We start from the raw sequence: 112,031 nt of genomic DNA, 5'->3' as shown, positions 1-112,031 counted from the left end.
GCGTTAAAATCGTATCCACATCATCCTTGCTGATTGAAAAATATTCTTCCAGAACTTCTTTGGCGTATTCAGAAGCCTTATCGATATTGCTGTGCGTAATGACATACGGATCTAACACCAGATTGTAGATTTTCTCACTTGTTGCAAGAACGGTTTTGTTTCGGTCTGTAATATCCCCTCGTTTATAGGGAATTGTCTGTCCATCATAGTTGAGCAACGAGAGTACATTCTTCTCGTAATCTGTACCGTTTTTTACATTGATCTGCACAAGTCTGACCACCAGCAGCACAAAGCAGATCAGCACAAACAAGAATACAACGAGCAGTCTTCTTCTGTTCGTCTTTGAAAATTTCCGTATTTTTTTATCCGCCATCTATTAATCACCTAAATTTAATGTCTATTTTATTTTCCGCCAGGTATAGATTCATACTGTCGTATATAATCATTATTGCTGCTGTCATAATAAATTACCTGATCTTCACCGGCATAGACCATTCCCAGTCTTCCGGTTGCAATCTGGTAAATCTCATCCAGATCAATGGTCTTATTCAGGCTTTCCTTCAGTGAATTATTCTGTTCCTGGACGGTCTGCAGCTGACTCTGAAGGGCTGTCACAGCCTGTTCATTCTTCTTCAATACAGAACTGGAATGTAAATACATAAAACAGGCAGCTAGGGTAATGCCTACAGATGTCACAAGAAACAGTGTATACTTCAGATCAAAAACCGATACACGCTTCTTATGCTGTACAGTCCGTTGTTTCGGCCTGGACTGTACAGCTTTATTTCTTCTTTTAGGTGTTTCAGGCTGTTCATTCAGCCTTCTTGCTGTGTTTCCATCTATATAATAGCGTTCGGGCTCTCTTCGATAAGCCATCGATTGGTTTGCTCTCTTCTCTGCCATCCAACGCCACCCTTTCTTCATTAACAGGACCGTCTGCGCCTGCCGCATCCGATCGTTTTCTTATTCTCTGATTCTTTCAAAAACTCTGAGCTTCGCGCTCTTTGAACGACTGTTCACTTCCAGTTCTTCTTCACTTGGAAGTATCGGTTTCCTGGTAATCACTCTGCCCTTTGACTTCTTCCCGCAAACACATACAGGAAAAGACGGCGGGCATGTACACGGCCGTTCATTAGTATTGAAAATGTTCTTAACAATTCTATCTTCAAGTGAATGAAATGTGATCACACATATTCTTCCATGATCATTCAGCAGATCGATCATCTGATCCAGCGTATTCTTCAAAACATCCAGTTCATGATTCAATTCAATGCGGATTGCCTGATAAGTCTTCTTGGATGGATGACCACCCTTGGCTCTGACCTTCGCCGGAATAGCAGCCCGGATAATATCATTGAGTTCCCCGGTTGTCTCGATCGGTTTCTTCTCTCTGGCCATAACGATATGCTTGGCAATATTGCGTGCAAACTTATCTTCGCCATAATCTCTGATCATATGAAACAATTCTGTTTCTGTATAATCATTCACAATGTCTCTGGCTGTCTTCGTCTGACGCTGATCCATGCGCATATCAAGAACAGTATCTTCTCTGTAAGTAAATCCTCTCTCAACAGTGTCCAGCTGATAAGAGGATACGCCAAGATCGAGTACGATTCCATCCACACCATGAATGCCCAAATCTGCAAGAACCTGAGGCATTGCACTGTAATTGCTGCGGACAATGGTCACTTTGTCGCCAAATGGTGCCAGCCGTTCTCCGGCTGCTTCTATAGCTGCTGCATCCTGGTCGATACCGATCAGACGGCCTGTCTCACCCAGGCGCTGCAAAACAGCACTGGCATGACCGCCTCCGCCTAAAGTACCATCTACATAGATGCCATTCTCTTTTATATCTAATTGTTCAATCGTCTCATTCAGTAATACAGAATAATGCTGAAACGTCATAATGTCCTCCTATATATTCACACCGAGACTCGCCATATGGGCAGCGACTGCTTCCATATCCTCATCATCCATGTCATTCTCCACATCCCACTTCTCTGCACTCCAGAGTTCAATTCGGGTATCCATACCCGTCAGTACAACATCTTTCTGGAGGTCTGCATACTTGCGGAGTGAAGCCGGTACAAGAATACGTCCCTGCTTGTCAAATTCGCATTCTGTTGCTCCTGACATAAAAAAACGTTTGAACTGTCTGCTCTCTTTATCAATGGTAGATAATTCTCTTAACTTTGCAGTAAATTCCCGCCATTCATCCATCGGATGAATCCAAAGACAACCGTCAAGGCCTTTGGACAAAATAAATGTATCCCCCAGGTCTTCTCTGTACTTCTGGGGAATGATCACTCTGCCCTTTGTATCTATTGTATGATAATACTCGCCAATAAAGCCATCCATTCCATGTCCACCTTTGTCTTACGGAAATCTTCATGTCTGCCACAACATAAAGGTATTAAGTCCCACTTAAAACCACTATTTACCACAAATCACCACTTATGTTATTTATTTTAGACTATTCCACACAATATATCAATAGGTAAAATGCAAATTTACTTTTAAATTTTTGTAACTGTTCAGAGCTAACCTCCAAAATGCTACGCATTTCGTCGGTGTGGCGTATCCGCCAAATAAAATTTCAAAAACAGTCTTAAAAATGCAAGCATTTTATACCTGTTTTTTGAAATTTTGCTTGGCTCTGAACAGTTACAAATTTTTGTAAACAGAATGCAGTTTTATATACAACAAAAACACACTGTCTGATGGGATCATCCCCCACCTGACAGTGTGTTTCATAAGATTCAAAATATTCTGTTATGCAGCTGTCTTTGATGCCTTTTTCAGCCGGCTTCGCTTGTAAATCATAACGATCAATGCAAAAACAGACAGACAGGCTGACAGCACCTGTGACACAGGCAAACCTATATATGGAAGCAAAAGCTGATCTGTTCGGAATTGTTCAATAATAAATCGCCCGATACCATATCCAAACAAGTACATCATGAAAAGTTCCCCATTAAACTTCTTGTGCTTCCTGTAAAGCAGGATGATCACCAAAACCCCCAGATTCCAGAGAGACTCGTACAAAAATGTCGGCTGAACCTGAATGTACTGAACACCATCAACGGTAACTGCCTTGTCTAAAAGATCCTGGGTCGTATAAGCAGCCTCATCCATTCTGATCTGCATAGCCAGCAGACCGTCAGAATAACCGCCGAAAGCTTCTCTGTTAAAGAAATTGCCCCATCTGCCGATGATCTGCCCGATCAGTAGTCCCGGCACAACCGTATCTGCCATCAGAAGCAGACTGGCCTTCCTGATCTTCGAGAAAATAATCATGCAGACGAACCCGCCGATAATGCCGCCGTATATAGCCAAGCCGCCCTGCCGCAGATTAAAGATCTCCAAAGGATGCTGACTGTAATAGGGCCACTCAAAGGCCACATAATAAATTCTGCATCCGACAATCGCTGATATAATCGCACACAAAGCAAAATCATAATACATCTCCGGATTCTGCTCTGTCCGTTTGGCTTCATGCACAGCCATTGCAATACCGCACAGCATGCCGACGCCGATAATAATGCCATAATAGGCAATATCAAAACCAAATATAGAGATACTCTTTCCCAGATGTTCAATCACAATCCCCAAATGCGGGAACCGGATACTTGCTCCTGTCATCAATGCTCCTCCTTCTGTAATTATTCTGTTCCGATCCGGACACTTCCAAACAATTACATAAATTCTATTTTTCCATTGTAAACTGCTTTATTGCAAAAATCAAGTCATAAAATAGCTGTTCTTTTTACAGGAACTGTGCTAAAATAATACGGAAAACTGCATTGAAAGTGAGGAAATAGATATGAAATTAGGTATTGTTGGTCTGCCAAATGTCGGAAAGAGTACATTATTTAACTCTCTGACAAAAGCCGGCGCATTGTCTGCCAACTATCCGTTTGCAACTATCGACCCAAACGTAGGTATTGTTGCTGTTCCGGATGAAAGAATTGTGAAACTCGGTGAATTGTATCACACAAAGAAGGTAACACCTGCCACTATCGAATTTGTGGACATTGCAGGCCTTGTAAAAGGTGCCAGCAAAGGTGAAGGTCTGGGCAATCAGTTCCTTGCCAATATTCGTGAAGTAGATGCTATCGTCCATGTTGTCCGCTGTTTCGAAGATGACAACATTATTCATGTTGACGGTTCTGTTGATCCTGCCAGAGACATTGAGACGATTAACCTGGAATTGATTTTCTCTGATATCGAGATTCTTGAACGCAGAATTTCCAAGATTGCCAAACAGGCAAAGATGGATAAGGCTTATGCCAAAGAACTTGAACTGGCTCAGGCTGTCAAGGCGCATCTTGAAGACGGCAAGATGGCAAGAACATTTGAAGTATCTGACGATGAGGACGAACAGATCTGGTTTAAGAATTACAACCTGTTGACTGCAAAGCCAACTATCTATGCTGCCAACGTAGCTGAAGATGATCTGGCTGATGACGGCGCATCCAATCCACATGTTGCCAAGGTAAGAGAAATGGCTAAGGAAGAAGGCGCTGAAGTTTTTGTTATCTGTGCTCAGATCGAACAGGAATTAGCTGACCTTGATGACGATGAGAAGAAGGAATACCTGGAAGACCTGGGTGTTTCCTCCAGCGGTCTTGACAAACTGGTGGCAGCAAGCTACAGTCTGCTTGGTCTGATCAGTTTCCTTACTGCCGGCGAAGATGAGTGCCGTGCATGGACGATCAAGAAAGGTACAAAAGCCCCACAGGCTGCCGGCAAGATCCATACAGACTTTGAACGTGGTTTCATCAAAGCCGAAGTTGTCAACTATCAGGATCTTCTTGATAACGGAAGTCTCTCTGCTGCCAAGGAAAAAGGCATTGTTGGTATGGAAGGCAAGGAATATGTTGTCAAAGACGGCGACGTGATTCTGTTCCGCTTTAACGTTTAAATCATAAATAAGACTGCCGCATGACGGAATAATGCAGTGCGGCTTCTGAAACAATATATGGATTCAAAAAGAGTTATTCAACACAGGCACACTCTCGTTGCCAACGTCTGGCAGCGGTACATAAGGCAGTACAATACACTGCCTAAGTACCGGCCGGCGTTGAAGCACCTGTGTTCGAATAACTCTTTTTGAATCCATTCAGATATAGTTTTGCTTATTCCACGATATCAAGCAGTTCTTCAAAGGTGTGAATTTCTGCATCGAAGGCTTTGACCTGGCCAAAGCCATAAGCAGCATAAATGAACGGAATGCCGGCCTGTGCAGCTGCATCGGCGTCTCCCTGGGTATCACCGATGTAGACCGGAGATTTGAGTCCGTTTCTTTCCATGACCAGGCGGATGTTTGCTCCTTTGGATTTGCCGGTCACACCGATGCATTCACAGTCTTTAAAGTACTTCGCTGTGTGATTGCCGCTGTAAAAGCTCTGGATATAGCCGTCCTGACAATTGCTGACAATAAACAGCGGATATTTCTCTGAAAGCTTCTGCAAGGTCTCTTCCAGCTTCGGGTAGAGAATACCGCCATGTTCTGCCAAATAAATATTCTCCTGTTCACAGCATTCATCCATCAGACGCATTCTCAGTGCTTCTGTCTGTTCAGGAAACATATTGCGTGCTATCTGATCAAGGGGTAAGCCGAAATTGGAAGCTAATTCCTCCGCTGTCACTTTCTTGTGAATCTCCGGATAATGTTCCAAAACAAGCGCCCATGTAGCAACTATTCCCTCTGAAGAGTCCCAGAGTGTACCATCTAAATCAAAAATCAAACTATCTATCTTCATCTTCTTCTCCATTCTGTATTTTCCTGCGGCATTCACCGCAGCAGCCATAAAAAACAGTCTTACTCTCATCCACTGCGAAATCCTCTTTCGACATCATTTCATCTGCCAGTTGCCGCATGTGTTCACTTTCAAAATGAATCAGTCTGCCGCACTCACTGCACATCAGATGATAATGATGTCTGCATTCAGGATGCCCGCCGCTAAACTGATAGCAGGCCGGTGACTTTTCACTTAATGTATACTTACGAATCTTCCCCTCTGTCTCCAAAGACTTCAGAACTCTGTATACGGTTGTCTTGCCAACCCGTTCTTCACCTGCATTCAGATCATGAATAATGTCTTCTGCACGGACATGAGTGTCCTGTCTGTCTTTGAGATATTCAAGAATCATCGATTTCTGTCTTGTATTTCTATTCTGTTTATCATCAGACATTCTCTGCATCCTCCGAATATTTATTCTTATCTCATATAATTTTCTCTTCCTATTATAATAGCTTTTCTTTTATCTGTACAGTACAAAATCAGGCGTAAAAATACCTGAGAGATACTGTGTTCATTCATTTCCCTCAGGTATTTCCTATTCTGTATTGAATTTCTATCCGTTGATTCTCAATGCTGTATTACGCAAGTTCGACTTTTGGAGGCTTATCTCCTTCAGGATCTTCTTCCAAAATTGAAAATGCAATATTCGTTGCATGATCCGCAACTCGTTCAAGATTGGAAGCTAAATCCGAAAACATCATACCCACCTGAGCACTGCATTCGCCTTTTGTCAGACACTTGACATGTAAATCCTGAAGCTCACGCTCTTTCGCATCAATGGCATTCTCCAGATCCAGAATTTCCTGAAGATGGCTGTCATCTTCAAGATTGAATATATCCATCGAAAGATGAAGAATCTTCACCGTCATCTCCTGCATTCTGCGGATCTCATCTCCGGCCATGCCATTAATATCTTCTTTCATATCAATCAACTTCTCAACATCTTCTGCAATATTCTCTGCATGGTCACCGACACGTTCGATATCGCTGACAACATGGAACAGGGCCCCCAATTTCTTGCGGTCTCCTACCGGTAAGCTGATCTGGTTGGCTTTAACAAGATAATCTGTGATTTCCTTGTTCATATAGTCGATACGCTTCTCAACCTCAAACACTTCCTTCGCCGCCTTGTCATCCTTAGTCAGGAGTGCATCCAGCGCCTTTTCCAGATTGCCAATGGCAATTTCACCCATATGGCTGATCTCACTGCAGACCTGCGGAATAGCCGTCGCCGATGAAAGTCTGTCGCCATCACCAATATACTTCATTTCATATTCATCTTCTACATCATTATCCTCACCAGGTACAATGAGATAGGTCAGTTTGACAATCCAACTCATAAACGGCATCAGAATGATAACCTGGAAGACCTTGAAGATGGTATGCGTATTGGCAACACATCGGCCGAGATTGCCGCCGGAAATATGCATGATCAACGCTTCAATCCAATCGGAACCGATCAAAAGAATGACTGCCATAATGATGGAACCGATAATATTGAATAATAAATGAATCAAAGCTGCACGTTTGGCATTCTTCTTGCCGCTGAGACTGGCAAGCATCGCTGACATGCAGGCACCGATATTACATCCGAGAATAATAAAGAAACAAATCTTCAGCGGAAGTAATCCCTGCTGTGCCAAAAGGAGCACAATACTGACTGTCACAGAAGAACTCTGTACAATCGCCGTGATCATCAATCCAAGCAGCAAAGCAAAGAATCGGTTGTCCAGAGACATGAACAGATTCTGGATAGCCGGAAGTTCTTTCAAAGCACCCATAGAAGAAGACATGGTACTGATTCCCAGGAAAAGGATACCAAAACCGATGACAACCTCTCCGGCTTTTTTCACCGTTGGATTCTTGAAGATCATCAGCATCAGAACGCCTGCCATAATAAATACCGGCGCATACTGAGACAGATTAAATGAAACAAGCTGTGATGTAACGGTCGTACCAATGTTAGCACCATAGATAACGCCAATAGCCTGATAAAGCGTCATCAGACCGGCATTTACAAAGCTGACAACCATAACCGTTGCGGCACTGGAGGACTGTATAATCGCCGTAAACACAACGCCCACAATGATACCCACATATCTGTTCTTCGTGAACAATTCAAGAATACCACGGAGTTTGGCACCAGCTGCCTTCTCCAGACTGTCACTCATCAACGTCATACCATAGAGGAAAAGACCTAAGCCTCCTATAAGGCCTAAAACCATACCTGAAATATTCATCTTTTTTTCTCCTTGATTTTACTTATGTAAAACTAATGTAAAAACATACCAGTAACCACTTTAATATATATTGCGTCGCTTGACAAGTCTTTTTTTTAGAAATTTACTTTATGTTAGCTTTCAGAAACTTTATTATGTCAACCCAATTCAACAAAAAAGAATTGAAGCCCACACACTTTTCCCTGAAATTTCCTATTTTTCAGCTTCTAAATTATGTCAACTCCCCTTTTTTATTTTTTTGCCTGCCGTTTTCAGAAAAAAGTAGCAAAAAAAGAATCGGATCTCTTTTGGAATCCGATTCTTCTTGATCTGTATAGACACTCATACACTAAAAATTTCTTATATTAAATGCATCTGACAGTCTGTTTAGATTACTGGACTTCTGAAAGAATTTTGTCCAGTTTCTCATACATTTCATCCACATTTTCTTTTGTGATAACAAGCGGCGGTACAAAACGGATGATATTAGTACCTGCAGAGATGATCAGAAGACCGTTGGCAATAGATTTTGCAACAATATTCCCAACAGGGATTGTAAATTCAAGACCTCTCATCAATCCAAGACCTCTTGTTTCTTTGATGAAATCATAACGCTCAACTAACGATGCCAGTTTTTCTCCCAGATAAGCGCCTACTTCATTGACATTGTCAAGAATATGACGGCTTTCAAACATGTCAAATACAACATTCGCTGCTGCTGTAGCTAAAGGATTGCCGCCATATGTAGACCCATGATCACCGGCTACCAATGCCTTCTCAACCTTTTCTCCGGCAACAAAGGCGCCAATCGGCACACCGCATCCCAGTGCTTTGGCAACGGTCAGGATATCCGGTTTTACATCGTAGTAATCATAAGCAAACATCTTGCCTGTACGACCCATACCGCACTGAATCTCATCAAGAATCAACAGAATGTCCTTTTCATCACAGAGCTTGCGCACACCCTGGATAAACTCACGTGTCGCCGGATAGATACCGCCTTCCCCCTGTACAGTCTCCATAATAATAGCACATGTCTTATCCGTGATCTTAGAGGCAACATCCTCTAAATTGTTATACTCGGCAAACACTACCTTGTCAATCAGTGGTTTGAAGGCTTCCTGATAATGAGGATTGCCTGTGACAGAAAGAGCACCGATACTTCTGCCGTGGAATGAATGGTTCATGGCAATGATCTCATGATCTGTGGAACCATTATCTCTTGTCCATGCATACTTACGGGCAAGCTTGATGGCACCTTCAATGGCTTCTGTACCACTGTTGGTAAAGAATACCTTTTTAAGGCCGCAGGCATTCACCAGCTTGTGTGCCGCTTCTGCCATAGGCTGTGTATAGTACAAATTGGACACATGGATCATTTTGTCGATCTGAGCCTTCAGAGCATCATTGTATTCTTTGACATTGTAACCAAACGCACATACAGCAATCCCGGCTGCAAAGTCAAGATACTTCTTGCCTTCCACATCATAAAGATAAACGCCGTCACCGTGATCTAGCACAACAGGGAAACGATTATATGTATGAATGATCGCCTCTTCTGCATAATCCATAATTTCTTTATTGTTCATGATAATACCTGCTTTCTTCACTGCCCAAAATTGCAGTACCAATACCTTTGTTTGTAAAGATTTCCAGAAGGAGGCAATGCGGTATACGTCCATCCAGAATATGTACGCGTGAAACGCCGTTTTCAATTGCCTCAATACAGTTGTTGAGCTTCGGCAGCATACCGCCTCCGATAAACCCTTCTTCAATCAGTGCATGGGCTTCTTCACATGTCAGCTCTGAAATCAGTGTATCCGGATCCTCCGGATCCTTGTAAACACCTTCAATATCAGTGAGGAAAGCCAGTTTTTCTGCATTCACAGCCTTTGCAATCTCACATGCAGCATCATCCGCATTGATATTGTAAGTATTGTAATCTTCATCCATACCGATCGGGCATACGATTGGAAGGAAATCCTTCTCCAGTAAATCGTAGAGAATCTTCGGTGTAACTTCTGTAATCTCACCTACAAAACCGATATCCTCTCCATTGGAGTATTTCTTCTTTACCTTCAGAAGGCCGCCGTCCTTGCCGCTGATACCAACTGCTTTGACACCCAGCTCCTGAACCATCTGGACAAGGCTCTTATTCACCTTATTCAGAACCATTTCTGCAATTTCCATAGTTGGCGCATCTGTCACACGAAGGCCATTGACAAAACGTGCTTCCATGCCTACTTTATTCACCCAACGGCTGATTTCTTTGCCGCCACCGTGAACGATGATCGGCTTGAATCCGACAAGTTTTAATAAAACAGCATCGGCGATGACATTCTTCTTCAGTTCGTCATTCATCATCGCACTGCCGCCGTATTTGATCACGATAATCTTACGGTTGAATCGCTGAATATAAGGCAAAGCCTCAATCAGTACTTCAGCCTTTGAAAGATACTGATTCATATCCTTTTCCATTTTTCTATTTCTCCTTTTCCCCGTTAATTATGAACGGTAATCCGCATTAATCTTAATATAATCATACGTCAGATCGCAGCCCCAGGCTATAGCTTCCTGATTGCCCATCTTGATATCTGCAATCGCAGTTACCTCAGGCTCGGAAAGAATCTTTGTTGCTTCTTCTTCACTGTAATCCGCAGCCACGCCGTCTTTCATGATCTGAATCTTGCCGGCTGCACTTTCAAAGAACAGATCCACTTTTTCAGGATCAAACTGTGCGCCTGAATAACCCATTGCGCACAGAATACGGCCCCAATTGGCATCATGGCCGCAGATAGCTGTTTTAACAAGACTGGATGTCACAACAGACTTGCTCAAAATTACTGCCTGTTCCTTTGTTTCAGCACCGATGATCTTCACTTCAAAGAGTGCAGATGCACCCTCGCCGTCTCCTGCAATCTTTCTGCAGAGACATGCATTCACCGCATGAAGTGCTTCACAGAAAGCTTTGTAATCTTCATTCTTTGTATCGATCAAAGGATTGCCTGCCTGACCATTCGCCAAAAGCAGCACCGTATCATTAGTAGATGTATCGCCATCAACAGAAACCATATTGTAAGTATCCTTGATATCTTCGCTGAGTGCTTCCTGAAGCAGTGCTTTGGAAATGTTGGCATCTGTTGTAATAAAACCAAGCATGGTACACATATTCGGATGAATCATTCCAGAGCCTTTGCACATGCCGCCCATGGTCACTTTCTTACCGCCAATCTCAAACGTCACAGCGACTTCCTTCGGAACAGTATCTGTGGTCATAATGGCTTTTGCTGCCAGATGACCGGCGTCGATACTGCCGTCAAGAGCAGGTGCCAGCATATCAATCCCTGCTTCAATTCTGTCCATTTTCAGCTGCATACCGATAACACCTGTGGATGCCACCAATACAGCATCTTTCTGAATACCAAGGACTTCCGCAGCCTTCGCTGCTGTTGCTTCGCAGTAAGCTATTCCCTGCACACCTGTACAGGCATTGGCAATACCACTGTTGCAAATGACTGCCTGCGCATATTCGGATTCATATACAACCTGTCTGTCCCATTTCACCGGAGCAGCCTTTACAATGTTGGTTGTAAAAGTGCCTGCAGCCACACATGGTACATCACTGTAGATCATGGCCATATCTGTACGCCCCTGGTATTTGATGCCTGCAGCTGCACTGGAAGCCTTAAATCCTTTTGCTGCTGTCACGCCGCCTTCAATATATTCCATTTCCTGCCACCTCTTTTATTCATTAAACACAGTCATGTTGGCCTCGTTCAGGTTCAGATCATAATAATTCCGATCATCCTGACACTGCCAGCCGACCTTTTTCCAAAAGGCATTACCGCCCTCGTTTCTTGTAAATGCAATCAGATAGACTTTATTGATCTGCTCTGCCTTCAATGCTTCAATCGCTTTGGCTACAAGCTTACGCCCAATGCCATGCTGTCTGTATGAAGCATCCACACAAACATGATACAAACAGCCCTGACGGCCATCATGTCCGCAGAGAATGGAACCCACAAGCTTGCCATCCATCTCCGCCACCACACTGGTGTTGGGATTTCTGCGAAGAAATCGCTCAATGCCCTCTCTGGAATCGTCAATGCTTCGGATACCAAAGCCCTTGATACCGGCCCAGAGCGCCGCCACACGATCATAGTCATCAATCGTCATTGTTCTTATTATAATATCATTCATTCTAATATTCTACCTTCATTTTCTTATGGGAACATAGGCACAAGGTTCAGACCTGTACTCTCATCCAGGCCAAAGGCAAGGTTCATGTTCTGAACTGCCTGTCCGGCTGCGCCTTTGACAAGGTTGTCGATGGCACCCATCATAATGACACGGTGTGTTCTCAGGTCCACTTTGAAGTTGACATCCACATAATTGCTGCCTTCTACCCAGCGTGTCTCAGGACATACACCCGGTTTCAGTACACGGACAAACTTCTCATTGGCATAATATTTGTCATAAGCCGCTCTGATCTGCTCTTCTGTCACGCCCTCTTTCAAAGAAGCATACGCTGTAGCCAGAATACCTCTGTTCATCGGTACAAGATGCGGTGTAAAGTTGATGGTGATCGGATAACCGGCTGCATAACCGAGCTGTTCTTCAATCTCAGGTGTATGTCTGTGTGTTGCGACGCCATATGCCTTCATATTCTCATTCACTTCACAGAAAAGATTAGCCGTCTTGGCACCGCGGCCTGCACCGGATGTACCGGACTTGGCATCAACGATAATGGTATTCGGGTCAATGAGGCCTTCCTTTACTAGTGGATAGCATGTCAAAATAGAACATGTTGTATAACATCCCGGATTGGCGATCAGTCTTGCACCCTTGATGTCTTCACGATTGATCTCACAGAGTCCGTATACAGACTCTTTAATATAGGAAGGACTCTTGTGTTTAATGCCGTACCATTTCTCATAAACTTCTACATCTTTAATACGGAAATCTGCGCTGAGGTCAATAATCTTCACTTTATTTAAAACATCCTCATTCACAAGAGAGGCACATAAGCCCTGTGGTGTTGCTGTAAAGATAACATCTGCCGCATCTGCCAGTGCATCCATGTTGTCATCCATGCACTTGGCATCTACAATCTGAAACATATTCTGGAAAACATCTGCATACTGCTGATCAATATAACTTCTTGAGCCATACCAGACAATCTCAACATCCGGATGCTGCATCAGAAGACGAACCAGTTCCTGACCGGCATAACCGGTGGAACCGATAATTCCTGCTTTAATCATTTTTCATAACTCCTTTATTTTAAACCGCTAAAAGGCAGTTTTTTCATTTTTCGTTCAACACCTATCTATATTAATACATATCTTCAATTAAGTAAAGTACAAAAATCAAAAAAATATTCATAATTATGCATGCAAAATTAATAAAAATACACTTTTTGCTAAAAAACTATTGCATTATTCATACTTCTGGTGTATATTAATTGAGTGCTCGCAAGAAATATACACTTTAGCGAACACATCATCACAAATGAATGAACATGTTTTTTATATAGGAGGATTTTACAAATGAAAGAGAAAGTTGTTTTAGCATATTCAGGCGGTCTTGACACTACAGCCATTATCCCATGGTTAAAGGAAACATTTGATTATGAAGTTATCTGCTGCTGTATCAATGTTGGTCAGGGCGAAGAATTAAACGGTCTTGAAGAAAGAGCCAAGATGAGCGGCGCTTCCAAATTATACATCGAAGATATCGTTGATGAATTCTGTGAAGACTATATCGTTCCTTGTGTTCAGGCCAATGCAATTTATGAGAACAAATATTTACTTGGTACTTCCATGGCTCGTCCTGGCATCGCCAAGAAGCTTGTTGAAATTGCAAGAAAAGAAAATGCTGTTGCGATCTGTCATGGTGCAACAGGTAAAGGTAATGACCAGATTCGTTTCGAACTTGGTATCAAAGCACTGGCTCCTGACATCAAGATTATCGCTCCATGGCGTATGACAGATGTATGGAAAATGCAGTCCCGTCAGGATGAAATCGATTTCTGTAAAGCACACGGCATCGACCTTCCATTCTCTGCAGACAGCAGCTACAGCCGTGACCGTAACTTATGGCACATCAGCCATGAAGGCCTTGAACTGGAAGATCCATCTCTTGAGCCAAACTACAATCATGTACTTGTGCTCACAACTCCACCGGAAAAAGCACCTGACAAACCGGAATATGTCACAATGACATTTGAAAAGGGTGTTCCTACTTCTGTCAACGGCAAAGAAATGAAAGTGGCTGATATCATCCGTACACTGAATGAACTTGGCGGCAAGCATGGTATCGGTATCGTTGATATTGTTGAAAACCGTGTTGTAGGTATGAAATCCCGTGGTGTTTATGAAACACCGGGTGGTACAATTCTTATGGAAGCACATCAGCAGCTGGAAGAACTGGTTCTTGACCGTGCAACTGCAGAAGTTAAGAAAGAAATGGGCAACAAACTGGCTCAGGTATGCTACGAAGGCAAATGGTTCACACCATTACGTGAAGCAATTCAGGCATTTGTTGAATCCACTCAGGAATATGTGACAGGTGAAGTTAAATTCAAACTTTACAAAGGCAATATCATCAAAGCCGGTACTACTTCCCCATATTCACTGTACAGCGAATCTCTTGCATCTTTCACAACAGGTGACCTCTATGACCACCACGATGCAGATGGATTCATCACACTGTTCGGTCTGCCATTAAAAGTACGTGCAATGAAAATGGCTGAAGTAGCCAACAAAAACGCTGATAAATAAAAATGTCTCAGTAATATCTGATGGCAGAAGGAAATAAAACATCCCTGAAACAGGCGCATCGCCAAATGTTTCAGGGATGTTTTTATTCAAAATAATAGCACGCTATTATTAAATTATCAATAGCGTGCTATTAAAATAGATCCAGCATATTATCCAGATAAATGGCTTCTCTAACATTAATCTGATATTCCGGCTTTGTCATATAGTACAGAAGAAATTCCAGAACCAGCGCACTGCCCAAGCCCCGGCCTTCTATCTTAAAATTGGAAAAACCCATCGGCATATAGACATTTTGTATATCAAAAATATCGATAAATCCCGGATTTTTCATTGCCTTTGAAAAACGATAGCCTTGTCCGGACTCCGGTGCTATGCAATGATGTTCTAAACAATTTTCACCCAGATTCTTGCGGCTCACCGCTTCATAACATGCTTTTCTGTCCCTGCATCCAAACCAGCAGCATTCATTGCACAAAAACTCCACTTTATCTTTCTGTATCTGTGTCAATGTATCCAGCTGATCCATCTGTTTATTTAAACGAAAATCTGGCACAACATAGCGAAAATCATCGCGCTCCACCTCATGCCGGAATGCCTCAAAATCCGTCAGCACTTTTGTTGTAGAAGAAATGAAGTATAATTTCGGGTAATTCTCTTTCAGGTGATCCAGCAGCAGATCCGAATGAATGATCACGCCATTTTGTACACGGCTGCTCTCTGAAAACAATGCACATAAAGTATTACATCTTTTATCTGAAAGATGCTCTTTTCCCAGCAAGGAATTACTGAAAGTAAGCCTTGCCGAGATGCCATATTTCTGCATAAGGGCTAAAGCATCACTCGGATCACAGGTTTCATCTTCCACACGGCCGCCGCCCCAGATGCAATCCGATGGTGCTCCGTAGATAGAGCCAATCTCACACCAGTCATAAAAGTATTCTCTGTGCTCATGGAATAAGGACAGAAAAATACAATACAATTCATAAAATTCAAACAGCCCAGGGAGGTGAAAATAAGCTGTGTTTCTTTTTGTCTTATCTTTACTCATATTTTCTCAATACTGTTACGCTTTCGCAATAGACATAACAACCATAGCTTCATAGATATTTACTTTCTTTATGATAACATGAAATGAACCATCTGCCAAGTAACAAGCGTGTGTCCAAAACAGAACACACGCCACCAAATTTACTTGTTATTGACACTTACAATCCGATAATAAACTCCGGATGTCATTTTGTAAACGATAATATAGAACACTGCAAACATCAGATAGCATCCCAGTGCCACCATTGCCAGAAACTGTGTCCGATTCAGCCCAAATAACAACAGCAATTTAGAAATCATCGGAAAAGCAAATAGCAAATGCAAACCTGCCAGCAAAAGCGGTGCAAAGAAAACAATCAATATCTGTGAATTAATACTCTGCCGGATATCTTTCTTCGTCATGCCGACTTTCTGCATAACAACGAATCCTGACTGATCCTCATACCCCTCCGTCACCTGTTTGTAATACATAATCAGTATAGCCGCAAAGACAAAAACAATTCCGAGCAGAATGCCAAGTACCAGCAATCCGCCAAATGTACCGTAAAAGCTCTCTTTATTAAAGGCATAGCTTTCACAACGGACATAATTAATACCTTCCTGCTGTGATGCATCAAGGGCGGCAAATTTATTATTTAACACACCCTCTGCAGCCATCTGTGCATCATCACTGCCGTCTAAATTGCAGCCGTAATAGCATTTAAAGTAGACGTTTTCCATATTTTCTGTCATATACCGAGCCAGATTGTACTGAGCCAGTTTTTCTGCCACCTCATCAAAATCCGGCACAAAAATATAGTAAACCTTCGTTGATACTGAACCATCCATATGAATCGCCTTAAAATTTGAAATCACCTTTTTTACATTCAACTGAATGTCATTGTGAATGGATAATATGTCTGTATTATTTTCATAAGAGCCGCCATACACAGCAACAAGCGCTTCACCCGCATTAAGTGTCTCTTTTTCTCCGGTCACACGATTATATACGCTGAGCGGCGCCACATAAACTTCATCGACATCGAAAGCTGTTGATTCATTCGTTTCCATATCAATCAACTCATCTTTCATTCTGAAATTATGACCTTCAAGTTTCCCATAAAAAAAAGCGGATGTATATTCCAGAACATCGGAAGCTGTCAGATGGCTTTCATGAAGCGTCTCCTCCATCAGCTGACGCCAATTAGCCTCACTTTTTTCATTCAGATATTTTGGCGCACTGACATGAACCTCATAGGACAGGTCTCTCGGATAACGCTCACGCATAATGTTCTCTACTCCGGCATAAAGACAGATGGTTGATGAAAGCATCACCAGCACCATAGTGCTCAGTACACAGATGGAAGCCAGACCGGCACCATTTCGCTTCATGCGATAACTCATTGAGGCAATAGATATAAAGTGTTGTTTCCTATAATAAAAACCTTTATTCTTCTGCAAAATCCGGCAAAGGGTTACTGATCCGGCAATAAAAAGCAGATACGTTGCTACGATAACAAGAATAACCGCAGCAAAAAACCATGCCAAAGCCACAACCGGGTCTTCTATTGTTACCGCCAGACCATAAGCAATGGCAAGCACCACAACACCAACCAACGCCAGTAACCAATTGCCCTTCGGCGGTTTTTCACCGGTATGTTCGCTTCTCAGCAATTCCATTGGACTGGCCATGGTCATTTTTCTTAAAGCACTCAACAGAATCAGAATAAAAATAACAAGAAAAACCAGAATAGTTTCTCTGATGGCTGAACCTTCAATTCTCAGCTTGAAATCCGTCTGACCATTCAGAATATTCACCATCCACAATTCTGCAAGTTTTGAAAAAACAATCCCGAATATAAGCCCCGCTACAAGGGAAATACCTGCAATAATGGCCGTTTCCCAGAAATGAATATGTGCCAGATTGCGTTTATCCATACCAAGGACATTGTACAAACCATATTCTCTGCTTCGCCGTTTATTTAAAAACGAATTTGTATACAAAAGGAAAATCAATGTAAATAGACCGATGATCCATTTCCCAAAATTCAGCATGCTCTGCATTGTTTCTCCGCCCCGGATCCGGACCAGAACACTACTAACACTCAGTGCGTCAATAATATAAAACATCATGACCATGGCAATACATGTAAAAAAATAGGGAATATAAAGTTTTTTGTTATGGCTGATGCCTGACCAGGCCATTTTCGGATAAAAAGATTTTCTCATGCCCGATCACCGCCTGTCGTAAGAAGAGTCAGCGTATCGGAAATCTTTTGATACAATTCCTGACGTGTATGATGTCCCTTATAAATCTGATGAAAAACCTCACCGTCTTTGATAAATAAAACTCTGCCCGCATGACTGGCCGCTTTGACAGAATGTGTTACCATGACGATGGTCTGTTTATCCTGATTGATTGCTGAGAAAAGATCCAGCAACTCATCCGAGGACTTGGAATCCAATGCTCCTGTGGGCAGTGTTAAGTTAGTACAAATATAAAAAGGCTACACACTGACTGTGTACCCCTCTGCAACGAACCCCAGCAAGCCTGCTGCCTGCCGGGGTTTTGTTATTCTCCCATATTGTCTGGCACGTCTTCTTCCGTGACCGTTCTTTCTCTTGCAATCAGCTTCAACGGCAAAAACGGACATTTTCTGTATGTTTCGTACTTGTCACCCTCTCTGCACATGAAGCAATTTGACCGCACGCAGTTTTTATTTGCAAATTCTGCCGCCGCTTCTTTGTTTATCATTCAATGCCCCATTCCTCCCGGCAAGCCTACCACCTGCCGGGAATGTCTTTTTACATTCTGCCTACAAATTCCAGTGTCTTTGTCTGGCGGTCAGCATAGAACAGCTTTTCTGCTGTTACTGCTTCTGTGAAGCCGTCCTGCTGTAAAGTGTTCGTGTTAATCTGCGTGTCATACTGTGTAATCACAATCTTGCTTTTTGTTCCCTCTGTAATTCTCCACGCTGTCACTACGTTCTTGCCGCCTGCGAACAGGTTTCTAAATTCTTCCTCTGAAAAACCCTGCTTAAATTCTGTGAACGCTGCTGCCTTGATTTTGTTTAATGCTTTCTTTGTCATTTCTGCCATTTTGATTTCCTCCGTATTGAATTGTATTGACTTTTTGCGTTAAGCACTATTGCTTTAACTGCCTTTATTATATACTTACGGAAGTATATTGTCAATAGTTTTTAATTATTTTCCATTTATTGTCATTCTAACAGTTTTATTGCACTTCCTGCATTTCTGTATTGGTCTTGTTTTCACCTCTCCAAACGGTTTGCAGTACCCCGTTTTGCATACCGGGCATACATAGTAATTATGAATTATGCAGCACCGCTTTTCTTCCACGCTACTTCCTCCCCAGTTCTGAATTTATAATGTCAATCACATTATTATACATGAGGTCCATTCCATTTCTGAAATGCTTTTCTTCTTTGTATAGTCCACACCCTTTTAAATCTGTGTAGGCGTTTTCAACCTGTCTTTTCACGTTTTCCAGTGTTCCCGGCTTCCATTCTTCGCCCAGCACCTCTGCTCCTGCTGCCATTGCCGCTTCTCTGGCTTCTTTCTTCTGCTCCTCCAATGTCTTTGGTGGTTCCATAATATCTTTCATTCTATATTCCATAGACTATTCCCCCTTTCTGTTGTGTCTTCCTTGTGTAGTGGTGGCAATGGTGGCACGGCGCTTCTGCGTCATTGTAATATAAGCACTTTTCGTCTGTATAATATATACATTCCGAACCGTCCCAGCCATGCAGAAAGCCCTCTTCAAATTCCTGTTCTTTTACTCTTTCTGCCACGTTAATTCCTCCCCGGTGTCCCGCTGGTACTTCTCTTTTACCGCTTCTACAACGTAGTTATTCTGTGATGAATAGCCCTGTTCTTTTGCAATCTCTTTTATGCGGGCTTTCATGCCCTTTGGCACCGCAAGTTCCATGCGGTCATAATTATTGTCACGGTATTTGTTCTTTGCTGCCGTGGCTGCTGGTCCTCTCGGTATGGTCTTCTTTTCTGTTGTATCTGGCATTTTCTGCACCTCCTGTGGTTTTTAATCAGTATATCACACTTTGTTTTCTTACGGAAGTATACATTTTATACAATCTTACGGAAGTATATTTGTATATTTTGCCGATTGCTTTTATACTTCCGTAAGTATATAATAAAGACAGTTAAGGAAATCAAACACACGGAGGTCAAACGATATGGGAAAAATCATTTACATGGAAGATAGAATAAATGGGCTGCACTGCTACACCCCGGAAATGGGGCAGCGCAAGCCAGAAGTTAAGATGGAAGCCAGCCTTTCATATTATGGCAAACATTATTTTGTTGATACCCCGCTTGAATTAAAAGGCAGGGGCATTACTGAAATTGAAGCCCACTGGATTGATGGTTGCCAGAAGAAAATTGAAAACTGGCGCAGCTACCGGGTCACAAAGGCGGCTTTTGAAAAATTAAAAGCGCAATATCCAATTTCAATGGAATGTTGCCTTGACTAATAACTGCACGGGCGGCGCTGCTGCCGCCCAGAAAGAATGGTGATAATATATGGGAAAATCTTATAATAGACGTTTCAGAAAGAACGGGCTTTCATTCATGGTGCAGGACACGCACCCGGCAGACCGGAAAAGTGATACTGATAAATACTATCTGACAGTAAACAAAGGCGGCATATACAAGATTGTGTATGACAGTATCACATGGGAAATACCAAAGTTTCCAACTATACACGCAGCCCAGTTCTGGGCGCTTACCAGTTCTGATTTTATCGGTACAATGTAAAATGCTTTTATCTTACGGAAGTATACATATTATACAATTATACTTCCGTAAGTTTGTGCATTGTGTCTATTGCTTTTATACTTCCGTAAGTATATAATAAAGACAGTTAAAGAAATACAGAACACGGAGGGCAAAGCAATGACAGTAAAACTTCAAGGAATATATAACAAGCAGGAAGCAAAGGCAGTAAAAGAATTAAAGACCGGGGACGTTATCATGTGGAACTACGGATATACAAGCACCGTGGTTGACCTTATCCCAAGCAAGACCGGAAAGACAATCACTTGTCTTCTGAAAAGCAATCAAGATGGCGTTGTCCGTGAAAGAAAAATGGGTGCAGAAAGACTGGTTGCTATTGCATAGCAGCCAGCCAGAAAGAAAGGTGGAATGAATGATGGAAGCAAAAATGATGATAGCTGGAAGCTTTGATGAATTTGTGGAAAAGATAACGCAGGCAGAACGCAAAGTGCTTAACACTCCTTTTGGGCAGGAAATAACAGAACGGCTTCTGAAAATGAAGCTGGAAGAAAACCCAGATATGACAGTGGAAGAATGGCAGGACACAAAAAGCCAGTTCTTGACTTTCCTTTTCGCAATGTTCGTGAAAGGAACGCCGCAGGCTATGGCAGAACTTGCCCAGCATACATGGGACGAATTGCAAGCAAAAGAAGTATAATGCAACCGGGCGGCATTGCTGCCGCCCAGAAAGAATGGTGAATGACTATGAAAACAGATATTGTTATTTGCAGCAAGTGCAATGGTTCCGGTAAATTCATTTATAAATCCGGCATGACTGGTCCTTGCTACCAGTGCAACGGCAAAGGCTCTGTGAAGCGCATACCTCACAAGTCTTTTCAAATCTCCATTGTGGACAATGACGGTGTGCGCATTGATTGGCTGAATGTTAATGCAGGAAGTGAAAATGCAGCTGCCAGCAAAGCCCGTGTGATTGCTGCCCGTGGCTGCTATAAAGACCAGATAGACAGTATCAAAGCTGTTGAAAACGGCATTGATTACACATATAAACCGATATAACGTCGTATTTGCCCCGTAAACGTAAAAAGACCGCAAGTGGTGTATTTATCCACTTACGGTCTTTTCTTCCCATTCTGGCTTATTCTGCAAAGCGTCAGCGGCATTATTTAGGGTCTGCCAGTGTGTTTCCCTCTTCGTCAACAATCTTTGTGACTTCTGCTGCCATCTTCTCTGCTTCTTCCTTTGTCACGCTCCCGGTAATGTTCCCGGCTGCGTCGTAAAGGTTCACTGTGCCGTCTGCGTTGGTTTCCGTGGCACCCTCCGGCACATTGTCTGTGGCAATAGCCACTTTCTCTGTTGTTGTCACTGGTGCCGTGGTGTTAATCACTACCGTTGCAGCTGGTGTGGCTGTGAGTGCTTCCAGCGGTTCTGCGGTGCTGCTTTCTTTCTCTCCGGCTTTCATGGCATTGTATGCCGTCTGTGCAATGGCTTTCAGCTGGTCTTCTGTGACATTCAGCCCGGCTTCATCAGCAATCTTCTTCAACTGCTCCACAACTGCCGCCATCTTCTCTTCCCCGGTCTTATCCTTTTTGAACTCTTTTGCCCATTCCACAAACTTTGCTGCCCACTCTGACAGTTCGCCCAACTTGTCTGTGACGGTCTTTGGAATGTTTGGGCAAACGTACTTTCCAATTAAGAACGCCCCCAGTGTTACGGCAAAATATACGGCTGCATAAATTACATTATCCATTGTCTTTTCCTCCTGTTGATTATGCAGGCAGCTTCAATGTCTGCCCAGCGTAAATGGTGTTACTTGTAAGACCGTTCATGGTCTTAATTTCATTGTATCTGGAACCGTCGCCCAGCTGCTTTGCTGCGATTGCCCAAAGGCTGTCACCACTCTTCACGGTGTATGTACGCACGCCGCTTCCCGGAATTTTGATTTTCTGCCCAACGCTAATGACGTTAGGGTTTGCAATTCCGTTGTAGCTTGCTAACTTCTGGTATGTGGTGCCATACTTTGCAGCAATGCCAGAAAGTGTGTCACCTCTCTGCACGGTGTATACCTGTTCCCCGGCTGTTCCCTGTGCAGGCTTTGCAGGTGCCGCAGGCTTTGCAGGTTCGCTGGTTGCTTTCTTTGAGAAGTCCGGCACGCCATAACCTCTGATATAACGCCCGTTGACTTCCAGTGTTCTTCTTCCAACGGCATTGGACTTGTTGCCCTCAACAACTGTGATAGTGTTACCGTTGCAGCTTTCTACAACGCCCACATGGTCTGAACTGCCTGTGCAGTCACCAGCGCCGTTGTCGTCCCAGTCATAATAGATATAGTCGCCCGGTTCCGGCACCTTTGCGTCATTCTCGCACCAGCGCCCCATCTGCTGCCACAACTTAATCTGACGGTCACAGCTGCACTCCGTAGGGATAATATCTGTGTAGCCCGCTTCAATAGCAATCTTTGAACCAAAGGTTGCACACCATGCGTCACGGTATGTCACTTTGTACCCCTGCGCTAACGGCTTGTGGTTGTTGTAGGCGTCAATGATTGCGTGGTGTGCTGCTGTACCCTCTTTCACTCCCACATACGCTGCCGCCCTTGCTGCAAATTTCTTTCTTACTTCTGATACATTCATATTGCTTGTACCTCCATTCTTTTTATTGCTAACGGCTCCGGCTGCGTACTGGTCATAGTATTTCTGCCCATATCCTGCACGCTTTGTCTTCACCGTGTCGCTCTGGTCTGCCGGGCGCTCAAACTGTGTCAGCACTGCATTTGAAGCAGCAATGACGGTCTGTGCGCTCTTTAATACTGACAGTGTGGCTTTGTAGCCCTCTGTCAATTCTTTCATAAGGAACCCCAGCTGTGTTTCAAGGTCGCCAATAGACTTCCCGGCGGCTTTTGCATATTCCAGCAAAGCGGCTTTTCTGGTGTGGTATGTCCACTGCGCCAGCCCATAGCCTGCGCCGTCCCTTGCAAAGTTTCCATAGCTGCCGTTGTCCACGGCTGCTGTGTAGCTTGCGTCAGTATGCCCCAGCTTCTTTTCATAGCTGTTTTGCAAGTTCTGCGGGTTTAGCCCGCTTTCTGCATATAAGTTCCCCATCAATCCGGCTGCCCCACAACTGGACAGCCCTTTTGATTTCAAAAAATTCCAAATCTTTTCTGGCGTTGTTTTTCCTATTAGTCCCATGTCTTATACCTCCCGGCGCTACTGCGTCATACTTGAAAAGTCAGACAGCGTGCCGGACAACTCCGGGTATGCAGCTTTGATTTTCAGCAGGTTTTCTGCCTTTGCTTTCCAGCAATAGAACGCTACTGCGGCAGCAGTTACCCCGCCAACGAACGTCAAAAGGACTGATAACTGGTAAAAATCCTTTGTGACTACCACCCACACGCCCACGGCAAATGCTATGTAGTAAGTCGCCAGAATTGAAAAGATAATGATTTTTGTTGCGCTGGTCTTTCTTTCCGGGTGTTCCTGCAACTCTTCTTTTCTCTTCTTCCTGCGCTGTCTGAAATACTGTAAATTCCATAAAAAAAGCACTGCTAATGCCAGTGCAAATCCAATGATAAAAAATATTAAACTTTTCATGTTGCTGTTTTGTACCTCCTATGGTTTTTCTTCCGGCTTTGTCAAAGCAAAGTCGTTTGTGCGCATACATTCTTTGTAAATATCCACTATGTACTCATGCGCAACGTCAACTTGTCCGTTTGTCAACTTGTGGTCCTTAATATACTTGTCATACTTCGCCAATGTATCAATAACATGGTCAAACTCTTCTTTTGTATGGCGTTCATGGTTTATGCAACTGCTCTGGAATGATAGTATCTCCGTGCGCCAGCTATCAACCTTGTGTTCTATAAAGTCATTTTCAAGCTGGTTCAGCTGCTCTTTCAAGTCGTGGTTCATAAGATTTCCCAGCTGTTTAATCAACCAGCGAACGGGCTGTATTTTAATTCCCGGCGTTAAGTCAATAACAATCCCAATCCCCGCAAGCCATACAATAGCTTTTTGCACCATGTCCCAGACGTCCGCTGGGTTAAGCGTCTGTATTGCTTCCACTGTCCGTCACCTCCTTTTCTTCTGGCTGCTTGATATAATCATCAGTGCTGCCGTAATATCCGCAGAATAGACCGCATTTGTTGGCTGGCTTCTTCTCCGGTTCTGGATATGGCTTGCCCATTTCTTGCAAGTACAGTTCGTTTAGGTTCTGGCGCATACCGTAACTGTTGAAGTGCTGCAATATGCCCCGGTATGAAGCAACGGACCTATCCAGTGTATCTTTGTCAATCTCTCCGGCGTGATATGCTGCAAACATATATTTCAATCTACGTTTCAGCTTCTTTGCCGTCTTCTTGCGCAATTTTATGTGTGTTGACCAAATGCGGAACCCTACAAACTCAATACCCATGCTGGTTGGTCTTATGCAGGTTTTCTTGTTAAGTTGCAAATGCAGCTTGCTTCCCAGAAAGTCCGCAATCTTATTCTTTATCTTTTCCAGATACTTTTTGTCTGGGTGTAAAATAATAATGTCGTCCATATAGCGTATATAATAATGCAGGTGCAGTTTGTGTTTGCAGAACTGGTCAAGTTCATTTAAGTACAAATTTGCAAACATTTGTGAAGTCAGATTGCCAATAGGCAGCCCAACTTCTCCCAGCAATTCATCAAACGCCACGTCGCCAATGTCGGCACCCAGCGGCAGACCAAAGTTTGTGTCTTCGCAGTTTATTATTACTGACAAGACGTGCAACAAATCTTCATCAGCAATCTTCTTCCGCAAAATATCCATCAATACTTCATGGTCTATCCGGTAAAAATACTTTGCAATATCCAGTTTCAAATAATAGAAACGCTGCGGCTTCCGGTCAGTCTGCTTCAACCAATCATGCAGGCGGTTGACTGCTTTGTGTGTTCCCCTGCCTACTCTGCAAGCGTAGCTGTCAGAAATGAACTGCTTTTCAAAATACGGGTTCAGCTGGCTATATATAGCGTGCTGCGCCACCCGGTCTTTGAAAGTTAGTGACATAATCATGCGCTTTTTCGGCTCATAAACATAAAATATGTTGTAGCGCCCCACGGTGTAGGTCTGCCAGATAAATTCATTCTGTAATTCAATCAAGTTCTCTTCCAGCTTATCCGTGTACGCCATCACATCTGGTCTGTACCTCTTGCACTTTATCCCGGCTTTGTACGCATTGAAAAGATTTTCAAAGTCGTAAATCATAGGGAAAATGTTTTTGATTTTGTGCAATTTCTTTTCCCTCCTGTTGTTAAAATCTGCCGTACAAATCAAATTGCGGTTCTTCCGCAACCCAAACGTGATATATACATTCAGTGCCAGTCTTTCCGGCTCTGACTTTCAGCCCTGTGGCTTACTAACTATCTTTACGGCTATTCAATCTTTTTCCTACGGCTCCCGGCTGGCAGCCTTTGGAATGGAAATAAACCCCTTTAACCCAGACGCACTGGACGTGTCCACGTATGGGCACGCCTACTGGCAGAAATGGGGTGAAGCGGAACGGAACGAAACATTGTTGTTGACGTTAGAACGGGCGTTGTTCAAGTTCAGCGCACCAGCGCCACCGTTGGAAGTGTTGTTGAAACTCGAACCCCGGATAGGCACGGCAAGTCCTCTATTAACGGCTTATTCCCATAATATAAAAAGCAGGTGTTACCCTGCCTTTTACCAGTCTTATTTTGCAGCACTCCCATTCCCGGAAGTGCTGCCGTTTAGTGATTTATAATAGCCGCCCACCATGCAGCCTATTTCATTGATGTATCTTGCCATCATTTCGTATTTCTTCATTGGCAGACATGGTTTTGCGCTTCTGGTATACTTTGTGCTTGCTGCAAGCCTTATTAAATGCCGCAACACGTCAACTTTTGTGTCCAGTTCTCCAAGCGTTGTCTTTTTGTAATGCTTATTTTCAAGCATTATGACCAATTCCAAAATATCCAGCATTGTTCCATCTATTTTCTGTGCAAGTCCCCTTTTCGCTCTGGGAAATTCTTCAAGCTGTGGTCCTGCGTATTCCAGCATTTCCCATACTTTGTTTTTCATTTTGAAGTCTTCCTGTGTGGCGTTATCTCGCACATTGTCCAGCTGTGGCGGTCTTTCTTCTGTTTTATTTTCCGGCATTTCTTAAACCACCTTTGTTTTATTTTGTAGTATGGGGCTTACTGCCGTAAGCCCCGCAGTGTATCAGTTCCCAGTTTCCAGTTATTCATATAAAGCGGAACGGAACGAAACACTGCCGTAGACGCTAGAACGGGCGTTGCCCAAGTCCAGCGCACCAGCGCCACCGTAGGAAGTGTTGAGGAAACTCGAACCCCGGAGAGGCAATCTTTCGCCGTTATTTCTTGCCCAAAATCTGCCCGGCGTTGTCTGTCCTGCGTCTGGATATAAACCGGACGCAATCAAAATCTGCGGAACGGTTACGCCGCTTACTGCCTTTGTATCTTTGAATGGTACGCTTGTGTCGTTGCTGTCCGTCGTCTGTGTTGTGACACTTGTGTTGATACGCAGTGTTGCGTCACTCGCACTGGTTCTGTCAATCTTTAATGTTCCAACCGTTCCCGGTGCTACAAGTGTGCCGTCCGGCTTAATTGCTTTCCACTCTGTACTTTTTGCACCCATGTTGCAGTCAGACTTCATGGCGTTTCCGTATGGGATAATCTGAATTTCACCATCTACAATGCGCATACCAGATACCCACTCCCAGCAGTTGCCGCAAAGGTCGGCAATTCCAGCCGGGCTGCCGTCATGGTTCCAAGTTACCGGACCAGAACCAGTTGCGGTTCTGCCGCCGCCGTGTGAACCGTCAATGTATGTGTTGATACCCTTTTCATATCCCTTTTCATAGCTTCTGTCCCAGTTTGTGTTTCCACGGGGTGTGAAGCCGTTTTTCATACACCAAAGGTTGATTGCAGCAAATACGCCGTTCTGGTTAAGGTGCCAGCCCTCACCCTTTCTGCGGCACACTGCAAGTGCTGTGTCAAAGTCAATGTATGCTTTAGGGTCTTTCATTGGCAGTGAATATGCACGGTCATTGACTACCACGTTAATATACTTTGATACCCAGATAACTTCTTTTTCTACTCCGTCCACAATCCACCACGGCAATGTTTCCTGTGTTCCTCCGGTGATAATGTCGGAATACTTCATTTTTGGAATACCCACCATAATTGACGGCATACCCAAATCATCAAACTTTACTGCATTGTTGCCCCCAAAGGAAGCAACCGCCATTGCTAAATCATCAAAATTAGACATAATTCTTTATACCTCCAATCCCCAAAGAATAAGCGTGCAAAGTGACATATCAAACGGGATAGGCATTGGAACTTCTTTCGGTTCTCCGTTTTCGTCCTCTCCGTCTTCGATAACATCATAGCGTCTGGCAGGAATAACAATCTGCGCAGCGTACTTCTGCGCACGTCCTCCGGTGCCAATCACCACGCCGTCTTCTTCGTCAATGCAAATGTCCAGTGACACTTCAAAATCTCTTTCACGGCTGGCAAGATTGATTGTTAATTCATCATCACCAAACGTGATTTTTTTACTGCCGGACAGTGCATATTCAATATGCGTGCCCGGTGTCTTCTCAACTACATTGATTTTATTAGTAGCCATAATACTTTCTACCTCCATTCTGGTTTCTTACTACCTCGCTGCTTCTGGCTGCGATAACTTCCGCTGCTTCTCTCTGTGCTGCCGTCCCGCTGCCCTGCACGCCAAAAGAACGCATAACGGCTTCTTCGTGCTGTCTGCGTTCCTCTGTCTTAATAATCACACCTGCTGCCATTAGTAAAACCCACCTTTCACATAAATTTTTACGGTCACGCTTTTTGCGCTTCCGGTGTGTGCCATTTTAAAACCATTCAGCAACTTGTCTGTAATAACAATGTCGCCCGGAAAACCGCCCGTGTAGTCCACAATTTCTGTTTCCACGGTGTAGTCCATGTGGTTTCTTTCAGTCTTCAGCGCAACTGACTGCGTGGAATTGTTGAACGGGTACTGCTGCGTATTCTTCAAAGTCACCGTTGCTGTTTCTCCCTGCAAGTCAGCTATTGCCTGCTGGTGGTGGATTGTGGAAAGTGCCATAAGTGCTGCCGTTTCCGTTGCATTGGAAATACCGTTTTCCATGTGGTTGAAGTTGGTTGCGTTCTGCGGTGTTCCTTGCTGAATGATTTCCCCCTCAACTGGTGTGTGCGTGATAGTTCCATCATCATTTCTGCTTTCCGTGTAGCGGTCTTCAAACTCTGTTACATGGTCTTGCCATAACTTCTGTTCGTACATCTGTTACACCTCCTTTTCTGTAAAATCAAAAGTAAATCGGTACAAAACGCCCTCTTGTACATTGTTAAGCGGAATATTTACCGCCTTGTCAGCCCACAACTTATTGTTTTTGTTGTAAAGCTGCACCCTCTGCACTGTGGCTTTTCTGCTTACCTGCGGGGTAATCTGTACATATACAGCAACCCTGCCGTCTTTCAGACGTTCCCGGCGGTGTATCACCTTTTTTTCAGAAACGCCGTTGACGGTTACTTTTGCATAGGCAATGATATTGTCAATGAAATCTTTGAAATCATTGATTGCGTCTGTTGTCAACATGGCTTTTCACCTCCTTTATAGCTTTCTGCGGCTTCCGCACGGCTTGACGCCGTATGAAAACCCCATTGCCTGCGTGCTTGTCCCCACGGCGCCGCCCTGTGTCTGCTGCACCGTGCTTCTTTCCGGGACGGTTCCTGCTGCCGGGACTGTGAAGCGGTGTGCTTCCATTCTGTCACTTGCCGTGACCGTGGCACCGCTTGTCTGCCCTCTGGTGTTCCTCTGTGGCTGTTCTCCGGCTTTTATCCGTCCTGCTGGTGTATTTGTATAGCCAAACGTATTCAACGCCGTGTCTGCGTCGATATGCGCCGCCTGCTGTGAAAATACCGTGTTTCTGTATGGCTTTGTGCCTGCTGCTGGTGCCGTGAATATGAAGCCTGCTGCTTCCGTTCCCACAATATAGGTTGCAGCGCCTATCCCGGCTTTTGTGTTTCTCTGTGGGTATGTTCCGGTGTTAAGTCTTCCGGTCAGCGGTGTTTTATATCTGAAATACTCCCCGTGGGTGTATATGACGCCGTGGACCTGTCCTTGATAGGTCAATTCGTCCATGTGTGCAGATAATCTTTTATACATTTTCACTGCCCGGATAATAGCTGCGTAGTCTGCCGTTATTCTCTGGTTGGTCACATCAAGCACAATATGAAAGTGTCCGGGTTCTCCCTCATACTGGAACCACTCTTCCACTTCACTTTCTGGAAATAAGCTGCCCAGCGCTGTTTCAATGGCATATTTTGTGCCCATTTTCTTATGAACCTTGACACTGTTTTTCACTAAATCCCGTTTTGCTTCCAGTGGGTAATTGTAGTCGTACCAGTCAACGTGTAGGTCGTATGCCAAAATGTCCACCAGTTCTTCTGGCAATTCATCAAATCTGGAATATATCAGCACATTGTCAATTATCCCGGAAGCGTCCAGCAGTGCTGCTGCCGTGGCGTTTGCCAGTGCAACCATTTTGGGGTCTTTCTTTAGCGCTTCCGGCAGGCACTCTGAATAATCGGCATTGTAAATTGTTTTAGACATTTTCAATACCTCCATTCAGAACGCTTTTGTTTCCCAGCTTTGCAACCTTTATATCATCAACAACCGTGAATACTGGCTTTCTGACTTCAACACGTTTCACGCCTGCTTCCATCAGCTTTGCTGTTAGGTATGACGGGTTAATATCCCGCCCCATTTTGCTTGTCTGCCATGTCACGTACTCTTCCACTGCCTGTGTTGCTGCCGCCGCAATGACTGTGGCGCTGGCTGCGTCTGGCTGTGGAATATAAAAGGTCACGTCAATGTCAAATGCTACCGTTTCCGGTGCAGATACCGTCACTTTGTCGGTCAGTGGTCTAATGTCGGAAGCGTTCAAGGCGTCTTCAATCTCTTTCAGCACCCCGGACGTTGCCTGCTGTCCATTCTGTAAAAGCACCCGGACGTCTACAACGCAAGGTTCCGGGCTTGTCACTGCCACGTCTGCCACGGCTGGTGATACGCTCTTTGTCCAGTATATGTACCCGTTAATAGGACCCGCCGTGCTGAAACTCTCCATACTCTCACGCATACGCTCATAATAACTGGCGTCGTCCTCTTCTTCTGCGCCGCCGCTGGTTGCCGTGATATTCTCTGCTTTCTGGTAGTAGTCGTATAGGTCAACCAGTTCTTTGACCTGCCCTGCTGCCAGATTGTTTCCAACGTCGCCCGCTGTTGTGCAAATTCCCTCAACGTCCCCGTATGTCTGCCCGGCTTTTATTTCCAGATTTTCTTTTGTTTCAAATAAGATAGCACCATCAAAAGAAATTCTGGTGCCCGCAGGAATAATCACTGATTGTTTCTGTGCTTCTGAAATATAAAAGCGGAACATTGCAGACGCCGGACTTGCTGGCAGTCTTTCCAAGTCCTTGAATAATTCTGCCAAGCTGTCCAAGTATTCACCGTCCGCATAGCGTGGCACGTTCTTTTTTGCTGTTTCATTGATAATGACACGCTGTTGCACAATGATATTTGCAACCCATGCAATAAAAAGTCTTTCCGGTGACGCCGGGTACACCTTGTAGCGTTCACGCCCCGGCACCTGCTGCACCATATTTTCATACAGCGCAATTAGATTGCTTTCTATCGTTTCTGTGTCGGTTTCCACAAAGTCAATGTCTGGGTATTTTCTGTCACTCATTGTCTGTTTCCACCTCCTCCAAATAAATAATAGGTATTGTGCGCCCTGTGGCTGCGTCGTGTTCAAATGTAATGTCTGCAACCTGCGCCCGTGGTTCAAATTCTTCTATCTGGTCGTACAGATAGCCCACCAGTATATTTTCAACTACTGGCTGCGGTCTTCCGTATAGGCTGCCGGGCAATCCAAAATCACGGAACATAGGGCAGGAACCCTGCACCGTGTCCAGAATAACCGCAATATTTTGTATGACTGCTTGATGGTCATTTGCTGGTGCAAGGTCAATTTCTGTCAATAGTGACCCGTCGCCCCTTATCACGTCCATGCTTTATCACCTCTTTGGATATTCTTTCAATGTCACGTCTGCTGTTGCAGCCCAGCAGTTGCCTTTGTTGTCATAGCGTTTCAATGTGCTGCTAATGCCTGTTATCACCCACTTATAGGAACCGTATTTCTTGCCGCCTAAAACCAGTGTTGAAATATTGCCCTTATTACACATTTTGTTTAATTTCTTAATTTCATTCAGTGGGTTTGTTCCGTGAAATACACTGAACGCCATTTTGAAACTGATTGTTCCGGGTTCCGGTCCCAAAAACTCCAATACGTCACGCTTAATGTGTCTGTCATGCGTTGCGTACTTTGCAGACACTTTCCAGCTTAATTCATCAAAGGTGCGCACGGTATTTTCTGAAACTGAAAAAACCAGACTTCCCAGACTTCCTATTTTTGCCATGCTCTACACCTCCCCTATTATGAAGCCGTCCCCGTCGCCATCTGGAACCATTATGCAAAGCACCATATCATTAACGCCCGGCGTCCACTCTGTCACAAATGCTTCATGGCTGTGGCTTACTTCCTTTAACATTTGCCCGTTGTAGTCATATTTCAGCGTTGTTTTTGCCGTCTGTCCCTCTGCGCCGCTTTCCATTGCTGGCACAACGTACACAGGGCGTTTTATAATCCTTAAATCACCGGAAGTGATACCGCCTTTGTCCTTGAACTTCACACGGGCTGTCATTTTGCTGGCGTTCACGCTCTGCACGGTGCCAAGCCGCACTATGTTTTTTAACTCTGTCATATCTGCCATTAGTAGCCCTCCAATACCTGTTGTAATTCAATCTGTGTTGTATATCCTCCCGTCAATTTGTGGGTCGCTTTGGTAATCTTGTACTTTCTGTCGAACTTCTGAAAGCCTTTTAATTTGACTGTGGCACCTGCCACCAGCTGCACATCACCAAGCATTGTGAAACTTGCTGTAAACTGCTGTGTGTTCTTTTCACGTAGCCGTTTTTTTGCCAGTTCGTATGCTTCATTTGTGCTTCTGACCTTTTCGTTGACTTCAAGTGTTTGCCCGGTTCCCTCTGTGCTGTCTGCCGTGTATGTGCTTTCAATCGTTTCTTTACTGTCCGGGTCCGTATACGAAACATGGCAGCTGGTGTATGCTGTATCATGCAGGCTGGTTCCCAGCTTGTATGAAATATAATCACCGCTGCCATATTTTATGGTTTTTATAGGTGGCTTGCTGTCATACTCTGCGGCGTCATAGATAACCACATTCATTGTGGTTACTTTCAGCGCAAGCCCTGCCGCTTTACATAATTTCTGTAAAAACACAATGTCCGACGTCTGTACCTGCTCTTTTCTTTTGTACTTTGGTATATTGTCCGCAATGTACATCAGTTTCAAGTTGCTTTCGGACGCTATCTGCTCCGCAATCACTTTCAAATTGGTGTTTTCCCACGCCTTTGATTTTCTTTCTACTCTCATTTTGGAAGTATAAGGAATTGACGTGCCCTTTAGTGTGATTTTTGTTGGCGGTCCGCTGGCGTCTACGCTGTCCAGTTCAAATGTCCCACAGTCCAGCACGGCGTCTTTGCCGTTATCGTGCCAGTTCTTCTGGACAATCGTTGCTGTTATCAATTTAGGGTCAGACACTTTCTTTGTTGTTTCTTTCGTTTCTGTGACCGTCTGTGTTGCTGTACCGCCCGTTGTGATTTTGAAAACCTGCCCCGGATATATTAAGTTAGGGTTTTTAATATTGTTTTCAGAAGCAATCTGCGGGTATTTTGTACCGCTTCCCAGATACTTTTTGGCAATAGCCCAAAGCGTATCACCTTTTTTGACCACATAATTGACAACGCTTGCAGCTTCAACCTGCTTTTGCACCGTCGTTGTGGTCTTAATGAAAGTCGGCTTTACTTCCAGCCAGCTTCCCAGCCACTTTCTTTCTCTATCATCAAACGCAAGCTGCAAATCGTCTGCGTTGTCTTCGTCTTCATCAGTGAAAGTAAGGCTGCTTAAATATTTATTTATATTTGCCGGGACTTTTACGTTTTGAAATTTCAACCGCAATTCCACCCGGCGTGCCATGTCTTTTGCGCTCATTCTACGTCAGCAGCCCCCTTTTCCACGGTGGCAGTTCCAAGTCTTCTTCGTCTTCCACTTCCGGGATTGTTAATACAACCCCGGCAGGGAAAACGTAGGTGCTGGCGTACTTGACATTGGCTTTCATCAGCTTATCTGTATGCAGGACACTTCCCATTTGTTCAAATGCTATCTTGTCCCACATATCCCCAGATATTGTTGTGTAGCTTTTAGTCATATTTCTGCCGCTTCTCCTTGTCTTCTTTTTCGTCCAGCAGGTCTTCAACGTCACGCAGCAACTTTCTGTTGTTCTCTTCCAGTTTTGCGTCCAAGTCTTCCGGCTTGTCCCCGTTGATAACTATTGTCGGACTGTTGTTTATAGTTACGTTGTTTGCACTTCCACCGCCACTTCCTGCGCCTGCTGTTACCTCTGGCGCTGTGTTGTAGTTATTCACCGTCTGCGGTGCTGTTGTGGTCTGTGCTGTTGGCGCTACCGCTGCCGCTGTTGTGGCTGCTGTATTCTGTGCAGCCAGAATGTTTCTTGTCTGGTCCGCTGTAAACACCGTGCGCCCCGGTGCGTTCGTGATTAACTCCGGTCCCGCTTCACCAGCAATGAACGTGTCTGGTGTGTTTTTTGAACCTTTCGCCAGCATAGGTATTTCAGATATGTTTATACCTTTTCCACCTACACCCGGCACCCAGTCTGGCACTTTTACTTTGTTCAATCCACGTATAACCGTGTTGACCACAGATATAATGCCGTTGATAACTCCCGTACACACTGACTTGATACCCTGCCAAATTCCAGAAAATATTTGCTTTATGCCCTCCCAAGCCTGCCGCCAGTTCCCGGAAAATACACCAGTTATGAAAGTGATAATTCCATTCAGTACGGTTGCAATTCCAGAAATTACACCGGAAATTGCTTGAACTCCGCTTTGTACGATAGACTGGATTGTTGGCATTGCAAATTGTATTGCTGCTAAAATTCCTTGAATTATTGGTGAAACTATGTTCCAGATTGTCGTCAGTGCTGTTTGTATCGCAGGTAAAAGCGTTTGCAATACGTTTGTCACCACTGGCAAAATTGCTTGAATTGCTGCGGAAATTGCTGGAAGCACCGTGCTACAAATAAAGCTGAATAATTCTGAAATAATCGGCAAAACATAAGTTGAAATGAATGTGATTATTTCTGAAATAATCGGCATAAGACCAGCAATGAAACTTCCTATCACCGGAATAATTGCACCGATAAAATCAGCAATGCTTTGTATAATCTGCATAATGGTTGGGGCTGCCGCTTGAATAAAGCTAACAATCCCCGGTATTACCTGTGTAACAATCACCTGCAATACCTGTTCTGCAACTGGCACAACGTATGTGGTTATAAAGCCCACAACCTCTGAAACTGCGTTCTTTACTGTTCCCAGCACATTTACAAACGTGTCAAAGACTGCTGCGCCTTTATCTCCGAACAATTCTTGTATCTTGTCACGGGCTGCACCTATGTTCCCATCAGAAAACACATTCTTTATGGTGTCGCCTATGTTGGTAATGACTGAAACAATCTTGTCAAAGACTGCCAGCGCTTCATCACCAAAAGTCCGCTGTATAAATCCCCTTATCTCTTCAAGATGGTTCTTTACAAGCTGTATTACTGTAATAATTGTTGTGATAACGCCCACAACTGGCAGTATCTTTCCTGCAATACCTCCAAGCGGTCCCAGTGCTGTTTTTGCAAGGTTTCCAATAGGACCCAGCACCGTTTTTACCGCATTTCCCAGCGGTGCAATCAGTGTTGTTGCCTTGCTAAATGCTCCGGTAATTCCCTTTGTTATGAAGCCGCCTACTTTTCCAAGTGGGCTGTTTGCAATCGCACTGCCTACCGTTCCAAGTATCGGACCCAGCTTGCCGCCAATCAACGAAAATGGTTTCAGCATAAGTCCCAGCATTTTTGTTCCGGCTCCTGTCAATGCTCCGCTTGCTTTTCCTGCAATTCCTAAAAAGCCGCTGACAATGGACTGTTTCACGCCGCCCATAAAGCCTGTTACTGCTCCAACAACTCTGTTGCCACTGAATATATTACCTATTGCAGAACCTACGCCGCCCATAGCGCCTTTTACATTGCCAAAGTATGACAATATACCGCTTCCAGCTGTTTTCAGCTTTTCCGCAAAACTTACGCTTGTTGCTGCGTTTTCAATAAATCCGGCACGCAGTCCCAGCAGTTTTTTTGCCAGTGACAATATGCCGTCTTGTGCTGATAATGTAACCAGCTTTGTTGTCAACATTCCCACTTTCAATGCCGCCAGCCCTGCCGCTACCTTTAGGGCTGTTTGCACCAATTTTGGGTTTGCTGCTGCAAATTCTGAAACTTTAGTGACCACCACCGCCACTTTGTCTGCCAAATTTCCCACAATCGGCAGTAAGTTTTGACCAAGAACAATACCCAAGTTTGCTATACTGTTCTTTGCCTTTTCCATTTTGGCTTCTGTGGTGTCTTCCATTTTGGCAAATGCGCTGTCTGTTGCCCCAACGCTGTTTACCATGTCTTGTACGCTTGAATTGAAGCCGTCAACTCCGTTTGACAGAAGCGACATTGCCGCTTTTCCGGCTTCTGAACTGCTGAACATATCAGATAGGGCAAGACCAGACTTGCTGGCTTCTTCCTGTATACCTCCCAGAATTTCCCCAAGCGATTTACCGCTTGCCATCAATTCTGCAAAGCTGCCGCCCATCTTCTGCCGCAATAGCTTGTCTGTCGTACTTCCAGACTTTGACAACTCATTTAACATACTGTTCATGTATGTTGTCGTTTCTGCGGCTGCAATACCTTTGCTGGTCATTATTGCATATCCGGCGCATAACTGTTCCAGTGAAACATTGCTGGCGTTTGCAGTCGGTATGATTTTACCCATACTGCTTGCCAGTTCTCCTACTGTCACTTTACCTTTGTTCTGCGTCTGTACCAGCATATCTGATACCGTGCTTACTTTGTCCGCACTCATGCCGTATGCGTTCAATACGGTTGTTAATACGTCCAGCGTTTGCGAACTTTCCGCAAATCCGGCTTTTGCTAACTTCGTACTGTTTGTAACAAAGTTTACGGCGTCACCTGTCTTCTGTCCGGCAGATATAGCATTGTACACATCATCAGCAATGGCATTGGCTGCAATTCCTGTCTTGTTTGACAGTTCCATTATCTGTTGTGACAATGTGCCCAGTGGGACTTCCTGCGTATCTGCAATGGTTCCCACCTTTGCTATTGCTTTTTCGTACTGCTGCGCTGCCTGCACGGGTCCTGCATACACTGCGGCGGCTACGGCACTAATTGCACCAATAGTCCCCAGCAGTTGTCCTTTTGTCTTTGAAATGCTCTGTTCTACCTGCTGTTGCTTGTCATTCAATTTTTGCAACGTCTGCTGTGAAGTTTGCAGCTTTTCATAAGACTTTTGCAGTCTTCCGTTGGCTTCTTCCAGATTATCCGTATTTACTCCGGCTGCTTTCAGTTCGTCGGCATAACTGTTTAATTGTTTTTCCTGTTCTTCGATTTTGGCAGTGGTCTGTTGTATCTGGTTTTCATTCTTTTCAAGCTTCTTCCGCAGTGCTTCTGTGGGTTCGCCTGTCTGCTGCAATTCCTGCTGTAATCGGTCATGCTCTGCGTTAAGCTGTGCCAGCCGTTCTTTGTTCTTATCAATAGCGGCAGACTGCTTTGTGTAGCCGTCAATCTTTGATTGCAGGGAATTGACATTTTTTAAGCTGTCCCGTAACTGGTTGTTGGTGTTAATTGCGCTTTTGAATGTGCTGTTAAAATTGCCACCCAGCGACGCTTTCAGCTTAAAAAGCAGTTCAAATTCCTTTTGTGACCCTGCCAAGCTGTTTCACCTCCCTACGCATTATTGCTGTTCTGTTTCTGCTCTTCCGCTTCTTCTTTTTCCACTTCATTTATGGTTTCAATCCATGCAAAAAGTCTGCGTATAGGCATTTGCAGCCAGAACGGGACGGGCGTATGTGAAGCCCTTGACATTTTGTATATCTGCTTTCTTATGAACTTTGCGGGTTCTTTAATTTTTAATAGCCCGCAGCAATTAAAAAATCCCTTGCTTTGTTCTTAATCTTCATGTAATCGCCTACCGGAAGACGTCTGATTTCATCAGAAGCAACCCCCGCAGCTTTTGCCGCAAGAATACACTGGAACGCAGAGGAAATTTCCGGTGAAAGTGCATATTTGTTCTGGTCTGCAAGTTCCTGTTCTACTGCTTCAATATCTTCACCAGTTAAATTGTCAAAATAGAAAGTTAATTTTGTATACTTCTTTCCCTCAATCTCTCTGGGCTTTTTGAATGTGTGTGTATAATTCAAACTGCCGTCTTCTTCCTTGTCTTTCTTCTTGTCGTCAAAATTGACCACGCCGCTTGCCTGTGCTTCCTGCATTTCCTTTTCCTGCTCTGTTACCTGCTCCATGTTTTCAGTTGTATTTGTTGTATCTGACATTGTTTATTCCTCCATATCTTTGATTTTAGGCAGGAAAAAACCAGCGGTCTTCCCGCTGGCTCCTGCTGTCTTTTTTTACTTGCCTAATGCTTTTCTGACGTCCTTTAAGTAATCTTTGCCATTGATAATGCACACAAAGTTTAACGGGTCAATTTCCGTTACCTTTGAACCGTCCAAGTACATTGCATAGTATGAAACGGCATATTCACCACTTACATCAGCTGTTGAAGCTGCCGCAACTTTTCCAAGCGCTGTCTTCTTCGGCTTTACTTTCATAATGTGCTTAACGCCGGACACTTCGTTTGCGCTTGTACGCAGGTTCATTCTCTGCTGTGCAACTCGCAGGTCAATTCTGTGTACCCGTGGTTCCATCAGCTTGACCGCTGCCGCTGTGACAGTTCGGAAATTGAAAGTTGTTGACATTGCATTTAAGTGACCAATAATGATTTCTTCGATATTTCCCGCAATGCCTGCGCCGCTCAACTCTTCCGTCATGTACTCCAAGTCTGGCAGTGTCACTTCTGTGGTTCCCAGATACTCTACTGCGTCTTCGTAAATCGCATAGTTAATAACTAATTCGTCAACTTTTGACATTCTGTTTCACCTCCTGTTATGCTGCCACCAGTGCTGCAAGATATGACAAGTCATATTCAAGCACAAAGTCCATTTTCTGCATTGGTGATGGCGGCGTCATATAAATGTGAAAACGCACAATTCCTGCTGCAAGCTGGCTTGTGCTGTTTTCGCTTTCGTTGAACTCCACACGCCCACCAATGATTTTTTCATCAGTTGCAAGACTTGCCAGCCAATCATTGATTGACTGCACAACTGCGTCAATCAGACGTCTTTTAATTCCTCTGTCAATGTATTTCCAGTACGTCAAAATAAGGGTCTTTGCAACCCACTTGAACATACGGTTGATACAGTAGAAATAGTCCGTCACGTCTGTGTTGGCAGGATAACAAGCCGTATAATTTCCCCAGCTTACAAAGCCATTAAAGAAATTAAGTGCGGTCACAACGCCGTTTTCATTCAAGTAGTTTGCCTGCTGAATATCCATGACTACTTCCGAACCGTCCGCAGTAACCATTCTATCTGCCTGTATGCCCTTGTTTGAAGCGCTTTCGCAAGGTGTACCGCCGCCGTACTCTTCCGCATTGTCTACGGCTGACATACTGGCTGCAAGCTGTGTTGAAAGATTGAAAACTCTATCTCCCAGCGCAACTTTAGGGAAGCAGACAACTTCTGTTCTTTTTGTGAAGTTTTTCTGTTTCTTCCATGCTGGCACTTCCGTGTAGTATGTCGCCCCGGTTTCTGCTGTGCAGTCAATATCCAGAATTGCTTCACCCTCAAACAGTCCGTTTATATTCTCTGCTTTTGCAGACATTACAGCTGCAACCTCTGCGTCATGTGACCAATTCGGACACAAAATAAGGTCTGGAACCTTTGTATAAAGTGGAAATACATTGTTAATCAGTTCAAGTCCGGTTGTCTTGTGTGTGCTTACGCTGTAACCGCCGATAATGTCACTTTTTGTGACCTGTGAAGCGTCCACGGCGTCATATTTCACGGTAAGTTTGCCCGTGGTTTCTTTTAAGAACTCCACAACGCAGTTTGTGTCACTGTAAAATACTTCGTAATCTTCCCCGGCTGTCTTTCCTGTGATTTCCACACTGCCTGCGATTGCTTCCGCAGGTAATACAATCTGACCGTCTACAACGTCCATCTGTGTTTCATCAACTGTTTTCTTGTGTTTCTTAGGGTCAAGAACATTTACAAAGAATACCTGCGCAGAATTGAACAATGTAAACGCTGTATAAATCTCTTCACAAAGACTGTATTTCTTCCAGTCGTCGGAATATCCCAACGCCTGCACTGCTTCTTTGTAACTTGAAGCCATAATGACTTCATTTACTTTTCCGTTTACCATCTGCACGGGTGCTGTTCCAACCACAAAATGTACGCCAGTATCTACGGACACGGGCGTGATTGCGCCATTGCTTGTCTTGCTGGCGTTTACTCCATGTGATACGTCACTCATTTGTTATACCTCCTGTTCTGCGTATGCAAGGGCGGCAGCCTTTAAGTCTGAATAATACTTGTTATATACATTCCCGGTTGTCTTCACCTTGTCTTTCTTGTCTGCCAGTTCGGAAATAGGAACCAGCATTTTTCTTACAAGTGGGAACTTTTCAAGAACGAAAGAAAGTTCTTCTTCAATCTCTTTGTCTGTTCCCTCAAAAATCTTGTTGCATGGCAGCATTGCTTTTGGCAGGTTCGGTCCAATGTAAATCAGCTTCACTGTTTCTGCCTGCGTATTTGCCGTTTTTGCGGCTTTTTCTTCTGTTGTGGTATTTTCTACCGCCTGCACCTTTTCAGCGTCCTTTTCGGCTGCTGTGGCGCTTGCTGTGGTCACTTTTGCCATTTCGTCTTCCTCCTGTCTATAAATTGTGCAAAATCTCTGCCACATCACGTTGCGTGACTGGCATACTCCAATTTGTTATCATTTCGCCCATGTAATATGGCGGCGTGGTGTCTTGATAAGTGATATATTCAAGCGGCAGTTGTAACGTAAACTGACCGCCACTGATTGTCCCGGCTTTCTTCAATTCGCTGCGCACTCTTAAAATCAGATTAAGAAGTGCAAGCGGTCCCTCCTGCCCGTCTTCTGAATATACCGCAAATATAATTCTTACTTTGCAGCTGTCTTCCTCTGGTTCGTCCGCTTTCTTGTCGTCCGTCCCTGTTAGGAACTTTAACAGAATGTATGGTACTTTCTGCTGTACGTCGTCTGCTTCCGGCAGCCCCATTTGATAGACTGCTGCTGCTCTTTCTTTTTCTTCGTTGCTTCCCGTTCTGGTTCGCACTGGCAAAATAATGTCAGACGTTTTGGAACTAATGAATTTCTGCAATTCTTCTAACAAAAAAACTGGTGTCATGCTTTACCCTCCATAACCGTTCAAAATCCTGTTCATTTCGTGTATAATTCTTTCGTTTACCAGTTCTTGTGCTTCCTTTTCCAGCCCGTCTATAATGTCTTCATTTCCCACCATCTGCGCTGCTGATAGTCCCATTTTTTCTTCAATCGGAAAACGCTTGCGCCCTGTCCTCTCAAATACTCCTGTGTGACCATTGGTTTTCATTTCTGCAATGAAAGCGTCTTCAAATGGTGTCCCGCTGCCGCCTTTTTTGACTGCTGCCCGCACCTGCTTTCCGGTTCCGGGTTTTGTTGGCGTGACTTTGAATTTGTACAGCGGTATTTTTACGCCAGAAAATGAAACAAAGCCCGCAAGGTTTCCCGTGCTGGCTTTGGTTATATTTATTCTGGTCGCTTTCGTCAGTGCTGCGCCATTTACGGCGTATACGGTTTTTACCTGCTTTATTGCCTGTGTCTTCACTCTGGAAATACCACGGTTCATTGCGCTGGCAAATACTCTTTCTGCACCTTTTGGAACGTCTGCCAGCAGGGTTCCCACTCTTTCTATTGCGTCAGATGTTATTTCAATCATTCTTCCAACATCTCCAATTCAAGAATTATTTCCCCGTCCTCGCAGTCTGCTTTTGAAATGTTATATAGATTGATTGCCCCGGCTTCGTCAATTTCAAGCTGGCGTCCTTTTTTGGGAACGCAACCAAAATCATATAACGACATATAGACCAGACAAGAAGCACGGTTTATGCCCTCTGCATTGTCCCCGTTTCCTCTCTGCCGTTCGTCGGCTGCCGTGTGGTCAATGATTATGGGCAAATAGTGTTTCTTGCCTTGATACCATATATCAGTCATAGTTGCCATTTCTCCGCAGTTGTGAAACACTTTCATGTCACTGGCAAGCTGTGCTTTGAAGTCCATTAGATAGGCGTTGCAACAAACCAGCTGTCTACATCATGCGGAACGCATAACGGTGCAGAAGACAGATTAAGGAAGCGGCGGGCAGGCTTACGCTTTGTCCATGTGTCCGGTACATATTTACCCTCTACGGTCATAAAGTTGCCGTCCGGTTCCTTAATAAGTGTGATTGCTCCATAGTACATGGAATAATCAGCGTTTGTGCTTAACAGCGCTAAACTGTCAGCAGGTACAAGCGGCTTGTCTTCCGGTGCAGCCGGGTTTGTCCAGTCGTCAAGATACCACTCATTGTACTTGTAAATATCAAGTCCCAGTTCGTGAATGGTTCCAATGTATGTGACGCCGTTCGGTAACTGTTTAGGCTGGATAACTGCAAGATTGAAGTTTTTCACATCAAGCATTTTCTGTACCTTTGGGTGATTTACAAACGCATTTGCAACGTCACTTCCCATCACGCAAATGTCGCAGTTCACAAAACCTTTCTTCTGTACTGTTTCGTGCCAGCGCTTAATATCTGCGATAGGGTCGGAAGTGTCAGCTGTCCACTTTTTGGCTGCTGTTGTGATTTTCTCTTTGTTTGTAAAAGAAAAATCAATTACTTCATTCACTCCGTCGCCAACGATAGGGATTGCGCCAGTAAAGATTGTCTGTGCGCACATCAGTTCTTCACGTCTTAAAATCTGCTCTCTTAACTCCTTGAAGTCGTCTGCCATTTTAAGCACGGCACGTTCCGCAGGTGTTCTGCCAGAATAAAGGCTTTCGCCCGGTCTTCTGATTAACAAATCATCAACGGTTGTCACTTTCTCCGGTGCAACTAAAGGTGGTGTATATGTCTTTGTCTGGTAGCCAGTGTTTGGCACTACCTTTCCACCAACTAATCTGCTGACGAACGGTGCAACTTTTCTGCTGCCCTTTCTGAAATCAACGTCAACGTCCTTTGTTGTGAATGTTTCTTCATGTCTGAAAAATGTACTTCTGAAAAAAGTACGCACGGGCGGTAACTTCTGAACCACTCTGCCCATTGTCCGTGGTTCGTAAATAGATACTTCGTTTGCCATTGTTGTTCTTCCTCCTTATCTCAAAAAGATTGATACTTTGCGCAGTGCTTCTTTGATTTTTGCTAAATCTGCCCCGGCTTCAAGTGCTAATGCGTCAGCGAAAAACTCACCTGTCATGTAATATGTCACTGGTTCGCCGTTTCCTGCTGCCGCAGCAGCAATACCGATTGCGCTTGCTTCGCTTCCTTTTGCAACTGGAATAATCTTGTTGTCATTCGCAGTGTCAATCATTACTGGTGCATATTCCTTGATAGCTGCATTTGCTGTTCCGGTTTCCGGTACTGTTGGAAAATCACCAGCAAAAAAGTTCTTCGGTGTGATTTCTCTTTTTTCTACTGCATATTCACCCATTTGCTTGTACCTCCTTATTTCTCATCTGGAAACAACTTGTCAATAGCGGCGTCAAACACGTTCTTGCCGTTCTCTCCTGCGTTGTCCTCCGGTGCTGCTCCCTGCACGCCGTTTGCACCGCTGTTTTCTGCGTCCTGCTGGCGGTTCTGAATGTAGTTGCCGCCCGCTTTATTCTGCTCTGAAATGATTTTAACTGCCATTTCCTGTGCAGAAATAGGGTTGTCAAACTTTGCGTCCTTTGCGATTGCGTCATAGTTGCCGTTTGCCAAGTCTTCAATGCCTTTAATTCTGGCACGTTCTGCGGCTGCTGCTTCATTCTGGATTGTCGCTACTAAATCCGGGTATGCGGCTTTTAGTGCGTCAACCGTTGTAATTTTGTTTTCTGGTGCTGCCATTTCTGGTTCCTCCTTTTCCTGTGGCTTGTTGATAGGTTCTGTTGCACTATTTACTAAACTACCCGGATTTTGATTGTGCGGGCTGTTTAATAACTGGGTTGGAATACTCTTGAACATAGAAACGTCAATAGGCACTGAATTGACAACGATTTTTGAAGAGTTTTCAACAACTGTTGTGCTGTCTTCAAACATCAATTCATCACAAAAGCCGTTTTCAACGGCAATGTCGCCCGTCCACCATGTTTCATTTGACATAAGCTGTTCTATGTCCTCTGTCTTTTTGCCAGTCTTGCTGGCATATGTATTGACAATGCTTTGTTTAATCACTTTCAGTTCATCAGCCATCTTCAAAAAGTCTTCTGCTCTGAAAGTGTCCCAGACTGTCATTGCGGGGTCATGTATCATAAATACACCGTTTCTGGCAATCTTGATTGTGTCGCCTGCCATAGCAATGATTGTGGCTGCGGAAGCTGCCCAGCCATCAATTTTGACTGTCACTTTTGCTGAACAATCTTTCAATCTTGTGAAAATCGCATTTGCTGCGAACACATCACCGCCGCCACTGTTAATGCGCACGATAATTTCCGGCACATCACCAAGCGCCGCAAGTTCTTGATTGAATTGCTGCGGTGTCACCCTGTCTTCCCACCATGACTGCTGGCTGCTTATTGCGCCGTATAAAAGCAGTTCCGGTGGCTTGTCCCCGGCTGCCGGGATAAAGTTCCAGAATTTATTTGTTGTCACCCCGTAAGGATTGCCCGGTGTTCTGCTGTCCTGCTGCTGGTTCATTCCCGGCATTGTCTGCGGGTTCTGCTGGGGTGTTCTGTTTGTTTGTGGTTCCATTGGCAATTTTCTTCACCTCTTTCAGTTCTTTTTCTTCGTGTTTCAACTGTTCAACATTGTTATAAAAGTTGCTTCCCGTCATTTGCATTGCTTCATCACTTCTGGTGCTAAAGCCGTTTGACACTCTCTTTTCTGCGGCTGTAACCTCTTTTACCGGGTCAAGCATACCTTTTGCGGGTCCGTTCCACTTTGCCCCGCAATATGCTTTTCTGATTGCTGGGTCAGTGAAAAAACCCGGTGCTTTGATACGTCCTTTTGCTACCGCTTCCGTCAGCCATTCTTCATATACTGGCTGGCAGAAGTCCGTTGATAGCCAGTCACGGTACATATTAAACATTTTCCATGCTTCTTCCAGTGCGCCTTTGCTGGCTGTATAGCTGGAATTAAAGCGCTTCACAAGCAATTCATACGGAATTTCAAGCGCTGCGCCTATCTGCTGGCATATTGCTTCTACAAAGCCGCCAAAATTGGCGTTTGGTCTTCCGGGGTTCGTGTCGTGTGCTTTCTCGCCCTCGTTTAAGTCGATAACGGCGCCCGGCGCAAGTTCAATGGTGCTTTCGTCTTCTGCGTCCACCTGCACTTCTTCCGGCAGCATACTTCCTATGGCGTCTTCTGCGCTGGCGTCTGCCTTTTCAATGAAAATGGTAAACATACCAGACACAACCGCAGCCACAAGCTCTGCGTCCGTGTATCTTCCAAGCTGTTTCAAACTTTCAATGACTGGCGCAAGGAACGGAACACCCCTGCGCTGTCCTATTCTTTCCCGGTTCATCATGTGAAGCACGTTTCTTCTTCCGGTCTTTTGTCCGTATGCTTCAACCCTCTGCCAGCTTATGTCATTGTATGCGTATGACAACGGGTGGTGGTTCGCTATGTGATACGCTATCACTTCCCCGGACTTGTCAACCTCTACACCTCCAACAATCTTGTTGTCTATGGTGTCGCAGTTGTCCGGGCTGCAAAGTCTGTCTGCTTCTATCAGCTGCACACGCAGGTCATACGGCTGGTTTATTCGTGGTTTGACTGGTAATACTGCCAGACAATCCCCAGAAATAAGCCAGTTCATAAAAGCCAACTGCTGCAACTCGTAAAAGTTGTCTATCCTTGACATATCGCAATCATTGCTTTCAGCCCAGATAGACCACTCTTTTTCAATCTTTTTTTCAAGGTTCCGGCGTTCTTCTGGTGAAATTCCCAGCGTTTCTGCGTCAATGGTCGATTTCAACCGCAGCCCACGTCCAACAACGTTGGTGCGCATGGTTTTGACTGCCCCGTTTGCCAGTGGCACGCCCATGTATAAATCACGGGTACGCTGGCGCAATATAGATACATTGTCTTCTATGTCCTCACGACTGCTGCCACCTGCATGAAGCCAGCCTGCAAGTGATTTCTTTGTGACGCTGGCGCCATAATTGCCATACCCGCTGTCTAAAATCTGCATTTTCTGCCTTGCAACCGTTCTTTTCAGTGCTGCTTGCGGTGCTATGACTGCTATTGCCTTATCAATTCCCGCTGCAATTCCCACGCTTTCACCTCCTTTATTGCATGAAAAAAGCACCTTTTCACGGGTGCTTTTTTGTCTTTTCTCACTTATTCACGCTACAATATTACCCCATTTTTGCGGGCAATGGGGGGAAATAAAGCCCCAAAACGGGCAATCACGGGCAATGTTTTATAAATCCCGTGGTACAAATCGTTTTGCACGGTTCCTGCCGCCATATTTTGCCGCATTTTCAAGCGCAGTGACTTTCCCTTGCCAATATTCAATAGACTTTCTAATTTCGGTCAGATTGGCTTTTGTCATAGTCCTGCTGCCTATCGTGTATGACTGTGCGTTTGTCACTGCCAGTTCTGCTTCCAGCCATGCGTCAAGGTGTCTTTTTGCTGTTTCCAGTGTAATTCCTGCCATTTATAAAATTCCTCCACTTCTTCTTCTGCCACGTTTTACAATTTTCTTTGCTTGTGTGGCGTCTTTCTTTTTGTCTGGTTTTTTCAATGGTACGTTGATAATTTCAATGGCTGCCGTTGCGTAGTTTCGGCAGTCCAGCGCTTCATTTCGTTTGTGTTCGCCTTTGTCTTTCAGTTCCCATGCAAAATATGGTCTGCCCATCTTGTAACGCATTACCTTTTTTTCTGATGTTAAGCCCTTGAAATACTTTTCGTCATATCCCTTGCCCTCTTCTTTTGGAAAATGGCAAAAGCCGGGTCCCTCTTCCTCCAGCTTTAGTCTGTCCATAAGCAGGCTTTTTCCGGTATCAACTCCCAGTGTGAAAAGATATGCGCCCTCACGGTTGCTTTTTGACGGCTTCTGGATATACGCTGCGGCGCTATCGTTTGAACCTTTGATTGCAAATACTCTGCGATTGAACCGGGCTTTGCAGAATTTATATACTTGATTGGTTCTGTGTCCTCCACTATCAATGCAGACACATGACAGCTTCATTTTCGTTCCGTCCGTCTTTTCAAAAGTCTGCAATAAGAATGTGTCAAGGTCTTGCCACACTTGATTGTTAATATCTGAATTGTCGCCGTATATTGCCGCATACCTAATGCCCCAGCTTTCATATTCTGGACCCCAGCCCACAACTTCAATTTCAAACCTGTCGTCCTGCGTATCTACGCCAGCTGTCAAGTACAGCACTTCTTCTGGTACTTCGCACTTGTATTTCTCCCGGCGTTTCATCAGTTCGTCGTCCTCTATGGTTTCCCCGTCTTCTTCCCACGTTTGCCCCATTTCAGTATTGGTCCATACTTTCATCAGTTCCACATTGCCTTTTTTCATCTGGTCATTTGCCGTCAGAAACTTTTCAACAACTTCTTGCCATGTGGTCAATGTGGAAGCAAGCGTGTTCAAGTGGAACCCACGCACGGGGTTGTCTGGGTCTTCATGCACAAAGGTTCCGTCAATAAAGTGTTCTTTCCATTCTGCTTCGCTGGATATGACGCCACACTTGCTGCAAGCATATCTGATTTCTGACAGGTCGTTCTTGTCAAATACAACATTTGACCAGACCAGCGGTTGCAGTTCTCCGCAGCACGGGCACGGTGCGTTCCATTCTCCCCGGCTGCTGTTTTCGTACTCCACTTCTATTCTGGAAGCCCCTTTGACCGTCGGTGTGGAAATGTCCACCTGCTTTTTATTCCAGAACGTAGTCTGACGCTTTGAAGCCAGCAAAAGCGGGTCGCCCTCTTTTCCTGCGCTGGCTGGGTATGCGTCTATTTCGTCCGCAAGCAATATTCTGATTGTGTGGCTTCGCAGTCCTGTTGGGCTGTTCGCTCCTGCAATCGTTATAAAGCCGCCCGGAAATATCTTTTGCATGATTGTATTACCGCTGTTGCGGCTCTTTTCGTTGATACGGTCCGCAAGTACGGGCGTATCACGCAGCATAGGCGACAGCTTTTCTTTTGAAAACTTCTCTGCCATGTCTATTGTCGGCTGTATAACCATAATCGGTGACGGGTCATAATGCACATAATATCCAATAGGGTTCAGCACCATTGCGTCTGTCTTTCCCACCTGTGCTGCCGACATAATCACAACTTTTTTTATTGTAATATCTGTTATGGCGTCCATAATCTCTTTTTGATACGGTGCCTTTGCTGTCTTCCAGCGTCCCGGCTCTGCGGAAGACCCGGCAGACAGTCTGCGGAACTTGTCTGCCCACTGTGAAAGTGTCATTTCTGGTGGCGGTTGCAGCACTTTGAAAATCCGTGTGAACATATCAACTGTGTTTTTCTTCATTGTCTACACCGTACCCAAACACTGTCTGGAAGTCTGAAAGTTCTTCCAATACTTCATCAATGGCGCTTTTCAGCAGCTTAAATATTTCTGTCTGGTCCTTTTTCTTTGATAGAATGGGGCTTAACTTTGCAGGTATAGCCATAAGCCTTGTTTTGAACCTAACAAGTGTGTCTGTCATTACCTGTTCCACGTCCTCTGTGGTGTGTACCTCATTTCTGCGCAGTTGCAATTCCAGTTCTTGTGCTTCTCTTTTTGCTCTGACCAGCTTTGCACGTTCTGCGTTGTAATCTATTGCGCTTTCACTTTCCGGGTTGTTTTTGCGCAAATAATTTATGTACTGGTGGTTTACGGTCTTCAAGTCGTACAGCCCCGGTCTGATTTCCGTTATAACCTTTTCGTCACGCAGCTGGCGCACTCTGCGTTCTGAAATATCCAGCCAAGCGGCAACCGCCTTTGAAGTGTACGCTTTCAAAAACCGCACCCCCTTTCTTTTGTGTCCGAATTGGTCACATTTTTTCTTTTTTAGCCCCTACCCCTTTATTTTTTACCGGGTCGGAAGCGGAAATGAAATTTTCAAAATTATATCTGGGCAGGTTTTGGGCGTCGCCGTACCCGCAGTGCTTCCAGACCGCCGGAAGAACCTATTAAACGTCGTCCACAACGCCTGTGATTTCGTCGTTTTCGGTGCTTCCGTCCGGGTCAATCTCAAATTCGCCCGTTAGCTTCTGTTTATTCAATTCAAGTTGCTTCTCTGCAAGCTGCAAGCGTCTGTCCTCCAACTCATACGCCTTGATACTATCCAGCTGCTTGATGATACGCCCGTGCAGCTTGTTTAGTTCGGCTTCCACTTTCATTGCCCGTTCAAATGGGCTGGACTTAATGACAGACTTCATGGCTGTTTTATATGTTTCTGTCTTGCTTCCCTCCGGGTCTGCACACTGCTGGTGTTTCATGCCGCAGTCCTCTTCCTGCTGTCTTTCCTCCATGCTCTTTGGTACAATCATGTGTACTATTTTATCTGTGTAAAAGCCGCCTGCTTCTGGGCTTTCATACTCTTTCAATAGGCTTTCCAGATAGGCTTTGCGCAGATATAGCGCCTGCAATTCCTCCATCATTTGTGACATTGCGGACGGTGTGCCCATGTTCTGTATGGCTGCTGCCTGCTCCGGGTCTATGTCTTCATATCCCGCCTGTGCAAATGCCCCATGTGTTACGGCGTTTTTATTGCCCCTTTTTGCTGGGGTTTTTCCGGCAGCATTTTTGTTGCCTTTTTGACCCCCTCTTTTTTTCGGCTTGTTTTTCAGCGCTTCGTCCCAGCTGTCTTCTGACTTCCATTTTCTTATCCGCACTTCTGGCACCCCTGCCAGCTTCGCCAGTTCCGCTGTTTCAATCTTGCCGTCTGCGTCCAGATAGCGTTGCATTGACTTGTCCCGTTCCGGGTTCCGTGGTCTTCCCATCTTCTCACCTCTTTTCGTTCGTTTTCATTCTTTCCAACTCTTCCAGTTTACGGAAGTATAAAAAATTATGGGCTTTGTAAATTCAAAAAATCACCAAAGCCCACTATTGCCAACGTGCAAATATAACGGCTTAAAGCCTGCTTCACTGGCTTAAATTATACCAGTAAAACGCAGGCAATGGCGGGCAATGATTGCTTATGCAATCCTCTGAAATTGTGAAATAATCTGGTTCTTTTCAAACCTCTGTGAAAGTGTTTCAAGTGCTGTATCTCTGATATTCTTGCACTGTCTTTCACTGTATGAATTGCGTACCGCTACTTGTTCCCATTTGAGGTTGTGCATGTAAAAATCAAAAATAATGCGCTTTTCTTTCAGTTTCAGCCTTGAAACTTCCTGCAAAATCTGCGCCTTTAAGTCTTGCAACTGCTGCACCTTTGCTTCATACTCTCTGATTTCGCCGCTGACATAATCTGGAATATTAAGCGCCATATTTTCTGTTTGTCGTGATATATTATTTTTTCCTTTTGGTAGACCGTCGCACTGTATAGCGCCAATGGGATTATAGTATTGGTCCGTTAAGTCACTTATAATCTTTCTGTATATACTCACCTCCCCGTCTATGTCTTTGTAATATTCCAGCAATTCAATAACCCTGCCTTTTTCCATTGCCTGCGCCATTTGTTTTTCCTCCATTCTTTGTTTTTGCCAGTCTTTCCCGGCTTCTATCCGTCTTGCACGTCAACTGCGTTTTCTCCTGCTGCCTGCTGCCATTCTTTCTCTTCGTACCCCATGCACTTTATGTATCTTTCCGGTTTTCCGCAGCTTTCATAATATTTGCAGTCTACGCAAACATTTTCTTTCATTTGCGCTTCCTCCGTGATATGTAGCCTGCGCACTCCGGTTCCCCTCTCAATAGCCGCATTGAGCATGACCCTCCGCACTCATAAGCCTTTGTGATATGCTTTGCGCACTTTGTATTTGCGCACTGATTGCGGCAAAATACGGGCATATTGTCTGTGTTAAGCATTATTATTGGTCTTTCCATCTGCTATACCTCCATTTTTCTTATGAACTGGAAGCACTCTGCTGCGTCGTGCATGGTTCTTATTACTCCATCTTCATCTATGTATACTGCGTCAATAAATTTTGGTTTTGGTGCGTTTCTGTCTTCTATTGGTTCATTTCCAAAATCAATCATAATTTGCAGAACATTGTATATTCTTTCGTGAATAATCATTTTATAATCTGTCATATTTATTGGCATTTTCTGCACCTCCTATGCTGTTTCATGCAAAATTATCTTCCTGAACATACTTTCAAATATGGGAACCGCAATACTGTTCCCAGCCTGCTTGTATAACGCCATTCTGTATCTTCCAGAACGCTTCTGGACTGCTTTTGCCCTTTCGTAGTCTTCGTCTGTATATCCTTGCAGACGCCAGCACTCACGTTCTGTTAAATATCTATAACGCCCGTTTCCGCAGTCAATCACCTGTGCTGGTGTTCTGTCCTGTCTGGTCGTGATTGTGTATGCAAAATCTTTTATTACTGTTGCTCTTCTTATGCCTTTTTCTCCAATCACACTGTACACGCTCGGTTGCGTCACGTCATACACTGGCGGCACTTCGTCGTTGTTCAGAAGAAATTCTGATATGTCTTTCATTGGCGTTCTGATTAAGTCTGAAAAGTCGAACTTTTCACCATTCAGCACCGATACCGTGAAAACCCTTTCCCGTGCCTGTGGTAATCCAAAGTCCCTTGCGTCTAATATTTGATAATTGCTTGTATATCCCAGCTTTTCCATTTCTGCTATGTATTGTTCAAAGTTCTTCTTGTTGTAGCCGTTTAATACATTTTTCACGTTTTCCCAGATAACATATTTTGGCTTCCATTCGCCCATATTTTGAATAATGTGTATTGTTTCCCACATCAGACTTGACCGGGTGCCGCTTCCTTTGTCTGCCCCTTTTCCTCTGTTTATCCTCCCTGCTTCCGCAGTTGCTTTTCCTTGATGTCCCGCAATGCTCATATCTTGACACGGGCTGCCGTGTATCAGAATATCTGGTTTGAGGTTCCAGCCCACCACTGATTGTGTTTTATACTCTAATTCTTCCGCAAACATTGCATTGTATGACCTTACGGCGTTTTCGTCTATTTCCACATAGTCAATGGCTTTTGTTGGAATGTTCAAATTTCGCAAAGCACATCTGGGGGAACCAATTCCCCCAAATAGTTCTAAAATCTGTACCACGTCTACACCTCCTGCAACGCTATTACACAATAGCCCTCTTCAAGTGCGCTGCTGGTCGTGTCGTCGTCCATGCAGATAATTTTCATGTCTGCCGTGTTCCCGGTTGCTCTGCCCTCTGCAAACTCAATCAGCTTCACTGTGTCGCCCTCTCTGTAACCGTCATTTTTCAAAATCATGTATGGTCTTGTATGGTCGATTGCAACGGCTTTCATTTTGTCCGGTGATACTCTGATTGTTTTTTCTTTTCTTTCATCAGACGGCAAATGCTGCATTTTCTCTTCCTGCTGCATTTCACGCAGTTTCTTTTGTGTTTCCCTGTCAATAGCCGCCTGCTCTTCGTTGTATCTCTCTTCGTCCGTCTTCTGGGCTTCTCTGCGGTTCTCATAAGCATTGCAGCTGGTCACGGTTGCTGTCTTGTCGTGGCAGTCCTCATAGTGTGTGCAGCTGTAACAAAGTGACGTTATCTGCTCCGGCTGTGGGTCAACATATTCTGACTGCTGCCCGGTTGCGTCCTCTGTGCCCTCTGTGGCTTCTCCTGCTCCCTCTGTGTCTGCTTCTTCCTGCTGCTGGTCTGTTTCATTGCCTGTGGCGCTTTCTGCCGTTCCTGCGGCTTCCTGCTTCTCTTCCATCTGGCTAATGTCCATCTGTCCCGGTATCTGCTGCGACGCTTCCCAGCTCTTCTTTAACTGCTTAATGTCCGATAATGTCAGCACTTCATTTTCCCGGAATACCTCTGCCGCCTGCTTCTGGTAATCTTCCGGCAACCCGGACGCTTCATAAATGACAGATACAACAATTCTGTTTGCCTTAAATTCTGCCATCAGTTCTGGAATGATATTGTTATAGATTGCCTTGTATCTTCCAACCTGCGCCGGGGACGTTTCTATAATCTCTGCCAGTAAATCACGGGTTCTGCCCGGAATGTTCATGCTTTCTTTTAATTCCAGTACCAGTTTTTCTGTTTCCAGCGCTTCTGTCATGCGTTCCCAGTCTGTCTTCTCACGGAAACGGTTTGCCATAATCAGTGCCAGTCTGTCCAGAATTGCGTTTTTCTTCGGCTTGATTAAGATTGGAACCCGTCTGAAACGCTCTTTTCCCTCGTCCACCAGCTGCATGACCGCCAGCCGTCTTCTGTGCCCTGCAATGATACGGCGCTTGCCGTCTTCCTCTTCATCAGTCACCAGAAGTGGTTGCAGCACTCCCAGAAGTTCAATAGACTGTTTTAAGTCCTGCACGTCTTCCACGCTGTAAAAATTGCCCTTTGACGGTATAAGGTCGTAAATATCGGCGGTGCTGCTCACGCCCTCTTCGGACGTGACAACCTCTGTGCCTGCTGCCGCCTGCTGCTGTTCTGTTTTCTGCTGCTCCCCAGCTTCCTTTGACCGCTGGTTTAATAGCTCTGTTAAGTTGAATTTCTTTGCTGCTCCTGCCATTGTCTTTCCCTCCTAACGTGTCCGAATTGGTCACATTCTCAACCATTCTTCCACTAACGCTTTATAGTCGGCACTTGCTCCGCAGCGTGGGGAATATAAAATGATTGGCAATCTTTCAAATGTGCTGGGCTTCATTTTCGGTGTCTTTCTGATATGTGTATCAAACACCGGATATTCAAGCGTCTTCAAGAACTCTTCGCCCTGTGTGTCTGCTTCATTGGTTCTGTCGTACTGTGTGACAAAGCAGCCGCAGAAGCGCAACTGTGGGTTCAAATCCTCACGGGTGTTGTCAATTTGTTCTTTCAGTTCTGCCAGTCCGTCTATTGCAAAATCATCAATGGTGATAGGCACCATCACGTCATCAGAAGCCACCAGCGCATTTATGGTTGAAATGTTAATGTCCGGTGCGTTGTCAATAATGCAGTAGTCATATTCATTCTGTATGCCGTCAAGAAACTTCTTGAAGCGTGTCTGCTGTGGTCTTGACTGGTCCAGCATGACTTCCAGATTGGCTGTAAGCAAATTCATGTTTGCTGTGATAATGTCCAGCCCGTCAAAGTCCGTGTGCTGGATAACCTCTGCCGGGTCAATGCCCCGCTGTGTCATTACCTCTGCCGTGCCCTTATGGTCATAGCTGTGGCGGTTCATAATCTTGCTTGCGTTGCCCTGCTTGTCATTGTCAATCAGCAGGACTTTGAAGCCCTTTACTGCTGCCAGAATGTGTGCCATATTTACGCTGGAAATGGTCTTTGCCACTCCCCCTTTGAGATTGATAATTGATAATGTTTTCATGTGGTATTCCTCCTTGTATCTGGTATGAATTTATAGTTGCTTCCCAGTAATGCACGGGGCGGGACTTGAACCCGCACCCGGCAGCTTCGGTGGCTGCTGCGCTATCCATTGCGCCACCCGTGCTTCTAATTCTCTTTGTAGAAAAATCTTAGATACCAAAGTGTCATATTGCCGTCTTCCTTGTATTCCAGCTGCATTGTTGCGCCCGTGTTCTTGCAAAATGTCTTTACTGGGTCTGCCGTCTTTAGTTCTTCCAGTCTTTTCATTCCTCTTTTATGCTGTTCTTCAAGCGTTCCGTCCTTTTCAAAATCTTCCTTGCAGCTTTTTAAACATGAATGTTTTTGGTCTTCTTCTCTTCGGTACTCTCTGTCAACCAATGTGCCGTTGTCGTATGCTTCTACAATGTCAATCCAAGTTTGACGTGTACTACACTTTTCATCAGCCGCCCAGCTGCGCAGTGTGTTGATTTTCTTTCCCCAGTATTGCGCTGACTTTTTAGCTTCTTTCATTGTGTCTGCTGTATCTGCCAACTGCGCTTCTGCTCTTTTTATTCTTGCTTCATGGTCCATGGAAGAAAAGAAACAAATCGTTGCTGTTCCTAACCTCTGTTGTTTAGCGTTCATAACGCAAGTGTAATTCAGATTTTGTTTTTTAAGCTGTCTGCTCATTTTTTGGTATTCTTTTTTGATTTCCTGCAATGTCATTTTGTGTACCTCCGTTTGCTTTACTTCTTTAACTGTCTTTATTATATACTTACGGAAGTATAAAAGCTATTGACATTTTTTACAATCTTACGGAAGTATATTTGTATATTTTGTATACTTCCGTAAGTATTTGTTATTATCTGCCCCGGCGTTTCAGTTCTTCTGCAAATTCTCTGACCGGAACTTTCACGGTCAATGGTTCATACTTCCCGCAGGCGTCCAATTCATACAAGAACTGTGTTTCACCTTTTTTCAGATAGTGAAGTGTTGCAATGTCTGTGACCTTATGCAGCGCAACTGCTGCCGTTGTAATCACTGTGCAACCCTGCGGCAAATAAAGCGCTTCTTTTGTTTCTCCGTCCTTTGTTGTCTTGATTGCTACTGTGTCCCCAATCTCTAACGGACACACTGCCTTGAAAAATTCTGCTTTCATTCCTCTTTGTCCTCCTGTTCGTGTTTCTCTCTGTTCTGTCTTCTTACCTCCCAGCCAACTTCTCTGACCACTACAAAGACCAGATATAAAATGCCCAGCCCTACGCAGACCGCAAAGAATGTTACCAGTGCTTTTACAACCTCAATCAGAAATGCAATCATTGTTCTTTCCCTCCCTCATTTTCTGTTTTGCCCAGCCAATAGCCCGGCTGCTTGCGTTTATCTGGTGTAGCTGGCGCACTCTTATGTTGTTTGTCTTTTCTTCCGCTTCTGCCTGCTGCCGTGCCAGCTGTCGGCGGTATAGTAATTCTTTCCCGCTGTAATACTTCCGCTTCTTTTTCGCCATCTTTATTCCTCCTAAAAGTATTTGCGCTGGTATCTGCTGCCCTTGCTTGCCTGCTTGCGTCGCTGGCGCTGTTTTCTTCTCTTCTGGTACTGGGCGTCTTCCGCTGCTGCCACCTGTCTTTTGACTGCTTCATGGTCTATGTCGTCCACCTCTTCTTGCAGGACTTCCAGCACTTCAACTTCGCTGTCCTTGAAAGTGAATGTCATACCGGGGTCATACTCTCCGCTTGTCCAGTCTTTCTGGAACTTCTCAAAATTATCTCTGTATCTATATGGTGCCTGCGGGTGGTACTGTTCGGCTTCATATATGCCCAGCATAACTTCTTTGTCGTCCTTGTCGTCCCAGTTGTAAAGGTGCCAGCTTTCGTGGTTGTCCCAGTTCCACTTTGACAAATACAACACTATTCCGTCAAAGTAGTTGCCCTCACGCACCATGCCTTTCATTTGCTTGCAGGTGAAGCCCTGCCCCTTTAATTCCTCTTTGATTTTCTCATAGTCCCTGCCGCCAGTATGTAACTTTGCTTTTACGATTAACGGCAAATACTGTGGCTGTTTATCTTCTTTTCTTGCCATTGCTTGTCCTTTCCAGTCTGTCTGCAATCCTCAATATGCTTTCCATTGACTTTCTAATGTTTGTGTCTGTGCCCTCTGTGATTTTCAGCACATCTGCTATGTCCCGCAGTTCTTGTGCCATTTCTTCTGTTTCCCCGGTCACAATGTCGTATTTATTGCGGCAGGCGGTGCAGACCTGCGAACCCTCCGGGATAACTTCACCGCATATCAAGCAGCGGTCAACGTCGTTCATTCTTCCCAGCTTTCGTATTTCTTCACACGCCTTGTCAAGTTCTGCACCTGCTCAACAAGGTTTGCAACCTCATGTGGTGACAATCCGGTTTGTTCATAGTCATACAGTTTCTTTGCGGCTTGATTGACTGTGACGTGCGGTTTCAATATTGCTTTCTGTCCGTTCTGGCTGTATTCCGTCAGCGTCGTTCTCTTCTGCCGCTTCTGTGGCTTCTGTGGCTGTCTGAACGCCCCTGCACGCTTCATGGTGCTGTAATATGGCACTGTCTGTTTCAATGTGTGGTCCATTGCTCCCATTTACTCTTCCGCCTTTCTTCCTGTCTGCTCTATAACTCCCAGATAACCCGCTATTGTGTCCATTGCTTCTTCTGCCGTCCAGCAAACCGCTGTTTCATAGCCCTGCTGCCGCAGCTGTTCCAGCCACCAGTCCTGCTTGTCTGTTGTTTTGTTCTTTCCCCACTTCATTTCAACATAAAGCCCGTGTTTTCCGTTTTTGGCTACTGGCAAGCATAAATCCGGCACGCCTGCTTTTACTCCCTGTCGTTTAAGGTTTGCCGCTTCAAGCTGGTTCCTGCTGCCGCCGTTTGGGATATGGTGCAGCAAGTCCAGTTCTGGGAAGTCCTTTGCGTAGAACGTCGCCCAGTTTATAACTCTTTCCTGCTCTGTGGCTTCACTGCGCTTTCTGTAATATGCTCTACTCATTTGCTTCGTTTTCACCTCCTGTCTTTACATTCTCAAAGTAAAACTTTACTTTTCCGCAATTTTCTTTCACAATTCCGTACTTTTTCGCCAGTCTGTATATGAATACTTTTTCCAGCCGTTCTGGTAATGTTTCCAGCTGCTTTCTGAATTTCTCAATGCTCATTGTTGACTTATAGAAATTGCACGCCCGGCACGCTGGCATATAATTTTCAATGCTGTTTATCTCTGGCACTTTTCCGGCTTTCAATTCCTTTTCGTGCAAGTACACGGCTTCTATGTGGTCAACCTGCATTTCTTTGATTGTGATTTTGCAGCCGCAATACCCGCAGTGACCGTTCAAGCTGTCATACACCTGCTGCCGCATTGCCTTTGATATTGCTTTTCTTCCCTCTGCCATGTCTTACCCCTCCGTTGCCGCTTTTATCAATCTTTGCTGTATTGCTTCAAAGTCCAGCCGCAAGTCCCGCATATTCCAGTATGTACCGCAGCCCGTGCATTGTTCGTCTGTGTATGTATACGGGCAGGCTGTACAAATATCTGTTTCTTCCTGCAACGTCTTTGCGACTGCTGCCAGTTGAAAAGCTATGCCCCAGAATTTCTTCAAGTCAATTTCTGAAATATCCACCGGAACTGCTGCCGCCTTTTCAATTTCTGCGTCTGTGACTTTGTATTTCTCTTTCAATGTGGCATACATCACCTGCGCCGTCTGCTGCTCCCCGCCTATGCCACGTTCTGCCAGCGCTTTTATTTTCACCAGCTTTTCAATGATTTTCTGTCTATCTTCCATCAGTCTTCTTCCTCCGGTTCTCCTATCAGTGCCCGTGGCGGCTGGTTGCCGTCCATGAAGCCCGCAAAGAAAGCAGCCTTTTTCAACATTCTGTTTTCTTCGTCTGTTCTTTCCCGTTCTTCGCCCTTATGTTCTTGATAGCAACGGGCGTTTTCGTCCGGGAATAGGTTGTTTTTGAACTTAAAACCCGCCATGAACGCTTCCATTTCCCGTTTTAGTTCCTCTTTGTAGAAATTGAAATACAGTGTGATTTCTGCTGCTTCAACCTCTGTGCAATCGCAGCCACGCTTTTTTCTGCGGCTATAACTTCCGGTGTATCTGCGATAACTGGCGCTTCCTGTTACCATGTAGAAAATCTGCGTCAGCAGGTCTTCTTCTAAGTCGTTCTTGTAGCTGAACCAGTGCAGCGTCACTTCGTCCAGCGTTATTTCTTCGTCCTCAATTTCGTATCTGGCTTTTAATTCCTCATACATACGCATTGCGGTTTCTTTCTCTCCACCTACACCACGTTCTGCAAGGGCTTTTATCTTTGCCAGCTTTGCTTTGATTTTGTCATGTTGTATCTGGTCCATGTTCTCACCTCATATACTGCCACGACTGCGGCGCCCTTTTAATTCCCAGTTCTTCCAGTGCCACTGCCCGTGGGTACTCTTTCACGTCTGCGACTTCCCAGCCGTAAATCTTGTTGCGGCTCCCTGCTGCATAATTGTGAATATCATGTGCAGGAACCTTGCTTTTCTTCTTTGCTTCTTCAAAGTTCTTGATTTGCAAAACCTCCGGGCAAATAAATTCACCCAGCACCCCGGCACCGCCTGTCACGTATACCAGCACCCGGAACGGTGCTTTACATTGTGGCTTTGTCTTCCGCAGTTCCAGAACCTTTTCACCCGCTGCCATTTTCTGCCACCATTTCTGGTGCAGTGATAATATGACCACTGGCATTTCTTCCAGTTCTGGTGCTTCCCATTGCTTTTTCAACTCTTTTCACCTGCCCTCACTGTTCAAATTCGCTTTTCAGTTCAATTCTGATATACAGAATGTGTTGCAGGTCTTCCACCCGGTATTTGCTGAACTGCTCAACCGGTATCTGTTCCGGTAGTCTGTCTGTCTTTTCCCAGTCCCACATCTGTTCTGTTGCTCTGTATGTTTCCATGCCCAGCCCTATTTTCTTTATGCGTCGCTGTGGGTTCACTGTTCCATGCACTGCGTTTGCTGCATATCCACGGTATACAACCTGTCTGGCTGCGTTGTATATCACCAGTCTGTCACTGGGCGTCAGCTTGTCCAGAATGTCACCCAGTCTGATTTCATTTTCCATTACCATTCGCCCCTCATTCTTCTTTCAATTCTTTCTTTCGCCTGCTGCACTTCTCTTGAATACTCTGTGTCTGTCAATCCTTTGTTCCATACGTGCTTATATGCGCCCGTCACGCCGTAGTTGTAGGCTGTCAGCACTTCTGCTTCTGTGCTGAACCTCTCTTGCAATTCTGCCAGATAATCTACACCGACAAGCACGTTGAAATATGGGTTTTCCACATTATCAACATTCAGTCTGTGCATACGCTCTTCGTGCCACTTCGGTAATACCTGCATATATCCGGTTGAACCCTCTTTGCAGCTTGCGTCCCATCTGTACCCGCTTTCTATCTCTATAATTGCCAGCACCAGCGTATATTCAACGCCATATTGCTTGCAAATTATGTATGTGTACTGCTGCATACATTCTGGCAAATACCCGCCGTTGTCTGCGTAGTCCTCCGGCACTTCATAGCGTGTCCAACCCTCTAATTCCTCACCAGACCAGTCAAGGGACATAAGGTTGAACGGGTACGGTTCCTGCTGCACTGCTTCCGTGGTCGGCTGTGTCGGTTCCGGCTCTTTGGTATCTTCCGGCAGACTGTTTGCAGCTGGCTTGACTGCTGCCCCTACTGTAAACACAATCACAACCACTGCCAGCAGTCCTGCTGCAATGTAATTGCCGTATGCCTTAATTGCCCTTTTTATCCTCTTTCGCCTTAATATGCGGCGTATCTGCGGTGTTCTTCCTCTCACGCTTCTTTCCTCCTGTTCTGCCCTTTGGCTTTTCCTTTTTCCACATCTTCAAGTAAATATGCCACCCGGTCTGCTCATAGTAGACAGGTTCGCAAGATACGATATTGTAATTGCTGTATATCTTCTTGAACTCTTCCAGCCCGCCGTCTGGTGACTTTGCCAGCTGTTCCACTTTGCGTTTGCTGTATTTAAAATCATTGCACTTTTCTTCCGGTGCTGTCAGATTTCGGCTATACTTCCAGTGGTTCTGGTCACGCTGCTGCTTTTCCCCTCCGTCCTCTCTGGTTGTTTCTGGGCGGTCAAGGTTCCTGCTGCTTGAATAGCGTTTCTTTCCCTGCGGGTCTTTCACAATATACTTGCAAAGTCCCTCTATGCCGTTCTCATTCATTTGCAGGCGGTCTGCATTAACCCAGCCCAGCTGCTTTATACTGGCTCTATACTCTGGGTCGTCTGTCTTCTTCCAGTTGATACGGTCTTTCGTCCACATCAATTCCACGTCGTCACGGTCTAAACCACCGTTCATAATGATATGGTGATGTATTCTTTTAAGACACTGACCATCCTTGCTGTACTTGTATTCTGTTACCAGTATGTATTTAAGGGGTTCTAACCCCAGCTTCTTTCTGCGGTATGCTATTCTCCGCAGGTAGTTTATCACAATGTTTTCTGCTTCCTCTACCGTTCCCGGCAGGTTCTCTGCGCTATATGTGCAACTTGTATGCAGGTCCCCTATGTGGAAGTTGCCATTTCCCAACTGTACCAGATAGCGTTTAGCGTTCTTGTCGTTCAAGTCCTTTTGCTTTGGGGCATTAACCTTTCTTTTCTTACCCCTCTTTCCTCTGCTTGCCTGCTCTGCTGCTTCTGTTCGTGGTATTATATCCACTTCTCTATACTCTGCGCAGTCTATCTTCTTCTCCCTTATGAACACCACTGCACTTCCTTTTCTGTCCTATACCGTTTTAAGCGTATAAGGGTATACCAGAAGTGGGGTGGGGTTCTTCTTCTCCCTCTTATCCCTCCTGTTCATTATCCATACAGCGTATATATATTTATATATTTCGTAGGAATGTTAATACCCCATACAAGCCCGTTTAACAGGTTTGAAACCCGCTATTTTCAAAGGCTTTCGCCCTCTAAAATGTTTGACTTGTAGCCGCCAATATGGTATAATAAACGTGTATTGAATTATTACATATTGACTTTTGAAAAGCCTTTGATTTTGTGTTTCCGGCACATCTTCAAAGGCTTTTTGCTTGCCCTTTTTCATGGGTCAAATATCAGAACATCTGTTCTTTATGCGTGCGCTGTCGCACCCGCTTTCAGTAATTCAGTTACCAGTTCCCAGTCTTCCAAGAACAAAGCGGAACGGAACGAAACATCGTGGCCGACGTGAGAACGGGCGCTGACCAAGCCCAGCGCACCAGCGCCACCGTCGGAAGTGCTGATGAAACACGAACCCCGGAAAGGCACGCTTTCTTCAAGTTCGCTGTCTGCCCAAAGTCCAGCTGTTTCATGCTTCCAGTCATGCGGTACAATTCCCAGCTTGTACGCAATTTCCGGCACTTCGTCCAGTTCTTCCAGCTGCAAGTCTGCCATGTGGCAGCCCTCCCAGTTTTCTTCGATTTCTTCCGCAACGGACATTACCACATCACCAGCACTGTTGCCGTACAGCTTCAACGGTCTGCCGTTCACCTCTGCAACGGTCCAGTCTGGCTTCTCTGTGTAGCCCTCAACTGCTGCGTCGTTGTTCGGCGTGTATTCCACAACGCCTTTGTGCAGACGCAAGCCCGTGACCCATTCCCAGAAATTACCGCAAAGACCAAACACGCCGTCTGCTGTTCCGTCATGGGACCATGTGAGGGGGTCGCACCCGGTCAGCGTGCGTCCGGCGCTGTCGTATCTCACGCCGCTTTCCTGCTCATTCTTCGAGTTGCTGCCGTAGTTTGTATTACCGCCGATTGTGTGCCCCAGTTCCTCTGCTTCATGCAGTAGATAGACAAACTCTGTATTTGTCATAAGGTGCCAGCCCTTGCCTTTTCTTCCGCAGGCTGCCGCCGCTTCATCATAACTGATAGTGTGTTTTGGCTGCTGGTAAGGTAAGGACGCCGGGACGCCCTTAATCATGGTGTTGGTGAACTGCGACACCAGAACCGCAGGAACAATCTTGTTTCTGATTTTGAACAGTTCCGGCACGTCCTCCGGCTCATAGGTCCCCGGCTCCATATAAAACATGGTCATGTAGTTTGGCAGTCCTGCACTGTCCATGACAATGACTGCTTTTTTCTTCACAAATTCTTTCATTTTGTGGCTTTCCTCCTTGTATCTGGTATGATTTTTATTTGAACAGCCTTGCTGCTATTCACTGCTATTGACTTTTGAAAAACCTTTGTTTCTGCTGTTGCCCGGCGCTCACGCTGACTGCTTTTCTTTCTTCTCCGGCTCTGGCTGTGTCACTGTCACGGTGACTTTCACGCCCTCCCGCTGGGATATAATCAGCGCCAGCGTTTCAAAAAAGCGCTGGGCATTGAATGTTCCTTGTACTTCCATTCCTGCGCCCTCCTTTATACGGACTGCGGCGCAATTTTCTGTGCCATGCCCTTTGCAAATCTTATGCCCTGCATGAACACCAGAAAGTCTTTCTTTTCCTGCGGTTCAAGTTCCCCCAGAAAAGCCATGACCTCTGTTGCTTCCTGCTGGTTTTCAGTTGCAATCATGGTTTCCATGTTTTTAACTTCTGTCATGGTCTGTTCCTCCTTTCATGCTGTGTGGTTTCGCAAGCGGTAAACGCTTCTGTTGTAGCGGTTACTGCTTGTTTAACTATATATTATAGCGGTTACTGCTATTTGTCAACCCTTTTTCCGTTTTTAATATTGACTTTTTTAGCGGTTACTGCTATTCTTTAAACATAAAAGAAAGGCGGTGAAGTCAAATGACTATCAATGAACGTGTGAAGCATTTTAGAAAAGATGTTTTGCACATCAGCCAGACTGAATTTGCAGTAAGTCTTGGAATGAAGCAAACTGGCGTCAGCTACATGGAACGGGACGGCTCAACCGTCACTGACCAGACAATCAAGGCAATCTGTCTTCTTTATAATGTGAATGAAGAATGGTTGCGCACTGGTTCTGGTGAAATGTATATACAGCCGGACACATTCAGCCTTGACGACTTCGTGAAGTCTAAAGGTGCCACGGGTCTTGAATTGGAAATCATAAAGACGTACTTTGAACTTGACCCAGAAATTAGAAGAACTGCCGTGGAATTTTTCAAACGCAGGCTTGTTGCTGCTGTTACTGCGGACCCTGCATTGTTAGTTCCAGACAATCCAGAAGATTTAGAAGCCCAGTGCCCGCCCGTTGACACTGGCAGTGTTTCCGGGACAGACGCCTGGTGATAACGCACCCAGCGTCCCCCGCTATTTACAAATTATAAGTTGCGTTGCTCCATTGAAATCTAAATTATAATAAATAGTGTTTATGCTGCTGTAATAGATTGCGTACACTCTGCAATCATACCAGTGTATATATTTTTTTATCATGTGTGACCACCTTTCCAGCGTGGCAAGGCTGGGCGCACTCACTATTATAATTTCTATGTTTTTGTGGATATTCGCAAGAAAGGTGGTTTTATATGGGTTTACGTTTCAGAAAAAGCGTGAAAATTGCCCCCGGCGTCCGTCTTAACATCAGCAAGAAAAGCGTTGGTATAAGTGCAGGCGTCAAGGGGTATCGTAAAAGTATAAACAGCAGCAGCAGGGTCACAACCAGCATAGGGGTTCCCGGCACTGGTGTTTCTTACGTTAAGACCGAGAATTTGAAAAGCAAAAAGAAAAAGGCAGTCAGCAGCCGTGTTTCTTCCACTGCTGCCGCCGCCAGTTCCTCTGCTTCCTCTCCTGCTGCCGCTCCTGCTCCTGCTAAAGTTCAGAAAGCAGCTGCGCAGCCAAAAGAGAAGCCGCCAAAGACCACGGCAGTTTTGCAGGAAAGACCAGACGCCAGCTTTGTTGTGTTCGGCGTCGTTGCTCTGGCTGGTGCCGTGTTCCTCTTTGCTTCTTCTCATGTTATTTTTTCAGTTGTTGCCGCCCTGTTCGGTATCTTCTGTCTGTATAGCTTTATACACATAAAGCGACACCCGGAAGACTCACGATACATCACGGAAGAACAGCTGACACGCTGGGGGCAGCTGGTACACTCCGACGCAAAGACCGTTTCCCAGCTGCAAAAAGCGTCCGTTCCTGTTCTGGTGGATTTAAAGAAGCGTGCTGCGTGGCATTATGAGCAGGTTTCTTCCGTTGGCTTCGGTCCAGACGTTTCATACTACGGTCAAGCCTTGATTGACGTACAAAATCAGATTGTTGCTTTATCTGAATTTGTCATGCTGCAAGGTGATAACCCTAAACAGGATTTAGAAAACTATTCTTCTTTTGTAAGTCAGAAAATAACAGCCTTTACAGACGACATTCTGAAAGACTAATAAAACAAAATGCCCCGGTCGTGCTGGGAACACTTCCGGGGCGTGCAAAGATATGTCATACCAGATACAACAATACCGTCTGCAATTTTGATTATATCACCAGCAGGCGGGAAATGAAAGGAAATGCAGGTGATACAATAGTGAAAAAGATTGATTTAAGCCCGGAACTTGTCCGGGTTGCTTTATATATAAGGGTTTCCGGGGAAGAACAGAAAATAAAAGGTCTGTCACTGGAAGCCCAGCAAGAACGACTGGAAGCATACGCAAGGGAACGTGGCTGGGTCATTGTTGGAATTTACATTGACGCTGCCAAGACCGCCAGAAAGAACATTCATAAAAGAACCGACTTTCAACGCATGATGGACAGTGTGAAGCGTGATGAAGTGGATATTCTGCTTTTCTGCCGCCTTGACCGCTGGTTTCGTTCCGTGGCAGATTATTATAAAATCATGGAAGTTCTGGAAGCGCACAACTGCGACTGGAAAACCACTGATGAAGAATATGACACCACAACCGCAAACGGGCGTCTGTATATTAACGTGAAGCTGTCCATTGCCCAGAATGAAGCGGACATTGACGGGGAACGAATAGACGTTGTATTTGACAGTAAGATTGCCCACGGCACCGTTGTTTCCGGCTCTGCCCCCTTTGGCTTCCGTGTTAATGAGGGAAAGCGGCTGGAAGTTGTGCCAGAAGACGCAGCCATTGTGCAAGACGCTTTCAACTACTTTGAAACTTCGATTTCCCAGCGTGCTACTGTCCGCTATATCCGGGAAACCTACGGCGTGAACTGGTGTGACGCCACTTTCCGGCGTATGCTGAAAGAAAAGCTGTATACTGGGGTGTATGACCGGGGCGGCAGGTTCAATGACCATTTCTGCCCGGCAATCATCAGCAAGCAGCAGTTTGACCGTGTGCAAGCGCTTCTGGAACGCAACGCACGTTCTGTTCCGTCTGGCAAGGTATATATTTTCACTTCCATTCTGACTTGCGCTGAATGTGGGCATAAACTGGTCGGGTACAAGTCAAGTGATTATTATTATTACCGCTGCAACCAGCATTTCCAGCGTGGGCGCTGCTCTCATAATCATTCAGCCCGTGAAGACGTCGTGGAAAAGTGGCTGTTTGAACATCTGGCAGAGGAACTGGAACGCTGCCAGCTGGAATGGGAAGTTGCCGCAGCCAAAAAGAAAGCGTCCGTTGCCCGCACTGATAAAGCAGCACTGAAACGGAAGCTGACCAAGTTAAAAGAATTATATGTGAATGACTTAATAGACATTGAGGACTACAAAAGGGACTATCAAATATATACTGCTGCACTTAAACAGATACCGGAACCCAGCATTGAACCGCCGCCAGACTTCGCAGCCGTCCGCAGGCTCCTTGATAATGATTTCAAAACAATTTATGAGAATTTGACCCGTGAAGAAAAACGCACGCTTTGGCGTTCTGTCATTAAAGAAATTAGAATTGATAATGACCAGAATATCACGGGTGTTGTTTTTGGGTAGTGTTGTACTAATGTGACACTACCCGTTGGCTCATCCGCAAGGATCAGCTTCGGATGTGTGATCAGTGCTCTGGCTACCGCCGCACGCTGCTTCTGACCGCCGGACACCTCATAAGGATATTTCTTTAAAAGCTGTGTGATGCCCAATTGTTTTGCAATAGGCTCCAGACGCTTATGCATCTCTCTGTAATTCTTGCCTGCAAGGACCAGCGGCAGATAAATATTATCCTCCAGAGAAAATGTGTCCAGCAGATTAAAATCTTGAAAAACAAATCCCAGATTATCACGGCGAAATTCTGCCATAGCAGATTCCCTGATTTCTGCAAGATTCCTGCCGTCTAACAATACGGTACCACCTGTTGGTTTGTCCAGTGCCGCAAGAATGTTCAACAATGTTGTCTTACCGGAACCGGACTCACCCATGATGGCCACATATTCGCCCTCTTCCACACTAAAGGACACATTTTTCAGTGCCTGTACCTGATTACCGCCAAAACGGGTGGTATAGGTCTTTTTCAGCCCTTTTACTTCCAAAATACTCATATTTAAAATCCTCCTGTCTGATTGAATGACTTGTTCATTTCTTTTGACAGGATTATTGTATCAAACTCTTTTCATCCGCTCCATCGAATGGCCTTACAGACTTCTTACACTTTTGTAAGAAGTGCTGTTCGTTTTCTATTCAAACATACGCTCCGCTGTATTCAGATTCAATTTGATCACAGTCCCTTTATCCGGTTCCGATTCAACCGAAATACCATGGCCCAGGTTATGACAGATTCTGGCGCAAAGATATAGCCCCAGTCCACTGGCTTTTTTATCCGTTCGGCCGTTATACCCGGTATACCCCTTCTCGAATATTCTCGGCAGATCCTCCGCTGCAATCCCCATACCCGTATCACGGATACACAGTATCTTCGGTGATTCCAGATAAATGGACACACAGCCCTGCTGTGTATACTTCAGTGCATTTGAAAGTATCTGTTCAATAACAAAAAGCAGCCATTTCTCGTCCGTCATGACTTGTGCATTCAGCGGCTGATAATCCAAATGAATCTTTTTGCCGATAAACTGCCCCGCAAATTTGCGCAATGCCTGCCGCAGGATATCGTCCAGATCATAAACAGCAATAACATAATCCCTGGTATCTGTGTCCAATCTGAGATAACACAATACCATATCCACGTACTGCTCCACCCTGGCAAGCTCCACAGAAAGCTTTCTTGAAAAGGATGAATCTGTATTCTGCAAAGTCAGCCGCATAGCTGCAATCGGTGTTTTGATCTGATGTGCCCAGACAGTATAATAGTCCATCATATCCTGATATTGAAAAGACATCTTATCCTTCATCCTGCGCTGTCCTTCCTGAAGTTGAACAATGATCTGCTGATAATCCGTCTCCAGCACACTTACTGATTCCGGGAAATCCGTCATCACATCAAAAGGCATCGCTGACAATTGCTGCAGCCTTTCATGCCTTACTGCAAACTTTCTGTAATCCCATACAAGAAAAAGCATCCCTGTAACTAAGCAGAGCAACACCGGATAAAAAATCGCAGCTAGGGGCAGATGATACAAAGCAAAAGTCACAAAAAATATAATCGCAAAAAGTCCCTCTTTCAGGAACAGACTTTTCTTTTGTCCCAGCCACTTCACAAAATTGATTTTTTCTTCCATCATTCCTGCCCTTTCTCATCCGAAAAAATCACATAACCCACACCGAATTTTGTTGTAATAAAATCTCTCAGCCCGGCTCCCTCCAGCTTCTTCCTGAGACGGTTCACATTCACTGTCAGCGTGTTGTCATCAATAAAACTGTCCGTTTCCCAAAGCCGTTCCATCAAACGTTCCCGGCTGACAATCTTACCGGCGTTCTCCATAAGGATTTTTAAAATACCATATTCATTGCGGGATAAAGCAATTTGTTCGCCCCTGTAAGTCAGTGAGTGATCATCTACATTAAGAACCGCCTCCCGGCATTGCAGAACATGCTCTATCTTTGCAAAATCATAGGTTCTTCGAAGCATCGCCTGTATTTTGGCAATCAGCACCGTCTGGTCAAAAGGCTTAGCAATAAAATCATCACCGCCCATATTCATGGCCATAACTATATTCATGTTGTCCGAAGCAGAGGATATAAAAATTACCGGTACGCGTGAGACCTTTCGGATCTCACCGCACCAGTAATAACCGTTGAAAAAAGGCAGACCGATATCCATCAATACAAGATGCGGATCAAATGCATTAAATTCTGCCATGACATCTCTGAAATTTGTCACACTGTGTGTTTCAAAGTTCCACATTTTTGCCTGCTCGCTGACCGCTTCAGCAATGCCGGCATCATCTTCCACAATCAATATTCTGTACATTCATTGCCTCCTAATGCCTGCGCTGCAAGGTATTTAAAACACCATTTAAGCGAACCAGATAGAGGACTTCGCACACAAGTGCCATAACCGCACATACATAATAAGCAAACAAGATTTCCACTGAAGCAGATCTAAAGCAAAGTACCAGGATCAAAACACAGATCAGAACCTGAAACAGGCTCATATAGCGCCACCATCTCTTGAATTTCTCCAGCTTCAAATCACCGGATACATCAGTCTCAATCTCATATAAAGACTGCAGGAACAGATAAAGCACATAAAAAAGTACCACATAATAAATCAGAGATAAAGCCGTCTCAAGCCAGGCAATATCCGCACCGATCCCTGTCAATGCCATCACATAAAGAATTGCCGAATAAATGGTCAATACAAGCAGCGTTGTCCTTGCTGTCGCCAGTCGTTGGCATGTCTTCGGATAAGCAGTCATGATATCCTTAAAACCAAGATAAAGTAAAAAACAACCAATGAAGTCCGGCAGGATTCCGAATCTCATACTACCATTTGTAACTGTAAAATCAAGCAGCGCCAGAATTGCGCCAATAAAAATCTTTATCATACCTCTTTCTTCTCCTTTTAATCCTTTTGCATGTCGGTCCACCGTGTCTGACGCATAATCAGTCATTGCAGCAGACGCACCTGTTCTGTTCATAAAGCAAGGGCTGAGCCTTAAAAGCTCAGCCGTGCATAAATATCCTTTGGAATATAGGCTTTCACATAAATGCCGTCTTCCTGATAACGTTCCTCCAGAAGCTGACCATACTTTCGGATCACCGCGATCTCACCCGCATGGGCATAATCAAAGACCCTCTCAATCAGCAGCTTATTCGCTCTCAGAATCGTCTGCACTGTCGAAAGCAGCGCATCCAGCCCTGTTCCCTGCTTCACCGAAGCTGTCACTGTATAGTCAGCCCTGAAATCCTTCAGACTGACAAGACTTTCCTGATCCCGGATCAGATCCGTTTTGTTAAACACTGTGATAATCTTCTTATCCTTAATATCCAATGCCGCCAGGGTCTCATACACAACGTGCATATGCATCTCTGCCTGAGGATTGGAGGCATCTACCATATGGATCAGAATATCGGCGTACTTCGCCTCCTCCAGTGTACTTCTGAATGCATCTACCAGATGATGCGGCAGCTTATGAATAAAACCGACGGTATCTGTCAGCAACAGTTCCTGCCCGTCATCCAGTGTCAGATTCCTTGTTGTCGGATCAAGGGTAGCAAAAAGTTTGTCCTCCTCAAGAACACCGGCACCTGTCAGTCTGTTCAGAAGTGTGGACTTACCGGCATTGGTATAACCAACAATGGCAGCCACCGGGACCTGATTCCTCTGACGCTGCTGTCTTGCTACTTCACGGTGCCGCTTCACATCTTCCAACTCCCGTTTGAGCTGTGAAATACGTTCTCTGATCAATCGTCGGTCCACTTCCAGTTTCTTCTCACCGGGGCCTCTGGTACCGATACCGCCGCCAAGACGGGAAAGTGAATTTCTCATGCCCACCAGACGGGTGGCTCTGTAACGCAGCTGTGCCAGCTCTACCTGAATCTTACCCTCACGGGTTGTGGCCCGTTGGGCAAAAATATCCAGGATCAGCAATGTACGATCCATCACCTTGATATCCAGCACATCCTCCATATTGGCCATCTGCGCCGGTGATAACTCATCATCACAGATGATACCTGTTGCATGGGTCTCTGAGATGAGAAATGCCAATTCTTCCAGCTTACCCTTGCCGAGATAAGTTCCCGGATGGATCATCTCTCTATTCTGGATCAATCTCCCTACAGTCACTGCCCCGGCTGTCTTCGCCAGTTCTTCCAGCTCATCCAGTGACTCATCCGTCACCGACGTTTCTCCCAGAGCAACACCCACAAGAATGACTTCTTCTGTTACCTGTTTATTCTCATAAAAATCTGCCATAAACTCTCCTGTCTGTTATTCAAGACGCATGCTCAGGCGGTCTACTGTGTGACACGGCTCTCGAGGAACTGATATTCCTTCTGGCCCTTTGTATCCTCCGGATACTTGCTGACATAAGTCTTGGCTGTATTATATGCATCCTCCCATTGTTCAAGATGTTCGTATGAAACGATCAAGTTGAAGGATAACGCTGCATCGGACTCTCTGTCATTATAAGTCAGACCGCTCTCACAGGCCTGTGCTGCCTTCTCATATTCTCCCTTGGCCAACAGGACTGCTGCGTACTGATTGTAGGCTTTTGCTGCAAGGGATGCATCAACACTGCTGATATCAACTTCATCAAAATACTTCCCATAATAAGTAAGCGCTGTATCGTAATCCTGCTGCGTATAAGATGCTTCTCCCAGTCCCAGCAACGCTGCCTTGTAGCCTTTGTCGTAAGATTTATTCAACATATCAGCCGCATTGGTATAATCCTGAAGATCTACATAAATCATTCCTCGATTGTAATAATCTTCACCGCTGCTGCCGGATAACTGCAGTGCATCATTCAGTACCTGTTTCGCCTCATCATCCTTGCCCTGAGCTTCAAGGGCACTGTACAATGTTCTGTAAACTGCATAGCTCTTCCGGCTCTGCTTGATGGCTGCATAAAGATCCTTCTCTGCGGATGCATAATCCTGCAGCTGCATATACGCCATACCTCTCAGCATTCTTGTACCTGCATCATCCTTCAGATCAATAACCTGGCCATAGGACTGGACTGCTGCCTGATAATCACCGGACTTCTGTTCGGCTTCTGCCTTATAATATAAGGTATCTATCCGAATATCATTGCTCTGGCTGCTGATATTCAATGCATCCCCAAACCATTTGATGGCGGTCTGATAGTCTCCCTGATAAAGACAGGCAATCCCCCTGCCGCGATTCAGCAGCGCCTTCTGGTCATCATTTTCCGCACAACCCTCTGCCTGGTTGAAATAACCAAGAGCCTCATCATAGGATTTCTGTTCCACATACGCCATGCCGAGATGTATGTAATAGTCCGCATTGCTGCCATCATAGGAAATTGCTTCCTTAAATTCGTTCACTGCGGTATCATAGTCACCACTTTCATAGGCATTCATGCCCTTGTTGTCATGCCTGGAACCACTGTTGTAATTCTTAACAGAAAAAACAGTGACCACAAGTGCCGCGATCACCAGGCACGCTGCAACCAGTCTGAGTGCCTGTTTCTGTTTGCGCCTGCGTATGATCTTCCTGCGCCGTTCCTGATGCTGTTTCTTTCTGCGTGCTTCCGCCCGCTTCCTGGCCATTTCTTCGTCTTCTTCGGTTCTTCTGGCCGGTCGTTTCTTCGGAACCTCATATTCCGGATGCACTTTGTTCGTTATATTCTTAATACGGCTTCTGTCAGATTCCGTATCCTTCGATATCTTCCGGTTCTTTCGAACTCTCTTGTCGTCATTCTCCAAGCTATACGCCTCCTTCTAATCTGACTCAATATTCCGTCTAAAGCATTCGCTTACGCCACAATATCCACAAAATAAACAGACATAACAGAAATGTCAGTCCACAGATAATACCAAATCCCATCTTCAATGAGCCAAAAGGCATTCCGCCTGTATTCACATTCATACCATACAAACCGGAGATAATCGTCGGAACCGCCATAACCAGTGTGATGGACGTCAGATACTTCATGGTATTATTCAATCGGTTATTGATAACGTTGGACATCAGTTCACTGGTACCATCGATAATCTCTCGATAAATCGTCGCCATCTCAATAGCCTGTCTGTTCTCGACCTGTACATCCTCAAGCAGATCTTCATCTTCCGGGAACTGCGGAATATGCTTATACCTGCGAAGCCTGTCAATAACCATGCCTGCTGCACGGAGAGAAGTCTCAAAATAGACCAATGTAGACTCCAGATCATGCAGTTCCACAAGATCCGCCTCGTCTTCCTTCTCTTCACCGATTCGGGCCTCAATAGCCAGTCGTCTGTTGTCAACAGAACGAAGAACATTCTGGTACGTTGTCATAGAATTCAGAAGAATCTGATAAACAAAACGGGTACGCTTCTTTGTTGAAAAGTATCGGACATGGCTCTTAATAAATGTATTCAAAATCGGGGTGTCTTCACTGCAAATTGTAATGATCGCGCCGTCTGCAAGGATCAAACCGAGAGGGATGGTCGTATAGACCTTCTTCTCATGCTGTATCTCACTTGCCGGAATATCTACCAGGACCAGCGTATAATCATCTTCCAGCACGATACGGGATTTCTCTTCTTCATCCAGTGCGGCTCGCATATCTTCTATGTCTATATTGTACTTCTTCGCGACAGGTTCCATCTCCCACATGGTCGCTGCTGTCACCTTGACCCAACAGCCTTCCTCAAAGTCCTGCAAAGCATTCAGCTTGCCGCCTTCTGTTTCATATATATTAACCACGTATCTCACCTGCCTCATTGATTCTTATTCATTTGCACCATACCCATCTTAACATACCCAACCCTACTTCTCAAGCTTTTTTATTTTCAGTCTCTAAATGCCACTGAAAAATGTACCAAAATTTTTAAATTTATCTATCCCTGTATGATTTTATGTGATATACTAGACATAGTGTCTATAATATCGTTAACAAAGAACGACTCAATTTTTTAAGGAAAGGAATCATTGGTTGAAAATGAAGAAAAAGTTTATGAAAACATGCTTGGCTACCGCACTGAGTGCCGCACTTGCAATCGCCACTGTTGCTCCGGCCTTTGCAGCTGATTTTACGCCAAAGTATACTTATTCCGGTGACGGCATGACTTTCGAAAAGGTTTCCCATGCCAACTCACCAACAGAAACTGCCGATGGTATTGTTGATTATACAGGCAACGGCAGTATTGCCCCTTATGTTCAGGGCGTCAGTGCAGACGGCAACGGTGACCGCGGTCAATCCTACAGCTACGCATCGGCTTCCTATGGCGACTGGGTTTACATCAACACCATGTACGGCGGCCTTGGTGCCAATGCCATTTTGAACAGAGGCTTAGGTGAACTGACACCTGATGCTGCCGCTGCTCTTATTAACACCATGTACAACGGCACGATGTACACCGGCGAACCGGACGGTAAGAGTGCCGGCGGTATGTTGGTGAAATTCAATGTCAAGACCGGTGAGACAAGAATTCTGATGTCCAAGGAGACCAATGGTATCATGCCTACATTCAGAAGTGCCATCAAACTCAACAACAAGCTCTATTTCGTAGGCATGATCATCGATGTGAATAGCAAGCAGCTGACCTCACAGGAAATTGCGTATGCAACAGCTGTGCAGAATGGTTTCCCATGTATTTACGAAGTAGATCCTGCCAACAATGATAAACTGACCTGCATCTACAATTGTGTAGATACTAATGGTTTCCGCCAGCTTGTCAAGGACAATGTCTTTACCTCCACTCGTGCCATCGGTACATATGAAGATGCCATGATTGCCGGTGCCCTTGATACTAACGGTGTTTTCCTGGTTGCTTCCAAGAACCCATCTCAGGGTCAGAGTTCTTTCAGTGTGATTGCAGATATGAACGACCTGTTCAACTACCCTGCTTATCATCGCAGTGATGTCAACGGTGGCGGCGGCATCTATCAGGTACTGGAATACAACGGCGATTTATATGTCGTTATCTGCACGGGTACACCGAACAACAAAAACGAAGCTACCGGTACACTTCAGACATTTGCTATTGTCAAAGGTACCTGCAGCGGTGATGTCACAGATAAGAACGCCTGGACATGGTCTGTTCTGGCCGGTGATGAAGCAGATGGTGCTCGATATCCATTTGGTCTTGATACCGAACGTGTCAGCGCCGGTGCCTGCACACTCCAGGTTTACAATGATTACCTGTATATCGGCGATTACAACGATGTATCCAGTGCTCTCCAGGGATTCGTTCTAAAAAACGAATTTACCACACAGGCAACAAACCTTGAGCAGTCTGTCAACCTTTATCGTATGGACAAGAATGAAAATATTGAGAAGGTTGTTGGTGATCCGACAGAAGCCTTCCCAACAAGCCTGTCCGGTCTTGGTTCAGGATACACATCCAATTCTCTGCTGAAGAAAATGGGTACCCATATGAATCAGTATACATGGCAGACAACCGTTTATAACGGCAAGATGTATGTCGGTACCATGGATACCACAACCCTTCTTGAGCCACTGGCCAAATACACCAACGGCGATATCCTTGAAATGACCAGGGACGAATGGATCAGCCAGATTAATTACATCAAAGTCATGCTGAAACTCTTATTTAAGACACCTGTTACTTCTTCAATGTCGGCTGAATCTGTTGTTCCTGTAGAAACTTCCGCTGAAACAGAATCAGCAGAAACTGCTGCTGAAACAATTGCAGCCGAAGAATCCGAGACAGAAGCTGCTGTCGAGACCACTATTGATGATAACCTCAGCAGTGACACCGCTGCCGTACAGACACAGACTGAAGAAGGTATTGCTGTCCAGGCAATTGAAACAGATACTGCCATTGAGGATAACGCTGCTGATTCTGATGCAGATATCGAAGTTGCTGTTGAAAGCCTTGATGACGCACAGCCTGTTGCTGTCAGTCCTACTGAAGAACCACTGACAGAATCCTCTGCCAAAGCCCTTGTGGAAGCAGCAATTCAGGAAGTGCAGAATGATGCCGCACAGTCCTCAGCTAACAATGATCAGAATACCGATGCGATTACTTTAACAGATGAACAGATAAATAGCCTGGTCAGCGGCCTGCTTGACGGCAGTATCGCTCCACAGAGTATGGATGAACAGTTATACAACCAGCTTGTCACAATCAATGACAAACTGATGAGCATTGCTTCTTTAGTTGATAGTAATGATATCGAGGCATTTGTCACTGTTTATACAGCCATGTCCGATATCATCGATCAGATCAACGATCGCATTCCTGAAAATGTCAAGGCATTGTATGCTACAGTGATCAAATATGCGACAAAGGAAAATCTTAAGGGACTCGCAAGTTCACTGAAATACATGCGTACATCCGAATCCGGTTTCGATCTGTTTGAGATCACTGATAACGGAAACGCCGGTGTTTCCATCAAAAAAGTAACCACTAATGGTTTCGGTGACCGCTATAACCATGGCCTTCGTATCTTTGAGAAGACAAATGATTACTGGGTTATCGGCACAGCCAATCCATTCAATGGTACACAGCTGTGGCGTACAACCAACCTTGAGCAGAATACAGACATTCCGGACAGCACAGAAACTGAAACACCAAAAACAGATGTCAAACCAGGATTGATGCCAAAACCAAGTACAACAAAACCGACAGCAACTGTGAAAAAACCAACCACTTCCGCTAAAAAGACAACTGCAAAGAAAGCAGCTGTTAAGACAGGTGATGAAAGCAACTCAACACAGTTTATCGTATTAATGGGTATTTCTGCAGCAACAATCTTTATTCTCGGCTATCGCCTGCGTAAAAAGGAAAATTAATCAAGCGGCAGTCGCCAAGGTCTCGTGCAAGCACGGACTTTGGCTTGTTGCTCGCGTAAATCAAAAGGAGGTTGGAACTCAATGCGAATTCCAGCCTTCTTTTCATCTATACTGCTTTAATTTTAGTAACTTTTAATCAGGAAAACTATTTTCCAGACACAGTGCACCGAATCCCACCCGAATATCCGGATAAATACTAACGCCTCGCAGCGGTCTTGCCCCAGCCAGCAGATACGCCTTTAATTTGTCTCCATACAAATACGGATCATTTTTTCTCACAATGCCATATTCCATCAGCAGTGCTGCCGCCCCTGTCACAAAAGGCACAGCAAAGGATGTCCCTGAAACCACAGTATAACCGCCGCCCGCCAATGTTGTTGTAATATCCACCCCCGGCGCTGACAGCTCCGGTTTCACACTGGCAAAAGCGCCCATATACCCTCTCCCGGAAAAATCCGCATAATCATCCAGCCATGTATTATAAGCACCTACCGTAATGGCCTTCTTGGCTGTTCCCGGTACAGTGATTGTCAGATCCGGATCCGGACGCAGAAATCCCGTATTTTGATTCAAAACCCCCGCCGTTGGAAGCCACATCTGAATATCCCCTCTGATAATCCTCCCCGGAAGAAGCCGGATCGTCCAGATACCGCCCGCCAAATACTGTCTCTGTGGAATAAAGTCGATATAAATTTCCTGATTGATCGAATAAGGTGCAGGCTCACCGTAATACAATAAAATCTCTGTATTTTCCAGACGAAAACGCTGCGGGCCGAGAATCTTTTTGATTTGTCCGCTGCTTTCTCCTGAAGGACTGATAATTTCAATATCTGCCTCATCGCCATAATACTTCCATATCTGAACATTCAGGGACCGTTCATATTCACTAACACTGATATCTGCATCCAAAGTCTTTTCTGATATCATGACCGCCCTAAAATGTCCTGCTGAAACTGCATTATTTCCGGCAGCAATGATGATATTATTCTTCCATATCTGCGACACTGTATCAATATAGGATTCCAGAAGCGAACTGCCATCATGCGCCCCATAGCTGTTGCCGAAACTGACATTCACAGCCACCGGCTTTCCCACATGAATTGCCTCCCGAATGACAAAATCCAGCCCCAACATTAATTCCGTTGTCCTCGGAAATCCCCGTTCATTTGTCATTCCCATTTTCACCACAAGCAGTTCGCTTCCAGGTGCCGCTCCTCTGCTGACACCGCCGGAACTGCTGCCGTTTCCTGCCATAATACCCGCCACCGCAGTTCCATGGCCACTCCTGTCTTCACTTGGCACTATCCGCTTTCTTTCTTCCGCTGTTTCTGCCGCCAACGCATTATTGATATCCTCTTTTGTATACAATGCACCCCTGTCATATCCTTCCGGCGGCATTCCCTGAGCTGTCTGATCCCACAGTGCATGAATCCGCGTTGTTCCATCGGGATTTCTGAAATCTCTGTGGGTATAATCAATCCCTGAATCAATGACCGCCGTCAGAACACCTTTCCCTGTCAGCTGCAGCGGTGGTGCCTGCACTGGATTAATGCAGGAGGCAATCCTTCCCTGAACAACAGTAAAGACCAGCTGTTTGGACTTTTCAATGTAAGTAATCACTTCCTCATCTGAAAAATCATCCAGCTGGTCTTCTGCAATCGTCACAATGGCATACTGCCCCAATAAAGGTACAATCCGAATGCCGGGGTATCGATTGGCAAGTAACAGAATATCCCCGGTATACTTCACAATAATCTCCCAGGTATCTGTCTGCGGGTCAAATCCTACCCCAAGATTCTCCGACTTCTCCTTCTCTGAATTTGTAGAACCTGCTGCCAGATTCAGCAAATTCTCAATCTTCTGGTCAGCCATAATAACTCCCATTCATATCATTTTTCTAATATATTCCTTTAACTAAAATGCAAGAACTAATAATATATGTGCGAAAATCTCATTTTACCAAGGTTAAGATATAAAAGTAGATAGTTTGTAGCAGGTGCTTCTGTTACGGCCGGTACTTAGGCATTGTCCTTTAATGCCTTATGTACCGCTGCCAGTAACAGGCAACGGGAGTGTGCCTGCTATAAACTATCTACTTTTATATCTGTTCTGAGACTAAATGATTTTCGCCCCACATTATTGTTCCTTGCAAACATCTACCCAGCCTTTTGCCCCGGCAATCTGCTCCAGTTCAGGAATCGTCAATTTCACTGCACTATGGTCATTTCCAGCTGCCGGGTAGACGGTCTCAAACTGCTTTAGACTTTCATCCAGATAGACTTCAACCCCTTCATTGATACCAAAAGGACATACGCCGCCCGGTGCGTGTCCAATCTTTTCCTCTACTTCACCAAAAGGAATCATCTTCGCTTTCACATGGAAAGTATCTTTGTATTTCCTATTGTCCACTTTCGCCGTTCCTTCTGTCAGAATCAGAACCGGCTGTTCTCCCTGGAGAAATGACATAGTCTTGGCGATCATGCCTTCTTCCACACCAAGAGCTGCAGCAGCTTCTGCCACAGTTGCTGTAGATGCCTCCAATTCAATGACATGATCCAGAAATCCTTTTTCTTGTAAATATTTTTCCGCTTTTACTAATGACATTATCTTATGTTCCTTTATCCTTTTGTCCGTATAATTAATCGGCAATCTTTGCCTGCTGCCTTTCATGCTCTCTTGTTACCTGTCTCAGACACATCAAGCACACCGGCGTAATATATAATGTTGCCGAAACCCATGCTGTCTGATCTGCAAAACAAATGGCTGTAAATCCGTATGTTCCCACAAAAGCAAAGCTGACAAAGGTTCGTGCAATCATTTCCGTTACGCCCGAGAAAATCGCTCTTCCTGAGAAGCCCATTCCCTGGGCACTCATTCTGAAGACACTGAGCGGTCCTAGACTCCAGTAGAAGAAACCGAGACAACGCAAATATTTGGCTGAGGCATCCAACACCGCCGTCTGGTCCGCACTGATAAAGAGCATAGACAACGGCCTGCCCGCAAAAATCAGCACCAGACCAATCAATAAACCATAAATGAACCCAACGCCTACGCCCTGCCATAAACCTTTTCGGATACGCTTAATCTTCCCTGCACCCAGATTCTGACTGCAAAAGACAGAAACGCCGTTGGCCAAGGCATCAAATGGACACATGGCAAACTGTTTAATACGCATGCCAGCTGTAAATCCCGATACATAGATACTTCCAAGTCCATTATTGGCCGACTGCATCACCATACTGCCGATGGCCGTGATGGAAAACTGCAGTCCCATCGGCAGTCCCATCACCAGCATTTCTTTCACATAAACCGGCTGTAAATGACAATCTTTTCTCTTCGGATGAAGTATCTGCACTTTCTTTATAATAAAAATCAAACAGCAAAGTCCGCTGATAGCCTGGGCTGTAATGGTTGCAAATGCCGCACCTGCACATCCCCATTTAAATACGATGATACAGATCAGATCCAATACCACATTCAAACAAGCTGAAAAGGCCAGAAACAAAAACGGCGTTCTGCTGTCCCCAACCGCACGCAGAATGCTTGACAGGAAGTTGTACAAAAGTGTAAATGGCAGTCCAAGGAAAATAATCAATATGTAAATACGAGCGTTGCCGTAAATATCCTCCGTTACAGACAGCATCTTGAGAATCCATGGACAAAGAAGTACACAGCCTGTTGTCAGGATGACTGCAATCACCGCTGTCAGCAAAGCACCATGAAAAATGTCTTTTCTCATACGCCCAAATTGATTGGCACCGAAATCTCTGGCCACCGGCACACCAAAGCCGCTGCAAAGTCCGGTACAGAAACCCAACACCAGAAACTGAACACTGCTGGTAGCACCAACACCTGCCAAAGCCTGCGTGCCCAGAAAACGGCCGACAATGGCCGCATCAATTATATTGTATGTCTGCTGTAATAAATTGCCCACCAGAAGGGGCAGAGCAAACCGGAGAATCAATCCAAGGACATTGCCCTCTGTCATATCCTTTGTCATTCTGCCTGCTCTCCTTCATTTATCTTTTCTTCTATTTCAGCATTTTCGGACAGTTTCCTGATACGAGTTTCCAACCATTCTCTGCTGTCATCTGCCAATGAATAATGACTGCCGCTAAAGAAAACCCCTGTTTTATCCGCATCCTCATCAGACGCTCCCATAATCCACAATTCTTCCGGCTCACATTGCAAAGCATCATAACGATGTGTCACATCTTTGATACGTTTGCTGTGGAAAAAGAGTTTTCTCGCCGCTGCTTTCATTTCCCCAAAAGTCAGTAATGCAATTTTATCCTCTTCCACATGCAATTTCTCATGATTAGCCCTGATAAAACGGAGAGCACGGGCCATATCGTCTGCTTCGCTCTCTTTTCGGAGATTCAGAATAAAAGCCTGGCATCCCAGTTCAAAAATGGTTTTCGCCATTTTCATGCCTTCATCCATCATCCGCTGACGCCCATTCTCCCAGTCCGGGCAAATAAGAATGGCCGGCCGATTCTCTTCATCCGATATAAATGGAATCAACACAACATACTCTGCTGCTTCAGCTTCATTCTCCGGTAGTCCCCGCCAGATTGGAATCGTGATTTTATCTCCGGCTTCACGTCTCTCCAGAATAAAATTGGCGGCATCCACCAACTCCTGTCCCGGGAACTTCGTCATCTTCATCATATTTTTCAATTTCATTTTGGAAAATGGCCATTTTATCTGACTGCATAATGCAAGGTCAAAAAAAATGGGCAATTTCTTATTGACCCGCTCATTCTCAGAAATTTCTGTTACTGTGCTATCTAATGTAAATCTCTCGTTCATAACTCTTCCCGCTCTTATTGTGTAAACTTCATGTTAAATGTATACCTGCACAACCTTTATCTCAACCGCAGATTAGCATCCTGCCAAAACAAAAAGATAATGCGCTGTTTTTTATTGTAGCATTATCTTTTTTGCAAATCAATATTTCTGATGTATAACATTATTCTTTTCTGGATATACTGTTATTGTTCTAATCGATAACGATTAGAATCCCCCCTCCAGATACAAAAGATATTTTTTGACTCACCTATGAGTACTTATCCTCCCCTTTTTTTCCTCCGGGTGCTCACTTACAGCCCGGAGGTTTCCCTTTTCACATGATTGCTCTTTTTATTCGGGTTCAAAATCTGTCCGATCGCAGTTCTTTCTTGACGGATAAAAGGCGGCTGTTATACAATACATATTGAAGTCAATCACTCACTTAAAATAGTTCCAGAAAGGATATGCATATGAAAATAAAAAGAATCTTTGCCATCATTGCCGTTGTACTGCTTGTGGCCCTCTATGGCTCAACCATTGTCTTTGCCATGTCAGACAATCCGAATGCGGTTTACATGTTCAAAGCATCCATCTTCTGCACCGTGATCATACCGATTATTCTCTATAGTTACATACTAGTTTACAGGGTTTTTGGAAAAAAGGAATCTGATCATACTGATGATGCAAAGGATATCCCCAAAAAATAACATTTGTTAATAAATTTTATATTTCTTTTATCGCAAAGACATAATTTGAACACAATTTATGCGTATAATAACATCATAGCAATCAAGCAGATGGTTGCTATGCAGTTTGATTTTTTCATAACATTCGCCGGATGGTTCCCCAATAGCCATCCGGCCTCCCTCTTTTATAAGCCTTTTTCAGGCTTATTTTTTTGCCGTTTATGGATGGAAGTGCGTACCAGCGCAAGTTCTATTTCCTGGGGTTTCTTCTTCGGTATATGATTTCTCCATTTTCTATCTTCATCAAAACCTTTGACTCACTCTGTTCCAATTCACTGTAAACATCGACTTTCTCATCATATACTGTCAGATTCGCCTGATCTCCCACTTTCATCGTCAAATTACCGGACATAATCTTATATTCCCCGGATGGCTGATAAGCCGCCCCCATCTCATGCACATTATCCCCGGTCGCCTGACTATAAAGGCAGGCCAGCACCGATTTATTCTTGTAACCGCACATAATGGTATCCAGTCCGATATATCTGGAAATCTCATCGCAGTCACCAATTGCAAGATACTTCCCATCCTTAACTGCCAATGCGCCATTTCTTGCCCTGCCGTCACTTCCGAAAATACGTCCGCTGATCACGATATCCGCAAATACTTCTTCATTCTCTGTATAAGATTCACTCATCTGATTTCCATCCTTTCTGTCCATGCGGGCTTTTACAAATTCGTCCTGATAAAACACAAAAAGGACAGTCTTGTGACTGTCCTTCCAGTTTCATCATTATCCGTATTTACAAATGTTCAATAAACTGAACCATGCCCTCCAATGCTTCCTGCTCGTCCATACCATCGCAGACAACCGTAATCTCTGTGTCCTGTCTGATACATAGACTCAGGATACCAAGAAGGCTCTTCGCACTGATCTCCTTATCACCGTGTGCCAGTGAAACTCTGCATCGATACTTTAATGCTTCTTCCGCCAATTCTCCGGCCGGCCGAAGGTGCAGACCATGTGGTGTATGTATTGTCACCTGTGCGCTAATCATAAAGATCAAACCCCCGTTACTTTCCCTATGTCATGCCTCTATTGTATGTATAGTATAGCATCTTTTACTGAAAAAAGCACGTTCTTTTTTTAGAATTTGATGAAATTTTATATAATTTCCATTATTTTACAACAATTAATCTTCCATAATATGTTCAAAGGCTACCTGGAACATTTTCTGAATATGTTCATCCGCCAATGAGTAATATCGTACCTTGCCGTCACGGCGTGTCTTCACCAGACGCACCTGCTTGAGCATGCGCAGCTGATGCGATACCGCGGACTGATTCATCTCAAGGAGCACAGACAGATCGCTGACGCACATCTCAGACTGAGCCAGGGCGCAGATAATCTTTGCTCTCGTCAGATCTCCAAAAGCTTTAAATAACTCCGCCACGTCGATCAGATCGTCCTGATCCGGCATATGGGATGCAACATACGCAACAACATCGGGATGTACCTGTGTCTGATTGCTCTCACTTGTATTCTGTTCATATTCACCATTTGCTCTCATAAAATCACCACTTTCACATGAAGCAATTGTCATTTACTTTCTGTTGGCAGGTTCAATATTAATATTGCGGCCTTTGATACGAGCATGGGACATCGCGTTCAGTACGTCTCTTGCATATTCCTTCGGAACTTCTACAAATGTATACTTGTCATACATATCAATGGTACCGATCAGGCTGCCGGCAATACCAGTTTCACCGGCAATCGCACCAAGAATATCCCCCGGTCTTGCCTTCTGATTCTTACCTATATTGATAAAGAGACGTACCATACCGTCTTCAGCACCTGTATCACCAAAATCATCCACTTCTACGCTCTTATCTTCATCACCAAGTGCCATTCGTAGAAATGCTGCTGCCAGATCAAGTGTTGTATAATCTTCTTTCTCAAGCTTCTCCTCAATCATGCGGATATATGGCTTGAGATTGTCCTCGTCGATCATTCCTGCCACCTTCTCAAAGATCTTGTCCGCTTTGACATTGGCAACATCATTCAAGGAAGGAACCTGTTTTGCAATAATCTTCGTACGACAATAACGCTGGATATCTTTCAGCTTATAAAACTCACGGCCGGTGATAAATGTGAAGGCTTTGCCATTCTTGCCGGCACGGCCTGTTCTTCCGATTCGATGCACATAATATTCATCATCCTGCGGCAGATCATAGTTGAAAACAGCATCCACATCATCAACATCAATACCTCTGGCTGCCACATCTGTTGCAACAAGAATCTCTGTACGGCCGTTGCGGAAACCATTCATAACACGGTCGCGCTGCTGCTGTTTCATATCACCGTGAAGTCCTTCTGCAAAATAACCTCTGCCCTTTAAACCTTCCACCAATTCATCAACCTGTCTCTTTGTATTACAGAATACAACAGAAAGGGCTGGATTGTAAATATCTAAAAGTCTTGAAAGGACTTCTTCCTTATTCTTCGGACGCACTTCATAATAATACTGCTCAATATTGGCAACCGTCAGTTCCCTCTTTACAACCTTGACAATCTTGGCATTCTTCTGGTAGGTTCTTGCAATCTCCATGATCGGCTGCGGCATTGTTGCTGAGAAAAGCAGTGTCTGGCGCTCTTCAGGTGTCTGTGAAAGGATTGTCTCAATATCTTCGCGGAATCCCATATTCAGCATTTCATCTGCTTCATCAAGAACAACAATCTTCAGATCATCCAACTTAATCGTATGGCGTCTCATATGGTCCATGACACGTCCCGGCGTACCGATCAGCACCTGAACACCTGTCTTCAGAGAGCGGATCTGCTTCACAATATCCTGTCCGCCATAAATCGGCAGTACCTTAATACCATGCATAAACTTCGCCAGTTTACGGATCTCATCTGCTGACTGAATGGCCAACTCTCTTGTCGGGCAAAGGACAATTGCCTGCACATGCTTATTCTTCGGGTCCACCTTCTGAAGCATCGGAATACCGAAGGATGCCGTCTTACCTGTACCTGTCTGTGCCTGTCCGATAATATCCTGTCCTGTCATAACTTCCGGAATCGCCTTGGCCTGAATCGGTGTGGCCTCTTCAAAGCCCATCTCTGTCACAGCTCTTAAAATTCTCTCATCTACACCTAAATCTTCAAATCTTACTGGTTCCATTTTCAAACCTCCTGTATATGCACAAAAAAATAGCTTCAGAACCTTCTCAGATAGCACTACATGCTGTCATCGTTCTCAAGCATCTCTTTTGCAAAAATATCTATAAAACAATGCGTTACATTAAAACTATATCAATGATAGCAGAACAGAGATTATTTGTCAAATAAATTTTAAAGGCTGCAGGGAATCTTCTGGTATCCTACAGCCTTTATTGAAAAATGAGGTATTTATTGAACTAGCGAATCTTGTTGGTACGTCTCCAGATATGCATCTTCTCAGCTTCTGCAATCAGTTCATCTCTAAACTGCGGATGTGCAATACTGATCAGTGCTTCTGCTCTCTCCCATGTGGAAAGACCTTTCAGATTAACCTTGCCGTATTCTGTAACAACGTAATGTGTATTGGCACGGGTATCTGTAACAATAGAACCATTATGTAATGTCGGAAGAATTCGTGACTGAAGTTCTCCGTTTTTATTCATAAATGTAGAAGACAGGCAGATAAAGCTCTTACCACCTCTGGACTGATAAGCACCCATAACAAAATCTAACTGACCGCCGGCACCGCTGATCTGCTTTGTACCTGAGCTTTCTGAGCTGACCTGACCAAACAAGTCAATATCAACGGCATTATTAATAGAAATAAAATTGTCCAGTGCAGCTACAGACTGAATACAGTTCGTGTAATCTACAGGTGCAGACATACATTCCGGATTATTGTTCACATAATCATACAGCTTCTTTGTACCTGCTGCAAAAGCATATACCTGTCTGCCTCTGTCAATATTCTTGCGAGAACCATTGATCTTACCTGCCATAGCTATGTCCACAAATGCGTCCACATACATCTCTGTATGAACGCCCAGATCACGAAGATCGGATTCTGCGATCATGGAACCTACTGCATTCGGCATACCACCGATACCAAGCTGGAGACAAGCACCATTTGGAATTTCTTCAACAATAAGTTTCGCAACGGCCTCATCAACCGCTGTTGCCTTGCTTGCACCCATCTCTGCAATCGGAGGATTGTCACCTTCTACAATATGTGTTACCTGAGAAATATGTATACCTTCATTGAAACCGCCCAGACATCTCGGCATGTTCTGGTTAACCTCTACAACGATAATCTGTGCTCGCTTACACATGCTGGCCATATGAGAAGCACTTGGTCCGAAGTTAAAGAAACCATGCTCATCCATTGGTGCCACCTGGAACATCGCCACATGGATCGGTTCGACATTCTCTGCATAATAACGCGGCAGTTCAGAATAACGAATAGGTGCATAAAAGGCAAATCCCTCATTCACTGCCTTACGTTCGATTCCGGACATATGCCAGGAATTCCAGCAAAAATGATCTGCCGGGTTCTCAATATCAAAAATAGCTGGACGCCATAATGCGATTCCGCCACGAATCTTCACATCTTCCAGTTCCGGCATTCTCTCTGCCAATGCCTTATCCAAAGCAACCGGATGTCCTGTACACCAGCCATAATCTACCCAATCACCACTTGTAACATCCTTGACAGCTTCCTTCGCTGTACACAGCTTTGACGCATAAAGCTTTTTGTAATCCATATTGTTTCCTCCTTCTACAAATATTCTCCCTTTTACTTGTTGAACCAATCAAGATATTTTTTTAACAATATCCAGTATAGCACGATTTTATGAAAAGGTCAATAAATTCGCCGTATCAAAAGCTAAACATGCCGTGTGCATGCTAATTATCCGCATATGAACTATTTAAGACAGGTTTTATCTCTCACCATACCACTTATTTTTCATAAAATTTATCAATAATCGACTATATTATGATAATTTAATAACAATATATCGGCTATAAGCGATAAGATGGTTTTTCTTCTCCATAGAGCCAATATCTAAGATAATCATCCGCCACAATAGCTGCCGCACTTAACACAAACCAAACCGCCGCATAGGGCAGACAGATTTGTCCATAAAGATTAAAGGGTATCCGACTGTAATCCCATATATCCAGTTTCAGCCACAGATTTAAAATTACCCCTGCACAAAATTCAAGAAAAGTGATCATCAACATCGACAGAAACATTTGCTGCAGCAGCGTATATCTCCCCCTCTGCTTCTCATTGAGGCGTCCGCATAAAATAAAACAGATACCGCCGAGAATAAACATACTCCAATGAGAAAATCCCCGGGTAAACATTTCAATACCATAATAAATACTGCCCCCGAATACAAATAGGAACAGGAACTTACACAAAGCTATCATTTTTCTATCCTTTCCGCTGTCTTTACAGACAGACGCCAACTCCTTTATAGTAGTATAGACTTTCAAACAGCTTTTTAGTCCTTTTGTCCAATGAATATATCATATATATCCTTTTCAAAATATCAGATACCTCACTTGTCTGCGGATCAGGCCGGTTATTTGCGAAACGATGTACTAGTATTTTCTGACGGAGTGTGCTACAATTTCATAGGTATTTAAATGAAAACATTTTTATAAATTATACACTGCGCGTATCTGCGCAGCACTTGAACAATGGAGCGTGATTTATGTCACTATTAGATTTATATACATCCTGTCAGCTCTGTCCCAGGAACTGCAAAGCTGACAGACAACACGGACAAACCGGATTCTGCCATATGCCGGCCGATCTCAAGGTTGCCCGGGCCGCACTTCATATGTGGGAAGAACCCTGTATTTCAGGTAAAGCCGGTTCAGGCGCAGTCTTTTTCTCCGGATGCAGTGTGGGCTGTGTCTTCTGTCAGAATCATGCCATTGCTGCCGGCCAGAGCGGCAAGAGGATTTCTATAGAGAGACTGGCCGATATTTTTCTGGAACTGCAAACAAAAGGTGCCAACAATATCAACCTTGTCACACCGGAACACTATGCCCCATCCATTGCACTGGCCCTTGCTATGGCCAAGTCAAAGGGACTGCATCTGCCGATCATCTGCAACTGCAGCGGCTATTCTTCTCTGACTGCTCTGCGTATTCTTTCTGATCATGTCGATGTCTGGTTGCCGGATTTTAAGTATTATAGTCCTGAATTATCCAAAAAATATTCCCATGCACCGGACTATTTTACAGTAGCCTGTCAGGCGCTTCAATTCATGTATGAACAGGCTGGTGATCCCGTCTTTGACGACAACGGTATCATTCAAAAGGGCATCATCGTCCGGCATCTGACACTGCCCGGCTGCATGGAGGATTCCAGAAAAGTCATTCACTATCTCCACGAAATCTACGGGGACAAGATTTATATCAGTATCATGAACCAATTTACTCCGGTTTCTAAACTGCTTTCAGATTATCCGGAACTCAATCATACAATTTCCGCTTCCGATTATGATGCTTTGGTTGACTACGCCATTGACATCGGTGTTGAAAACGGTTTTATCCAGGAAGGTGAAACTGCCAAAGAAAGTTTCATTCCGCCATTTGACAACGAAGGAGTTTAATATTTATGTACAACAAGAAAAAAGCAACTGATAAGCCGGTTGGAAAATCATCCGGTTTAAACCATTCATCTTCAGGCAAGGCCTCTGAAAAACATAATTTCCCGAAACAGAACGATTCAAAAAAGGCATCTGATGTCTGTCCTGTCCACAAAAAGTGCGGCGGCTGCCAGTACCAGGGCATGGCTTACAAAAAACAGTTATCTCTGAAACAACGACAGGCCAACGTGCTTCTGGGCAAGTTCGGAACGGTGCTTCCGATCATCGGTATGAAAGACCCGCTTCATTACCGCAACAAAGTACATGCTGTTTTTACATTTGAAAAAGGCAAAGCCATCGCCGGTACTTATCAGGAAGGCACCCACAAAGTTGTCCCTGTGGAAAGCTGCCTGATTGATGATGAAAAATCCGATGCGATTATCCAGACAATCCGCGAACTTCTGAGATCTTTCAAGATTAAAACTTACAACGAGGATTCAGGCTACGGACTCCTCAGACACGTATTAATTCGCCGTGGTTTTACAAGCGGTGAGATCATGGTTGTGCTGGTTGCATCCTCTCCTGTTTTCCCTTCTAAGAATAATTTTGTCAAAGCCCTCAGAAAAGAACATCCGGAGATTACAACTGTGATTCTCAATGTCAATGACCAGAATACCAGCATAGTTCTGGGCGAACGCAATATTACTCTTTACGGCAAAGGCTACATTGTTGATACATTATGCGGCCATACATTTGCCATTTCACCATCTGCCTTCTATCAGGTAAATCCGGTTCAAACAGAGATTCTTTACCAGACAGCCATGGATTATGCCGGACTGACAGGTAAAGAAACCGTTGTAGATGCCTACTGCGGTATCGGAACCATCGGCATCATCGCCGCTGACAAAGCCAAATCCGTTATTGGTGTTGAATTAAATCCAGCCTCTGTGAAAGACGCCAGAAACAATGCCCGTCACAACAATATCGGAAACATTACCTTCTATCAGAATGATGCTGAACGCTTCTTAAACGAAATGCAGGAACAGAATGCCAAGGCAGATGTGATCTTCATGGACCCTCCGAGAGCCGGTTCCACACAATCTTTCATGGCCTCTGCCATCTCCCTGAATCCGGACCGCATTGTTTATATTTCCTGTAATCCGGAAACGCTGGCAAGGGATCTGGAATTTTTAAAGAAACATCAGTATACCGCTGAGAAAATTCAGCCGGTTGATATGTTCCCATTCACAACCCATATGGAAACTGTATGCCTCTTAACCCGCAGAAAATAAGGAGTTTTCACTTCTTTTCTTGCCAACGGACAACAATTTGTCCACGAAAAAATCCCCAAGGAATGAATATATCCTTGGGGATTTTTTCGTCTATTATTTTGCTGTTGTTTCAGCAGTTTCTGTTGTCGTTTCAGCGACAGTTTCTGTTTCGGAAGCTGCTGTCTCTGCTGCACTCTCTGTAGCTGCTGCTGTATCTGTCTCAGAAGCTGTCTCTGTTGCAGCCTCTGTCTCATGCAGATATGCAACGTGATGTCTGCTATCTTTCACTTCAATATCTGCTGTCAGATCAGACATATAATCATTCAGCTTGTTGGATGTGATGGTATCTTTGATGTTCACATACCATTCTTCTTTATTATCTCCTACAAAGTAAATGATATGACAGCCATAATCGGATTCTACAATACCTGTATCACCAGGCTTACGGGAAGCATCGAAAATCCAGTCATTGAAGTTTGTAACCATCTGACCTTTTTTGACTGCTTCATACAGACCACCATTTGTGTTAGAGCCGGAATCATCACTGTATGTGTTTGCCAACTCTGCAAAGCTGTCCTCTGTTGCATCACCGTTCTTCCAGTCATCCAGAATCTGCTCAGCTTTAATCTTTGCTGCTGCTTTTGCATCTTCCTTAGCCTGTTCCTGTGCCTCTGCAGATTCAGTCTCTGCTGTTTCTGTTTCACCAGCTGCAGTTGTTTCTGTCTCGTCAGTCTCTGCCGCATCAGAAGATGAAGTATCTGCACTGATCAGAATCTGTCGAACATCAACGGTCTTTATATGATCAAGGTATCTGTCTTTGAAGTAAACAACATAATATGCATTATTGGCAGTATCTTCGATCACAGTTGTATCTCCTGCCTGACGATCCGCATCAAATAACCAGTTAGCAACATCTGTAGGGCTGATAGAGGATTTCTTCTTGCCTGTATTCAGAGAATCAACGGTTGTATCAGATGCATACTTATCATAAACTTTCTCGAAAGAAGCTTCATCCTTGATCTTGGAAAGCATCTCATCAGCTTTTGCTTTGGCAGCTGCCATTGCTGCTTCCTTCGCTTCTTCTTCGGCCTTGGCTGCGGCTTCGCTTTCTTCCGCACTCATTGTCTCAGATTCTGTCTCTGTCTGAGTTTCTGTCACTGCAGTTTCAGAAGTGCTCTCTGCGGCTGTTTCAGAAATGCTTTCAGCAGCTGTTTCTGTCTGAGCCTCTGTCTCAGTCTCAGTCTCTTCTTCCGGCATATCTGCTTCAATCTTGCAGACTCTGTAATCTACAGAATCATAATCGTCCTTGTTCTCATCATAGTAAGTATTGATCTCGTCATCTGTGACTTCGATATCGTCCTTGACATCATTGTAATAAGCAGATGCAAGACCGCTCATCTCTACATATGGTTTGATACCTTCAAGTGTTGCATCACTGCCAAATACAGACTTGCAATATTCATCTTCACTGACTCCCTGCTGCTGGGCATAGGATTTAATGGAAGTGACCATATCGTCATAATCAGAAGATGCATCATACTCAAAACCTTTTTCGTTGGCTTCATCTGTCAGTGCGTAAACATTCTTCAGCTGATTGACTGCCTGCTGCTGGAAATAATCATCCCATGTCATTGTGTCTGAATACTGCTGCTGATCCAGCGGTTTGGATGTATCCAGACCAAAGTAAGACAGATAACTGCCATATGTGGAAGCAAATGAATTCAGACTGCTGTAATAATAATAGTCAAATTCAGCTTTCTGAATTTCATGATCGCCAACTGTAATATATGGGCCATGCTTTTCCTGATAATTATCATAGAACTTCCAGGCAGCAATACATACACAAATGATCACTGCGAGAATACAACCTGTTTTGATGATTGCCTTCTCCTTCTTTGCCTTTTTCTCTTCCTCCTGACGACGCTGCATCTTCAGGTCATACTTTGTCATTTTCTTCTCCGACTTTGTGTTGTCTGCCGGACTATTGGATTTGTTGTTCTTTTCAGACATATCAACTGCCGCGATGCCCACCATTCTGGCAGGTCCCGCGTCGCTCCTTCCTACTATTAATTTCTAATATTCTTCATAGCTTACTTCTGTCCAGGCCAACGACAAATTGTCATTGTCACTGGCGGCATCTTCAAATACCCACATAAGTCTGGAGCCATAAGAAGTATTCTCCATACATTCACGATTAATGATCGTGACATGTGTCTCTTCCGTTATATCTGTCAATGCATCATAAAAGCCTTCCAGATCATTGCCATAATATTCCGGAAAATCAAACACATCAAATAGGTATTCTTGTGCTGAGGATTCTGACGCCATAAGCTTTCCATTTAATGTAATCTCTTTCATCGTCCTAGTCTCCATCTCATTCCGCCATATGGAATGCAGTGCTTTAATGGTAATAGAATACGCCCGGTCCACAGCATCCGGCACCTGGACATAAACAGCCGCATGCCGCATTCAGACATAAAATCTTGCAGCACCAGTCTGATACATTGATAGTCGGCATCCCGTATGATTGTCCCATATCCTGATACCACTGTCCACCGGATTCCAGCTGACTGAGCAGCTGCCGATACTGCATGTTATTCGGATCCAATTCCACTGCTTTTCTGGCATGCTCCTTGGCATTGATATTGCTTCCCATTCTTGCATTGGCAAGGGCACTCAGATAATACCACTGTGCATTCCTGTTGGAAATACTGTCAAGTACATGCAGAGCTTCCGTATAACTTCCGGCATTGATATAATTGGCCGCCGCACGGAATTTCAGAGAATCCTCATCCTGATACTGGTTCTGCTGATTCTGCTGCTGGCTGCCATAACCACTGCCATAGCCGCCAAATCCACCGAAACTGCCCCAAAAATCCTGGCCGCCAGCTGAATTACCATAGCCATAGCCGCCATAACCTGCACTGCTCTGCCCTGAAGTACCATGCTCACGCTCATTAATAATCTGATTGTAAGCAGCCTGCACTTCTTTGAACTTTGCCTCAGCCGCCTCTTTATTCGGATTATTAATATTGGCATCAGGATGATACTTCCTGCTCAGTCTTCGATATGCTTTTTTTATTTCATCATTGCTGGCATCTCTGCTTACGCCAAGTACCTGATAGGGATCTGTCATTCGTTCTCTCCTGCCTTATTTCTTTTATTATATACTGAGGCAAACTTTGCCCATACACCGGAATAAAGAATATTCCGAAGTATACCTGCATCCTGCACAATCGGCAGACGCTCAAATGCCCTGCAGCATTCTGCCATCTGCATCATCAGCATGTTCTGACATTCACTGTCAAAGTTCTCGTGATCTTTTATTGTCATGAAAGGATTATAGTTCCCGGACACGGCATCCTTCTCTATATCCTCATAAGCATCCATCAGATAAATAAATTTGCCGAGGAAAAAACCCATCTGTCTGAGATCTGATGCCCAGGCATCCTCCCGGCAGACAAAAATCTCTGCCAACATCTTACCCGTTAGGCAGGCCGCCTCCTCTACATTGTCAGAACAACTTTTCTCGCATACAGAAAGCGCCTTCATATAATCAACGACTGCCTGATGCTGACGCGGATACTTCTCTCTGATGCTGCGATATGTCTTTGACAACAGCTGTGCAGCTGCATAACGGGAAAGCTTTCTGTCATCCTGCCAATCATCCAGCAAATTGTGATAGGCCAGCAATATATTCATATCCGCACAGTAAGAAGAAAAATCATTCCACCGCTCTGTATGATTTTTCATCGGATGGACCAGACATCTTCCCGTCTTCTCATGCATTTCATGTTCATAAACACCATTCAGAAGGATAACAAGAAATGTCATATCATATGTCAGCGTCAACTGACCGGCACGTCCGTGAAGGCCGTGAAGTGCATGACATAAACCGCAGTAATAAGCATCGTATGCCGCTGATTCCTTAACTTTTAATTCCGCCCTGTTGACTGTAATATATCCAAACATCTGATTCCTTTCAAATTCACTGTTAAAGCATTGTCCGCAAGCGCATACATCTATATTAATTCCAAACAATTCAAATAACAATTAAATGAATATGATAATTTTATAAAACTCTGAGAAACAAATCATGCAGGTATAAATGCAGGCACACCAGACCTGCCGGTGTGCCCGTGTCAAATGATCATTGATTATGCCAGTCTTGCCATAAATGCTTCGTTGTTGATGATTGCACGTTTGTGCGTACCTGTGCCGATCAGACCCTTCTCGTCATAAACATTCACTTCAAATACAAGCTTCTTGCCGTTGACTTCCTTTAAAAGGCTTTCGCATCTGACTTTCATGCCAATCGGTGTTGCCGCAATATGCTTGATATCAACGGATACACCAACTGTGCCTTCGCCTTCTGCCAGTTCAGACTGAACGCTTTCTGCACATGTGCCTTCCATTAATGCAATCATACTAGGCGTTGCATAAACAGGTAATAAACCGCTGCCCACCTTGCTGGCTGTTACATCTTCTGTTACAACAATACTCTTCTCATTCTTAATTCCTGCTTCCATTGATAAAGCCTCCTTATGATGTCGTATTCTTCAGAACTATTCGTAATCGTCCTCTTCACTGCTCATATCTTCGTCAGACTCGGATTCTTTTTCCTCAGAATCTTCATCAGAATCTTCATCAGAATCTTCCTTCATCTCATCCTCAAAAATGTCTTCATCATCGACGTCAAGGGCAATATCATAAACATCACCGCCAATGCTTGGCTTATCGTCTTCATCATCCGCATCCTCGCCGCTTGAAAGGATCTTAACATCTCCGTCCATAAGTTCTTCAACTGCAACGGAAAGTGGCTTTTTGTTCTTATAATCCGGAACTGCAGATTCTGCACCTGCAATAATCTGCCTTGCACGCTTGGCAGCTGCAATAACGATAGAATATCTGCTGCTGACGATTGGCTGCTCGCCCTCTTTGACTTCGCTGTTAACAGCGTCCATTAATTCTGTATAAGATGGATGTAACATGTATCATTCTCCTTTTCTATATGGCTGCAGATCTCTCTGCAATTCTTGAATCTTCGCACCGTTAAACTGTGTTCTCTGATGTTCTGTTTCAATCAGACGGTTCACTGCATCCACACAGTGCTCCACCTCATCATTGATCACAATGTAATCATACTGATCAACATGCGCTGCTTCAGCACATGCCTGGGCAAGCCGTGATGCGATCACGTCATCACTCTCAGTCTTACGATTGCGAAGTCTTCTTTCAAGTTCTTCAATTGTCGGTGGTGTCAGAAAAATCAGAATTGCCTCCGGCACCGCTTTCTTTACTGCAAACGCGCCTTGCTGCTCAATCTCAAGAATCACATCATAACCGGCAGCCAGATTCTCTTCTACATACTGACGAGGTGTCCCGTAAGAATGTTCGACATACTGCGCATATTCCAGAAATGCATCGTTCTCAATCATCTGCTGAAATTCTTCATCACTCTTGAAAAAATAATGCACACCATGCTCTTCACCATTTCTCGGACTGCGTGTCGTTGCAGAAATGGACAGTTTATATCTCTCAGGGTACTTCTCAAGAAGTCTGCCGACAACCGTTCCCTTACCGGCACCTGAAAAACCAGAGATAATCGTCAAAATACCTCTCTTCTGATCACTCATCTTCCTCATCCTTTTCTATATCTGTTAATTGTTCCTGAATATCCCGTCCCTGATACCGTCCGGCAATTGTCTCCGGCTGCAAAGCGGATAAGACAACATGATCATCTGTCATAATGATCACGGCACGGGTTCTTCGTCCCTGCGTTGCATCAATTGCTCTGCCTTCATCCTTGGCATTCTGAACAATCCGCTTGCTGGGCGCTGAATCAGGACTGATAATGGCCACAATCTTGGCCGCATTCACCATATTGCCAAAACCGATATTGATCAATCTGCTCATCGCATACTCTCCGATTATTCAATATTCTGAATCTGTTCTCTGACCTTCTCAATATCTGTCTTCAGATCAATGGCTGTATTGGAAATCAACAGGTCATTGGCCTTTGACAGAATGGTATTGGCCTCTCTGTTCATCTCCTGAGCAATGAAGTCCAGCTTGCGGCCGACGCTTCCGCCATTCACAAGTGTTGTCCTCGTTGCCTCAATATGACTCTTCAAACGAACAATCTCCTCATCTACGCAAAGCTTATCCGCATAAATCGTTGTCTCCATGGCAATTCTGCCTTCATCGATATTCGTGTCACCAAGTAAATCTCTGACCTTATCCTCAAGACGTGCCCTGTAGTCCGCAATGATCTGAGGCGAACGTTCTTCAATATAAGCCACATACGCCAACATGCCGTCCAGCTTGGCGATCAGATCATTCTTCAGCTGTTCGCCTTCCCGGCTTCTTGTCTCTACAAGACCCTCACAGGCCTTTGTAATCGCCGGCTCAAGGAAATGCCATAATTCATCTTCATCAACGGTCTGTTCTTCTACTGTCAGAACCTCCGGATATCGTGAAAGTGCAGAAGTCCGCACATCATTCTCTATGCTAAAATCTTCAGACATCTGGCGAAGGGCATCCATATATTCCGCTGCCAGTTCCCTGTTGTACTTCAGACAGCTTCTGTTCTCTGTATAGTCTTCATAGGTAATAAAAATATCCACTTTACCTCTCTGAATATACTTCTTCAACAGACTGCGGATGGCTGACTCGAAAAAGCTCAGCTTCTTCGGCATCTTGATCGTGATATCACAATATCTGTGATTCACAGACTTCATCTCTACAATGACCTTTCTGTCTTTATCGGCGATCTCGCACCGCCCAAAACCAGTCATACTCTTTAACATCTGGTTCACCTGCTCTCATGGTATTGCATATGCCATCCTCTTCTGCCTTCGATTCGGATGGATATATATGGACATATACACTTTATTATAAAACACAAAAAAATACAAGTCAACACCAAAAGCATACTCGAACAATACTTTCTGCAAAAGTTCCTTGCCCCTCTCTCTTTATATATGGTATGATATTATCTGAATTGAAAAGAAAGGAAGTACATCAATATGGCTTTAGATGGACTTGTTATATCTAATATCGTATATGAACTCTCGGAGACACTGACGGGAGGACGTATTAATAAAATTTATCAGCCGGAACCGGATGCTCTGATTCTCGGCATTAAGAATAATCGTACCAATTACAAACTGTTGATTTCTGCCAGTGCCTCTCTGCCACTGATTTATCTGACAGATGATACGCCGGCCAATCCGGCTGTAGCGCCGAACTTCTGCATGCTGCTGCGCAAACACATCAACGGCGGCAAGATTCTTTCCATTACCCAACCCGGACTGGAACGTATCCTGCATTTTCATATTGAACATCTCAACGAAATGGGGGATGTCTGTGAAAAGATACTCATTGTAGAATTGATGGGCAAACACAGCAATATTATTTTCTGCCAGCCGGATATGACCATTATCGACAGTATCAAACATATTTCTGCCAATGTCAGCTCCATCCGTGAAGTGCTTCCAGGCAGACAGTATTTTATCGCTGAAACCCAGCACAAACTGAATCCTCTGGAAGTGGATGAGACATCCTTTATCGGTAAAGTTCTTGCCCAGCCTCTTCCTGTCGGCAAAGCGATTTACACAATGATTACCGGCATCAGTCCGTTGATTGCCGAAGAACTCTGTTTCCGGGCTTCCATTGATTCCGGTGCCAGCACCAAAGCTTTATCAGAAATGGAACAGCTACATCTTTACCGAACCTTTGAGAAATTAAAAGAAGATATCATTGAGCATCGCTATCAGCCGAATATTGTTTCCGATGAGGGCACACCGACAGAGTTTTCTTCTACTCAGCTGACCTGTTACGGAGAATTACAGGAGGAGGATTTCGACAGTATTTCCGAAGTTCTGAGATATTATTACGCCGCCCGCAATGCGGCTACAAGAATCCGCCAGCGATCCTCCGACCTTCGACGCATTGTAACAACAGCCCTTGAGAGATGCCGTAAGAAATATGCCCTTCAGGAGAAACAATTAAAGGACACTGAGAAGAAGGATAAATACCGTATTTACGGCGAAATGTTAAACACCTACGGCTACAGTCTGGAACCCGGTGCCAAAAGTCTTAAATGTATCAACTATTATACGAATGAAGAAATCCAGGTACCTCTGGACTCCCAGTTAAGCGCCCATGAAAACTCCGTCAAATATTTTGACCGCTATGCCAAGTTAAAACGTACATGGGAAGCCCTGTCCGTCCAGATTCAGGAAACAAAAGACGAACTGGAACATCTGGATTCCATTAGCACTGCCCTTGATATCGCCGTCTCAGAAGATGATTTGATTCAGCTCAAGGAAGAACTGATTCAATTTGGCTATATCAAACGCCATTATTCCGGCAAAAAGGGCAACAAAAAAGTCCGCATTAACAGCAAGCCATTCCACTATATCTCATCAGATGGCTTCCATATGTATGTGGGCAAGAATAACTTCCAGAACGAAGAATTGACCTTCAAATTCGCCACAGGCAACGACTGGTGGTTCCATGCCAAAGGCATCCCGGGCTCCCACGTTATTGTCAAGAGCGAAGGACAGGAGTTGCCGGACCGCACCTTCGAAGAAGCCGGCCGACTGGCCGCTTACTACTCCAAAGGCCGTGACGCGGAAAAAGTCGAAATCGACTACATCCAGAAAAAACAGGTCAAAAAAACACCCGGCGGAAAACCAGGCTTCGTCATCTACCATACAAACTATTCATTACTGATAGATCCGGATATCCGAAACATTCAGCAGGTGAAATAAACTGGCCTCGGACGTTGGACTTCCAACAAACTTTTAATTAAATATAAAAAATCTGACTCGAAAACAAGCACCCCATTTCCTTATTCAAAAGCAAGTGCTTCCAGCATGGCCGGTACTTAGGCATTGTCTTTTAATGCCTTATGTACCGCTGCCAATGCTGGGCAACGCGAGTGTGCTTGCTTTGAATAAGGAAATGGGGTGCTATTTCGAGTTAGACTTTCACCTTTTACTGGGCTACGGCGTGGCCTTTCTGATAAATCACATCTACGACTTCTGAAACATATTTCTCACATGTTGCATCATCCGGTGCTTCTACCATAACACGGATAACCGGTTCTGTGCCGCTTTCGCGGACGAGGATACGGCCTTCACTGCCAAGTTTATCTGCAACAGCATCAACAGCGGCCATGACATCTTTGTCTTCTCTTGCTGTCTTCTTATCTCTGACGCGGACATTCTTCAGAAGCTGTGGATAAATGGTCACAGGTTCTGCCAACTTACCAAGAGACTGTTTCTCTTCCAGCATAACTTCCATGACTTTAATAGCTGTCAGAATACCATCACCGGTTGAAGCATATTTGCTGAAAATGATGTGACCGGACTGCTCTCCGCCGATACGATGACCATTCTGCTGCATATTCTCATAGACATATTTATCACCAACGTTTGTCTTCTCATAGTTAATGCCGACTTTATCAAAGGCTTTGTAAAGGCCAAAGTTAGACATGACAGTTGTAACAACCGTATTATTTGTCAGCTTGCCGTGTTCCTTCATATATCGGCCGCATACATAAAGAATCAGGTCACCATCGATAACTTTGCCATTCTCATCCACAGCTATGCATCTATCTGCATCGCCGTCAAAAGCAAATCCTACGTCCAGCTGTTTCTCTTTGACAAAATCCTGCAGCACATGGATATGTGTGGAGCCGCAGTCTGTATTAATATTGAAACCATCCGGATGGTTATTGATCACATACGTCTTGGCACCAAGCGCATCGAATACACTCTTAGCAATCATCCAGGCACTGCCGTTAGAACAGTCAAGACCGACACGCATGCCTTTATAAGAACGTGTTGCCAGAGAAATCAGATAGCCAATATAACGATTCCTTCCCGCGGAATAATCTACCGTACAGCCAATCTTATCACCATAAGCTAACGGTACTTCACCGGACTCTCCGTCAAGATAAGCCTCAATCTCAGCAATGACGTCTTCTGTCATCTTCTCGCCACGATCATTGATCAGTTTGATTCCATTGTCATAATATGGATTATGACTGGCAGAAATCATAATACCACAGTCAAAATCTTCTTCCGTACGCACCACATAAGCCACACTTGGTGTTGTAGTAACATGCAGAAGATAAACATCTGCCCCTGATGCAGTCAAACCTGCAACCAAAGCATATTCAAACATGTAACTGCTTCTTCTTGTATCCTTACCGATGACAACCTTGCAGGATTTGTCCCTTGCTGCGCCGTAATACCATCCGATGAAGCGACCCACTTTAAAAGCATGCTCAACTGTCAGTTGTTTATTGGCTTCACCTCTGAAACCATCTGTACCAAAATATTTACCCATTATATAGATCTCCTTATTTTCACAATATCGTAACTGTTCAGAGCCAAGCAAAATTTCAAAAAACAAGTATAAAATGCTTGCATTTTTAAGACTGTTTTTGAAATTATATTTTACGGATACGCCACACCGACGAAATGCATAGCATTTTGGAGGTTAGCTCTGAACAGTTACACAATATCTATACCTGTCCAAAACAATGACATAAATTCGAACACATACATATTTATTATAACGCGTTCTGATAATTATTGCAAACAGTTACGATGATTCAATTGAATATTGCTAATAGACTATCTTGTAAAATATTTTTCTTTAATGATATTCACCGGCATATCCTGTCCTGTCCAGATTTTGAAAGCCGCAGCTCCCTGATACAGCAGCATATACAGACCATTAAATGTCGGGCAGCCCTTTTCAGATGCCAGTTTCAAAAGCTTCGTCTGCTCCGGATTGTAAATAACATCCGATACAATCAGTTCCTTTCTGAAAACATCTGTATTCTTAATGAGGCAGGCATCTGTATTCGGTGCCATACCAACGGAAGTACCGTTTGTCAGAATATCACTGGTCTCAATACTGTCATACAGCGCGCTTTCATCAGACAGGTCGTGCAGTGTGACCTTACAGGAAGTCCTGGCTGTGATATTGGCTGTCAGCTTCTCAAGACGGCCATAGAATTGGTCTTTAATATTGAACACACGGATTTCTTTCAATCCGTCTAAAGCTGCCTGCACACAGATAGCTGTAGCAGCACCGCCACCGCCAAGAAGTGTCATAGTCTTGCCTGTCAGATCATAACCGGCATCTCTGGCTGCTTCCATATAGCCGATGCCATCCGTTGTGTGGCCTGTCAATACGCCATTGTCATTCACAACTGTATTCACTGCACCAATCAATTCTGCCGCCGGAGACAGCTTATCACAATATGTACACATCAGATTCTTATCAGGCATGGTCAGATTGAAGCCACGGACACCGAGCACTTTCAGGCCTTCTACTGCTGTCTTTAAGTTATCTGTTCCTACATCAAAAGCCAGATACGCATAATCCAGTCCCAACTGTCTGAAGGATTCATTATGCATCATCGGTGAAATACTATGGGCTACAGGGCTTCCAAGAAGTCCTGTTAATACGGTATGTCCTGTAATTCTATCTTTCATTCTATTCTACCTCCAATATCAGACCTGATTCATATGCCGTCTTCGAATAATATCGTTTCTACGATACCATTCATTATCGCTGCAATACGCACCATACGGAGCATTTCATAATTTCCCAGGAAACAATTTCCAATGAAATTATAAAAGGGAGCATGCCAAAACCCGACCATGTCAGGCCAATGGCGATACTCCCTGTCTGTATTCCTACATAAATTCTTCCAACAACGAGATGAAACACGCTCCGCGAGTCTCACTTGTTATCGCGATATGTCTGCACTCCGTTTCGGACATTGCAGAACAAGCGCCACTGGCGCTTAGCAACGTCAAAGCCACATGCAAGCATGGGCTTTGACTCATTATTCGCGTAAATTAAACTCTCTTCAGATATTCGCCTGTTCTTGTATCAATCTGAATCTTGTCACCGATTTCAACGAACAGCGGAACGTTAATCTGAGCACCTGTTTCAACAGTACATGGCTTTGTAGCACCTGTAGAAGTGTTGCCTTTGAAACCTGGCTCTGTCTCTGTAACTTCAAGTTCAACAAAAAGAGGTGGTTCAAGGTCAAAGATCTTGCCTTTGTAAGACATAATCTTAACTGTCATCTCTTCTTTGACAAACTTCATTCTATCTTCAACTTCTTCATGAGGCATAGCGAACTGATCGAATGTCTCCTGATCCATAAAGTTGTAAGCTTCACCATCGTCATACAGATACTGTACTTCTTTTCTCTCGATGTAGGCTGTTTCAAACTTCGCTGTAGGGTTGAAAGATTCCTCTCTGATACCACCGTTCATAATTCTCTTATATTTTGTTCTTACAAACGCAGCGCCCTTACCTGGCTTAACATGCTGAAACTCGATAACCTGACATACATCATTATCATATTCAAATGTCACGCCATTTCTAAAATCACCTGCAGTAATTGTAGCCATTTATAAAATCCTCCTTAAAATACTCAATTAAATATAGTATATAAAATTATAGCACTTTTTTCAACTATTTTTTCATTGTTTTCTTATAAAAATAAAGAATAATCCATTCCAATCGTCGTTTTAATACAATCTGTATCTCTTCTTTTGGGTTGATCGGCTTCACAAGGATGTTGCGGATACCCACTCTTTTGGCTCCCCAGACATCCGTAAATAACTGATCACCAATGAAAACCGTCGTTTTTTTGTTAGTGCCGATCTTCCTCATTGCCTGCTCATAACCATTTTTTCCGGGTTTACCGGCCTTAAAAATATAGGAGACACCTATCTTTTCATTGAACATCTTCACTCGAGGCTCTTTGTTGTTTGACAATAAGCAACAGGAAAATCCAATCTCCCTCAGCCGCTTAAAAAGAGCAATGGCCCGCTCATCAGCCGGAGCGCCATGGGGTACCAATGTATTGTCAATATCAAAGATCAGTCCTCGATAACCCTCTTTGTAAAGTTTTTCATAATCAATGACATAGGCTGAGTCCAGCCATTCATCAGGATAAAATTGTTGTACCATGATCAAATCCTCTGTTTTTGCTGTTTGCTTTTTGGAAAAGCACTATTTTTCTCTCTGCGCATAAAATAAATAGAAAGCCGGCTAAAGGAGCATTGCCATGCAGTCATTCCCACAGCCCCTCTCTGCTGCGCAGGAAACCGTTTATCTCAGACAGTATCAAAATGGCGATATGCACGCACGGGATATTCTCATCGAAAGGAATCTCCGTCTTGTGGCTCATATTGTCAAAAAATATATGAACTCCGGCAAAGAAACAGATGAAATGATCTCTGTCGGCATCGTCGGTCTCGTCAAAGCAGTGAATACCTATAACTTTGAAAAAGGCAGCCGGCTGGCAACCTATGCTGCCCGGTGTATCGACAATGAACTGCTCATGCTCATGCGCGGCGATCGAAAACTTTCCCGGGAGGTCTCCCTTTATGATCCCATCGGCACAGACAAAGAAGGCAACGAAATCACGCTTCTCAGTATTCTTGAGCATGAGGATGAAGATATCATCGACCAGCTGGATAAAAAACAGTCTCTCCGAAAGCTGTCAAAAATTCTTTCCAAAGTTCTGACGCCGCGGGAATATTTTGTCGTTATCCGTCGTTATGGTCTTTACGGCCATCATGAAACAACCCAGCGTGAGCTAGCCGAGCAGCTGAATATTTCCCGGAGTTATGTTTCCCGCATCGAGAAAAAAGCACTTGAAAAGCTCCGCCTTCAGCTGAACTAATTGTCTGATTTTTCAGCTCTTCGAAGCAGATCCTGATCACTCAGTTCAATACCAAGATCCACATAGATTTTCTGTTTTGGATGCGGGCAGCTTTCCATATCGCTGCCTTCTTCATCACAGATACGCAGTACTTTGACGGGCAGATCCCTGCCATCAGGCTTCATGACTTCAATCGTTTCGCCAACAGAGAATTTATTTCTCTGTTCAAGTCCGTACATTCCCTGACTGTTTTGTCCATTGATAATGCCAAGATAAGTATATTCCTTAACATAAGTATTGCTGTCATAAATCTGGGTCTCATGAGTCGGTTTGCCAAAGAAGAAGCCTGTCGTAAACTGTCTGTAAGTGCATTTGGCAATCTGTTCACGATAGTAAGGCAAGTTCTGTCTGTAAAGGTTCTCATCCTTCAGATAATCATCAATAGCTTTTCGATAGGTACGCGCCACAACAGCCACATAAAGTGCCGTCTTCATACGGCCTTCAATCTTAAAGCTGTCAATACCTGCTGCGATTAGTTCCGGAATATGCTCGATCATGCACAGATCCTTTGAATTGAAAATATAAGTGCCTCTTTCATTCTCATACACCGGCAGATATTCCCCAGGTCTGGACTCTTCCATGACCGCATATTTCCATCTGCATGGATGGGTACATGCGCCCTGATTGGCATCTCTTCCAGTGAAATAATTGCTGAGCAGGCATCTGCCGGAATAAGAGATACACATTGCGCCATGAACAAAGGTTTCAATCTCCAGATCATTCGGGATATGCTTTCTGATATCAGCAATCTCCTCCATTGACAATTCTCTGGCTGTTACAACCCTTCTTGCTCCCTGTCGGTACCAGAAATTGTACGTGCCGTAATTCGTATTATTGGCCTGGGTACTGATATGCACATCAATCTCAGGTATAATCTCTCTCGCAATATCAAACACACCCGGATCAGAAATAATCAATGCATCCGGCTGAATCACTTTTAATTCCTTAAAATATTCTCTGACACCCTCCAGATCCTGGTTATGTGCCAGAATGTTCGATGTCACATAGACCCTAACCCCATGCGCATGGGCAAAGTCAATACCTTCTTTCATATCTTCGAGAGAAAAATTCTTGGATTTTGCTCTCAGGCTGAAAACTTCGCCGCCGATATACACGGCATCCGCCCCAAAGATCACGGCCGTCTTTAATACTTCAAGACTGCTGGCCGGTACTAATAACTCAGGTATTCTCATTGTCAATTTTCTCCTCTATTCTGTCAGTTTCGTGCTGATGGTCACCCCATCACCAACGGTTAATACAGCTGTTTCAAATTCTTTCATATGTTTTAACTGCCACAGATAATCCCGCATTCTGCTGTAAATAGTACGATTCCGTCTTGTCACCGCAAAGCGGGATTCTATAATATCACCATCCTGAAGAACATTATCTGAAACAAGCAGACCGCCCTTCTTCAATAGTCTCAACACCTCCGGAAGAAAATGGATATACTGTCCCTTGGCCGCATCCATAAAAATAAAATCATATCCCGGTTCCAGACCGGCCATCACTTCCAGTGCATCCCCTTCGATCAATGTAATGCAGTCCTCTTTGCCGGCACGTCGGATATTCTCCCTGGCAATCGGAATTCTTTTCTCATATTTCTCAACAGTTGTTATGGTTGCTCCCGGCTCAAGACATTCGCTCATCAAAATGGCCGAATAGGCAACGGCCGTTCCGATTTCAAGTATTCTCTGTGGTTTATTCATCTTCAGCAACACCTTCAACAGACTCCCTGTCTCCTGACGGATGATCGGCACTCTGTCAGCCCTTGCCTCACGGCCAATTGCTTCGATGATTTCTGATTCCCTGCTGTCTAAAGAATGCAGATATGATGTCAGTCTGTCATTAACTATCATACTTTTCTCCTTCATTCTGTCTCGCTACATACCCAAATCATCAGCCGCTGCCGTTTTGCTCAGGCAGAGGCTGCATATACACGCAATGCAAAAAGCTGTTGCAGAACCGAAAAAACTTTCGATTCTGCCACAGCCCCCGACTTATTCTGTTGACGTTTCTGCAGTACCTGATCCTGCCATCACTGCAAGCATCTGATCCATCGTCATCGATGGACTCAGCTCATAATTGCCAGGCTTCAGCATGCCTTTATACTGAGACAGTCCAACATGTATAATAAATGCATATTTATACTTAATAAGCCCTTTCTTATCAAGAATGGCCGCAATTTCATTTGTACTGGCGCCATCACTGATCTGAACAGGTACAATCTCCTCAGAAGCTTCAGCAACCGGTCTGTCACCAAAAACTTCATATGCAAAGTCATAGGACCAGGTGATCACACGAATTGCCAAAAGAATCACCAAAATATAAATGATAACATTTAATGCAACACCAAAAGTACCTACGAATAATTTCTTTATCATAACGTTCTCCACAGCATCCTTATACTTCCATGATAATCGGAAGGATCATTGGATTTCTCTTTGTCTGTTTCCAGAGGAAGTCTCCCAGTGAATCTCTGATCACATTCTTAATCTTACTCCAGTCAGAAATATTGTGATTGAGGCAATCATCCAGTGCATCACTGACAACTCTTCTTGCATCTTCCATCAATGATTCAGATTCTCTCACATACACAAAACCTCTTGAAACAATGTCCGGTCCGGCCAACAGCTGGTTGCTATATTTCTCAAGTGTCAGCACAACAATCAGCAGACCATTCTGGGACAACATCTGTCTGTCTCTTAATACAATATTGCCTACATCACCAACACCAAGACCATCCACCATCACACAGCCATGCGGTACCTGACCGGTGATCTCTGCTTTTTCCTGTCCGATTGTGAGTATATCTCCGGACTGCATCAGCATAATATGGTCTTTCTGTACACCCATAGTCTCAGCCAGTTTCGCACCGGCTTTCAGATGTTTATATTCACCATGAACCGGAATTGCATACTTCGGCTTTGTCAAAGCATAGATCAGCTTAATCTCTTCCTGGCAGGCATGACCGGAAACATGTGTATCCTGGAAAATAACCTCTGCACCCTTGCGGTAAAGTTCATTGATAACATTCGTGACCGCCTTCTCATTGCCCGGAATCGGGTTGGAACTGAATACAATGGTATCCCCCGGTTTAATGGAAACTTTGCGATGTGTATTTGCTGCCATTCTTGACAAAGCAGCCATCGTCTCACCCTGACTTCCTGTTGTAATCAGGACAAGCTTATCATCTGGATAGTTGCGCATTGTGTCAATATCAATCAATGTATTGTCCGGAATCTTGATATAGCCAAGTTCTGATGCAATTGTAATGATATTCACCATACTGCGGCCCTCAACGATAACCTTACGACCATGTTCATAGGCTGCATTGATAATCTGCTGTACACGGTCCACATTGGATGCGAAAGTTGCAATAATGATACGGCTTTTCTTGTGGTCGTCAAAAATGCGACTGATCGTCTTGCCCACAGTTCTCTCAGACTGGGTAAAACCCGGGCGCTCTGCATTCGTACTTTCACAGAGAAGTGCCAGTACACCTTTCTTTCCAAGTTCTGCGAAACGAATCAGGTCGATCATCTCACCAAATACCGGTGTATAATCAATCTTAAAATCACCGGTATGCACAATAATACCGGCCGGTGTATAAATAGCCAGTGCCGCAGCATCTGCGATACTGTGATTTGTCTTGATAAATTCGATTCTAAAACAGCCGAGATTAATGGACTGTCCATGTCTGACAACCTTTCTCTTTGTTGTCTTCATCATATTATGTTCTTTTAACTTGTGTTCGATAATACCCATTGTCAGCTTTGTCGCATAAACAGGTGCATTCACACTCTGAAGAACATAAGGCAATGCGCCGATATGATCTTCATGACCATGAGTAATGACAAAGCCCTTTACTTTTTCTATATTATCTTTCAGATAAGTCACATCCGGGATCACAAGGTCGACACCCAACATATCCTCATCCGGAAAGGATAATCCACAGTCAATAACGATAATACTGTCTTCATACTCAATACAGGTAATATTCATACCTATATGTTCAAGTCCCCCTAAAGGGATAATTTTGATTTTTTCATTTGATACGCCTTTATTTGCTTTCAAAAAACTGCACCTCCGTTAAATCACAGGATTCATACAATATTTCAAAAGAAACAAGACTTGCATCTATTCTGATTTTGCTCCGTCCTTCTTGCGGCATTCCGCACAGTGCCCATAAAGCTTCACTTCATGATTACTGACAACAAATCCTGTCGTCTGCTCAATCTTCTGTTCGAGATTATCAAGCAGATCTTCCTGAAATGCAAAAACTTTTCCACAGCTGACACAGATCATATGGTGATGATGATGGTGACTCTTCTGATTCGGTTCACCAATCTCATACCGTACATAACCATCATCCAAATTCAACTTGTCAATGAGGTTCATTTCTGATAGTAGCTGTATATTACGATAGACCGTAGCCAGGCCGATATCCGGCCAGTCCTTTTTCACAAAGTCATAGATTTCCTCAGCCGTCAAATGACACTCCGGCTGAGACAGAAGCACTTTTAATATAGCCATTCGCTGTGAGGTTGTTTTAAGTCCTCTTTCCTTCAGCAGCTTCCTGAACTCGCTCAATTGATCTTCTATCATGCTTCTTCTGCCTTTCTTTTCCTCTGCAATGTCTTGTAGCGATTGAAATTTCTGTATCAATCATTCATATTTCAAATCAATATCGTCCAGCATCTGTTCGAACACTTTGGAAATAACTTCCAGTTCTGTGCTGTCTTCAACAAACTCATAATAGGCCTCTTCGGTCTCAGCCCCCGTCTCCTTCAGAATATAAGCATCCGCTTCATCTTCTTCAGAATCTGTGACCAGCAGATAATTCACATTGTTGATCATTGTCTGTTCGATAACCATTAATTCGATTTCTTCATCATCGTCTGTTGTTAATGTAATTGTTTTTGTTGCCATGTTTCTACTCTCCCCATATTGCATACATGCATAAATCCAACTATAACTATATATCTTCCGAATCTTCTGATTCTGCCTGATTCTCCGAAAAGCTCTGATAATCCAGATACCCCTGCAGAATAAAGGCTGCCGCCATCTTGTCAATATAAGTCTTTCTGTCTTCGCGTCGAACATTACCCTCCATCAATACTCTTTCTGATGCAACGGTACTCATCCGCTCATCCCAGAGAATCACTTCAAGTCCTGTTCTACGCTCCAGTGCCTCTTGGAAAGCCAGCGTTTTCTCGACACGCTCACCCTCTGTGTCGTTCATATTCTTCGGATAACCAAGTACAATCTGTTCTGCTTCATATTCCCGGATCAAAGCCTCAATACGCGCATACGTCTTTCGGAGTTTATTCTCGTCCTTACGAGTAATTGTCTCCAGACCCTGAGCTGTAAAACCAAGAGGGTCACTGACCGCCACGCCAACAGTCTTCGAACCGTAATCTAATCCAATAATTCTCTTCTTCATCATGGGCTACTTCAGATTCACTTCAATGTAATTCTTGAGAAGTTCTTCAAGAAGCTCATCTCTTTCAACCTTCATGATCAGGTATCTTGCATTCTTGTAACTCGTCACATATGTCGGATCGCCGGACATAATATATCCTACAATCTGATTCACCGGATTATACCCCTTCTCCGTCAGTGCAATATAAACTGCTTCAAGAATGTCTTTGACCGCAATATCAGTCTCATTATTCACTTTAAAATACTGTGTATTCTTGTTATCTGCCACTCAATCACATCCCTTCTGTCAGATGGCTGATTATCCAAGGTTACTACTATCTTAATATATATATTCCAAGAATTCAATCAATTCTTTTACAAAACACAAATTCTTCATTTAATTTGCTGTTAATAGTGCCTTTTATCACCATGTTTGGTACTAATCCATCCATTTCAAAAGCACAGCGGATATAATTCTTACTGTGTCCCGTCATGTATTTCGTACCGTCAATTTCCGTTTCTTCCTCAATGAGGACAATCTGCTCCTGATCTTTGCAGGCTTCAAGAAAATCATCTTTCATTCTCTCTCCCAGTGCGATCAGTTTCTCACTTCTCACAGACTGGATCTGCGGATCAATCTGATTCGGCATATCTGCCGCTTTGGTTCCACGACGCTTTGAATACTTAAAGATATGCATATCCGAAAAATGAACCGTCTCAAGGAATCTTTCTGTCTGTGCAAATTCTTCTTCCGTTTCTCCCGGAAAGCCAACGATCACATCTGTAGTCAAGGCCGGTCTGTCAAAATACTGTCTAAGGATTCCGCACTTTTCAAGGTAAAGTGCCGTTGTATAATGTCGGTTCATTCTCTTCAGTGTTTCGTCACAGCCGCTCTGCAATGACAAATGAAAATGCGGACAGATCTGAGGCACTTTGCAGAGGCGTCTGACAAAATTCTCTGTAATGATCCTTGGCTCCAGTGAACCAAGGCGAATTCTTTCAAGTCCCTCTATTCCAGATAACGCCTCAATCAAATCGATCAATGCACTGTTCTTAAAAGGTCCATAATCTTCCTGCTCATCCGCTGTATGTTCAAAGTCAAGACCATAGGAACTGATATGGATACCCGTCAAAACGATTTCCTTGTAGCCGTTTGCCGTCAGATTTCTGACCTCCTGCAGGATATCTTCCATCTTTCTGCTCCGCACACGCCCTCTGGCATAAGGAATAATGCAGTATGAACAGAACTGATTGCAGCCATCCTGAATCTTGATATAGGCACGGGTATGTTCAGACACCATTTCGATATGCATGGTCTCATATTCATGGCTATGGGCAATATCCGCCACATAAGCATCTCTGTCCTCTGTATGTCTGTTGTCCTGAATATACTGTTCAACAATCTGTACAACCTGGCTCTTCATGTTGTTGCCAATGACCAGATCAATCAGCGTATCTTCTTCCAGCTGCTCTTTGGCCGCCTGCACATAGCAGCCCACAGCAACAATGATGCCATCTGGGTTCTTCTTCTTTGCCCGATGCATCATCTGTCTGGACTTACGATCCGCCATATTTGTTACTGTACAGGTATTGATCACGTAAACGGATGCCTCCTGTGAAAACTCCTTCACTTCATATCCTTCAGCCTCAAAGCTTCCCCGCATGGCATCTGTTTCATATTGATTTACCTTACATCCCAGTGTGCAGAATGCCACTGTTTTCTTCATATTCTTCCTCCATCTGTTTCATTTTGTTGCAATTTGTAACTGTTCAGAGCAAAGCAAAATTTCAAAAGACAAGTATAAAATGCTTGCATTTTTAAGACTGTTTTTGAAATTTTATTTGGCGGATACGCCACACCGACGAAATGCGTAGCATTTTGGAGGTTGGCTCTGAACAATTACTGCAATTTATAAAATACTCGCCTATTGACTTTTGTCCATTCCGAATGTAGTATAATATTGTAATAAAATATTAACCAAAACTAAAGGAGGAACAGCCATGAAAACAGTTCGAGTATGCCTCGATTCCATCGATAAAGTAAAAGGATTTGTCAATGACATCAGCCGATTCAATACAGATTTTGATCTGATCTCCGGTCGTTATGTCATTGATGCCAAGTCAATTATGGGTATATTCAGCCTTGACCTTTCCAAACCAATCGAACTCACAATCCATGAGAGCGATGAAATAGATGAAATTCTCAAGGTTCTTCAGCCATACGTTGTGGACTAGGCTATCACATGATTCTTCGGACTGCTGATTATCAGCAGTCCTTTTTTGTCCGATACAAGACCGGATCGGCCGGATTCTTCACAGGAATGCATGCACATCTCTGAACCAGCCTGTATCAGGCCTTTCTCGCAATTTTATTCGCAGAGAATCGTCTCTCTCGTCTCAATAGCCGTCTTAAGCAGTTCATCAATGACATCCACCAGATGATGTTCTGAACGTTCGATCGCACGGACATTCGGCTTCGTAACCGGATGCTTTGCCACAAATATTGTACAGCAGTCTTCAAATGGCTGAATGGATGTCTCAAAAGCGCCAATCTTCTCTGAAATCTCAACAATATCATTCTTATCAAAGCCAATCACCGGACGATAAACCGGAAGTGTACAAACAGCATTGGTTGCACGCAGGCTCTGCATTGTCTGACTGGCCACCTGACCGATACTCTCACCGGTGATCAATCCTAAAGAGCCTTCTTCCAAGGCAATATGCTCTGCGATTTTCATCATATAACGACGCATAATGATCGTCAGCTCATCATGCGGGCATTTGTCATAAATCGCCAGCTGAATATCTGTAAAGTTAATAACATGCAGATTGATCGGTCCGGCATAAGCGGCAACAATTTTCGCAAGGTCAATAACTTTCTGCTTCGCACGTTCGCTTGTATATGGCGGTGCGTGGAAATAAACTGCATCAATCTTAACACCACGTTTTGCGATCATATAACCGGCTACAGGACTATCAATACCGCCTGATAACAATAATGTAGCCTTTCCGTTCGTTCCCACCGGCATACCGCCCGGTCCCGGAATAGAAATTGAGTAAATATAGGTTCGCTCACGCACTTCAATATTCAGTGCCACATCCGGATTGTGGACATCCACTGTCATATCCGGAAATCTGTCCAACAGATATTCACCCATATCCGCTCCGATCTCCATAGATTTCTTCGGATAGCTCTTATCGGCTCTTCTTGCAAAAACCTTGAAAGATAAATGCTGATCCGGATAGGTTCTTTCCATATAATCACCGGTTACCTGGCATAGATTACTCCATTCATTGTTGTCACACAGAACAACCGGACATATGGCCACAATGCCAAATACCCTTGAAAGCGCTTTGATCACTTCGTCATAATCATATTCTGTCAGCGCTTCCACATACACACGGCCCTGTTCCTTTGTAACTTCAAACTGACCGTCTACTTTACGCAG

At 44.4% G+C, this 112,031-nt stretch carries 134 protein-coding genes, 1 tRNA gene and 2 pseudogenes (2 of these 137 running past the window's edge); 17 read left to right on the top strand and 120 right to left on the bottom strand.

The genetic code is table 11. The annotated features are described in order from the left end of the window. The 5 genes from NBH03_RS02620 to lgt all read right to left on the bottom strand — a co-directional run. On the bottom strand, window positions 1-373 hold the start of the coding sequence (locus NBH03_RS02620; protein ID WP_215689949.1) for a peptidoglycan D,D-transpeptidase FtsI family protein. Its footprint begins 1,556 nt before the window's first position; the window shows 373 of its 1,929 coding nt (coding positions 1-373); it begins with the start codon at window positions 371-373; its stop codon lies beyond the left edge, outside the window. 29 nt (window positions 374-402) lie between these two features. Then, complete coding sequence (locus NBH03_RS02615; RefSeq protein WP_215689950.1) at window positions 403-903, bottom strand: septum formation initiator family protein; 501 nt, start codon at window positions 901-903, stop codon at window positions 403-405. Window positions 904-963: 60 nt separating this feature from the next. Then, window positions 964-1,905 carry a 16S rRNA (cytosine(1402)-N(4))-methyltransferase RsmH gene (gene rsmH / locus NBH03_RS02610; RefSeq protein WP_015514540.1) on the bottom strand — a complete coding sequence of 314 codons (942 nt, stop codon included), beginning with the start codon at window positions 1,903-1,905 and terminating at the stop codon, window positions 964-966. A gap of 9 nt (window positions 1,906-1,914) precedes the next feature. Then, complete coding sequence (gene mraZ, locus NBH03_RS02605; protein ID WP_015514541.1) at window positions 1,915-2,358, bottom strand: division/cell wall cluster transcriptional repressor MraZ; 444 nt, start codon at window positions 2,356-2,358, stop codon at window positions 1,915-1,917. Between the two features lie 414 nt (window positions 2,359-2,772). Then, window positions 2,773-3,642, bottom strand: coding sequence for a prolipoprotein diacylglyceryl transferase (gene lgt / locus NBH03_RS02600; RefSeq protein ID WP_250796783.1), 870 nt, complete (start codon window positions 3,640-3,642; stop codon window positions 2,773-2,775). A 181-nt stretch (window positions 3,643-3,823) separates the two neighbouring features. On the opposite strand from lgt, the gene ychF reads away from it, so the two are divergent. Then, a complete protein-coding gene (gene ychF / locus NBH03_RS02595) occupies window positions 3,824-4,924 on the top strand; it encodes a redox-regulated ATPase YchF (protein ID WP_250796781.1) in 1,101 nt (366 codons plus the stop codon). A gap of 214 nt (window positions 4,925-5,138) precedes the next feature. Here the strand turns inward: ychF and NBH03_RS02590 are convergent, their stop codons facing one another. The 8 genes from NBH03_RS02590 to argC all read right to left on the bottom strand — a co-directional run bounded on the left by NBH03_RS02590 (window position 5,139) and on the right by argC (window position 13,290). Further along, the gene (locus NBH03_RS02590; protein ID WP_331476033.1) at window positions 5,139-5,834 is read right to left on the bottom strand and encodes an HAD family hydrolase; all 696 of its coding nucleotides are present in this window, start codon (window positions 5,832-5,834) and stop codon (window positions 5,139-5,141) included. Further along, the gene (locus NBH03_RS02585) at window positions 5,752-6,198 is read right to left on the bottom strand and encodes a Fur family transcriptional regulator (protein ID WP_250796772.1); all 447 of its coding nucleotides are present in this window, start codon (window positions 6,196-6,198) and stop codon (window positions 5,752-5,754) included. Before NBH03_RS02585 ends, NBH03_RS02590 begins: the two co-directional genes overlap by 83 nt. Window positions 6,199-6,385: 187 nt before the next feature. Continuing rightward, on the bottom strand, window positions 6,386-8,047 hold the full coding sequence (locus NBH03_RS02580; protein ID WP_250796769.1) for a Na/Pi cotransporter family protein: 1,662 nt from the start codon (window positions 8,045-8,047) through the stop codon (window positions 6,386-6,388). Window positions 8,048-8,418: 371 nt separating this feature from the next. Continuing rightward, the gene (locus NBH03_RS02575) at window positions 8,419-9,615 is read right to left on the bottom strand and encodes an aspartate aminotransferase family protein (RefSeq protein WP_250796766.1); all 1,197 of its coding nucleotides are present in this window, start codon (window positions 9,613-9,615) and stop codon (window positions 8,419-8,421) included. Next, window positions 9,605-10,504 carry an acetylglutamate kinase gene (gene argB, locus NBH03_RS02570; protein ID WP_117528653.1) on the bottom strand — a complete coding sequence of 300 codons (900 nt, stop codon included), beginning with the start codon at window positions 10,502-10,504 and terminating at the stop codon, window positions 9,605-9,607. The genes NBH03_RS02575 and argB overlap by 11 nt, the downstream gene beginning before the upstream one ends. Before the next feature lie 27 nt (window positions 10,505-10,531). After that, window positions 10,532-11,755, bottom strand: a complete 1,224-nt coding sequence (argJ, locus tag NBH03_RS02565) for a bifunctional glutamate N-acetyltransferase/amino-acid acetyltransferase ArgJ (RefSeq protein ID WP_250796765.1) — start codon at window positions 11,753-11,755, stop codon at window positions 10,532-10,534. Window positions 11,756-11,770: 15 nt separating this feature from the next. Then, a complete protein-coding gene (locus NBH03_RS02560; protein WP_015514549.1) occupies window positions 11,771-12,226 on the bottom strand; it encodes a GNAT family N-acetyltransferase in 456 nt (151 codons plus the stop codon). 23 nt (window positions 12,227-12,249) lie between these two features. Further along, window positions 12,250-13,290 (bottom strand): N-acetyl-gamma-glutamyl-phosphate reductase, encoded by a 1,041-nt coding sequence (gene argC, locus NBH03_RS02555; protein ID WP_250796762.1) that lies wholly within the window; start codon window positions 13,288-13,290, stop codon window positions 12,250-12,252. Window positions 13,291-13,575: 285 nt separating this feature from the next. On the opposite strand from argC, the gene NBH03_RS02550 reads away from it, so the two are divergent. Further along, window positions 13,576-14,808: an argininosuccinate synthase gene (locus NBH03_RS02550; protein WP_015514551.1), complete on the top strand. Its 1,233-nt coding sequence runs from the start codon at window positions 13,576-13,578 to the stop codon at window positions 14,806-14,808. Between the two features lie 130 nt (window positions 14,809-14,938). Here the strand turns inward: NBH03_RS02550 and NBH03_RS02545 are convergent, their stop codons facing one another. The 8 genes and pseudogenes from NBH03_RS02545 to NBH03_RS02510 form a co-directional block, all read right to left on the bottom strand. Next, complete coding sequence (locus tag NBH03_RS02545) at window positions 14,939-15,856, bottom strand: hypothetical protein (protein ID WP_250796761.1); 918 nt, start codon at window positions 15,854-15,856, stop codon at window positions 14,939-14,941. A 140-nt stretch (window positions 15,857-15,996) separates the two neighbouring features. Next, complete coding sequence (locus tag NBH03_RS02540; RefSeq protein WP_250796759.1) at window positions 15,997-18,063, bottom strand: ABC transporter permease; 2,067 nt, start codon at window positions 18,061-18,063, stop codon at window positions 15,997-15,999. Continuing rightward, window positions 18,060-18,311: pseudogene (locus NBH03_RS02535) on the bottom strand (ABC transporter ATP-binding protein); the annotation flags it as partial. The pseudogene NBH03_RS02535 and the gene NBH03_RS02540, both read right to left, overlap by 4 nt. A gap of 95 nt (window positions 18,312-18,406) precedes the next feature. Further along, on the bottom strand, window positions 18,407-18,589 hold the full coding sequence (locus NBH03_RS02530) for a hypothetical protein (RefSeq protein WP_117469266.1): 183 nt from the start codon (window positions 18,587-18,589) through the stop codon (window positions 18,407-18,409). A gap of 50 nt (window positions 18,590-18,639) precedes the next feature. After that, on the bottom strand, window positions 18,640-18,933 hold the full coding sequence (locus NBH03_RS02525) for a hypothetical protein (RefSeq protein WP_250796757.1): 294 nt from the start codon (window positions 18,931-18,933) through the stop codon (window positions 18,640-18,642). 262 nt (window positions 18,934-19,195) lie between these two features. Further along, the gene (locus NBH03_RS02520; RefSeq protein WP_117471710.1) at window positions 19,196-19,471 is read right to left on the bottom strand and encodes a hypothetical protein; all 276 of its coding nucleotides are present in this window, start codon (window positions 19,469-19,471) and stop codon (window positions 19,196-19,198) included. Next, a complete protein-coding gene (locus tag NBH03_RS02515; protein ID WP_118087463.1) occupies window positions 19,461-19,646 on the bottom strand; it encodes a hypothetical protein in 186 nt (61 codons plus the stop codon). Before NBH03_RS02515 ends, NBH03_RS02520 begins: the two co-directional genes overlap by 11 nt. Further along, entirely contained in the window at window positions 19,631-19,873 is a 243-nt protein-coding gene (locus tag NBH03_RS02510; RefSeq protein WP_117471709.1) for a hypothetical protein, read from the bottom strand. Before NBH03_RS02510 ends, NBH03_RS02515 begins: the two co-directional genes overlap by 16 nt. Before the next feature lie 175 nt (window positions 19,874-20,048). Between NBH03_RS02510 and NBH03_RS02505 the strand changes: the two genes are divergently transcribed. The 5 genes from NBH03_RS02505 (at window position 20,049) to NBH03_RS02485 (ending at window position 21,663) form a co-directional block, all read left to right on the top strand. Continuing rightward, window positions 20,049-20,345: a hypothetical protein gene (locus NBH03_RS02505; RefSeq protein ID WP_154268338.1), complete on the top strand. Its 297-nt coding sequence runs from the start codon at window positions 20,049-20,051 to the stop codon at window positions 20,343-20,345. A gap of 49 nt (window positions 20,346-20,394) precedes the next feature. Beyond that, on the top strand, window positions 20,395-20,628 hold the full coding sequence (locus tag NBH03_RS02500) for a hypothetical protein (protein ID WP_154268339.1): 234 nt from the start codon (window positions 20,395-20,397) through the stop codon (window positions 20,626-20,628). Window positions 20,629-20,766: 138 nt separating this feature from the next. Next, complete coding sequence (locus NBH03_RS02495) at window positions 20,767-20,991, top strand: hypothetical protein (protein ID WP_117471706.1); 225 nt, start codon at window positions 20,767-20,769, stop codon at window positions 20,989-20,991. A 28-nt stretch (window positions 20,992-21,019) separates the two neighbouring features. Beyond that, the gene (locus NBH03_RS02490; protein WP_250796754.1) at window positions 21,020-21,304 is read left to right on the top strand and encodes a hypothetical protein; all 285 of its coding nucleotides are present in this window, start codon (window positions 21,020-21,022) and stop codon (window positions 21,302-21,304) included. A gap of 41 nt (window positions 21,305-21,345) precedes the next feature. Next, a complete protein-coding gene (locus NBH03_RS02485; protein ID WP_250796753.1) occupies window positions 21,346-21,663 on the top strand; it encodes a hypothetical protein in 318 nt (105 codons plus the stop codon). Between the two features lie 103 nt (window positions 21,664-21,766). Here NBH03_RS02485 and NBH03_RS02480 read toward each other — a convergent pair whose 3' ends face one another. From NBH03_RS02480 to NBH03_RS02190, 59 genes are all read right to left on the bottom strand, one after another. Continuing rightward, a complete protein-coding gene (locus tag NBH03_RS02480; RefSeq protein WP_250796751.1) occupies window positions 21,767-22,354 on the bottom strand; it encodes a phage holin, LLH family in 588 nt (195 codons plus the stop codon). A 19-nt stretch (window positions 22,355-22,373) separates the two neighbouring features. Next, window positions 22,374-23,792, bottom strand: coding sequence for a phage tail tip lysozyme (locus tag NBH03_RS02475; protein WP_250796745.1), 1,419 nt, complete (start codon window positions 23,790-23,792; stop codon window positions 22,374-22,376). An 18-nt stretch (window positions 23,793-23,810) separates the two neighbouring features. Next, the gene (locus tag NBH03_RS02470) at window positions 23,811-24,194 is read right to left on the bottom strand and encodes a hypothetical protein (protein WP_069431176.1); all 384 of its coding nucleotides are present in this window, start codon (window positions 24,192-24,194) and stop codon (window positions 23,811-23,813) included. An 18-nt stretch (window positions 24,195-24,212) separates the two neighbouring features. Next, a complete protein-coding gene (locus NBH03_RS02465; RefSeq protein ID WP_250796736.1) occupies window positions 24,213-24,665 on the bottom strand; it encodes a hypothetical protein in 453 nt (150 codons plus the stop codon). Beyond that, the gene (locus NBH03_RS02460; RefSeq protein WP_250796735.1) at window positions 24,643-25,857 is read right to left on the bottom strand and encodes a reverse transcriptase/maturase family protein; all 1,215 of its coding nucleotides are present in this window, start codon (window positions 25,855-25,857) and stop codon (window positions 24,643-24,645) included. Before NBH03_RS02460 ends, NBH03_RS02465 begins: the two co-directional genes overlap by 23 nt. A gap of 441 nt (window positions 25,858-26,298) precedes the next feature. Beyond that, window positions 26,299-26,745 carry a four helix bundle protein gene (locus NBH03_RS02455; RefSeq protein WP_117471701.1) on the bottom strand — a complete coding sequence of 149 codons (447 nt, stop codon included), beginning with the start codon at window positions 26,743-26,745 and terminating at the stop codon, window positions 26,299-26,301. Window positions 26,746-26,826: 81 nt separating this feature from the next. Beyond that, window positions 26,827-27,879 carry a hypothetical protein gene (locus tag NBH03_RS02450; RefSeq protein WP_250796733.1) on the bottom strand — a complete coding sequence of 351 codons (1,053 nt, stop codon included), beginning with the start codon at window positions 27,877-27,879 and terminating at the stop codon, window positions 26,827-26,829. Window positions 27,880-27,885: 6 nt separating this feature from the next. After that, window positions 27,886-28,239, bottom strand: a complete 354-nt coding sequence (locus tag NBH03_RS02445; RefSeq protein ID WP_117469253.1) for a hypothetical protein — start codon at window positions 28,237-28,239, stop codon at window positions 27,886-27,888. Next, on the bottom strand, window positions 28,229-28,411 hold the full coding sequence (locus NBH03_RS02440; protein ID WP_055285858.1) for a hypothetical protein: 183 nt from the start codon (window positions 28,409-28,411) through the stop codon (window positions 28,229-28,231). Before NBH03_RS02440 ends, NBH03_RS02445 begins: the two co-directional genes overlap by 11 nt. Further along, on the bottom strand, window positions 28,411-28,905 hold the full coding sequence (locus tag NBH03_RS02435; protein ID WP_055285860.1) for a hypothetical protein: 495 nt from the start codon (window positions 28,903-28,905) through the stop codon (window positions 28,411-28,413). The genes NBH03_RS02440 and NBH03_RS02435 overlap by 1 nt, the downstream gene beginning before the upstream one ends. Window positions 28,906-28,908: 3 nt before the next feature. Continuing rightward, window positions 28,909-29,220, bottom strand: coding sequence for a hypothetical protein (locus NBH03_RS02430; RefSeq protein ID WP_250796731.1), 312 nt, complete (start codon window positions 29,218-29,220; stop codon window positions 28,909-28,911). Between the two features lie 15 nt (window positions 29,221-29,235). Continuing rightward, on the bottom strand, window positions 29,236-30,237 hold the full coding sequence (locus tag NBH03_RS02425; RefSeq protein ID WP_250796725.1) for a phage tail protein I: 1,002 nt from the start codon (window positions 30,235-30,237) through the stop codon (window positions 29,236-29,238). Then, a complete protein-coding gene (locus tag NBH03_RS02420) occupies window positions 30,230-31,372 on the bottom strand; it encodes a baseplate assembly protein (RefSeq protein WP_250796724.1) in 1,143 nt (380 codons plus the stop codon). The genes NBH03_RS02425 and NBH03_RS02420 overlap by 8 nt, the downstream gene beginning before the upstream one ends. Then, a complete protein-coding gene (locus NBH03_RS02415; RefSeq protein ID WP_055285869.1) occupies window positions 31,365-31,694 on the bottom strand; it encodes a hypothetical protein in 330 nt (109 codons plus the stop codon). Before NBH03_RS02415 ends, NBH03_RS02420 begins: the two co-directional genes overlap by 8 nt. 6 nt (window positions 31,695-31,700) lie before the next feature. Continuing rightward, a complete protein-coding gene (locus NBH03_RS02410) occupies window positions 31,701-32,102 on the bottom strand; it encodes a phage tail protein (RefSeq protein WP_250796720.1) in 402 nt (133 codons plus the stop codon). Between the two features lie 3 nt (window positions 32,103-32,105). Further along, window positions 32,106-32,456 carry a hypothetical protein gene (locus tag NBH03_RS02405; protein ID WP_055285873.1) on the bottom strand — a complete coding sequence of 117 codons (351 nt, stop codon included), beginning with the start codon at window positions 32,454-32,456 and terminating at the stop codon, window positions 32,106-32,108. Then, the gene (locus NBH03_RS02400; protein ID WP_250796715.1) at window positions 32,456-33,754 is read right to left on the bottom strand and encodes a LysM peptidoglycan-binding domain-containing protein; all 1,299 of its coding nucleotides are present in this window, start codon (window positions 33,752-33,754) and stop codon (window positions 32,456-32,458) included. Before NBH03_RS02400 ends, NBH03_RS02405 begins: the two co-directional genes overlap by 1 nt. Before the next feature lies 1 nt (window position 33,755). Further along, complete coding sequence (locus NBH03_RS02395; protein WP_069431167.1) at window positions 33,756-33,971, bottom strand: tail protein X; 216 nt, start codon at window positions 33,969-33,971, stop codon at window positions 33,756-33,758. Further along, a complete protein-coding gene (locus NBH03_RS02390) occupies window positions 33,964-37,608 on the bottom strand; it encodes a phage tail tape measure protein (RefSeq protein WP_250796707.1) in 3,645 nt (1,214 codons plus the stop codon). Before NBH03_RS02390 ends, NBH03_RS02395 begins: the two co-directional genes overlap by 8 nt. A 196-nt stretch (window positions 37,609-37,804) precedes the next feature. Further along, on the bottom strand, window positions 37,805-38,227 hold the full coding sequence (locus NBH03_RS02385; RefSeq protein WP_055285881.1) for a phage tail assembly protein: 423 nt from the start codon (window positions 38,225-38,227) through the stop codon (window positions 37,805-37,807). A 75-nt stretch (window positions 38,228-38,302) separates the two neighbouring features. Next, complete coding sequence (locus NBH03_RS02380) at window positions 38,303-38,821, bottom strand: phage major tail tube protein (RefSeq protein ID WP_117469246.1); 519 nt, start codon at window positions 38,819-38,821, stop codon at window positions 38,303-38,305. A 16-nt stretch (window positions 38,822-38,837) separates the two neighbouring features. Further along, entirely contained in the window at window positions 38,838-40,268 is a 1,431-nt protein-coding gene (locus tag NBH03_RS02375; RefSeq protein ID WP_250796706.1) for a phage tail sheath family protein, read from the bottom strand. A gap of 3 nt (window positions 40,269-40,271) precedes the next feature. Then, on the bottom strand, window positions 40,272-40,652 hold the full coding sequence (locus NBH03_RS02370; RefSeq protein ID WP_250796701.1) for a hypothetical protein: 381 nt from the start codon (window positions 40,650-40,652) through the stop codon (window positions 40,272-40,274). 16 nt (window positions 40,653-40,668) lie between these two features. Then, window positions 40,669-41,166 carry a hypothetical protein gene (locus NBH03_RS02365; protein ID WP_250796698.1) on the bottom strand — a complete coding sequence of 166 codons (498 nt, stop codon included), beginning with the start codon at window positions 41,164-41,166 and terminating at the stop codon, window positions 40,669-40,671. 3 nt (window positions 41,167-41,169) lie between these two features. Continuing rightward, on the bottom strand, window positions 41,170-41,736 hold the full coding sequence (locus tag NBH03_RS02360; protein ID WP_117469244.1) for a phage tail protein: 567 nt from the start codon (window positions 41,734-41,736) through the stop codon (window positions 41,170-41,172). Next, window positions 41,733-42,077, bottom strand: a complete 345-nt coding sequence (locus tag NBH03_RS02355; protein WP_069431159.1) for a hypothetical protein — start codon at window positions 42,075-42,077, stop codon at window positions 41,733-41,735. The genes NBH03_RS02360 and NBH03_RS02355 overlap by 4 nt, the downstream gene beginning before the upstream one ends. Further along, entirely contained in the window at window positions 42,077-43,132 is a 1,056-nt protein-coding gene (locus NBH03_RS02350; protein WP_250796696.1) for a major capsid protein, read from the bottom strand. The genes NBH03_RS02355 and NBH03_RS02350 overlap by 1 nt, the downstream gene beginning before the upstream one ends. Before the next feature lie 15 nt (window positions 43,133-43,147). Then, window positions 43,148-43,483 carry a hypothetical protein gene (locus NBH03_RS02345; protein WP_250796695.1) on the bottom strand — a complete coding sequence of 112 codons (336 nt, stop codon included), beginning with the start codon at window positions 43,481-43,483 and terminating at the stop codon, window positions 43,148-43,150. 14 nt (window positions 43,484-43,497) lie between these two features. Further along, entirely contained in the window at window positions 43,498-44,721 is a 1,224-nt protein-coding gene (locus NBH03_RS02340; protein ID WP_250796694.1) for a head maturation protease, ClpP-related, read from the bottom strand. Further along, the gene (locus NBH03_RS02335) at window positions 44,609-46,246 is read right to left on the bottom strand and encodes a phage portal protein (protein WP_331476028.1); all 1,638 of its coding nucleotides are present in this window, start codon (window positions 46,244-46,246) and stop codon (window positions 44,609-44,611) included. Before NBH03_RS02335 ends, NBH03_RS02340 begins: the two co-directional genes overlap by 113 nt. Window positions 46,247-46,393: 147 nt before the next feature. Next, a complete protein-coding gene (locus NBH03_RS02330) occupies window positions 46,394-46,630 on the bottom strand; it encodes a DUF6148 family protein (protein ID WP_069431154.1) in 237 nt (78 codons plus the stop codon). Beyond that, window positions 46,631-48,463, bottom strand: a complete 1,833-nt coding sequence (locus tag NBH03_RS02325) for a phage terminase large subunit family protein (protein WP_250796693.1) — start codon at window positions 48,461-48,463, stop codon at window positions 46,631-46,633. Then, entirely contained in the window at window positions 48,444-48,935 is a 492-nt protein-coding gene (locus NBH03_RS02320) for a hypothetical protein (protein WP_055285907.1), read from the bottom strand. Before NBH03_RS02320 ends, NBH03_RS02325 begins: the two co-directional genes overlap by 20 nt. A gap of 172 nt (window positions 48,936-49,107) precedes the next feature. Then, the gene (locus NBH03_RS02315) at window positions 49,108-49,920 is read right to left on the bottom strand and encodes a phage terminase small subunit-related protein (protein ID WP_250796692.1); all 813 of its coding nucleotides are present in this window, start codon (window positions 49,918-49,920) and stop codon (window positions 49,108-49,110) included. Window positions 49,921-50,115: 195 nt separating this feature from the next. Further along, complete coding sequence (locus NBH03_RS02310; protein ID WP_117471684.1) at window positions 50,116-50,598, bottom strand: sigma-70 family RNA polymerase sigma factor; 483 nt, start codon at window positions 50,596-50,598, stop codon at window positions 50,116-50,118. Between the two features lie 44 nt (window positions 50,599-50,642). Beyond that, a complete protein-coding gene (locus tag NBH03_RS02305; protein WP_181968471.1) occupies window positions 50,643-50,783 on the bottom strand; it encodes a hypothetical protein in 141 nt (46 codons plus the stop codon). A gap of 185 nt (window positions 50,784-50,968) precedes the next feature. Continuing rightward, entirely contained in the window at window positions 50,969-51,184 is a 216-nt protein-coding gene (locus tag NBH03_RS02300; protein WP_250796691.1) for a hypothetical protein, read from the bottom strand. Window positions 51,185-51,196: 12 nt separating this feature from the next. Next, window positions 51,197-52,171 carry a DNA cytosine methyltransferase gene (locus tag NBH03_RS02295; protein ID WP_250796689.1) on the bottom strand — a complete coding sequence of 325 codons (975 nt, stop codon included), beginning with the start codon at window positions 52,169-52,171 and terminating at the stop codon, window positions 51,197-51,199. A gap of 2 nt (window positions 52,172-52,173) precedes the next feature. After that, complete coding sequence (locus tag NBH03_RS02290) at window positions 52,174-53,604, bottom strand: ParB/RepB/Spo0J family partition protein (RefSeq protein ID WP_055285916.1); 1,431 nt, start codon at window positions 53,602-53,604, stop codon at window positions 52,174-52,176. A gap of 30 nt (window positions 53,605-53,634) precedes the next feature. After that, on the bottom strand, window positions 53,635-54,396 hold the full coding sequence (locus NBH03_RS02285; RefSeq protein ID WP_250796688.1) for a ParA family protein: 762 nt from the start codon (window positions 54,394-54,396) through the stop codon (window positions 53,635-53,637). Between the two features lie 50 nt (window positions 54,397-54,446). After that, a tRNA-Arg gene (locus NBH03_RS02280) sits at window positions 54,447-54,519 on the bottom strand. A gap of 2 nt (window positions 54,520-54,521) precedes the next feature. Beyond that, window positions 54,522-55,100, bottom strand: coding sequence for a hypothetical protein (locus NBH03_RS02275; RefSeq protein WP_250796687.1), 579 nt, complete (start codon window positions 55,098-55,100; stop codon window positions 54,522-54,524). 136 nt (window positions 55,101-55,236) lie between these two features. Further along, window positions 55,237-55,533 (bottom strand): hypothetical protein, encoded by a 297-nt coding sequence (locus NBH03_RS02270; protein ID WP_069431146.1) that lies wholly within the window; start codon window positions 55,531-55,533, stop codon window positions 55,237-55,239. Continuing rightward, window positions 55,530-55,694 (bottom strand): hypothetical protein, encoded by a 165-nt coding sequence (locus tag NBH03_RS02265; RefSeq protein ID WP_156330523.1) that lies wholly within the window; start codon window positions 55,692-55,694, stop codon window positions 55,530-55,532. Before NBH03_RS02265 ends, NBH03_RS02270 begins: the two co-directional genes overlap by 4 nt. Beyond that, on the bottom strand, window positions 55,675-55,878 hold the full coding sequence (locus NBH03_RS02260; protein ID WP_250796683.1) for a hypothetical protein: 204 nt from the start codon (window positions 55,876-55,878) through the stop codon (window positions 55,675-55,677). Before NBH03_RS02260 ends, NBH03_RS02265 begins: the two co-directional genes overlap by 20 nt. Before the next feature lie 11 nt (window positions 55,879-55,889). Beyond that, a complete protein-coding gene (locus tag NBH03_RS02255) occupies window positions 55,890-56,450 on the bottom strand; it encodes a hypothetical protein (RefSeq protein ID WP_250796681.1) in 561 nt (186 codons plus the stop codon). Continuing rightward, window positions 56,431-56,682, bottom strand: a complete 252-nt coding sequence (locus tag NBH03_RS02250; protein ID WP_117469230.1) for a hypothetical protein — start codon at window positions 56,680-56,682, stop codon at window positions 56,431-56,433. The genes NBH03_RS02255 and NBH03_RS02250 overlap by 20 nt, the downstream gene beginning before the upstream one ends. Continuing rightward, a complete protein-coding gene (locus tag NBH03_RS02245; RefSeq protein WP_117469229.1) occupies window positions 56,679-56,978 on the bottom strand; it encodes a hypothetical protein in 300 nt (99 codons plus the stop codon). The genes NBH03_RS02250 and NBH03_RS02245 overlap by 4 nt, the downstream gene beginning before the upstream one ends. After that, on the bottom strand, window positions 56,979-57,383 hold the full coding sequence (locus NBH03_RS02240; protein WP_250796680.1) for a VRR-NUC domain-containing protein: 405 nt from the start codon (window positions 57,381-57,383) through the stop codon (window positions 56,979-56,981). It abuts the gene before it with no gap. After that, window positions 57,376-57,780 carry an HNH endonuclease gene (locus NBH03_RS02235; protein WP_250796679.1) on the bottom strand — a complete coding sequence of 135 codons (405 nt, stop codon included), beginning with the start codon at window positions 57,778-57,780 and terminating at the stop codon, window positions 57,376-57,378. The genes NBH03_RS02240 and NBH03_RS02235 overlap by 8 nt, the downstream gene beginning before the upstream one ends. A gap of 3 nt (window positions 57,781-57,783) precedes the next feature. Further along, window positions 57,784-58,170 (bottom strand): hypothetical protein, encoded by a 387-nt coding sequence (locus NBH03_RS02230; RefSeq protein ID WP_250796678.1) that lies wholly within the window; start codon window positions 58,168-58,170, stop codon window positions 57,784-57,786. Continuing rightward, window positions 58,170-58,742, bottom strand: a complete 573-nt coding sequence (locus tag NBH03_RS02225; RefSeq protein ID WP_250796671.1) for a hypothetical protein — start codon at window positions 58,740-58,742, stop codon at window positions 58,170-58,172. Before NBH03_RS02225 ends, NBH03_RS02230 begins: the two co-directional genes overlap by 1 nt. 4 nt (window positions 58,743-58,746) lie before the next feature. Continuing rightward, window positions 58,747-59,148, bottom strand: a complete 402-nt coding sequence (locus NBH03_RS02220) for an ASCH domain-containing protein (protein WP_250796667.1) — start codon at window positions 59,146-59,148, stop codon at window positions 58,747-58,749. A 16-nt stretch (window positions 59,149-59,164) separates the two neighbouring features. Further along, a complete protein-coding gene (locus NBH03_RS02215) occupies window positions 59,165-59,488 on the bottom strand; it encodes a hypothetical protein (protein WP_250796661.1) in 324 nt (107 codons plus the stop codon). Further along, entirely contained in the window at window positions 59,488-60,222 is a 735-nt protein-coding gene (locus tag NBH03_RS15960; RefSeq protein ID WP_250796659.1) for a transglycosylase SLT domain-containing protein, read from the bottom strand. Before NBH03_RS15960 ends, NBH03_RS02215 begins: the two co-directional genes overlap by 1 nt. Further along, window positions 60,158-61,105 (bottom strand): rolling circle replication-associated protein, encoded by a 948-nt coding sequence (locus NBH03_RS02205; protein WP_250796656.1) that lies wholly within the window; start codon window positions 61,103-61,105, stop codon window positions 60,158-60,160. Before NBH03_RS02205 ends, NBH03_RS15960 begins: the two co-directional genes overlap by 65 nt. A gap of 410 nt (window positions 61,106-61,515) precedes the next feature. Further along, a complete protein-coding gene (locus NBH03_RS02200) occupies window positions 61,516-62,523 on the bottom strand; it encodes a hypothetical protein (RefSeq protein ID WP_250796654.1) in 1,008 nt (335 codons plus the stop codon). A gap of 108 nt (window positions 62,524-62,631) precedes the next feature. Further along, complete coding sequence (locus NBH03_RS02195) at window positions 62,632-62,769, bottom strand: hypothetical protein (RefSeq protein ID WP_171905518.1); 138 nt, start codon at window positions 62,767-62,769, stop codon at window positions 62,632-62,634. A gap of 14 nt (window positions 62,770-62,783) precedes the next feature. Then, window positions 62,784-62,963: a hypothetical protein gene (locus NBH03_RS02190; protein ID WP_055285960.1), complete on the bottom strand. Its 180-nt coding sequence runs from the start codon at window positions 62,961-62,963 to the stop codon at window positions 62,784-62,786. A gap of 188 nt (window positions 62,964-63,151) precedes the next feature. Between NBH03_RS02190 and NBH03_RS02185 the strand changes: the two genes are divergently transcribed. The 3 genes from NBH03_RS02185 to NBH03_RS02175 all read left to right on the top strand — a co-directional run bounded on the left by NBH03_RS02185 (window position 63,152) and on the right by NBH03_RS02175 (window position 66,203). Continuing rightward, window positions 63,152-63,616, top strand: a complete 465-nt coding sequence (locus NBH03_RS02185; protein ID WP_250796648.1) for a helix-turn-helix domain-containing protein — start codon at window positions 63,152-63,154, stop codon at window positions 63,614-63,616. A gap of 236 nt (window positions 63,617-63,852) precedes the next feature. Further along, window positions 63,853-64,692, top strand: coding sequence for a DUF4236 domain-containing protein (locus NBH03_RS02180; protein WP_250796642.1), 840 nt, complete (start codon window positions 63,853-63,855; stop codon window positions 64,690-64,692). 113 nt (window positions 64,693-64,805) lie between these two features. Next, window positions 64,806-66,203: a recombinase family protein gene (locus NBH03_RS02175; protein WP_070098658.1), complete on the top strand. Its 1,398-nt coding sequence runs from the start codon at window positions 64,806-64,808 to the stop codon at window positions 66,201-66,203. Here NBH03_RS02175 and NBH03_RS02170 read toward each other — a convergent pair. From NBH03_RS02170 to NBH03_RS02140, 7 genes are all read right to left on the bottom strand, one after another. Beyond that, window positions 66,098-66,745 carry an ABC transporter ATP-binding protein gene (locus NBH03_RS02170; protein ID WP_250796639.1) on the bottom strand — a complete coding sequence of 216 codons (648 nt, stop codon included), beginning with the start codon at window positions 66,743-66,745 and terminating at the stop codon, window positions 66,098-66,100. The two genes, NBH03_RS02175 and NBH03_RS02170, sit on opposite strands and share 106 nt — an antisense overlap. A 135-nt stretch (window positions 66,746-66,880) precedes the next feature. Continuing rightward, complete coding sequence (locus NBH03_RS02165; RefSeq protein ID WP_331476024.1) at window positions 66,881-67,882, bottom strand: sensor histidine kinase; 1,002 nt, start codon at window positions 67,880-67,882, stop codon at window positions 66,881-66,883. Next, window positions 67,879-68,571: a response regulator transcription factor gene (locus NBH03_RS02160; RefSeq protein ID WP_250796636.1), complete on the bottom strand. Its 693-nt coding sequence runs from the start codon at window positions 68,569-68,571 to the stop codon at window positions 67,879-67,881. Before NBH03_RS02160 ends, NBH03_RS02165 begins: the two co-directional genes overlap by 4 nt. A gap of 10 nt (window positions 68,572-68,581) precedes the next feature. Next, on the bottom strand, window positions 68,582-69,148 hold the full coding sequence (locus NBH03_RS02155) for a hypothetical protein (RefSeq protein ID WP_250796635.1): 567 nt from the start codon (window positions 69,146-69,148) through the stop codon (window positions 68,582-68,584). 110 nt (window positions 69,149-69,258) lie between these two features. Continuing rightward, window positions 69,259-70,518: a GTPase HflX gene (gene hflX, locus NBH03_RS02150; protein ID WP_250796630.1), complete on the bottom strand. Its 1,260-nt coding sequence runs from the start codon at window positions 70,516-70,518 to the stop codon at window positions 69,259-69,261. 41 nt (window positions 70,519-70,559) lie between these two features. Next, the gene (locus NBH03_RS02145) at window positions 70,560-71,990 is read right to left on the bottom strand and encodes a tetratricopeptide repeat protein (RefSeq protein ID WP_250796622.1); all 1,431 of its coding nucleotides are present in this window, start codon (window positions 71,988-71,990) and stop codon (window positions 70,560-70,562) included. Between the two features lie 37 nt (window positions 71,991-72,027). Then, entirely contained in the window at window positions 72,028-72,972 is a 945-nt protein-coding gene (locus tag NBH03_RS02140) for a magnesium transporter CorA family protein (protein WP_227081973.1), read from the bottom strand. A 250-nt stretch (window positions 72,973-73,222) separates the two neighbouring features. Between NBH03_RS02140 and NBH03_RS02135 the strand changes: the two genes are divergently transcribed. After that, window positions 73,223-76,027: a hypothetical protein gene (locus NBH03_RS02135; RefSeq protein WP_250796618.1), complete on the top strand. Its 2,805-nt coding sequence runs from the start codon at window positions 73,223-73,225 to the stop codon at window positions 76,025-76,027. A 132-nt stretch (window positions 76,028-76,159) separates the two neighbouring features. Here the strand turns inward: NBH03_RS02135 and NBH03_RS02130 are convergent, their stop codons facing one another. From NBH03_RS02130 to NBH03_RS02115, 4 genes are all read right to left on the bottom strand, one after another. Further along, window positions 76,160-77,899 carry a S8 family peptidase gene (locus NBH03_RS02130; RefSeq protein ID WP_250796617.1) on the bottom strand — a complete coding sequence of 580 codons (1,740 nt, stop codon included), beginning with the start codon at window positions 77,897-77,899 and terminating at the stop codon, window positions 76,160-76,162. A 264-nt stretch (window positions 77,900-78,163) separates the two neighbouring features. Continuing rightward, window positions 78,164-78,631, bottom strand: a complete 468-nt coding sequence (locus tag NBH03_RS02125; RefSeq protein ID WP_250796611.1) for a YbaK/EbsC family protein — start codon at window positions 78,629-78,631, stop codon at window positions 78,164-78,166. Window positions 78,632-78,665: 34 nt separating this feature from the next. Then, entirely contained in the window at window positions 78,666-80,027 is a 1,362-nt protein-coding gene (locus tag NBH03_RS02120; RefSeq protein WP_250796608.1) for an MATE family efflux transporter, read from the bottom strand. Continuing rightward, window positions 80,024-80,839 carry an alpha/beta hydrolase family protein gene (locus NBH03_RS02115; protein ID WP_250796606.1) on the bottom strand — a complete coding sequence of 272 codons (816 nt, stop codon included), beginning with the start codon at window positions 80,837-80,839 and terminating at the stop codon, window positions 80,024-80,026. Before NBH03_RS02115 ends, NBH03_RS02120 begins: the two co-directional genes overlap by 4 nt. Before the next feature lie 449 nt (window positions 80,840-81,288). Between NBH03_RS02115 and NBH03_RS02110 the strand changes: the two genes are divergently transcribed. Continuing rightward, window positions 81,289-81,525, top strand: a complete 237-nt coding sequence (locus NBH03_RS02110; RefSeq protein ID WP_250796603.1) for a hypothetical protein — start codon at window positions 81,289-81,291, stop codon at window positions 81,523-81,525. A gap of 229 nt (window positions 81,526-81,754) precedes the next feature. Here the strand turns inward: NBH03_RS02110 and NBH03_RS02105 are convergent, their stop codons facing one another. The 6 genes from NBH03_RS02105 to NBH03_RS02080 form a co-directional block, all read right to left on the bottom strand. Then, on the bottom strand, window positions 81,755-82,201 hold the full coding sequence (locus NBH03_RS02105; protein ID WP_250796602.1) for a hypothetical protein: 447 nt from the start codon (window positions 82,199-82,201) through the stop codon (window positions 81,755-81,757). A 106-nt stretch (window positions 82,202-82,307) separates the two neighbouring features. Continuing rightward, a complete protein-coding gene (locus tag NBH03_RS02100) occupies window positions 82,308-82,562 on the bottom strand; it encodes an HPr family phosphocarrier protein (RefSeq protein WP_015514567.1) in 255 nt (84 codons plus the stop codon). 135 nt (window positions 82,563-82,697) lie between these two features. Beyond that, a complete protein-coding gene (locus tag NBH03_RS02095; RefSeq protein ID WP_117527458.1) occupies window positions 82,698-83,075 on the bottom strand; it encodes an ArsR/SmtB family transcription factor in 378 nt (125 codons plus the stop codon). Window positions 83,076-83,108: 33 nt separating this feature from the next. Then, window positions 83,109-84,689, bottom strand: coding sequence for a DEAD/DEAH box helicase (locus NBH03_RS02090; protein WP_015514569.1), 1,581 nt, complete (start codon window positions 84,687-84,689; stop codon window positions 83,109-83,111). Between the two features lie 235 nt (window positions 84,690-84,924). Then, entirely contained in the window at window positions 84,925-86,268 is a 1,344-nt protein-coding gene (locus NBH03_RS02085) for a butyryl-CoA:acetate CoA-transferase (RefSeq protein ID WP_015514570.1), read from the bottom strand. Window positions 86,269-86,527: 259 nt separating this feature from the next. Further along, entirely contained in the window at window positions 86,528-86,941 is a 414-nt protein-coding gene (locus NBH03_RS02080; RefSeq protein ID WP_117527435.1) for a putative ABC transporter permease, read from the bottom strand. Between the two features lie 287 nt (window positions 86,942-87,228). On the opposite strand from NBH03_RS02080, the gene NBH03_RS02075 reads away from it, so the two are divergent. Together NBH03_RS02075 and rlmD are read left to right on the top strand one after the other, a co-directional pair. Continuing rightward, window positions 87,229-88,137, top strand: coding sequence for a radical SAM protein (locus NBH03_RS02075; RefSeq protein WP_250796599.1), 909 nt, complete (start codon window positions 87,229-87,231; stop codon window positions 88,135-88,137). Between the two features lie 5 nt (window positions 88,138-88,142). Then, a complete protein-coding gene (gene rlmD / locus NBH03_RS02070; protein WP_250796593.1) occupies window positions 88,143-89,405 on the top strand; it encodes a 23S rRNA (uracil(1939)-C(5))-methyltransferase RlmD in 1,263 nt (420 codons plus the stop codon). Between the two features lie 93 nt (window positions 89,406-89,498). On the opposite strand, the gene NBH03_RS02065 is transcribed toward rlmD, so the two are convergent. From NBH03_RS02065 to NBH03_RS02025, 9 genes and pseudogenes are all read right to left on the bottom strand, one after another. Beyond that, complete coding sequence (locus tag NBH03_RS02065) at window positions 89,499-91,418, bottom strand: peptidylprolyl isomerase (RefSeq protein ID WP_250796588.1); 1,920 nt, start codon at window positions 91,416-91,418, stop codon at window positions 89,499-89,501. Between the two features lie 39 nt (window positions 91,419-91,457). Further along, entirely contained in the window at window positions 91,458-91,742 is a 285-nt protein-coding gene (locus NBH03_RS02060) for a barstar family protein (protein WP_250796582.1), read from the bottom strand. Window positions 91,743-91,785: 43 nt separating this feature from the next. Beyond that, window positions 91,786-92,520, bottom strand: a complete 735-nt coding sequence (locus tag NBH03_RS02055) for a DnaJ domain-containing protein (RefSeq protein WP_250796581.1) — start codon at window positions 92,518-92,520, stop codon at window positions 91,786-91,788. After that, window positions 92,517-93,356, bottom strand: a complete 840-nt coding sequence (locus tag NBH03_RS02050) for a DUF5685 family protein (protein WP_250796580.1) — start codon at window positions 93,354-93,356, stop codon at window positions 92,517-92,519. The genes NBH03_RS02055 and NBH03_RS02050 overlap by 4 nt, the downstream gene beginning before the upstream one ends. Before the next feature lie 185 nt (window positions 93,357-93,541). Beyond that, complete coding sequence (locus tag NBH03_RS02045; RefSeq protein WP_015514577.1) at window positions 93,542-93,913, bottom strand: thioesterase family protein; 372 nt, start codon at window positions 93,911-93,913, stop codon at window positions 93,542-93,544. 210 nt (window positions 93,914-94,123) lie between these two features. Next, window positions 94,124-94,375 (bottom strand): annotated as a pseudogene (rpoZ, locus tag NBH03_RS16075) (DNA-directed RNA polymerase subunit omega); the annotation flags it as partial. Between the two features lie 3 nt (window positions 94,376-94,378). Further along, the gene (gene gmk, locus NBH03_RS02035; protein ID WP_015514579.1) at window positions 94,379-95,020 is read right to left on the bottom strand and encodes a guanylate kinase; all 642 of its coding nucleotides are present in this window, start codon (window positions 95,018-95,020) and stop codon (window positions 94,379-94,381) included. Next, entirely contained in the window at window positions 95,013-95,300 is a 288-nt protein-coding gene (locus NBH03_RS02030) for a DUF370 domain-containing protein (protein ID WP_015514580.1), read from the bottom strand. The genes gmk and NBH03_RS02030 overlap by 8 nt, the downstream gene beginning before the upstream one ends. A gap of 14 nt (window positions 95,301-95,314) precedes the next feature. After that, window positions 95,315-96,193, bottom strand: coding sequence for a YicC/YloC family endoribonuclease (locus tag NBH03_RS02025; protein ID WP_015514581.1), 879 nt, complete (start codon window positions 96,191-96,193; stop codon window positions 95,315-95,317). A 219-nt stretch (window positions 96,194-96,412) separates the two neighbouring features. Here NBH03_RS02025 and NBH03_RS02020 point away from each other — a divergent pair, with 219 nt between their 5' ends. After that, on the top strand, window positions 96,413-98,161 hold the full coding sequence (locus NBH03_RS02020; protein WP_250796578.1) for an Rqc2 family fibronectin-binding protein: 1,749 nt from the start codon (window positions 96,413-96,415) through the stop codon (window positions 98,159-98,161). Window positions 98,162-98,387: 226 nt separating this feature from the next. Here the strand turns inward: NBH03_RS02020 and glmM are convergent, their stop codons facing one another. The 4 genes from glmM to NBH03_RS02000 form a co-directional block, all read right to left on the bottom strand. Continuing rightward, a complete protein-coding gene (glmM, locus tag NBH03_RS02015) occupies window positions 98,388-99,746 on the bottom strand; it encodes a phosphoglucosamine mutase (RefSeq protein ID WP_227081963.1) in 1,359 nt (452 codons plus the stop codon). A gap of 290 nt (window positions 99,747-100,036) precedes the next feature. Next, entirely contained in the window at window positions 100,037-100,906 is an 870-nt protein-coding gene (gene aroE / locus NBH03_RS02010) for a shikimate dehydrogenase (RefSeq protein WP_250796576.1), read from the bottom strand. Window positions 100,907-101,275: 369 nt separating this feature from the next. Beyond that, on the bottom strand, window positions 101,276-101,839 hold the full coding sequence (gene efp, locus NBH03_RS02005; protein WP_015514585.1) for an elongation factor P: 564 nt from the start codon (window positions 101,837-101,839) through the stop codon (window positions 101,276-101,278). Between the two features lie 64 nt (window positions 101,840-101,903). Continuing rightward, window positions 101,904-102,404: a YqeG family HAD IIIA-type phosphatase gene (locus NBH03_RS02000; RefSeq protein ID WP_250796574.1), complete on the bottom strand. Its 501-nt coding sequence runs from the start codon at window positions 102,402-102,404 to the stop codon at window positions 101,904-101,906. A 97-nt stretch (window positions 102,405-102,501) separates the two neighbouring features. Between NBH03_RS02000 and sigK the strand changes: the two genes are divergently transcribed. After that, complete coding sequence (sigK, locus tag NBH03_RS01995; RefSeq protein WP_015514587.1) at window positions 102,502-103,122, top strand: RNA polymerase sporulation sigma factor SigK; 621 nt, start codon at window positions 102,502-102,504, stop codon at window positions 103,120-103,122. Here sigK and NBH03_RS01990 read toward each other — a convergent pair. The 9 genes from NBH03_RS01990 to mtaB form a co-directional block, all read right to left on the bottom strand. Further along, window positions 103,119-104,354 carry a peptidase U32 family protein gene (locus tag NBH03_RS01990; protein WP_250796569.1) on the bottom strand — a complete coding sequence of 412 codons (1,236 nt, stop codon included), beginning with the start codon at window positions 104,352-104,354 and terminating at the stop codon, window positions 103,119-103,121. The two genes, sigK and NBH03_RS01990, sit on opposite strands and share 4 nt — an antisense overlap. Before the next feature lie 15 nt (window positions 104,355-104,369). Continuing rightward, window positions 104,370-105,017: an O-methyltransferase gene (locus NBH03_RS01985; protein WP_015514589.1), complete on the bottom strand. Its 648-nt coding sequence runs from the start codon at window positions 105,015-105,017 to the stop codon at window positions 104,370-104,372. A gap of 141 nt (window positions 105,018-105,158) precedes the next feature. Next, window positions 105,159-105,542: an endolytic transglycosylase MltG gene (locus NBH03_RS01980; protein WP_015514590.1), complete on the bottom strand. Its 384-nt coding sequence runs from the start codon at window positions 105,540-105,542 to the stop codon at window positions 105,159-105,161. 19 nt (window positions 105,543-105,561) lie between these two features. Next, the gene (locus NBH03_RS01975) at window positions 105,562-107,235 is read right to left on the bottom strand and encodes a ribonuclease J (protein ID WP_242991749.1); all 1,674 of its coding nucleotides are present in this window, start codon (window positions 107,233-107,235) and stop codon (window positions 105,562-105,564) included. A gap of 63 nt (window positions 107,236-107,298) precedes the next feature. Continuing rightward, entirely contained in the window at window positions 107,299-107,766 is a 468-nt protein-coding gene (locus NBH03_RS01970) for a Fur family transcriptional regulator (protein ID WP_250796567.1), read from the bottom strand. A gap of 60 nt (window positions 107,767-107,826) precedes the next feature. Further along, entirely contained in the window at window positions 107,827-108,090 is a 264-nt protein-coding gene (locus NBH03_RS01965) for a DUF1292 domain-containing protein (RefSeq protein ID WP_015514592.1), read from the bottom strand. 46 nt (window positions 108,091-108,136) lie between these two features. Beyond that, complete coding sequence (gene ruvX, locus NBH03_RS01960; RefSeq protein WP_250796891.1) at window positions 108,137-108,604, bottom strand: Holliday junction resolvase RuvX; 468 nt, start codon at window positions 108,602-108,604, stop codon at window positions 108,137-108,139. A 6-nt stretch (window positions 108,605-108,610) separates the two neighbouring features. After that, entirely contained in the window at window positions 108,611-108,871 is a 261-nt protein-coding gene (locus tag NBH03_RS01955) for an IreB family regulatory phosphoprotein (protein WP_117527427.1), read from the bottom strand. Window positions 108,872-108,944: 73 nt separating this feature from the next. Continuing rightward, entirely contained in the window at window positions 108,945-110,309 is a 1,365-nt protein-coding gene (gene mtaB, locus NBH03_RS01950; RefSeq protein WP_250796565.1) for a tRNA (N(6)-L-threonylcarbamoyladenosine(37)-C(2))-methylthiotransferase MtaB, read from the bottom strand. Window positions 110,310-110,583: 274 nt separating this feature from the next. Between mtaB and NBH03_RS01945 the strand changes: the two genes are divergently transcribed. Further along, the gene (locus NBH03_RS01945) at window positions 110,584-110,817 is read left to right on the top strand and encodes an HPr family phosphocarrier protein (protein WP_250796563.1); all 234 of its coding nucleotides are present in this window, start codon (window positions 110,584-110,586) and stop codon (window positions 110,815-110,817) included. A gap of 134 nt (window positions 110,818-110,951) precedes the next feature. Here the strand turns inward: NBH03_RS01945 and thiI are convergent, their stop codons facing one another. Further along, window positions 110,952-112,031, bottom strand: the 3' portion of a protein-coding gene (thiI, locus tag NBH03_RS01940; protein WP_242993834.1) for a tRNA uracil 4-sulfurtransferase ThiI. The gene runs 99 nt beyond the window's last position; only the last 1,080 of its 1,179 coding nucleotides appear in the window; its start codon lies off the right edge, out of view; its stop codon occupies window positions 110,952-110,954.

Origin of the sequence: Coprococcus intestinalis (genome assembly GCF_023656595.1) — a bacterium.
Lineage (GTDB): Bacteria > Bacillota > Clostridia > Lachnospirales > Lachnospiraceae > Coprococcus_A > Coprococcus_A intestinihominis.
Note: the sequence above shows the minus strand (reverse complement) of the source record. Positions and strands in the feature narration are given on the sequence as shown.

Excerpts from the sequence above, each read along its gene's own strand:
- NBH03_RS02615 (WP_215689950.1), bottom strand. The coding sequence starts at position 903 with ATGGCAGAGAAGAGAGCAAACCAATCGATGGCTTATCGAAGAGAGCCC.
- rsmH (WP_015514540.1), bottom strand. The coding sequence starts at position 1,905 with ATGACGTTTCAGCATTATTCTGTATTACTGAATGAGACGATTGAACAA.
- mraZ (WP_015514541.1), bottom strand. The coding sequence starts at position 2,358 with ATGGATGGCTTTATTGGCGAGTATTATCATACAATAGATACAAAGGGC.
- lgt (WP_250796783.1), bottom strand. The coding sequence starts at position 3,642 with ATGACAGGAGCAAGTATCCGGTTCCCGCATTTGGGGATTGTGATTGAA.
- ychF (WP_250796781.1), top strand. The coding sequence starts at position 3,824 with ATGAAATTAGGTATTGTTGGTCTGCCAAATGTCGGAAAGAGTACATTA.
- NBH03_RS02590 (WP_331476033.1), bottom strand. The coding sequence starts at position 5,834 with ATGAGAGTAAGACTGTTTTTTATGGCTGCTGCGGTGAATGCCGCAGGA.
- NBH03_RS02585 (WP_250796772.1), bottom strand. The coding sequence starts at position 6,198 with ATGTCTGATGATAAACAGAATAGAAATACAAGACAGAAATCGATGATT.
- NBH03_RS02580 (WP_250796769.1), bottom strand. The coding sequence starts at position 8,047 with ATGAATATTTCAGGTATGGTTTTAGGCCTTATAGGAGGCTTAGGTCTT.
- NBH03_RS02575 (WP_250796766.1), bottom strand. The coding sequence starts at position 9,615 with ATGAACAATAAAGAAATTATGGATTATGCAGAAGAGGCGATCATTCAT.
- argB (WP_117528653.1), bottom strand. The coding sequence starts at position 10,504 with ATGGAAAAGGATATGAATCAGTATCTTTCAAAGGCTGAAGTACTGATT.
- argJ (WP_250796765.1), bottom strand. The coding sequence starts at position 11,755 with ATGGAATATATTGAAGGCGGCGTGACAGCAGCAAAAGGATTTAAGGCT.
- NBH03_RS02560 (WP_015514549.1), bottom strand. The coding sequence starts at position 12,226 with ATGAATGATATTATAATAAGAACAATGACGATTGATGACTATGATCGT.
- argC (WP_250796762.1), bottom strand. The coding sequence starts at position 13,290 with ATGATTAAAGCAGGAATTATCGGTTCCACCGGTTATGCCGGTCAGGAA.
- NBH03_RS02550 (WP_015514551.1), top strand. The coding sequence starts at position 13,576 with ATGAAAGAGAAAGTTGTTTTAGCATATTCAGGCGGTCTTGACACTACA.
- NBH03_RS02545 (WP_250796761.1), bottom strand. The coding sequence starts at position 15,856 with ATGAGTAAAGATAAGACAAAAAGAAACACAGCTTATTTTCACCTCCCT.
- NBH03_RS02540 (WP_250796759.1), bottom strand. The coding sequence starts at position 18,063 with ATGAGAAAATCTTTTTATCCGAAAATGGCCTGGTCAGGCATCAGCCAT.
- NBH03_RS02530 (WP_117469266.1), bottom strand. The coding sequence starts at position 18,589 with ATGATAAACAAAGAAGCGGCGGCAGAATTTGCAAATAAAAACTGCGTG.
- NBH03_RS02525 (WP_250796757.1), bottom strand. The coding sequence starts at position 18,933 with ATGGCAGAAATGACAAAGAAAGCATTAAACAAAATCAAGGCAGCAGCG.
- NBH03_RS02520 (WP_117471710.1), bottom strand. The coding sequence starts at position 19,471 with ATGGAATATAGAATGAAAGATATTATGGAACCACCAAAGACATTGGAG.
- NBH03_RS02510 (WP_117471709.1), bottom strand. The coding sequence starts at position 19,873 with ATGCCAGATACAACAGAAAAGAAGACCATACCGAGAGGACCAGCAGCC.
- NBH03_RS02505 (WP_154268338.1), top strand. The coding sequence starts at position 20,049 with ATGGGAAAAATCATTTACATGGAAGATAGAATAAATGGGCTGCACTGC.
- NBH03_RS02500 (WP_154268339.1), top strand. The coding sequence starts at position 20,395 with ATGGGAAAATCTTATAATAGACGTTTCAGAAAGAACGGGCTTTCATTC.
- NBH03_RS02495 (WP_117471706.1), top strand. The coding sequence starts at position 20,767 with ATGACAGTAAAACTTCAAGGAATATATAACAAGCAGGAAGCAAAGGCA.
- NBH03_RS02490 (WP_250796754.1), top strand. The coding sequence starts at position 21,020 with ATGATGGAAGCAAAAATGATGATAGCTGGAAGCTTTGATGAATTTGTG.
- NBH03_RS02485 (WP_250796753.1), top strand. The coding sequence starts at position 21,346 with ATGACTATGAAAACAGATATTGTTATTTGCAGCAAGTGCAATGGTTCC.
- NBH03_RS02480 (WP_250796751.1), bottom strand. The coding sequence starts at position 22,354 with ATGGATAATGTAATTTATGCAGCCGTATATTTTGCCGTAACACTGGGG.
- NBH03_RS02475 (WP_250796745.1), bottom strand. The coding sequence starts at position 23,792 with ATGGGACTAATAGGAAAAACAACGCCAGAAAAGATTTGGAATTTTTTG.
- NBH03_RS02470 (WP_069431176.1), bottom strand. The coding sequence starts at position 24,194 with ATGAAAAGTTTAATATTTTTTATCATTGGATTTGCACTGGCATTAGCA.
- NBH03_RS02455 (WP_117471701.1), bottom strand. The coding sequence starts at position 26,745 with ATGCCGGAAAATAAAACAGAAGAAAGACCGCCACAGCTGGACAATGTG.
- NBH03_RS02450 (WP_250796733.1), bottom strand. The coding sequence starts at position 27,879 with ATGTCTAATTTTGATGATTTAGCAATGGCGGTTGCTTCCTTTGGGGGC.
- NBH03_RS02445 (WP_117469253.1), bottom strand. The coding sequence starts at position 28,239 with ATGGCTACTAATAAAATCAATGTAGTTGAGAAGACACCGGGCACGCAT.
- NBH03_RS02440 (WP_055285858.1), bottom strand. The coding sequence starts at position 28,411 with ATGGCAGCAGGTGTGATTATTAAGACAGAGGAACGCAGACAGCACGAA.
- NBH03_RS02435 (WP_055285860.1), bottom strand. The coding sequence starts at position 28,905 with ATGTACGAACAGAAGTTATGGCAAGACCATGTAACAGAGTTTGAAGAC.
- NBH03_RS02430 (WP_250796731.1), bottom strand. The coding sequence starts at position 29,220 with ATGTTGACAACAGACGCAATCAATGATTTCAAAGATTTCATTGACAAT.
- NBH03_RS02425 (WP_250796725.1), bottom strand. The coding sequence starts at position 30,237 with ATGTCTAAAACAATTTACAATGCCGATTATTCAGAGTGCCTGCCGGAA.
- NBH03_RS02420 (WP_250796724.1), bottom strand. The coding sequence starts at position 31,372 with ATGAGTGACAGAAAATACCCAGACATTGACTTTGTGGAAACCGACACA.
- NBH03_RS02415 (WP_055285869.1), bottom strand. The coding sequence starts at position 31,694 with ATGGACGTGATAAGGGGCGACGGGTCACTATTGACAGAAATTGACCTT.
- NBH03_RS02410 (WP_250796720.1), bottom strand. The coding sequence starts at position 32,102 with ATGGCAAAAATAGGAAGTCTGGGAAGTCTGGTTTTTTCAGTTTCAGAA.
- NBH03_RS02405 (WP_055285873.1), bottom strand. The coding sequence starts at position 32,456 with ATGGCAGATATGACAGAGTTAAAAAACATAGTGCGGCTTGGCACCGTG.
- NBH03_RS02400 (WP_250796715.1), bottom strand. The coding sequence starts at position 33,754 with ATGAGCGCAAAAGACATGGCACGCCGGGTGGAATTGCGGTTGAAATTT.
- NBH03_RS02395 (WP_069431167.1), bottom strand. The coding sequence starts at position 33,971 with ATGACTAAAAGCTACACAACAATATCTGGGGATATGTGGGACAAGATA.
- NBH03_RS02385 (WP_055285881.1), bottom strand. The coding sequence starts at position 38,227 with ATGTCAGATACAACAAATACAACTGAAAACATGGAGCAGGTAACAGAG.
- NBH03_RS02380 (WP_117469246.1), bottom strand. The coding sequence starts at position 38,821 with ATGTCAAAAGTTGACGAATTAGTTATTAACTATGCGATTTACGAAGAC.
- NBH03_RS02375 (WP_250796706.1), bottom strand. The coding sequence starts at position 40,268 with ATGAGTGACGTATCACATGGAGTAAACGCCAGCAAGACAAGCAATGGC.
- NBH03_RS02370 (WP_250796701.1), bottom strand. The coding sequence starts at position 40,652 with ATGGCAAAAGTGACCACAGCAAGCGCCACAGCAGCCGAAAAGGACGCT.
- NBH03_RS02365 (WP_250796698.1), bottom strand. The coding sequence starts at position 41,166 with ATGACACCAGTTTTTTTGTTAGAAGAATTGCAGAAATTCATTAGTTCC.
- NBH03_RS02360 (WP_117469244.1), bottom strand. The coding sequence starts at position 41,736 with ATGATTGAAATAACATCTGACGCAATAGAAAGAGTGGGAACCCTGCTG.
- NBH03_RS02355 (WP_069431159.1), bottom strand. The coding sequence starts at position 42,077 with ATGGACTTCAAAGCACAGCTTGCCAGTGACATGAAAGTGTTTCACAAC.
- NBH03_RS02350 (WP_250796696.1), bottom strand. The coding sequence starts at position 43,132 with ATGGCAAACGAAGTATCTATTTACGAACCACGGACAATGGGCAGAGTG.
- NBH03_RS02345 (WP_250796695.1), bottom strand. The coding sequence starts at position 43,483 with ATGGGTGAATATGCAGTAGAAAAAAGAGAAATCACACCGAAGAACTTT.
- NBH03_RS02340 (WP_250796694.1), bottom strand. The coding sequence starts at position 44,721 with ATGGAACCACAAACAAACAGAACACCCCAGCAGAACCCGCAGACAATG.
- NBH03_RS02330 (WP_069431154.1), bottom strand. The coding sequence starts at position 46,630 with ATGGCAGGAATTACACTGGAAACAGCAAAAAGACACCTTGACGCATGG.
- NBH03_RS02325 (WP_250796693.1), bottom strand. The coding sequence starts at position 48,463 with ATGAAGAAAAACACAGTTGATATGTTCACACGGATTTTCAAAGTGCTG.
- NBH03_RS02315 (WP_250796692.1), bottom strand. The coding sequence starts at position 49,920 with ATGGGAAGACCACGGAACCCGGAACGGGACAAGTCAATGCAACGCTAT.
- NBH03_RS02310 (WP_117471684.1), bottom strand. The coding sequence starts at position 50,598 with ATGGCGCAGGCAATGGAAAAAGGCAGGGTTATTGAATTGCTGGAATAT.
- NBH03_RS02305 (WP_181968471.1), bottom strand. The coding sequence starts at position 50,783 with ATGAAAGAAAATGTTTGCGTAGACTGCAAATATTATGAAAGCTGCGGA.
- NBH03_RS02300 (WP_250796691.1), bottom strand. The coding sequence starts at position 51,184 with ATGCCAATAAATATGACAGATTATAAAATGATTATTCACGAAAGAATA.
- NBH03_RS02290 (WP_055285916.1), bottom strand. The coding sequence starts at position 53,604 with ATGGCAGGAGCAGCAAAGAAATTCAACTTAACAGAGCTATTAAACCAG.
- NBH03_RS02285 (WP_250796688.1), bottom strand. The coding sequence starts at position 54,396 with ATGAAAACATTATCAATTATCAATCTCAAAGGGGGAGTGGCAAAGACC.
- NBH03_RS02275 (WP_250796687.1), bottom strand. The coding sequence starts at position 55,100 with ATGACATTGCAGGAAATCAAAAAAGAATACCAAAAAATGAGCAGACAG.
- NBH03_RS02270 (WP_069431146.1), bottom strand. The coding sequence starts at position 55,533 with ATGAAAGCAGAATTTTTCAAGGCAGTGTGTCCGTTAGAGATTGGGGAC.
- NBH03_RS02265 (WP_156330523.1), bottom strand. The coding sequence starts at position 55,694 with ATGATTGCATTTCTGATTGAGGTTGTAAAAGCACTGGTAACATTCTTT.
- NBH03_RS02260 (WP_250796683.1), bottom strand. The coding sequence starts at position 55,878 with ATGGCGAAAAAGAAGCGGAAGTATTACAGCGGGAAAGAATTACTATAC.
- NBH03_RS02255 (WP_250796681.1), bottom strand. The coding sequence starts at position 56,450 with ATGGCAAGAAAAGAAGATAAACAGCCACAGTATTTGCCGTTAATCGTA.
- NBH03_RS02250 (WP_117469230.1), bottom strand. The coding sequence starts at position 56,682 with ATGAACGACGTTGACCGCTGCTTGATATGCGGTGAAGTTATCCCGGAG.
- NBH03_RS02245 (WP_117469229.1), bottom strand. The coding sequence starts at position 56,978 with ATGGGAGCAATGGACCACACATTGAAACAGACAGTGCCATATTACAGC.
- NBH03_RS02240 (WP_250796680.1), bottom strand. The coding sequence starts at position 57,383 with ATGAGTAGAGCATATTACAGAAAGCGCAGTGAAGCCACAGAGCAGGAA.
- NBH03_RS02235 (WP_250796679.1), bottom strand. The coding sequence starts at position 57,780 with ATGGCAGAGGGAAGAAAAGCAATATCAAAGGCAATGCGGCAGCAGGTG.
- NBH03_RS02230 (WP_250796678.1), bottom strand. The coding sequence starts at position 58,170 with ATGGAAGATAGACAGAAAATCATTGAAAAGCTGGTGAAAATAAAAGCG.
- NBH03_RS02225 (WP_250796671.1), bottom strand. The coding sequence starts at position 58,742 with ATGGACCAGATACAACATGACAAAATCAAAGCAAAGCTGGCAAAGATA.
- NBH03_RS02215 (WP_250796661.1), bottom strand. The coding sequence starts at position 59,488 with ATGGAAAATGAAATCAGACTGGGTGACATTCTGGACAAGCTGACGCCC.
- NBH03_RS02200 (WP_250796654.1), bottom strand. The coding sequence starts at position 62,523 with ATGAAAGAATTTGTGAAGAAAAAAGCAGTCATTGTCATGGACAGTGCA.
- NBH03_RS02195 (WP_171905518.1), bottom strand. The coding sequence starts at position 62,769 with ATGGAAGTACAAGGAACATTCAATGCCCAGCGCTTTTTTGAAACGCTG.
- NBH03_RS02190 (WP_055285960.1), bottom strand. The coding sequence starts at position 62,963 with ATGACAGAAGTTAAAAACATGGAAACCATGATTGCAACTGAAAACCAG.
- NBH03_RS02185 (WP_250796648.1), top strand. The coding sequence starts at position 63,152 with ATGACTATCAATGAACGTGTGAAGCATTTTAGAAAAGATGTTTTGCAC.
- NBH03_RS02180 (WP_250796642.1), top strand. The coding sequence starts at position 63,853 with ATGGGTTTACGTTTCAGAAAAAGCGTGAAAATTGCCCCCGGCGTCCGT.
- NBH03_RS02175 (WP_070098658.1), top strand. The coding sequence starts at position 64,806 with ATGAAAGGAAATGCAGGTGATACAATAGTGAAAAAGATTGATTTAAGC.
- NBH03_RS02170 (WP_250796639.1), bottom strand. The coding sequence starts at position 66,745 with ATGAGTATTTTGGAAGTAAAAGGGCTGAAAAAGACCTATACCACCCGT.
- NBH03_RS02165 (WP_331476024.1), bottom strand. The coding sequence starts at position 67,882 with ATGATGGAAGAAAAAATCAATTTTGTGAAGTGGCTGGGACAAAAGAAA.
- NBH03_RS02160 (WP_250796636.1), bottom strand. The coding sequence starts at position 68,571 with ATGTACAGAATATTGATTGTGGAAGATGATGCCGGCATTGCTGAAGCG.
- NBH03_RS02155 (WP_250796635.1), bottom strand. The coding sequence starts at position 69,148 with ATGATAAAGATTTTTATTGGCGCAATTCTGGCGCTGCTTGATTTTACA.
- hflX (WP_250796630.1), bottom strand. The coding sequence starts at position 70,518 with ATGGCAGATTTTTATGAGAATAAACAGGTAACAGAAGAAGTCATTCTT.
- NBH03_RS02135 (WP_250796618.1), top strand. The coding sequence starts at position 73,223 with ATGAAAACATGCTTGGCTACCGCACTGAGTGCCGCACTTGCAATCGCC.
- NBH03_RS02130 (WP_250796617.1), bottom strand. The coding sequence starts at position 77,899 with ATGGCTGACCAGAAGATTGAGAATTTGCTGAATCTGGCAGCAGGTTCT.
- NBH03_RS02125 (WP_250796611.1), bottom strand. The coding sequence starts at position 78,631 with ATGTCATTAGTAAAAGCGGAAAAATATTTACAAGAAAAAGGATTTCTG.
- NBH03_RS02120 (WP_250796608.1), bottom strand. The coding sequence starts at position 80,027 with ATGACAAAGGATATGACAGAGGGCAATGTCCTTGGATTGATTCTCCGG.
- NBH03_RS02115 (WP_250796606.1), bottom strand. The coding sequence starts at position 80,839 with ATGAACGAGAGATTTACATTAGATAGCACAGTAACAGAAATTTCTGAG.
- NBH03_RS02110 (WP_250796603.1), top strand. The coding sequence starts at position 81,289 with ATGAAAATAAAAAGAATCTTTGCCATCATTGCCGTTGTACTGCTTGTG.
- NBH03_RS02105 (WP_250796602.1), bottom strand. The coding sequence starts at position 82,201 with ATGAGTGAATCTTATACAGAGAATGAAGAAGTATTTGCGGATATCGTG.
- NBH03_RS02100 (WP_015514567.1), bottom strand. The coding sequence starts at position 82,562 with ATGATTAGCGCACAGGTGACAATACATACACCACATGGTCTGCACCTT.
- NBH03_RS02095 (WP_117527458.1), bottom strand. The coding sequence starts at position 83,075 with ATGAGAGCAAATGGTGAATATGAACAGAATACAAGTGAGAGCAATCAG.
- NBH03_RS02090 (WP_015514569.1), bottom strand. The coding sequence starts at position 84,689 with ATGGAACCAGTAAGATTTGAAGATTTAGGTGTAGATGAGAGAATTTTA.
- NBH03_RS02085 (WP_015514570.1), bottom strand. The coding sequence starts at position 86,268 with ATGGATTACAAAAAGCTTTATGCGTCAAAGCTGTGTACAGCGAAGGAA.
- NBH03_RS02080 (WP_117527435.1), bottom strand. The coding sequence starts at position 86,941 with ATGATAGCTTTGTGTAAGTTCCTGTTCCTATTTGTATTCGGGGGCAGT.
- NBH03_RS02075 (WP_250796599.1), top strand. The coding sequence starts at position 87,229 with ATGTCACTATTAGATTTATATACATCCTGTCAGCTCTGTCCCAGGAAC.
- rlmD (WP_250796593.1), top strand. The coding sequence starts at position 88,143 with ATGTACAACAAGAAAAAAGCAACTGATAAGCCGGTTGGAAAATCATCC.
- NBH03_RS02065 (WP_250796588.1), bottom strand. The coding sequence starts at position 91,418 with ATGGTGGGCATCGCGGCAGTTGATATGTCTGAAAAGAACAACAAATCC.
- NBH03_RS02060 (WP_250796582.1), bottom strand. The coding sequence starts at position 91,742 with ATGAAAGAGATTACATTAAATGGAAAGCTTATGGCGTCAGAATCCTCA.
- NBH03_RS02055 (WP_250796581.1), bottom strand. The coding sequence starts at position 92,520 with ATGACAGATCCCTATCAGGTACTTGGCGTAAGCAGAGATGCCAGCAAT.
- NBH03_RS02050 (WP_250796580.1), bottom strand. The coding sequence starts at position 93,356 with ATGTTTGGATATATTACAGTCAACAGGGCGGAATTAAAAGTTAAGGAA.
- NBH03_RS02045 (WP_015514577.1), bottom strand. The coding sequence starts at position 93,913 with ATGGAAGCAGGAATTAAGAATGAGAAGAGTATTGTTGTAACAGAAGAT.
- gmk (WP_015514579.1), bottom strand. The coding sequence starts at position 95,020 with ATGAGTGATCAGAAGAGAGGTATTTTGACGATTATCTCTGGTTTTTCA.
- NBH03_RS02030 (WP_015514580.1), bottom strand. The coding sequence starts at position 95,300 with ATGAGCAGATTGATCAATATCGGTTTTGGCAATATGGTGAATGCGGCC.
- NBH03_RS02025 (WP_015514581.1), bottom strand. The coding sequence starts at position 96,193 with ATGTTAAAGAGTATGACTGGTTTTGGGCGGTGCGAGATCGCCGATAAA.
- NBH03_RS02020 (WP_250796578.1), top strand. The coding sequence starts at position 96,413 with ATGGCTTTAGATGGACTTGTTATATCTAATATCGTATATGAACTCTCG.
- glmM (WP_227081963.1), bottom strand. The coding sequence starts at position 99,746 with ATGGGTAAATATTTTGGTACAGATGGTTTCAGAGGTGAAGCCAATAAA.
- aroE (WP_250796576.1), bottom strand. The coding sequence starts at position 100,906 with ATGAAAGATAGAATTACAGGACATACCGTATTAACAGGACTTCTTGGA.
- efp (WP_015514585.1), bottom strand. The coding sequence starts at position 101,839 with ATGGCTACAATTACTGCAGGTGATTTTAGAAATGGCGTGACATTTGAA.
- NBH03_RS02000 (WP_250796574.1), bottom strand. The coding sequence starts at position 102,404 with ATGGTACAACAATTTTATCCTGATGAATGGCTGGACTCAGCCTATGTC.
- sigK (WP_015514587.1), top strand. The coding sequence starts at position 102,502 with ATGCAGTCATTCCCACAGCCCCTCTCTGCTGCGCAGGAAACCGTTTAT.
- NBH03_RS01990 (WP_250796569.1), bottom strand. The coding sequence starts at position 104,354 with ATGAGAATACCTGAGTTATTAGTACCGGCCAGCAGTCTTGAAGTATTA.
- NBH03_RS01985 (WP_015514589.1), bottom strand. The coding sequence starts at position 105,017 with ATGATAGTTAATGACAGACTGACATCATATCTGCATTCTTTAGACAGC.
- NBH03_RS01980 (WP_015514590.1), bottom strand. The coding sequence starts at position 105,542 with ATGATAAAGAAATTATTCGTAGGTACTTTTGGTGTTGCATTAAATGTT.
- NBH03_RS01970 (WP_250796567.1), bottom strand. The coding sequence starts at position 107,766 with ATGATAGAAGATCAATTGAGCGAGTTCAGGAAGCTGCTGAAGGAAAGA.
- NBH03_RS01965 (WP_015514592.1), bottom strand. The coding sequence starts at position 108,090 with ATGGCAACAAAAACAATTACATTAACAACAGACGATGATGAAGAAATC.
- ruvX (WP_250796891.1), bottom strand. The coding sequence starts at position 108,604 with ATGAAGAAGAGAATTATTGGATTAGATTACGGTTCGAAGACTGTTGGC.
- mtaB (WP_250796565.1), bottom strand. The coding sequence starts at position 110,309 with ATGAAGAAAACAGTGGCATTCTGCACACTGGGATGTAAGGTAAATCAA.
- NBH03_RS01945 (WP_250796563.1), top strand. The coding sequence starts at position 110,584 with ATGAAAACAGTTCGAGTATGCCTCGATTCCATCGATAAAGTAAAAGGA.